A 115343-nucleotide genomic window follows, 5' to 3' on the forward strand; every position below is an offset into this window, starting at 1 on the left:
CCAAGGCATTGTCGGCGTTCGGTTCAACTGGTGAGATGCTCACGTGTTTCGCGCTGGCGGACGCCGGTGCGCGAGACGTTGGACCGCCCGCCCCCGACGGCTTCGTCGAGCGTCAGTCTACTGACACCACCACCATCCGGGACTGGGCCTGCCCTGAACGCATTCGCGACTTTTGCCGAATTTACGGTGTGCCTCTGTAACGCGCTGCCGGCGGCAAATACGCCTTCAGGTACACGGTACATCCCCGTTCTCCGGCAACGACGCTCGCCATGTCGCCGCAAGGCAGTCGAATCCAGCTTTCGGCCGCGCAGCATTCGTCATCCACGTGAAGTTCGCCGCGCAAGACCAGCATCTCGACCAGCCAGCCTCGAGGATCGGGTCTGAGCAGCGGGATGGCCGCGCACGCATCCACGCGCATGAGCCGTGCATGCTCGGTGCCGTCTTCAAACAGGTGACAAACGGCCAGCTCCGATGACGTCTGCCACCGTCGGCTGTCGTTCGTGTCGATGCGGACTTTCGGCCCGCTGCCGGATGTCATCTGCCGGAGCTTCACGAAGATCGTGGCCCCCGGCGCACTGGAGGGCTCGTGAGCCGACCCGGGCGGATTGCGCATGTACCAGCCCGCCGGGTAATGCTCGTCTCCTTCTGAGAAGGTACCGGCAAGCACGAGTATTTCTTCACCGGCGGGATGGCTGTGCGCGGGAAACACCGAATCCGGCGCATATCGCACGAGACTGGTGGCACGGGCCTTCTCGGCGCCCACGCGATCGAGCATCACGCGCTCGACACCTGGTTGCGGCGAACGAGTCCATTGGTGCTGCGCCGGCGTCACGATCACCCGGCGAGAAAAATCAGCGTTAACTAACATGTCGGATCAACAAGGACTGGCGAAATCGCCGACGGTGGCCATGACCAGACCGCCACCACGAAAACAAGTCAACCTCACGTCGGCACGCCGGCTCTGGCGCGTGCCCGTTGTAGCCACACTACGCCTATCATGCCCAAGGCAACGGCAGGAAGCATCAAAGCACTCACCGTGGTCCAGCCCAGCGACGTCAGGAGGCTCCCCGACGCGAAGGATCCGATGACCATCGCGCCGAAAACGACGAAGTCGTTGACCGCTTGCACGCGAGGCGCCTCAGCGACCGAGTGACACGACAATACCATCGCCGATGCGCCAAGGAAGCCGAAGTTCCAGCCGACACCGAGCAGGACCAGCGCCAGCCAGAAGTGCCCCACCGTCATGCCACTCATGCCGACCAGCGCCGCACAACCCGTAAGTCCCAGTCCGGTCAATACCACCCGGTGCGCGCCGAATCGGGATATCAGGCGGCCGGTGAAGAAGCTGGGGGCGTACATGGCAACGACGTGGAATTCAATGCCCGAGTTGGCGTGAACACGCGGGATCCTGCACAGGTCCATCGCCAGCGGCGCCGACGTCATCATGAAATTCATCAACATGTAGCTGACGACGCCGCACAGCATCGCGACCAAAAGTCGGGGATCGCGCAGAAACTGCGAAGCCGACCGCCCGTCCCGTTCGGACGCCGCCGTGCCGAGCGTCGGCGCACCGAACGTTCCGCCCCTCAGTACTGCGGCGGAGACGACGGCGACGACAGCCGCCGCGAGATAGGTGGCGGCGTAGGCGTATGGCGGCCAGACGTTCATCGTGCTCGTAACTAGCTGCGGCCCCAGAATGCCTGCCGCTACCCCTCCGGCCAGGACGGTCGATAGCGCATTGGGCCGTTCGTGCTGAGCGACGCATTCGGCAGCGGCAAACCGGAAGGTCAGCACGACCGCGTTGTAAGCACCGCCGAAGATCATGGCGAGATTGAAAAGCGCGAACGACTGGATGACCAGAGCGGTTGCGGCAAGTCCGCCCATGAGCACGCCGCACGCATTGCCGACCAGAAATGCCGTGGCTCGCCCATGGCGCCTCGTGAGCGAGCCCACCGGCAGCGTGGACAGCGCCATGCCAAGGACAAATATCGAGATGGGCAATGTCGCGTATGCGGGGTCGGGCGAGAGCATGTTCCCGATGATCGCCGCCGTGGCATAGGCCACTGTGGAGTTCGCTCCCGCGAGGGCCTGCGCCACCGAGAGCCGGAGCACATTGCGATTGTTGGTAAGGGCAAGCATCCTGACTGATTTGTTGCGTTGAAAACGCGACCATCGCGCATCGTCGTCGCATCGGCACCGACATCAGAGCCCGCGCGTCCGAAGCGCGTGACATGACGGGCATCGGCGGCAGCGCCACCCGGCACGGCTGCGACCACGGACTCGGATGTCCCTCGACAGCAGGGAAGTGTGGAGAAAAAACGCTGTCCCGACAAACAACATTATCTGCGTCGATCGCAAACAATTTCTTTCAAAGGCGGTGTGCTTGCCGTCCCGGTCACACGTCGCCTGTCGGCTCCCGACGCACGTCAATTGACACCATGGCGCCCGCCTCCTCGAGAAGCCACTCGCGGAACGCTGCCAGCCGCGGCAGCGCTTCGCATTCGGGGCGATACACGACGTAATACGCCAGATTCGAAGGATATGAAATATCGGGAAACAGATGAATCAGACGCCCCGATGCCACGTCATCCCTCGCGAGCACACTGCGTGCCAGCGCGACGCCGTGCCCGTCGATGGCCGCTTGCAGGACGGCCGCCGAATTGTTGATGGTCAGTCCGGTCCGTTGTGGGGGGGCATCGTCGCCCGTCACCGCTTCGAGCCACGTGCTCCACGTCACGAACCCTGCGCGACTGTCCACCGAAAGATCGTGGATAAGGGTGGCGTCACGCAAGGCGAAGGGAGAATCGAGTTCCGGATGTCGACGCAGATAGTCCGGCGAGCACACGGGGAAAACCTCTTCTTCCAGAAGCATTTCGGCCGACAGATCGGGCCAGTTGCCAGCGCCGTAGCGCACGCCGATGTCGATACCCTGCGCGGCGAAATCGACGAGTTTGAGGTTCGTGTCGAGTCGCACTTCCGTATCCGGCCACGCCGCCTGGAACCCATGGATTCGCGGCAGCAGCCACTTGGCCGCAAATGCAGGACTCACCGTGACGGTGAGCACGCCCGTCGCGGCGCCCTCCCTGAGTTTCGAAAGCCCGAGACCCAGCCGGTCGAAGCCGGCGCGAATATCGGGCAAGGCGCGCAGCGCCGCCTCGGTTGGCACCAGACGGGCCTTCCCGGTGCCACGAGTAAATACCGGGGCTCCCAACCATCCCTCGAGACCGCGTACCAGTTGTCCCACGGCCGCCGGCGTCACGCTGAGTTCTTCCGCGGCTGCCGAGAAGCTCTGGTGGCGCGCACTGGCTTCGAACGCCCGCAACGCGTTGAGAAAAATGGGGGTTTTCATGTTCGAACAACATTTTCTATCAGGTGCGGGCAGAGTACCTCATTCACTGCCTGCCTGACCTGCGCCTGCGCGTTTGCGTCGCCGGCATCAACGCGGTGAGTTACCGTTCAGTTCAGCCGTCTCCAGATGGAAATCGGTACATCGCCGTTCGGGCGTGGGACCACGCGATAGCTCAGTTCGCCGCCCTTGAGTTCGAAGCTGCGCGTCTGTTGCTCCCCCTCCCAATTGGGAAAGGAGGCGTTCTGAATGTGGAACGTCAGCGCGCCCTTTGCCTGATCGACGCTGATCGTACCGGTATGCGTGCTCGACCCCATTACCGCCGCCTTGTATTCCTCCGGCGTTCCCCTGGCCTTGTCTCCAGAGACGAACTTCGGTCGCTCCGCCTTGTAGATCTGCACCGAATAATGCCCTTGCGCGTCGATCATCATGAGTCCCCTGGGCGCCGCCCCGTAATCTCGGCCGCGCGACCCGTCCGGGTGTTGAACATCGGCGGCGACCAGCGTCCACGTGCCCACGAAAGCCGGATCGATGGCCGCTGCATCGGCACGCGCGGCGGCCGAGAGCGTGCATGCCGAAATGGCTGTCACGAGCACGCTGCGTTTGAATATCGTCTGCAAGTCCATACCGTAAACCTCTCCTCGGAAGCATTCATCTGGGTGTTGGGAACGGCCCTATCGCGGGACGCACCTGCATGCGACGCGTCCCGCCGAATCGTTCTCCCGAGAAAATGGTAGCCAAACAAACCATGCAATGAATGCGATAATTCGTCATCGTGAATTCATAAAAACCGAACGATGCCGTTTCCCAACCTGGATATGGACGCGCTCCGGACGTTCGTCGCGACCCAACAGCTGGGCAGCCTGAACCGGGCAGCCGAGCGTATCGGCCGGTCGCAATCGGCGGTGAGCCAGCAGATGCGCAAGCTCGAAGAGCAGGTCGGTCACCCGCTGTTCCGCAGACAAGGGCGCGGGCTGGTATTGACGGATGCCGGCGACATGATCCTCTCCTATGCGCATCGCATTCTCGATCTCAACGATGAAGCGGTGCTGGCGGTGCGCGGCGCCTCCATCGACGGCGTGGTCCGTTTCGGCCTCCCGGGCGATTTCGCCGAAGCCTGGCTCCCGGCAGCACTCGGACGGTTCAAGAAAGCGCACCCGGGGGTCCGCGTCGAAGTTGCCGTCGAACGAAATGGCGTATTGCTCGAAAGATTGGATCGCGACGAACTCGATCTCGCGCTGGTGATGGCCAACGAACACCGTCCGGATGCCGAACTTCTGGCGACACTGCCCATGACGTGGATCGGATCGGCAGACGCCGACGAAGTCTTGCATTCCGGTCGCGCCCTGGATCTCGCCCTTTTCCACCCGCCCTGCTTCTTCCGGCGTGCAGGAATCGAAGCGCTGGACAGCGCCAATATTTCATGGCGGCTGGCCTACACGACAGCCAGCCTCCAAAGTCTTTGGTCGGGAGTCGCGGCGGGACTGGGCATTACGTTGCGAACGGGGGCAGGCATGCCATCGTCGCTCAGACGGCTGGGTGCGCAGCAGGGACTTCCGCCTCTGCCGTCCGTGAAGCTGTGCCTGCATGGACGTCATCAGGACACGTCACCCGCGCTGGTACAACTCAAGCGCGTCGTGACGGCGTGCGTGAACGAGCACTTATCGTTGTAATTTCGCGGGAAACGACCTGGCGCGCCTTGCCATCGAATCGTCTCTTCACGGATTCATCGGTTTTCGTAAAGTGTGACTTGAGTATTTTCGATGTTGCAGGGCATGGGATTGGCCTATAGTCGACTTCGCGGTTTCCGCCCCATCAATCACACCACCACCGGACGATCAGGAGAATATCTTGCGGATTGTCGATGTCCGGGAGCTCACGATCCCGATTTCCCGTTATGCCGACAGCGCCATCGCGTCGGGGGGATTGACCACCAGTCTGGTCGCCGTCGTCACCGACGTCATCCGCTCCGGGAAGCCGGTCGTCGGATTTGGCTTCGCGTCCATCGGACGCTTCGGGCAAGGCGGTCTGATCCGGGAACGTTTCGCCCCCAGGCTCATCGCCGCCGACACACTCGCCGGCGATACGGGTGACACGCTCGATCCGCAGCGTGCCTGGACGGCGATGATGCACGGCGAGAAACCCGGCGGGCACGGCGAGCGTTGCGTAGCCGTCGGCGCGCTCGACATGGCGGTCTGGGACGCGGCGGCGAAAATCGCGGATCGGCCTTTGTACCGGCATCTTTCCGAACACCGGGGCACACGCACGCCGCTGTCACGCGTGCGCGTCTATGCGGGGGGCGGGTATCGCTATCCGCAGGACGATATCCGGCGCCTGTCCGACGAGATCCGCCACTTCGTCGATCTCGGATTCACACTTGCGAAGATCAAGATCGGCGACGATCTCGACCAGGATCTGGTGCGCATCGACACCGCTTTGGCACGACTCTCAGGCCCGTCATGCCTCGCCGTCGATGCGATGAACCGCTACGGCCCGGACGCCGCACGCGAAGCCGCGCACGCGCTCGCCCCGCTGGGATTGTTATGGTTCGAGGACATCTGCGATCCGCTGGACTTCGAAACGCTCTCGTGCGTCGCGACAAGTTATGCCCCCCCTATCGCTGCTGGCGAAGCGCTCTTCTCCCGCGCAGAGGCGCGGTTGCTCGACGCGCATGGCGGTTTGCGCAGGCACCGCGACATCCTGCTGTTCGACCCGACCCATTGCTACGGGCTCACGCATTACTGCGAGATCGTGGCGGAGATGACCGAACGTGGCTGGCCGCGCGAGGCGTTCTGGCCACACGGTGGTCACTTGTTCGGGCTGCATGTGGTGGCAGGACTGCATCTCGGCGGCGCGGAAATCAATCCGCTTGCCTTTGCGCCGTTCCAGGCGATGCCTTCCGCCCTGACGATCACGGACGGCCGCATCGATCTGCCTCAGGCCCCAGGCATCGGGTTCGAACTGCACGACGCGACGCGCCAGGCCTTTCGTCGCCTGCTGGACTGACGGCCTGCCCGGCACGAGCCGGTCGGCGTCAGAGCTTACCCACTCAGCCCCCCACGGACAACGCAACAGTTTCAATCGCTCGCCTTGCGCATGATCGCCCCTGATGCGTAGCGGCGCTGTCGCGCGATCAGATGGCGGAACAGACCTCGACGACCAGTTCGCGCATCCATTTGTGCGAGGTGCTGTTGTCGTTACGTCGATGCCAGTAGATGTCCCACGAAAAGGGTTCCGACGGAAACGGCAGCGGCCGCACGGCAATCGACTCCGACGAAAAGCGCGCCGCCAGCTTACCGGAGATGACCGCGATCAGATGGCTTTCCTGGAGGATCGGCGGAATGAGAAGCCAGTGCGGGACTTTCGCGACGACCTTGCGTGCGAACCCCTGATCGGCGAGTACGTTGTCAACGAAGCGAATGTCGGTGGGACTCATCGCCACGCGCAGATGCTCGGCATCGAGAAAGCGCTTCATCGTGAGCTTGCCGCCGGCCAGCGGATGATCCGCGCGCATCACGCACACCATCCGGTCCATGAACAGCGGCTGCCGGCGAATCGTGGAGGCGTGCTGAAGCTGCATGCTCAGGCCGAAGTCCAGTTCGTCGCTTTCCAAGGCCTTGATCGTGCGCTCCGGCGACATGTGCAGGATGTCGAGCGTGATGCCCGGCGCCGATTCGGCGATGGCCGAGAGTATCTGCGGCAACACCAGACAGCCCACCAGATCCGACATGCGCGCCGTGAACTCGCGCTGCGCCGTCGCCGGTTCGAAGTTCACGTCGCTCGACATCAGCCGTTCCGTCTGACGAAGAATCTGTCGGACCGAATCTCCCAGCTCGATGGCGCGCGGCGTAGGTTCCATCGTGCCGCCGGAGCGGATGAACAGCTCGTCCCGGAATACATGGCGCAGCCGCGCCAGCGCATTGCTCATGGCAGGCTGACTCATCGGAATGCGCAACGCCGCACGCGTGACGTGCCGCTCACGCATGAGCGCATCGAAGATGACGAGCAGGTTCAAATCGACAGAGCGCAAATTCATTTCGAATCCTTTTCCCTAGAGGGCCGCGCTCGATATCCTACATGAATGTTTTCATACCAAAAATCCATTTATCAAATAATTTGGGCCTCGCTAGACTGCCGTGAGATTCGCGAAAAATGGAGACGAACCATGGATCAACGCCTTGCCGACCCGATCGCCGCTCATGCCGCTCGTGCCTCTCAAGCCTCTCGTGCGGATGACGACGCCGCAGGACATGCGCCGGCGCGTCCGCTCGATGGCATTCGCGTCCTCGATCTGACGCGCGTGGTGTCGGGCCCGTTCGCCACCATGCACCTGGGCGACCTTGGCGCCGAAGTCATCAAGATCGAGGAGCCGACGCGTGGCGACGACAGCCGCGCATTCGGGCCGCCGTTCGTCGAAGGCGAGAGTGCGTACTTCCTCTGCGTCAACCGCAATAAACGCAGTTGCGCCATCGACCTGAAGCACGAGGCCGGTCGCGAGCTGTTGCTCAGTCTGGTGAAAAGCGCCGATGTCGTGATCGAGAACTTCCGGCCCGGCACGATGCAACGGCTTGGCCTCGACCCGCAGACGCTGCGCCAACACAACCCGCAGCTCATCTACTGCTCGATTTCCGGCTTCGGATCCCAGGGGCCGGACGCCCAGCGCCCCGGCTATGACCTGATCGTTCAGGGCGAGGCAGGGGTGATGGACATCACCGGCGAGCCGGACGGCCAACCCACCAAGGTCGGCACCTCCATTGCTGACATGATCGCCGGACTGTTCGCCGCTCAGGGTATTCTTTCCGCGCTTTACGAGCGCACGCAGACCGGCGTGGCGCGCCACGTGGAAGTCTCCATGCTCGATGCCCTCGCCTCGCTGCTGACGTTCAACGCCGGCATCTACTTCGCGACGGGGCAATCCCCGAGCCGCCGGGGGAACGAACATCCGACCATCAGTCCCTACGAGACCTTCGAAGCCTCGGACGGCTGGCTCAATCTCGGGGTCGCCAACGACAAGTTCTGGCGTCTGTTCTGCGATGTCACCGGAGCAAAGGCGCTGTTCGACGACGAACGCTTCGTCACGGCACCGTTGCGCGTGCAGCATCGTCAGGCCCTCAAGCCGTTGGTGACCGACATTCTGCGGCGCAACACGCGACGCCATTGGGTAGACACGCTGGGCGCGGCAGGCGTGCCATGCGGTCTGATCCGCACGGTGGGCGAAGTGTGCGAAGCGCCACAGCTGACGCAGCGCGGCATGATCGTCTCCATGCAGCATCCCGTGGCGGGCGAGGTGAAGAACATCACGACACCGGTACGGCTCGATGGCGAAGCGCTTCGCCCATCCCTGGCGCCGCCCCTGCTGGGTCAACACACGCGCGAGATTCTTCGCTCGGTGCTCGGACTGTCGGAGGACGCCATCGATTCGCTGAGCGCGAGCGGCACGGTGCGCGACCTCGCGACACACGCCGCACAGGACTAGGCATGGACAAGCGAATCGACGAAGCCCAGGCGCGAAGCGCCTTTGAGGCCGCGCTGAACAGCTATCGACAGGATTTCGACACGTTTTTCCTGTTGAAGCTGTACGGAATGAGCGTCACTTACGCTGATCAGGCATGCGCCGTCAGCATGATAGTGCGGGACTTCATGTTCAATCCGCAGGGCTCCCTGCACGGCGGCGTAAGCGCCACGTTGCTCGATATCTCCATGGGGCATCTGCTGAGACACGAGGTCGGCGCGGGCGCCACGCTTGCAATGAACATTCAGTTCACCCGGGCGATCCGCGAAGGTCAGGTGATCGCCACGAGCCGCTTCACCAGCAAGGGACGCCAGATATGCTTCCTTCAGTCAGAACTGCGCGGTGCCGACGGCAAGCTGCTGGCCAGCGCGACATCGACCTGGAAGGTGCTTTAAGGCGCTTTGCGGTACGTCGGGAGGCTTTGAGGTGCCTTGGGGTCCCGTGGGGTCCCTTGGCGCACCAGCCCGCTGCGGAGTTGGTACGCCTCGCCGGCATTCGACACAACTGCAAATCGCACGTGGCACGATGATCGACGGCCATATGGTCGATCGCCCGGTCGCGGACAGGGCTGACGCCATTTAGCGCCGCGCTGGCCGCGCATCAGTCCCCGCGCCAGACGATCTTCGAGCCCTCCCACGGGCAGTCGCAACGTGCGTCACATCCTGCAAAAAGGCATGGCGCATAGACGCCATGCCCCCGTGCAAGTTGCCGCACCGGGTGGATGCCAGACAACGAACGTCTGACAGCCACCGATCAACCACAAGCCGACGACTACCAGCACCTCATTACGCCGTCGGGCGTCAAACCATCACGTCGGCGAGCGACTTCATGTCGTCAACCCAGATGTCGGGTTGATGCGGCGTACCGCCGAACGGGCGCTTGCGGCGATCGATGAATGCGCTGCGCATGCCAGCCGACTTCGCACCCAGGCAGTCGAACGCATGGTTGGCGACGAAAAGCACCTCATCCATGCGAACGCCCATGATCTCCGCGGCTTTCGTGTACGTCGCCACATGCGGCTTGAACGAATTGGCCTCTGCCACCGAGATCACGTTGTCGAACGGGATCTGGTGGTACTGTTTCGCAGTCTCCAGCATGTCGCGGTCGCCGTTGGAAAGCACGACGATCTTGTACTTCGTTTGCAGGCGCGCCAGCGCTTCGGGCACGTCCGGGAACGGCCTTAGCCGCTCGATGCAGGAAACCAGGTACTCGACTTCTTCACGCGTGAACGAAATCCCCGCCCGCTCGAGCGTGTACGACACCGCACGATGACCGATCTCCCGATACGGCGTGTGCGACTTGTGCAGCAGCGCGTCGATCATCGAGTTCTCGAAGTGCGTGCGGCGCCACCAGGTCACGAACGAACTCGGGTTGCCGTTCCAGCCCTTGTCGCGCAGGAACGGCGTCGCAACCTGCGTCAGACCACCCTGCATATCCACGACCGTGCCGTACTGGTCGAACATCACGACCTTGATTTCCTTCTTCAGCTGCTCCACGTCTGCCATTTCATGGCCTCCTCTTGAATTGAGTGTTGCGAATTCACCGTGAACCCGCCACCCAGGCAATTTAAACGGCGCTTATTTATTTATGAAATGGATTGTTATCATTTCATTATTCATGAGATCAATAATTAATCATTTCCGTACATCTGGTCGCGAGTCGGTTCCTTGATGAACAGCATTCCAATGACGCCGGATACGCCGGCCACGACCACGGGGTACCACAGGCCGAAGTAGATATCGCCGCGTTGCGCGACCAGCGCAAAGCAAACCGTGGGCAAGAGGCCGCCAAAGTAGCCGTTGCCGATGTGATAGGGCAGCGACATCGCCGAGTAGCGAATGCGTGTCGGGAACATTTCCACGAGGATCGCGGCAATCGGCCCCAGCGTCATGGCGCCATAAGCCATCAGCACGATCAGCAGCATCAGGATCATGGGCTGGTTGACGTCTTCGGGGTCGGCGATCGCCGGATAGCCCGCGATCGACAGCGCCTTTCCGGTCGCCACGCGGAACGCCTGTTCGGTCGCTTTAGCCTGCGCCGGCGGCAGCCCATGCAACGACGGCGCCGGGATCTCGGTGGTCCCGACTCTGATGAGGGTCTTCGATCCGGCAGGTGCCGGGATCGTCGCGTAGCTCGCGGCGTGGGTCGCCAGCACCCGCCTTGCCACGTCGCACGCGTTGTCGAAGGTCGCGGTGCCCGTCGGGTTGAACTGGAACGAACAGTCGGCCGGGTCGCTTACGATCACGACGGGCGACGTCTGCTGCGCACGAGCCAGTGCGGGGTTAGCGAAGTGCGTAAGCCCGTGGAAAATCGGAAACAGCGTCGCGGCCGCGAGGAAAAGCCCACAGAGAATGACCGGCTTGCGGCCGATGCGGTCCGACAATCGGCCGAAGAAGATGTAAAGCGGCGAGCTGATCACCAGCGCGATGCCCACCAGCAGATGGGTCGTGCCGGTGTCGAGCTTGAGCGTCTGCGTGAGAAAGAACATCGAATAGAACAGCGCGGTGAACCAAACCACGGCTTGTCCGGCGAGAAGGCCAAACAGGGCCTGCAGTACCAGCTTGAGGTTCCTCCACTGCCCGAAGGCTTCGGTCAGCGGCGCGCGGGACGTGCGTCCCTCTGCCTTGATCTTCTGGAACGCAGGCGACTCGCGCATCGAAACGCGCACGTAAACGGATATGGCCAACAGCACGCCGGAGAACAGGAACGGAATACGCCAGCCCCATACGTCAAACGACTTGCCGCACAGCGCCCGCACGGCGATGATGACCACGAGCGACAACAGCAACCCGATTGTCGAGGTCGTCTGAATCCACGCGGTCCAACCGCCGCGCTTGTCGTTGGGCGCATGCTCCGCCACGTAAGTCGCCGCGGCGCCGTACTCGCCGCCGAGTGCCAGGCCCTGCAGCATGCGCAGCAGCACCAGAATGACAGGCGCCGCCACGCCCAACGTCTGATACCCGGGGAGCACGCCGACCAGCAGCGTGGAGACCCCCATGATCAGGATCGTGAGCAGGAATGTGTGCTTGCGTCCCACGAGATCGCCCAGCCGCCCAAAGATCAGCGCCCCGATCGGCCGCACGATGAAGCCCGCCGCGAAGGTGAGCAACGCAAACACGAATGCCGCCGTGTGATTCAGGCTACTGAAGTACTGCGCCGCAATGATGGCGGCAAGTGCGCCGTACAGAAAGAAGTCGTACCACTCGAACACCGCCCCCAGAGAGGCGGCGAATATGATTTTTCTCTCGTCGGCATCGATCGCGCCCAGTGGCGACGAAGCTATATTGTTTTGCGTCATGTCTCATCCATCTCCTCGTGACGCCGACGAGGGTGTCGGCGCTTTACCGGCGCTTTACCGGCGCCGACGCGTCGACGCGCACCCTGACGCCGGTATGCCAACGATATGTCTCGCGAATTTATTTTTAAAATCGATAATATGTATCGATGTATTTGCGATGTGAATGTGTGACGTCGCGCGGCGGGCGCAACGGGGTCAGCGCGTGGAGGTACGGTGACTGAAGACGGAACTTTGCACGCGGGCCAACGCCGCGGCTTGCGAGAACCTGCGCGCATTGAGGTAAGCGCACAGCCATACGCGGCCCCCGACCGGAATGTGTGCCGGTCGGAAGTCGTAACTTTCGCTTTCGCGCCCGCTAACGCGTCCGGGTCGGTGATAACGCGTCGGGCGTGCCGCGTCCCCCGCTTTACGGCCTGGGCGCCATCACGAATTCCTGATCGACCCGCCAGAATGGATTGGCGACGCCGAATGCCTTGGCGGCTGCTTCGTCGTCGATGCGTTCGAAGTTTGCGACGAGACTTTCCTTCACGCCGAAGACGGTGTCCTGATCCAGATACTGGCAATCGGGCGAGAAGAGGTGCGTGATGACGTCGTCGTAGCCCGGCGCCTGAACGATGAAGTGGATATGCGCGGCGCGGTTCGGGTGACGTCCCAGCGTGGCCAGCAACTTGCCGACGGGACCGTCGTCCGGAATCGGATAAAAACGCGGCTTGACCGTGCGGAACCAGAAGTGGCCGTCTGCGCCGCTGATGAACTTGCCGCGCAGATTCCCCTCGGGCTGTATGCCTTTTTGCTGGACATCGTAGAAGCCATCGTCATTGGTCTGCCAGACGTCGACCGTGGCCCCCCCGATCGGCGTGCCGTCGATGTCGACGACGCGGGCCATGACAACGAGCGGCTCCCCCTTGCCATCGAGACAGATATCCGCGCCGTTGGCCAATGCCGGCACGCCGTCGACGAAGAACGGGCCGAGAATCGTGTTCTCCGTGGCTCGGCCGGGGCGCCTGTGATTGATCGCATCGACCAGCATCGAGACGCCGAGAATGTCGGAGAGCAGGATGAATTCCTGCCGCCAGTCGGTGCACATTTGCCCCGTCTCGGTCAGAAACCGGATTGCGGCGAGCCATTCCTCATGCGTCGGCTCGATTTCCTTGACGGCCGCATGCAGATGCCGAACCACGGCCTCGGCAATCTCGCGCGTTCGGGCATCGACATCGGCCCCGATACGGGCGTTTACCGTCTCGGCGGATCGGGCTTCGCTGAACAGCGGGAAGCGTGTGTGATTCGGATTCGCCATCGTCATCTCCTTCAATCGGTGCCAGGGTAGCTTCGCGGAGCATCGCCTCGCCAGGCATCGGTAATAAGTTGCATGAGTTCATCGCGCGCCAGTGCGCGTGGATTCCAATAGGGATTGGCGAGCGCGAGTTCGACCGTCCTCGAGATGCCGTCGGAGGCCATGCCGAGCGCCGACAATCCCGCCGGCGCCCCGATTTTCCGGTTGATCGCGTGCAACGCAGCCGGTGCGTCATGCGTCACGTCCAAGGCCTCGCATAGCTGCCGCATGACCTCGGGTATCGCCGGCGCGTTGTACGCCAGCGCATGCGGCAGGATCACCGCGTGGGTTTCGGCGTGCGGCAGGCCGAACGTGCCTCCGAGCGTGTGACAGAGCTTGTGATGCAGCGCCATGCCGACAGTCCCCAGACAGATGCCTGCGAGCCATGCACCATAGAGGGCATCGCCGCGTGCTTCCCGATGCAACGGCTGCTCGCTGATGACGGGCAGCGCTCTGGCGAGCGCCCGCACGCTTTGCAGCGCCAGCGCCTGGATGATCGGGTTCGCATCGCGTGCGTAGAGCGCCTCGACCGCATGCGCCATGGCGTTCATGCCGCTCACACCGGAGAGCGCCGCCGGCAAGTCCATCGTCAGGTCGATGTCGTAGATCACGGTCTCGGGCAGCACTTTCAGGCTGCGCAGCGTCGTCTTCAGGCCGTCGCGGGTCTCACCAAGGATCGGCGTCATCTCGGAGCCCGCGTAGGTCGTGGGTAGCACGATCTGCGGCAAATCCGTGCGCAACGCGATTGCCTTGGCGAGCCCCGTCGTGGAGCCACCACCGATCGCAAGTATGCCGTCGATCCCCTGCTTCGCCACCTGTTCGAGCGCGATCTCCGTCACTTCGACTGGCGTGTGCATCCGGGCGCCGTCGAACGTGCCGGCATACCGCGCGCCAAGCTCGGACTCGCATTGCCGCGCGACGCCAGCATGCGGCGGCCCATGCAGAACCAGCACGCGCGACAGATCGAGGCGCGCGGCTTCGGCGGCAACCTGGGCGCGGGTCCCCGAGCCGAAGAGCACTCGCGTCGGCAACGCCTCGTAGGTGAATGGCGAGATCGTCGAGAAACCACCTGGTCCGGCTTGATACGTCATGGTCATCCTCCCGGAGTTACGCCGGTAGCTACCGTCGTGGGATCGTCTGTCCTGCCCGCATAGACCCCCGACTGTCCGGATGTCGTGCGACGGGCGAACAACACGCACACCGCCGCGCCGGTCGCTGCCAACGCGATGGCCACGAGCATGATCTCGTGCCCGCCGAATACCTGCTGGAGCGTGCCGCCAATGAACGGCCCGAGAATGGCGCCAAGACGGCCGACCGCCAGCTCCATGCCCACGGCCGTGGCGCGCATCTCGGTCTCGTACGATGCCGCCGTGAAATTATTGAGCACGAACTGGCCGCCGATGATGCAAAAGCCGGCCATCGCGCTGCAGACCAGATTGATCCAATGCTGGTGGAAGAATACCAGCGAGAGGACCGCGATGGCGCCACCGAGCGACCAGGCGCAAAGCCACCCGCGTGCGCGCCCCGTCAGATCGACCAGATGGCCGCAAACCAGCCCGCCGATAAACGACATGATCTGCATCAAGGCACCGAAACCAAAGCTTGCGCCGAAGCTCTCTCCGCGCGCCTGCATGAGCGTGGGAATCCAGCCCGAGAGTCCGAAGATGCAGAACAGGCTGAGGAAGCTCGTCGCCCAGATCGCAATGGACAGTTGCCGATAGGGTCTTGTCAGCAGCGCAAGCACGGAGGTCGTCGGCACGGGCGGGGGCGGCAGGATCTGCCGATCGCGGTAGACGTCGGCGCGCTCGGGGCGCAGTTTCGTCAGAATCGCCTTGACCTCGTCGTGACGGCCGCGCAACAGCGCGAATTTGGGCGATTCGGGCAGGTAGCGATGCAGGAATGGCAGCAGGAACAGCGAGCACGATCCGATCCAGTAAAGCCCCTGCCATCCGGTATGCGGCGTGACGAATACACCGACAAGCCCGGCAGCCGCGCCGCCCGCGGCCCAGCCCAGCGCCACGCCCCAGAGCGCAAACTTGTTGGCCACGCGTATCGGCGCCAGCTCGTTGATGTAGGTCGTCGACAGCGGCAGCAGCACGCCCAGCCCCAGGCCGGTCAGCACACGCAGCGTGCAGAACGATGCGAATGAATCGGCGGCCGCCGCGGTGAGTATGGAAAAGATCGTTGTGATCCACAATCCGGCGATCAGCGTGGTGCGCCTGCCGATCCGGTCGGCAATGGCACCGTGCACGGCTGCCCCGATCAGAAAGCCGACCAGTCCACTCGAAATCAGCATGCCCACCTGTTCGAGCGACAGGTTCCAGGGGCCTTGCACATAATGAATGACGTAGGCGGGATTGAATGTGTCATAGCCGTCGAAGAGCGTCAGAAGCGCAAGGAGTATTCCTAGCCTGACGTGAGTGCGCCCGACAGGTGCGTCGGACAGCTCGGCGTGTACATCGATGAATCGTGCGTGCATGTGTCTCACTCCATCGTGGATGTGCGCGGCGGCTTATGATTGGATTTGCCCCGTCGCGATGGCCCGCCGCACGACGCCGGCGGCGCCGTGGCAGCGTGCCGGCATTTCACGGATTCAGTTATCGAGCCTGAACAACTTCGCGGCATTGCCGCGGCCGATCTTTATCCGGTCGTTGTCGCTGATCGATGCGGCTTCGAGCCAGTTTGCCGCATGGTCGATGTTCTCGAACGGCCAGTCGGCAGAGAACAGAATGCGGTCGGAACCGATTTCCAGCATCGCGTCGACGAGCGTCTGCGTGCGGAAGTTGCCCGACGTGGTGAGCCAGAAGTTAGCGTGAAAATATTCCGCGATGCGCTTTTTCGCCGGATAGTTCGGCGGCGTGGTCACCCACGCGTTGCGATTGTCGACACGCCACATGCTGTACGGGAGTCCCTCGCCCAGATGCCCCAGGATGATCTTCAGGTCGGGGTACTCGTCGAATAGCCCCGACCCCATCAGACGCAGCGCGTGCACGGCCGTTTCCTGACCGAACGCCCAGGTCGGACCGAGCAACCAGGGGTGCCCGTCGTAGATCGGTGCCTGCGAAGGCAGCGGATTTCGTGGGTGCAGATAGAACGGCACGTCGAGCGCCTGCACGGTGCCCCAGAACGGGCGAAACTGAGGCAGGTCGTAATAGAGCACGCCGTTGCCCCCTTCGACCTGAGTGAACCCGTTCACCAGCGCGCCGACGAATCCGAGTTCATTGACGCAACGCTCCAACTCACGCGCTGCCAGGTCGGGGTCTTGCATCGGGAGCGCGGCAAAGCCGCGAAAGCGATCCGGTCGCCGCGCCACTTGCTCCGCCAGGAAATCGTTCGCCCGACGCGTCAGTTCGTATGCCGCCTTCGCGTTCGGGATGGCCTGAACCGTCGGTGCGTTCAGGGAGAGGATCATCAGGTCGATGGCATTTCGATCCATCTCGTCGATGCGTCGCTGCTGGATGTCGAGCAGACGATGCTTGAGTTCGGGCCAGTAGGATTGCGGCACGAAGCCCGCCGAATCCTGCACGGTCTCCTCTATCGCGAAATGTTCTTCGAGTGCGATCTTGCGCGTTGCCTTGAATGTCATGTCGTGCTCCTTCGGTAATCAGTACTGCCCCTTGGGATCGAGCCCAAGCGCCATTTGTCCGTACATCGTGCCCACGGTGTCCCAGTTCATGCTGATGTGCCGGCCGACCGCGTTGGCGTCGCGCCATGCACGTTGCACCGGGTGCGACAGGTCGAGTCCCTGACCGCCCGTCGACGCGTTGAGTGCCTCGGTGGCACGAATCGCCAGCGACACCGCGAAGGCTTGCCCGCGTCGACTGTGGATGCGCTCCTCCACCGATATGCTCTCGCCGCTGCGCACGGTGTTCTGGCGTTCTCGCAGGTCGGACAAGAGGATCATCCTTGCGGCATCGGCGCTGGCGGAGGCTTCAGCCACCCGCAGCTGAATCGTCGCGAACTCGGCCATGCGGTTATGCCCACCCGCCACCGCACCGCGCGTCACGCGTCGGCTGGTGCGCTCCAGATAGTCTTCCAGGGCGCCCAGGGCGGCCCCCACCGATACCGAGGCGAGACACGACGGGATCATCGAGAGCATCGGCAGCGCGTAATCGCGCTTGTGCGGGTACAGTTTCGCGCCCGGCGTCAGCCCCGAAGTGGTCTCGGAGAAGAACAGCACACGATGCGCCGGTACGAAAACGTTATCCAGTACCAATGTCTTGCTGCCTGTGCCCGCGAGGCCGACGACATGCCAGGTATCGTCGATGACATAGTCGGACTCGGGCACGAGCAGGAAGGCCGGCGCCGGCATTTCGCGCGTGCCCTGGGGCGGCAGGATCGCGGCGCACAGCGACCACTGGGCGCAATCGCAACCGCTCGCGAAACTCCATCGCCCACTGAGGCGATAGCCGCCATCGACGGCTTCGGCATGGCATGCCGGCGCGTAGGAGCCGCACACGAGCGCATCCGGGGTCTGCCCCCAGACGTCACGTTGCGCCTGCTCCGGGAAGGATCCGACCAGCCATTGGTGCGCGGCCAGCAAGCCGGCCACCCACGCCGTCGATGCACACCACTTCGCCAGATCGATATTGAGATCGACCAACGTGGCGAAATCCTGCTCGCTGCCGCCGAACGCCTTCGGTTTGACGATATCGAAATAGCCGATGCCCCGAAGCGCCTCGATCGACGACATCGGCACGCGGCGCTCGGTCTCGACTTGCGCGGCGCGCGCGCGAATTTCGCCCCCCAGGGCATAAAGGTTCGCCCGCATTGCCGCCGTTCCTGCATTCGAAGCGTCGACTGCCCCGGCGACGCATGCCACCTCGATGTCTTGTGCTTCCACCATGATGATTGACCTCCTCTTTACCTGTTGGATGAAGCGCGCCCGCCGGGAGTGCGTGTGCCGACGAACACGTTGCGTTCGTGAATGGCGCGACGGTCAGCAGTACGCCGCATTGCAATACAGCAGCGGTCGATCGTCGCCCTGTTCGCGATGGCTGCCATCGTCGCGAGCCGACGAGACGTCACCACGCTCGCCTGCGCGAACGTCCTCGACAGCGCCGATGAAAATCGTGTGAGTGCCGTAGGGCAATGCCGCGGATCTGCGGCAAAAGACGTTGGATTGCGCCGTGTCGAGGTAGTCGACGCCAAGCGGATGCGTTCCCCAACGTCCGACGAAGAATCGCGTTTCCGGCGACGCGGCGCCGCTGAAGGCGGTCGACACGTCGGCCTGATCGTGCCGCAGCACGTTGACGCAGAAGTGCCGCGCGCCCATCAGGATCTCGTGCAGCAGTGTCGAGCGATTCACGCAGATCAGCAGCGAGGGAGGATCGAGCGAAAGCGACGTGACGGCGGTCATGGTCATGCCATGCCTGCGCTCGCCATCGCTGGCGGTGACGATGGTCACGGTGGAGGCCATGCGGCGCAGCGTCGCCCGAAAGGCCGCGGCAACAGCGGGATCGGTGGGATCGGTGGGATCGGTGGGATCAGGTAATGCGGACATTGCCATCTCGTGTCTCCATTCTGGCCCGAGCGATTTCAGGCGGCAGGCGAGCGTCGTACGCGCTCTCTTGGCGTGACTATACTTTCATTTGCAAATGTTGCAATAACAAATAATGCAAACGAAATTGTTGCGCTGATAGAATTCGTCAATCAAAAAGATGAGCCGTCGAACATGCACAAGCTGACCAACTCGTTCCCTTACCTGCTGAACCGGGTCGGTGTACGGATGGGGGAACTGTTCTCACGTCGCATCGAGCCGTACGGCGTTACCCTTCCCATGTACCGAGTCATGGCAGCGCTGTCGGAGGTGCCGGGGCAACGTCTCGGAGATTTGTGCGTGATGACGACCGTGGAACTCTCCACGCTCTCGCGCCTGATCGGCACGATGGAGAAGATGAATCTCGTGTCGCGTAGCCGGTTGGAAGGCAATGCGCGCACGGTGGCGATCCACCTGACGAATGAAGGGGCGACGCTGCTGGAATCACTGATGCCGATTGCGAAGCACTATGAAGATGTAGCCACCAGTCAGCTCTCCCGATCGGCGATCGAAGCCCTGAAGAAAACGCTGACGGATATTTACAACGTGCTCGACATCATCGAGGACGAATTACCGGAGCCCACGGCGCGCGAGAAGCCTGGCAAGACATCTCGCAGGAAGTGATCGGAGGGGGGCACGATGCCCCGAGGTGTCAACTCTACGCTTCGGAGTTTTGAGTGAAATTCTCTGGCACGGCCGGCCCCCAAAGGTACAACGAGTTCTCAGGGGCGAAATCTCCGGCGGGCCAGTCTCGCCCGGCTGACACAAAATCGATGTCGGCCGAGTACTCGCAGAACGAACCCCACGGATCCTCTACATAGTGGAAATAGTTCGATCCCAGCACGTGTCTTCCTGTCCCCCACCCCTTCGCATATCCGGCGGCGGCCATCTGGGCCGCCCCCTCGCCGACGAGATCGACACTATCGACATCCCACGACGAGTGATGCCAGCCGCGCGCACTGCTTTTGGCGAAAGCCACCAAATGATGATCGCACCCGTGCGGCGCATGCGTGAACGCAATGAGATCCAAAGACTTGTCCGACAAGCGAAGTCCCAGCGCTCGCTCGTAGAAGGCGACTGCCTGTAGGACATCGGGCGTGAACAATAGCACGTGTGACAGTCGCCGCGGTCTCACGCGTGCCACCTCATTCCGGGTGAGTGCGCCGCGAATGTCCGCAGGAACACCACGCTCCGTTCGTACAATCTTACTGTCAGGACTGGTCTTCGGCCCGACTTGCACTTGAACAAGATTCCCGTCGGGATCGCGAAACCAAAAACCGGCGTCCGCATTTCCTTGCACCGACGCGACGTCGGTGGCGCCGGCCGAGATTGTCTGTTGGCGAAGCGACGCCAGATCGTCCGGATAACAGTTAAAGCTGAGATACGCCATCGATTTTCCGTCGCCGGCCAGTACCCTCGCCCATCGATGCCCGTCAGTTGCCCTGATCTCTAGCTCGCCGCCCTGAGATCCGGTACGGCTTACCGTCAGACCGAAGGCATCGAAGAAGCGATGCGCGTCGTCAAGCGACGGTACGTTGAGGGCAAAATGATCGATCGAATGCACCGCGGCTCGCGGAAACGTCGTTGAAGCTCTGGTCATGTCTCACTCTCCTCGTAAGCGATCGGCGGCAATCGATCCGCCGCCGATGCTCCCTCATACGACTTAAAGGGTCGCCTCGTCGATAACGGTGTTTCGAAGCGTGCCGATCCCTTCCACACTGACTTCACAAACATCGCCATGCTTCATGAAAAGCTTGGGCGTGCGTGCCCAACCGATACCCGACGGCGTTCCGGTCACGATGACATCGCCCGGCTCCAGGGTGATGCCTTCGCTCAAAATGCTGATGAGTTCCGCGACGTCGAAAATCATGTCGTCGGTACTGGCGGATTGGACCACTTCGCCATTCAGGCGTGTTTCAAGACGCAATCCCTTCGCGCCCGGCGGCAGTTCGTCAGCCGTCACAAGGTCCGGGCCGAACGGACCGGTGCCGTCGAAATTCTTACCGACGGTCCACTGCGGCGACTTGAACTGGTATTCCCGAACCGACGCATCGTTGAAAACTGTATAGCCCGCCACGCACGCCAGCGCGTCCTCCCTGGCGATATGCCGACCACCCTTGCCGAGCACGGCGGCGATTTCGCCTTCGAAGTCAAGGCCCCGACTGTCCGGTACCGCTGGCCTTACCAATGGCTGCTCATGCCCGACAAGACTCGTCGCTACGCGAAGAAAGATCGTCGGATAGTCCGGCTGCTCGTACTGACTTTCCTTCGTGTGATCCGCGTAGTTGAGCCCGATGCAAATAATCTTGGGCGGTCGAGCAAGCGGCGGCAGGAATACGACATTTTCAGCGTCGACCCTTTCCTGGTTCGCTTGCTCGCGGCCATAGGCGATGAGGTCGACGCCGCGTGCCAGCAACGACTCCAGCGATTCGCTGCCCAGCACGCGAATGGCCTCTCCATCGCGCACGCCCAGCGCAGCCTTTCCGTTTTTCACGAACGATACATAACGCATTGCTTATCTCCAGAGAATTTGCGTTTCGCGCTGCCGCTCACTGATCGCGGCGTAACGCATGCTGTTCAAGCCACAGCGAAAACGTGTGACAAATGATGTCGTTGGCACGGTTCGCCGCATGCGATGCCGCGAAGAAGCCGAAGAACGGATGGAACATGTCCTCGAAACGCAGCAGTTGCACCGGCACATTGGAGGCCTTGAGACGCTGCGCGTAGGCAATGCCTTCGTCTTGAAGCGGGTCATGCCCCGCAACGGCGATCAACGTCGCAGGCATGCCATGCAGATCGACCGCGCGCAACGGCGAAGGGGGGAACTGCGTCGCACGATCGGCCAAAGCGCCCATATAGAGCCGTGAGATGTCCTGCAAATCCGAGGGCGACAGCATCGGAAAGTCGACTCCCTTCGCCGCTATCGGTGCAACGTCACGGGCCATGTCGACCCCCGGCACGATCAGAAGTTGAGCGGCAAGACGAACGCCGCACGCGCGCAACGACAAGGCCGCCGACGTCGCCAGATTTGCACCGGCGCTCTCCCCCGCCACCGCGACCCGGGAGGCGTCGCCACCTAGCATCGCGGCATTGCGGACCGCCCAACGCGTTGCAATAAGGGCGTCTTCATGGGCCGCCGGAAAAGGATGTTCCGGCGCGAGTCGATAATCGACCGATACAACTACCGCATTGATGTCCCGGCAAAGCTTGCGTGCAATGTCGTCCATCAGCTCGACACTACCGAGGACAAATCCACCGCCATGAAAAAAAATTACTGTCGGCAAACCGCCCCTCTCGTTTCGAGGACGGTAGACGCGCACCGGAACACGGTTGCCCTCCGACTCGGCAGTGAGGTCTTCCACTTCGCCGATTACCGGCAACTGCGTGCGTTCGCGCGCGGCCATGATGCTTTTGCGCATGCGCTCACGAGCCTGCTCTGGTGACCCGGAAAACGGAGGCGGCACGTTTGCCGCGCGCATGGCCGATACGATGGCCGCCAGCTCGGGGTCCAGCGGTTCTCGCCGTGTGACGTCGTTCATTTCAATTCGAGAATGTATTGTTGGGAAGCCCGCGCCCGCGCTCTCAGGACATCAAGGTCGACGCCTATCATCTGACCTCGCCGTTTCATGGCACGCCCGCCGACGAATACCGAATCCACATTGCCCGGATGTGCGGCAAGGACGACAGCCCCGATGGCGTCGGAAACAGGCGTGAGATTGAGGTCATCGCCGCGAATCATGACTATGTCGGCCTGCTTGCCCGGTGTGAGCGATCCCACTTTGTGATCAAGTCCGTTGGCCCTTGCGCCCGCTATCGTGGCGAATTCCAAAACATCTCGCATCGAAAGCGTTGCGGGCGCGTTAGGAACTCGCGAATGGTTTCCGCCCATCCAGGAGCGGTAGTATGCAAACGCATGACGCATCTGCGTAAACATGTCGCCCGAACACTTGGTCTCGGTGTCGCCACTCAGGCTTGGCCGTATGCCCACCGCCAGCAAGCGGTCGAATGGGATATCGCCGATACCTTGCGCGTTCAGTTCGCAATGCACACCGAGCGACGCGCTTACACCAGCGTCAGCCATCATGGCAATCTCGTCTGCGCCCGAGAAGCAACAATGCACAAACGTCAGGTCGTCGCCCAACACCCCGGCATCGTGCATTTGCGCGATGGCTCTAACAGTGCCGTTGCGCGCGTAGGCTCCCATGTGAATGCTCGATCGAATGCCGAGCTCGCGGGCGAGGCGAAGATCGTCCAGCCAGACCTCGCGTCGGGCCATCTCCGGCCCGCGCGCCGCCATTGCCAATGTGAGCAGTTGATCGTCGGATGAGAAATATCGTTTTCGCAAGCGACGAATATCGTCCGGATGCCTCCGCTGGCTATCGAACATCCACGAGGCGCCATCCACCAGCGGCCAGCCGTGTGCGAACACGCCGCGAATGTTGGCGTCGCGCAATCCCGTGATCGCAGCGTCCGCGTGCTCCGGGCTGTTCTGAACATGAGACCAATCCAGCATCGTCGTAATGCCGCCTTCGAGCGCAGCGACGGCACCGAGCATCGTGGCGACGTGTACGTCCTCCGGGCGAAACGCAGCGCCCTTTGCGCCCAGCATTTCGGCAAAGTAGATTTGCGGGTCGATGTCCGCGTAGCGATGACGCACACAGCTTTGCCACGTATGGCGATGGGTGTCGACAAACCCGGGCAGCACGATCGTGCCTTGCGCATCGATGCATTCGGCGTCGACATTGCCGATTTTCGGGGAGACGGCAAGAATGCTATCCCCTTCGATCAGCACGTCACCCACGCGCAGATCACCGATCGCCGGGTCCATGCTCAGCACCCATCCGCCTTTGAGCAGAAGTCGTCGTTTGTTCATGCGCTCACCGCCTTAGCCACTTTTTCAGTTGACGTTCGATTTCGTCATTACCGGCCGGGGTTTCGCTTGCCCACGCCACATAGCCATCCGGGCGCACCAGCAGTCCCTTGATCCCGTCCAGCGACGCGGGAATGCGAGCGGCGCGTGCCTGGAGCACGCTCACTGGCCGGCCGCCCACGTCGAGCGACGCGAACTGGCGCCCGAAACCCTCCAGATCGATGAGCACAAACTCGCGTTTGCGCAGCGTTTCCGTGATCGCTACAGAGCGACCGTCCAGCAGCATCAGATCGACATCGGGGCAACGGTGACCGGTCAATGGGTGAGCGTCCGGGTCGCGTGGATAGGGGGTCTCGAGACCGCACAGTTCCAGCACCAACTTCCGTTGCACGTCGGGCAGCGGAATCACCTGCTCCTGCATCCGCCGTTTGAGGACGACCGCCTCGGCGCTGAAGTTGAACTGCAGCGCACATTGCGCCTGGACACTATCGAGCAGCCGACGCATGACCGGTAGACGCTCGGTGTCGTATGTGTCCAGCGTTTCGTCGTCCGCCGCACCGTTGATGACGTTGGCCAACTTCCAGCCGAGATTGAAGGCGTCTTGCAAGCAGAAGTTCATGCCGACGCCGCTGGCCGGGTAATGAATTCTGGCGGACTCGCCCACCAGGAAAACGCGCCCCTGTCTAAGCGTCGGCACCGCCCGCATCTGATCGTCGAAGCGCGAAGCCCAGCGAAATGACTTGATGCCGTAGTCGGTGCCATGCACGTCGCGCAGACACTGCAACACCTCGTCCAGGGTGACCGGCTCGCCCTTCTCGGCATGCCTTCGATCACGATGCACGATGTTGAATCGCGTGATGCCGTCACCAAATATGTAGCCGCGAATCCACCCCATCTCGTTGTCGACGTTAATACGTCCTCCGGGCCACGGAGCCTCAAGCTCGGCATCCACGACGATGCCGCGGAACGTTCCGGAATGGCCGTCGAACGGCAGACCCAGCTTCGAGCGTACGACGCTGCGCCCGCCGTCCGCCCCAACGACATATCGGGCGCGCAGCGTCGAGAAGCGCCCCGCCGGGTCCGCGACCTCAAGCTCGACGCCATCGCCCAGTTCAATCACGTCTCGAACTTCCGCACCCCGTTGCACGACCGCGCCGCACTCCGTGGCCCACTCCCACAGCACCTCTTCTGTCATGTTCTGAGGCAAGCCCAGCGTGAAACCGAAGCGCGTTTCGAGGTACTTCCACTCGATAGGATGAAACCCAGCCCAGATGTGCGTTGGCCGAAATGGATAGTCCACGATGTCGCGCGTTTTGCGGATCAGGCGATCGGCAATTCCCCGGGCATCGAACAGCTCGAGAACACGGGGCAAGATCGTGCCGGCACGCGACTGCACGCCTTCGGTGCGTCGCTCAAGGACAAGTGTCTTCACGCCGGAGCCGGCCAACTCCGCGGCCATCGTCAAGCCGGACGGGCCTCCGCCGACAACAATCACATCCCACTGCATTTTGTTTTCTCCATCAGATACGAAGACCAAACCCGAAAACGCTTTCGTTGAGCCGGTCAAAAGAAGTGCGTAATACCAGCCTCAAGCACCGCTTGATGCGAAGCAGATGCGGGTGGTTGATTTCGAAGCACGGCAAACTGCCCCGATCCCGCGAGCTGAAGCACGCCGAGGACGTAGAGACTGGTGCGTTTGGAAAGCGCGTAGTCGATGTGCGCGTGGAATTGATTCCACTTGTACGAGTCGAGCTTCGTGTACGAGTAGCCGCCACCGATTCGCGTGCGGGTCGTCACATATTTGTAGGCGCCTACGTCAATCGATTGGGCCGTGGCCGAAGCACCGGCCGCAGACAAGCGTGTGTAGCTGTAGTTACCCATGAGACGCCAGCCGTCGTCGACATACGCCACGCCGACCGTGCCGGTGTTCTGGTTCTGAAATACCGAAGCCGTGGGTGTCTTCGTAAAATCGATGCCGTACAGCGTCGACACACCAAGCTTCAGTCCCGGGGTGTACGGCACACCGTTGACCGATTCCCAAACAGCAATCGATTGCCACGGACCGGCCGCGTAAGCGACCTCAGCACCAACGACGCGTCCCGTGTTGGTCGTCGAGCCCGCCTGGCCGAATCCGTACATCACGCCGAACTGGAACCCGCCGAAGACCGGAGACTTGTACTTGAACGAGTTGTTCAAGGAATTGCCGACGGTCCGGTCGAGATTGCCCGGGTGTGTCGCCAGAAGCGATGTGTAACGCTCCGACGTAAAGGGCACCAGATCGGCCAACAGGTCGTACATCGAGCCCATCGTCAGCGTCCCCTTGCTCGCGGAGCTCAGTCCCACGAAGCTCTCGAACGGGGCGTCGGTTCCATTGTTCACGAATGCGTATCGGCTCAAGCGAAATACCGCGGACGTATCACCGTCGATGGCCTCCTTTCCCGACATCGCGAAGAACGGTACCGCGTGCGTGTTGCTGGCCTGGAACAGGGCACCGCTACCCACAGCGCTGGCATTGCTGGTGTACGAAACGCCCATCCCGAGTAAGCCGGAAAGCGTGACGCTCGATTGCGCATGCACGGAAAAACTCGCAATGAAAAATATCGTAGTACTAATAAATTTTATTTTGATCGACTTCATTAAAACGTCTCCTCGCCTGGTTATGCCTGCTTCCCGCGCCTCGCCGCCTCATCAACACGCGATCGCAAGCGGACGCAATGTCTATCTACGCTTGAATCCGTATCAAGGCGACGTCGCTACCACCGGCAACGTGCTATCGCTGCGCGAAAGGCTGCGACTCAGCGCCACGGAGGCAACGAACGCGATCACGCCCGAAACCGCGAACACGACGGCGAGCGCATTGGGCAAAGCGTTCGAATTGCCGTCGAACCCAAAATGTCCGACGAGGGCGATCAGCGTTGGCGACAGTCCCTGGCCAAGCAGCCCATTCAGTACGAGCACGATCGCCATGACGATGCCGACGGATTGCGTGGGTACGACGCGCGCTACGATGGTCGAGGCAACAGACATGAACGTCCAGGAAAAGAGCACGACCAGCGCGTCGATTACCCAGAACGTGGACAACGTATCCGTCAATGCGAGGGTCACCGTGAGAATCGCAACGGCAATGCTCGTCACCATCCCCACCCGAGCGACACCCGCGAGTGCAGCCCCCTTACGCTCCATCGCAAGGCCCGCGACCCACAGTCCGAGCGGCCCCATGATCAGCAACACCGCGCCCTGAATCAGACCGATTTCCTTCATACCGAGGTGAAAGCGACGAACAATCACCGTCGGTAGCCAGGCCGCCAGACCGAACGTAATGATGGCGTTGGCCACGACGAAGACGAACAGCGGTCCGAAGATGGCCCGATGGGCCCAGAGGTACGCATAGATTCGCTGCGCGTCCTGACGTTGGTTCGCGGCACTGTCGCGCTGGCGGCCGGGCTCCTTGTTCAAAAAGATCATCAGGCTCATGGGCACGCCAGCCAGACCGATCAGAAACAACGTCATCTGCCATGCGGACACATCGCCCAGTACGGGAATGGACGTCATGCCGGATGACTGGATGGCGCTCATCATCGGCCCGCCAAGCACCAGTGATAGTCCGGTCCCTACCATCAACGCCATTGTGTAGACGGAAAGTGCACGTGCCCGGCGGCGGTCGTCCACACCGTCACGAATCAGAGAATAGGAAGAAGGCGGAATCAGTGCCTCGGCCCCGCCGACGATTACACGGGCGGCGACCAGAACCGCGAAGGTTGACGCCGTGGCATTGGCGGCGACCGCCAGCGACCACACCATCACGCCCGCGGCAACGATCAGGCGACGGTCAAATCGATCTGCCAGCCAACCTGCCGGCAGCCCCACCACGATATTTGCGACGGCAAATGCCGCACCGATCAGAAAGCTGATCTGTACATCGCTCACACCGAAGTCTCGCTGGATCGGCGCGACCATCAGCACCAGGATGTTCTTGTCGATCTGGGCCAGCATGGTCATCAACGTCAAAGTGACGACCAGCCCCCACTGGGCGAGCGGCCTGCTCGCCTTGCGATTCGCCTGCATAGGTTCATGTCTCCGTGCTGCTTGTCGGTTTGCAGGCTATGTCTGCCCGTTGCAGTCGATTATAGATTTCGGATGACATTTACCAAATTTATTGTTTAAATCTTCATCATCCGTCTTGTAAATATAAAATTGCCATGCGTTTCAACAAGCTCGACCTCAACCAACTCGTGGTGCTGGACGCCCTTCTGTCCACGCGCAGCGTCGGCAAAGCCGCGGAACGTTTGTTCCTGAGTCAGCCGGCGACCAGTTGCTCGCTTGCGCGTCTTCGCGAGTATTTCGAGGACGAGTTGCTTGTTCCGGTAGGTAAGGCGCAGGTGCTCACACCGCTTGCCGAGGAGTTGGTGAAGCCCGTTCGGGATGTTCTGCTGCAAATCCAGACAATCACGCGCGCACGCCCCACATTCGATCACGCCACGTCAACACGTCGCTTCACTATCGAAGCGTCCGATTACGTCATCAGCGTGTTCCTGTCAGAAGTGGTCAAGCATGCGGCGAAGCTTGCGCCTCTCATGCAGTTCGACTTGCGTGCAATTAGTCCTCAGACGCCGGAACACCTGGAGAATGGGGAGGCCGAGTTGCTGATAGCGCCAGAGTTCGCGCGCGTTGCCGGCCATCCGGCGGAGCCATTGTTCGAAGACACGTTTTCCTGTCTGGTATGCGCGCAATACCAGACGGTCGGCGACAACCTGACGGAAGACGAATACTTCGACGCGGCTCATGTGGGCGTGGAATGGGGAGGTGGCCGCCGTACCACCTTCGACGCCCGCCTACTTTCCACGAGCAACCGCACACGACGCCAGACTGTAATAGCGCCAACCTTCACGCTCATCCCCATGTTGCTGGTGGGTACTTCGCGCATCGCAACACTCCCTTCCCGACTGGCGTATCAAATGGCGCAGCGTTTCCCACTGAGGGTGCTGGAATGCCCTGTGGGAATTCCTGCTTTCACCGAGAACCTACAGTGGCACAAGTATCAAGAGCGTGACCCGGCCATTGCCTGGCTACGGTCGCTATTTCGTGAGACAGCGCAACGCTTGCCCCCGATTTCTGGACACATCGTGAAGAACGGTGTTGGATCGAGCGCCGCCGGACGTGCGAAAGATAAACGCGCCAAAGCGGCGGGTTCACGGAAGACATCGAAGAATTGATTGCCTCGCAGCAGGGAAGGAGAACTCGACACCAAATGATCAATTGAATAACGCGCCGTTGGAAGCGCCCCGCCCGATTCGGCGTGATCAATTGGAATGATGAAATGATTTTCCGGCGCGTCGACGTCAGCCCGTGTTCAGCACACGATCCAGAATGCGCGTCAGTCCATGCCCGCTGATCGCCCGTTCCGGCACGATGGTGACCGCTTCATGCGTCGCACCATCGACAGGTTCTTGATTACACCGCCTTGATAGTCATTTTGTAAGTCGCTGACGCACAAAACAAAAAGGCCCTTGAGATTCAAGGGCCTGATTGTGTGCTTGGCGGAGAGGGTGGGATTCGAACCCACGATACGGTATAACCGTATACCGGATTTCGAGTCCGGCGCATTCGACCACTCTGCCACCTCTCCAAGCATTCTTCCTGCTTTGGTTCGCTGCCTGAGTGGCCTCAAGCAGCGAGAAAGAGATTATAGCCGAATTTCTTTTTCTGCCAACCCCTTTTTGCGGATTTTTTTTACTTCGCCGGCACGAGGCGTTCGATGCCGCCCATGTATGGGCGCAGCACGTCCGGCACCGTGATCGAACCATCGGCATTCTGGTAGTTCTCCAGCACCGCGACGAGCGCGCGCCCCACCGCCAGGCCCGAACCGTTCAGCGTGTGCACCAACTCCGGCTTGCCCTGCGCATTGCGGAACCGCGCCTGCATCCGGCGCGCCTGGAAGCTCTCCATGTTCGAACACGACGAGATCTCGCGGTACGTGTTCTGTGCCGGAATCCATACTTCCATGTCGTACGTCTTCGCCGAACCGAAGCCCATGTCGCCCGTGCACAGCACGATCGTACGGAACGGCAGCTCCAACTTCTTCAGAATCGCCTCGGCATGCCCAACCAGCATCTCCAAGGTGTCGTACGACTCCTCCGGACGCACCACATGCACCAGCTCGACCTTGTCGAACTGATGCTGGCGAATCATGCCGCGCGTGTCCTTCCCGTAGCTGCCCGCTTCCGAACGGAAGCACGGCGTGTGCGCCACCATGCGCATCGGCAGCGCATCGTTGGCCAGCAGTTCGTCGCGCACCAGATTCGTCAGCGACACTTCCGCCGTCGGAATCAAATAGAAGTTCTCGATGCGCTCGCCCTCGTCGCCACCTACCTTGCGCGGCACCTTGAACAGGTCATCCTCGAACTTCGGCAATTGCCCCGTGCCACGCATCGACGCCGCATTCACGATGTACGGCACATACGTTTCCGTATACCCGTGCTCCGAGGTGTGCGTGTCGATCATGAACTGTGCGAGCGCCCGGTGCAGACGGGCAATGCCCCCCTTCATCACCGAGAATCGCGCACCGGCGAGCTTCGCCGCCGCATCGAAATCCAACCCGAGCGCAGCACCGAGGTCAACGTGATCGCGCGGCGTGAAGTCGAATTGACGCGGCGTGCCCCAGCGACGCACTTCCACGTTCTGCGACTCGTCCGAACCGACAGGCACGCTCTCGTGCGGCAAGTTCGGCACGCCCAGCAACAGTTCCGACAGACGCGCCTGGATCTCTTCCAGCCGCTCCGACGACGCCTTGAGCTTGTCGGCAATGCCACCAACTTCGGCGATCTCGGCCGACGCGTCCTCGCCCTTGCCCTTCTTCATGCCGACCTGCTTCGAGAGCGCATTGCGGCGAGCCTGCAGTTCCTCGGTTTGCGTCTGAATCTGCTTGCGCTCTGCCTCGAGCGCAGCGAACGCCGCCACGTCCAGCGTATAGCCGCGCGCCTTGAGTCGCGCGGCTACGCCGTCGAGATCCTTGCGAAGAAGTTGAATGTCGAGCATGGTGGGTCGTCTGTCGTTAGCGGCCCACACACTTGTGGGCCATGAAATTCGTGGTGGCCACCCCGGCACCTTCCCGGCACCGGCGGTGGCAGCAAAGCCGAGATTTTACCAAACGCACACCGCGATGACGCCATTTGGCGGATTCGCTGTGATGTGCTTCGATCTGAAGGATGTCGCCGCGCCGCACAGGCTACCGGTCGCCGTTCGACCTCAGGCGGACTCGTCGTCGGACGCCTCGGCAGGCGGCGTCTTGCCGGAAGTCGCATTGTCCGGCGCGGACGCCTTCGCCGGCACGCCGGACGTCTTCCCCCTGGCATGCGTGCGCCGCCATTCGGCATCGAGCGACTTCAGCCAATTGAGCTTCTCGCCGATCTTGCCCTCGAGTCCGCGCGGCACCGGACGATACCACTGTTGCGCGCGCATATCGTCGGGAAAATAAGTCTCTCCGGCAGCGTAACCATCGGGCTCGTCGTGCGCGTAACGGTACTCGTGGCCATAGCCGAGTTCCTTCATCAGCCTGGTCGGCGCGTTGCGCAGATGGATCGGCACCGCGCGCGACTTGTCCTTGCCGACGAACGCCCGCGCCTGATTGTAGGCGTTGTAACCGGCGTTGGACTTCGGCGCGGCCGCGAGATAGAGAATGGCCTGCGCGAGCGCAAGCTCCCCTTCGGGCGTCCCAAGGCGCTCGTATGTCTCTGCCGCGTCGAGCGCGATGCGCGCCGCGCGCGGATCGGCCAGGCCAATGTCCTCCCACGCCATGCGCACGATACGCCGCGCCAGATAGCGCGGGTCGGCGCCGCCGTCGAGCATGCGGCAGAACCAGTACAGCGCGCCGTCCGGCGAGCTGCCGCGCACCGACTTGTGCAAGGCGCTGATCTGGTCGTAGAACGCATCGCCCCCCTTGTCGAAACGACGCAGATTCTCGGCAAGCACGCTGGCCAGCAACGTCTCGTCGATCGTCTCCAGACCCTGCGACATTGCCGCCTGCGCGACGATCTCCACATTGTTGAGCAACTTGCGGCCGTCGCCATCGGCCGAGTCGATCAGGCCCTGACGCGCCTCGTCGGTAAAGCCGATGTCGCCCAGCTCGCGCGCCGCGCGCGTGACCATCTCGCCGAGCTCTTCGTCGTTCAGACTCTTGAGCACATACACGGCCGCCCGCGAGAGCAATGCACCGTTCACTTCGAACGACGGATTCTCCGTGGTGGCGCCTACAAAGATGAACAACCCCGATTCCACGTGTGGCAGGAATGCGTCCTGCTGTGCCTTGTTGAAGCGGTGCACCTCGTCGACGAACACGACCGTCTGCTTGCCCTGCGCCCGCTGGATCTGCGCCGCCTCGACGGCGTCGCGAATATCCTTCACCCCCGAGAGCACCGCCGATAGCGAAATGAAGTAGGCCTTGAAGGCGTCGGCCATCAGGCGCGCGAGCGTGGTCTTGCCGACGCCCGGCGGCCCCCACAGGATCATCGAGTGAGGACGCCCCGCCTCGAATGCCACGCGCAACGGCTTGCCCTTGCCCAGCAGGTGGCGCTGGCCAATCACGTCGTCGATGGTATGGGGGCGCAGGCGCTCGGCCAGAGGTACCGAGGCCGACAGCGGGGCGTCGTGTGGCATGTTCTCAAGCGGCGCGGCCGGGGATGTCCCCGGCCGCATTCGGATAATCGGATGTGCCCATTATGCCAGCCCGGCCAGCGCGCCGCCGGCAAGCCCCGCGATATGCCGGCCGACGAAGGGTCACCGGCCGGCGCCGATCCGCCCGCCTCGCCCAGACATCCGCGGCAACTCATGGACAGGCTTAGGCGTGCCCGGACACGCGCCGTGTGGACGCAGCCGCGCCCGGCACCGGCTCAACCCTTGATCAGGTCGGCACCCTTGGGCATGGTGAACTTGAAGTGGTCCGCAGGCATCGGCGGATTTTTCTGAATCTTGTCGAAGGTCAGCAGGGTCACGTTGCCGAACGCATCGTACAGTTCCATCGCGGCCAGATTGCCATCGCGAAACCCGATGCCAACGCGCTGGAACTGCGTGTCCTGGGCCTTGGGCTTGAGCTCGACCCAGTCGATGCCATTCTTCACGCCGGCATCCTTGAGCGAAAAGCTTTTCTCGATGTCGTTGCTGCCGAACAGAATGGCGGCCGGACTAGCCCCCAGCGACGCGCCCAGCTTGCGCTCGGTCACCTGGTTCAGGTCCTTGTCGTAGATGTAAAGCGTCTCGCCGTCTGCCTGAAGCAGCTGCTCATACGGCTTCACGTAACGCCAGACGAAGCGCCCCGGGCGAGAGAATTCGAAGGTGCCCGATGCCGCATTCGTCACTTTCATCGTGCCGTCCTGCTGCCCCTTGACCTGCTTCTGCTCGAACTCGCCTCGCGCCGACTTCACCTGCGCGGCAAACGCCTTGAGTTGCGCCGTGCCGCTCGCAAAAGCGGGAGCAACCCACGCCGCCAATGTCATGCCCACGGCACCGACCACGATCGGCAGGCCTCGTTTGAATCCCAGCATGTTTGTCATTCTCCTTCGCGATTCGGCACCAGGATCTCCCGGTTGCCGTTGCTCGCCATCGCCGACACGACGCCGGACTGTTCCATCTGTTCGAGCAGGCGCGCCGCGCGGTTGTAGCCGATACGCAGATGCCGCTGCACCAGCGAGATCGATGCCCGGCGCTGCTTGAGCACCACGGCCACGGCCTGGTCGTACAGGGGATCGGACTCGCCGCCCCCCTCGCCGGTTCCGCCGCCCGCCCCGTCCACGCCACCATCCTCACCTTCCGCGGCGCCGTCCAGAATGCCTTCGACGTAGTTCGCCTCGCCCTGCTCCCTGAGCCGTTCGACCACGCGATGCACCTCGTCGTCGGCCACGAACGCGCCATGCACGCGCAGCGGCAAGCCGGTACCGGGCGGCATGTAGAGCATGTCGCCCATGCCCAGCAGCGTTTCGGCCCCCTGCTGGTCGAGAATGGTGCGCGAGTCGATCTTGGAGGACACCTGGAACGCCACGCGCGTCGGCACGTTCGCCTTGATCAACCCGGTGATCACGTCGACCGAGGGTCGCTGCGTGGCCAGAATCAGGTGAATGCCCGCCGCCCGCGCCTTTTGCGCGATACGCGCGATCAACTCTTCGACCTTCTTGCCGACAACCATCATCAGGTCCGCCAGCTCGTCGATCACCACGACGATATACGGCAGACGCTGCAACGGCTCCGGCGCCTCCGGCGTGAGCGAGAAGGGATTGGGAATATGTTCTTCGCGCTTGGTGGCGTCGTCGATCTTGTTGTTGTACCCGGCCAGGTTGCGCACGCCGAGCTTACTCATGAGCTTGTAGCGACGCTCCATTTCCGCGACGACCCAGTTCAGCGCATGGCCAGCCTGGCGCATGTCGGTGACCACCGGACACAACAGATGCTGGATGCCTTCGTACATGCTCATTTCGAGCATCTTCGGATCGATCAGGATCAGGCGCACCTGCTCGGCCGTCGCCTTGTAGAGCAGCGACAGGATCATGGCGTTGATCCCCACCGACTTGCCGGAACCGGTGGTGCCGGCCACGAGCAGGTGAGGCATCTTGGCCAGATCGGCCACGACCGGCTTGCCGCCGATGTCCTTGCCGAGCGCCAGCGTCAGCAGCGACGAGGAGTCGTTGTAGATCTCGGAACCCAGAATCTCCGTCAGACGCACCGTCTGGCGGCGCGGATTCGGCAGCTCCAGCCCCATGAAATTCTTGCCCGGAATGGTCTCCACCACGCGGATCGACACCAACGAGAGCGAGCGCGCCAGATCCTTCGCGAGGTTCACGATCTGACTGCCCTTCACCCCCGTGGCCGGCTCGATTTCGTAGCGCGTGATGACCGGCCCCGGATAGGCCGCCACGACGCTCACCTCCACGCCGAAGTCCTTGAGCTTCTTCTCGATCAGGCGCGAGGTGAACTCCAGGGTCTCGGCGGACACCGTCTCCTGCGCGGCCGGTGCGGCATCGAGCAGCGCGAGCGGCGGCAGGATCGAATCGGGCAGATCGGCAAACAACGGCGCCTGCTTCTCCTTCTCCACGCGCTCGCTCTTGGGCACGACCTTGACCGGCGGCACGATCTGCACCGGCTCGTGCACTTCGGCGCGCACGCGGTTCTGCACGACGGCGCCTTCGCGCGCCATTGCCGCCTCCTCGCCCAGACGGCGATCCTGGCGCGCTTCGCGACGACGACGAATCACCGTACCAGTATCGAGAATCAGCGCGCCGAGCTTCTCGGCGGCGGACAGCCACGAGAAATGGAACAGCAACGACAGCCCGAAGGCGAAGATGAGCAGGAGTGCCAGCGTGCCGCCCGTGAAGCCGAGCGCGTGCTGGAAGAAGCCGCCGACAGTCTCGCCGATCACACCGCCGGATGCGCGCGGCAATTGGGCCTTGAGGCGGTACAGGCGCAGCGATTCGATGCCGGCGCTGGAGAGCAGCACCATCAGGGAAGAGACGATTTCCACCCAACCGCCGCTTGCCAGCCGCTCTCGCAGCGGCGGCGCCTCGCGCCGGGCGGAAATTCGCCGGTAGCCGGCGACGACGCGCCGGGCAATGAACACGACCAGCCAGTAGGCGGACAGGCCGAGGGTGAGCAGCAGCATGTCGGCCACCCACGCGCCCACGCGCCCCGCCCAGTTGGCGATGCGCTCCACGTGCGCCGCATGTGTCCAGCTGGGGTCCAGACGGCTGTACGAGAACAACGCCATCAACAGGAACACCATCAGCGCGACCTGCGCCATCCAGCGGATTTCATGGAAAAGGTGCGTCACCCGATTGGGCAACGACGATCCGGCACCAGCAGAGTAAGAAGATTTCGTCGTCATCAAGCCATGGGGTTGGGCGGGCAGACGGGCGGCCTGCCGCGCGGCAAGGCTCCATTGTAAACAACTATTACATTCGTTAATGCAGGAAAAGGTGACAAGCAGTAACGCCGGGACTTCCCGCAACGCGCCGCCCGGCTTCCGGCGCTCGCGTAGGCCCCGATCCGGTCCTTCGCTATCGCGTCGATTGCAAGGCTCCATCAACGAAACGACGTCGGCCCTTTATAATGTGGGTTTGCGCCGGATCCGTTCCGGCGCCAGCCCCTACCCCCTTTCCGGTGAGTCCGTCCATGTCCGTCGCCAAGCACGCAAAAGTCCTGATTCTCGGTTCCGGCCCCGCCGGCTACAGCGCCGCCGTCTATGCCGCGCGCGCCAACCTCAACCCCGTGCTGATCACCGGGATCGCCCAGGGCGGCCAGTTGATGACCACCACGGACGTCGAGAACTGGCCCGGCGACCCGACCGGCGTGCAAGGCCCCGAACTCATGGCCCGCATGCAGGCCCACGCCGAGCACTTCAACACCGAGATAATCTTCGATCACATCCACACGGTGCACCTGAACGAGCGCCCGCTGCGCCTGATCGGCGACGCCGGCGAATACACCGCCGACGCCCTGATCATCGCCACCGGCGCCTCGGCCCAGTACCTGGGCCTGCCGTCCGAAGAGGCATTCTCGGGTCGCGGCGTGTCCGCCTGCGCCACGTGCGACGGTTTCTTCTACAAAGGCAAGGAAGTTTGCGTCGTCGGTGGCGGCAACACGGCCGTGGAAGAGGCGCTGTATCTGGCGAACATCGCCAGCAAGGTGACCGTGATCCACCGTCGCGACAAATTCCGCGCCGAACCGATTCTGATCGACCGTCTGCTGGAGAAAGCCAAGCAGGGCGTGGTCGAACTGAAATACGACCACGTGCTCGACGAAGTGACCGGCGATGACTCCGGCGTCACCGGCGTGCGCATCAAGAACGTGAAGACCGGCGCGCACGAGGACATCGCGCTGCACGGCGTGTTCATCGCCATCGGCCACAAGCCGAATACCGATATCTTCGAGGGTCAGCTCGAGATGAAGAACGGGTACATCGTCACGCACAGCGGCCTGAACGGCAACGCGACGGCGACCAGCGTGCCGGGCGTGTTCGCCGCCGGCGACGTGCAGGACCACGTCTACCGTCAAGCCATCACCAGCGCCGGCACGGGTTGCATGGCCGCGCTCGACGCCCAACGCTACCTCGAAAATCTCGACCAGTAAGGCATTCGCGCCATGTTTCGGCGCCCTCGCCGTCCGGCGCTCGCGGCTTGGTCCGTGGCGCCATTCGGTCTTGGCGCCGCTGCCTGTGGTGCCGTTGACATATTTGGCACCCTCGGCACCCTCGGCACCCTCGGCACCTTTGGCGCGACCGGATCCAACCGATCCGTTCGCCCAGCTTGATCCTCCCTCGTCCTTGTTCGCACGCCCATGAGCAAGAAGCCACCGAAACTCAGCCTCGGCGACCTCGCCGCCCTGCGCGATACGCTCGCGAAGGAGACGGCCGCGCGTGAGGCCGAACGTCTGGCCGCCGCCCAGCGCGCCGCCCAGGCCCGGCGCGACGCCAATGTGTTCCGCGACAGCATCGGCGACATCGCGCCGCTCGCCGCCAGGGGTGCCGTCGATCGCGTCGAGCACCCGCGTCGCCCGCCCGAGCCCGTCGCCCGCCAGACGCAGGAAGACGAAGCGGCGGTGCTTTTCGAATCGCTTTCCGACGAGTTCGATCCCGAAGCGCTGCTCGACACCGACGACCGGCTGTCTTACCGCCGCCCCGGCATCAGCCAGGACGCCGTACTCAAGCTCCAGCGCGGCGAATGGGTCGTGCAAGCGCAGATCGACCTGCATGGCATGCGCCGCGACGAGGCGCGCGAAGCGCTGTCCGCGTTTCTGCACGACGCCGTCAAGCGCGGCCTGCGCTGCGTGCGCGTGATCCACGGCAAGGGGCTGGGGTCGGTCAATCGCGAACCGGTGCTCAAGGACAAGGTGCGAGGCTGGCTCGCACAGAAGAACGAAGTGCTCGCGTGGGCGCAGGCGCAAGGACGCGACGGCGGCGGCGGTGCGCTGGTAGTATTGCTCCAGGCTGCGCAGACGAGGGCGCCCCGCGGGTAAGCGAACGCGCCCCCGCCGATCACGACGTATCACTCTCGGGATTCGCCGATGATTCAAGAGATGAGCGCCCAGCTGCATACGATTCTGGCCGTGATGGAGGCCATAGCCGTATTCTCGTGCGCCATCTCGGGGTTCGCCGAAGCCCGCAAGCAGCACCTCGATCCGGTCGGCGCCTTCGTGCTGGCCTTCGCCACGGCATTCGGCGGCGGCACGCTGCGCGACGTGCTGCTCGACCATCGTCCGTTCTACTGGGTGCAGCACCAGTGGTACACGGTCATCATTCTGGTGCTCTCGCTCTCGACATCCGGCGTCATGAAGCTCGTCTCGCGCGTGGCGACCGAGCGCGTGCTGCTCATTACCGACGCCATCGGCCTTGGCTTCTTCAGCGCATCCGGCACGTCGCTCGCGCTGCAGACCGACATGTCGGCACTGATGTCCGTGATGATGGGGGTCATTACCGGCGTGGGCGGCGGCGTGATTCGCGACATCCTCTGCAACGAGGTGCCGCTGGTTTTGCGCGACACACGCCCTTACGCGATATGCGCCTTCGTCGGCGGCTGGATCTACATCGCGCTCACGTACGTCGATCTCGACCCGCTCTACACCTTGTCGATCAGCGCGCTGTCGGTGATCTTCGTGCGCCTGATCACCGTCGCGTTCGATGTCCGGCTCAAATCCTGAACACACCGGTTTCGATCCCGCCTCCATCACACATCCAACGCGCCGCTAGCGCGCTTCCAACGCGATACAAACCGAATCGACGGTATCAAACGTTGAAGGGCGACGCCGCCAACGCGGTCGTCGCCCTTCCGATTTCCGATGCCCGCCGGCGCACCGTGACCGATCCGAGCGTAGCGGCGCGTGTCGCGCCGCGCGCCTCAGACGGCTTGCTCGCCCTCTTCGCCCGTGCGGATGCGGATCACGCGCTCCACGTCGGTCACGAAAATCTTGCCGTCGCCGATCTTGCCGGTGCGCGCAGCGCCAAGCACGGCGTCGATGACCTGCTCCGCCTGCGCGGCGCTCACCACGACCTCGATCTTGATCTTCGGCAGGAAGTCGACGACATACTCCGCGCCGCGATACAGCTCGGTGTGGCCCTTCTGACGGCCGAAGCCCTTCACTTCCGTGACGGTCAGGCCGGTCACGCCGACTTCGGCCAGCGCCTCGCGAACTTCGTCGAGCTTGAAGGGTTTGATGATGGCAGTTACGCGTTTCATTGTCGCCTCGATATCCTGGTTGTCTTGGTTGTCTTGGTTGGAGGGTTCTGAGCCTTCACCGGGCTATTGTACCGGGCCGGGAGGGCGTGCCGATGACGGCGCACCCACGGTCGCGGTGTCAGGCATGCGGATCGTCCGGCACCGTGTCGAGATCCGCGAGCCACACCATCGACTCCGAGTCGCTCGGCGCTCGCCAGTCGCCGCGCGGCGAGAGCGAGCCGCCGGTGCCGACCTTCGGAGCGTTGGGGATGCACGACCGCTTGAACTGGCTGGTGCGGAAGAACCGATCGAGGAAGATGCGCAGGTTGCGCTTGATCGCGACCAGGTCGTAGGCGTGTCGCGCGACGTGTCCCTCGTCCGGCCAGCATCCGAGCGCGGCGTCGTGCCATGCGCTCCACGACAGGAACGCCACCTTGCGCGGGGCATAGCCGAAGCGCAGCGTGTAGTACAGATTGAAGTCCTGCAGCTCGTACGGCCCGATGAAGTGCTCGGTGCGCTGCTCGGGCGCCCCGTTGGCCTTGCCGGGCACCAGTTCCGGGCTGATTTCCGTCTCCAGAATGTCGATGAGCACGTTGCGCTGCGGTGCGCCCTTCGGCGACTTCGCCTGCGAAGCCGACGCGGCGCCGCCCAATTGCCCCGTTTCCGCGACCCATCGCACGAGATGCATGATGAGGGTCTTCGGCACGCTGGCATTCACGTTGTAGTGCGACATGTGGTCGCCTACGCCATAGGTGCACCAGCCCAACGCCAGCTCACTCAGGTCACCGGTGCCGATCACGATGGCGCCCTGATGGTTTGCCAACCGGAACAGGTGATTGGTGCGCTCGCCCGCCTGCACGTTCTCGAAGGTCACATCGTAGACCGCTTCGCCGCGGGCGAACGGATGGTCGAGGTCCTTGAGCATCTGCATGCAGCTCGGGCGAATATCGATCTCGCGCGCCGTGCACCCGACCGCCTCCATCAGCTCGCGCGCCTGACGCAGCGTGCGCTCGCTCGTGGCGAAGCCTGGCATGGTGTACGCCAGGATGTTCGTGCGCGGCAGGCCAAGACGGTCCATGACCTTCGCGCACACAAGCAAGGCGTGTGTCGAGTCGAGCCCGCCGGACACTCCGATGACGACCTTCTGAATTTTCGACGACGCCAGACGCTGCATCAGCGCCTGGACCTGAATGTTGTAGACCTCGTGGCAGCGCTCGTCACGACGCTGCGCATCGGACGGCACGTACGGGAAGCGCGCGACCGCCCGCGCGAGCGGCAGTTCGGCGTCGCGCGGGATCCCGAGATCCACCTCGACAGTGCGAAACCGCGCCACTTCGTCCGCATGGCGACGCACCGACACACCGAACGTCGTCTGGTGCATCCGTTCGCGCGCGAGCCGCTCCAGATCGACGTCCGCGAAAATCAGATGCGACTCGCTCGCGAAGCGGTCCGATTCCGCGAGCATGTCGCCATTCTCGTAAATCAACGCCTGGCCATCCCAGGCCAGATCGGTGCTCGACTCCCCCTGTCCGGCCGAGGTGTAGAGATACGCCGCGAGACACCGCGCCGATTGCTGCCCCACCAGTTGATGGCGATAGGCCGACTTGCCCACGACGACATTCGATGCCGACAGGTTGACGAGCACCGTGGCGCCCGCGAGCGCGGCGAACGACGACGGCGGCACCGGCACCCACACGTCCTCGCAGATCTCGCAGTGAAAGCGCAGCAACGGCTGGTCCGCGGCTTCGAAGATGAGCGATCCGAACGGCACGGCTGTCCCGAGCAGCATGACCGTGTCGACGCCGGCGTCGTCCGCCGCGTTGAACTGGCGCGCCTCGTAGAACTCGCTGTAGTTCGGCAGATACGTCTTCGGAACGACCCCGTGAATCCGGCCGCGCGCCACGACCACGGCGCAATTGAACAGGCGCTGCTGCACGCGCACCGGCATGCCGACAATGAGCGCCGCCCCAAGCTCGCGACTCGCCGAAACGATCTCCGCGAGCGCGGCGTCGCAGGCATCGAGCAACGCGCGCTGCTGGAACAGGTCTTCGCAGCTGTATGCGGGAATCCCCAGTTCGGGGAATGCCACGAGCACCGCGCCGGCGGCGTCGGCCTGCCTGGCGAGCGCAATGGTCTGCGCGGCGTTGTAGGCGGGGTCGGCAACGCGGCATTGCGGCACGCCAACGGCCACGCGTGCGAAATCGTGATTGTAAAGATTGAGGAATCGGTTGGTCATGTCGGCGGCTACCAGGCATCGCCCGTGTGCCAGCCCGTCGGCAAGCGGAGCGGCCATGCGTGGCGCGCCCGCCCGACGCGAGTGGCGGACGTGAGAATCGCCAGTATATTACGCGAGGCCCCGATTTGCCGGGCCCCACGCCGCTTCAGCGCCCTCGTTCGCCCTGCGCCCGCGGTCCGGCCATGCATCGTCGCCACGCTATCCCGCTATCCGGCTATCCCGCTGTCCCGCTTGCACGCGGACGCAACACCGCCACACACATGTCGTCGCCCACGGTGGCGTCGTCATGGGCGGCATGCGTCACGGCGTATGCCGCTTGAACGGCGTATGCGCCTCGAGCTCGCCGATGTGCTCATCCATCGCCGTCGTCTCCGCGTCGAGAAATTCGGCGATGGCATCGGCAAAACGTGTGTCCGCAATCCAGTGCGCCGACCAGGTGGGCGTGGGAAGCAACCCGCGCGCCATCTTGTGCACCCCCTGCGCGCCGCCCTCGAAACTGCGCAGTCCATGCGCAATGCAATATTCGATGCCCTGCGCGTAGCACGTCTCGAAATGCATGCCGGAGACGAAGTCCGTGGCGCCCCAGTAGCGGCCGTACATCGTGTCCCCGCCGATCACGTTCAGCGCGCAGGCGAGCGGTCGGCCGTCGCGCTCGGCCATCACGAGCATCAGCGCGTCGGGCATCGCGGCATGCACGTCACCGAAGAACCCACGGCTCAGGTACGGTGCGTTCCAGTGCTCGCGATAGGTGTTCTCATAGCACCGGTAGAAGAAATCGAGCGCCGCGTCGTCGATGTCGGCGCCGCGCAGCCATCGATACGTCACGCCCGCGTCGCGCACGCGGCGTCGATCCTGCCGGAGCTTCTTGCGCTTTTCCTGGTTCATCTGCGCGAGGAAATCGTCGAACGTGGCGAACCCCGGGTTCTCCCAATGGAACTGCACGCCTTCGCGAAGCATGTAGCCCGCTTCGGTCAGCGCCGCCAGATCGTCGTCGTGCGCGAACAGCACGTGGATCGATGACAACTCGACCTGCTTGGCGAAAGCGATCGCACCGCGTGCGAGCGCCACGCGTTCGGCATGCGTGCGCGCGAGCAGGCGCGGTCCGGTGACTGGCGAGAACGGCACCGCGCACAGCAGTTTCGGGTAGTAGTCCAGGCCGTGGCGGGCAAACGCGTCGGCCCAGGCGTGATCGAAAACGTACTCGCCGCGCGAGTGCGATTTGACATACAGCGGCATCGCCCCGACAAGGCGCTCGCCCGCATGCATGAGCAGATAGGCGGGCTGCCAGCCGGTGCGCTTGGCCGCGCAGCCGCTCGTGTGCATGGCGTTCAGGAAAGCGTGCTGCACGAATGGATTGCCGCCGGCGAGCGCGTTCCACGCGTCGGCCGATACGTCTTCGATCGAATGCACCACACGAATGACCACGTCGCTGCTCACCGCTTCCCCCTCGTCTGCCTGCCTGTGTGTCGACCGCGACACCCCCTGTGCCGGCCCGGCCCGCGCCAATCGCGCGCCGACACCGAATCGCCAGCCATTGTCGCCGAACTCGGCGCCGCTTTCAGACAGGCAACAAAAAACCCGGCATGATGCCGGGTTTTTCGGATGCCGGAAGGCGGCGTCGAGCGCCGCCCGCGAGCCATGACGCTCACTTCTTGGCGTTGGCCACGCCGTCGACGATTTCCTTGTGAGCGGCCTCGATGCCTTCCCAGCCTTCGACCTTGACCCACTTGCCCTTCTCGAGCGCCTTGTAGTTCTCGAAGAAGTGCTTGATCTGGTCCTTGAGGTAGCCCGGCACGTCGTCGATCGACTTCATGTGCGCCGTCATCGGGCAGATCTTGTCGACCGGCACGACGACCAGCTTGGCGTCCACGCCCGATTCGTCGGTCATGTTGAGCATGCCCAGCGCGCGGCAACGCACGATGGAGCCGGCCAGCAGCGGGAACGGCGTGACGACCAGCGCGTCGACGGGGTCGCCGTCGCCCGCGAGCGTTTGCGGAATGAAGCCGTAATTGGCCGGGTAGCGCATGCCCGTGCCGATGAAGCGGTCAACGACCAGCAGGCCCAGATCCTTGTCGGCTTCGTACTTTACCGGGTCGCTTTGCGCCGGGATTTCGATGATGACGTTGAAATCGTTGGGGATGTCCTTGCCGGCAGGCACGTGGTTGAAGCTCATGATGGCATTCCTGTGTATGAAAATGGGCGTGCCGCCGCGCGGCGCATCCCCCCCGCCGACCGGCCGGGTGTCGCGCCGCCCGACGGCAATCGGGCGCGGAACATTATAGCGGGTTTGCCCGCCCTCCCTGTAGCGCCGGCAGCCTGGCCAGCCGTGCCGGCGTCAGGTCGTCCACCCCGGCACAGCCCAGCAATTGCATCGTCGTGCGCAATTCGTCGAGCAGCAGCGCCAGCACCCCGGCGGCCCCCGCCGCACCGCACGCGGCGACACCATACAACGGCGCACGGCCGAGCAGCACGCCCTTGGCGCCGAGCGCCACGGCCTTGACCACGTCGGCCCCGCGCCGCACGCCGCCGTCGACGAATACCGCCATGCCCGGGCCTCGCTCGCTCACCGCCGCCACGATCGGCTCCAGCGCCTCGAGCGGCGCCAGCGTGCTGCCCAGTTGCCGGCCGCCATGGTTCGAGACCACGATGCCGTCGGCACCATGCGCTTGCGCCTGACGGGCGTCGTCCACCGTCTGAATGCCCTTGACGAGCACTTCGCCCGGCCAATGGCGCCGCACCCAGGCCAGGTCGTCCCAACCGAGCGACAGGTCCATCTGACGGCTCAGCATGGCCGCATGGCGCGCCAGGTCGGCCCGCTCGCCCACACTCTTCGCGATATTGCGCAGTTGCGGCGCCCCGTGGGCCAGCATCTGCCAGCTCCAGTGCGGATGCCGCAGGCAATCTGCCACCAGCCGCGGCGTAACGCGTAGCGGTAGCTTGAAACCGTTGCGCACGTCGTGATCGCGCTTGCCGTGCACCGGCGTATCCACGGTGAGCAGCAGCGTGCGAAAACCCGCCTCGCGTGCGCGGCGCATCATGCTCTCGGCGATGCGCCGATCCTGCTGGACATACAACTGAAGCCACAGTTGCGCGTCGGGAGCCGCCGCGCGCACGTCTTCGAGCAACGAGGTCGACGCGGTCGACAACACGAACGGCAATCCGGCATCGGCCGCCGCCCGGGCAAGCAACTCGTCCGCGCGCGGCCAGAACAGACCGTTCAGGCCGGTAGGCCCCACCGCCATCGGCGCACTGGCCGCGCGGCCCCAGAACGTGGTCGCCGCCGAACATTGCGACGTATCCGTCATGACGCGCGGCAAAAACCCCCACTGCCCGAACGCATCCCGATTGCGTCGCAAGGCGTCGCCGTCTTCGGCACCGCCCTCCAGATAATCGAACGCCAGCTTCGTCAACCGCCGCCGCGCCGCCCGCCGGTAATCCTCCACGCAGGAAAATGCCCGCATCGCTTCCCCCAAATTCCTTGTCGCCCTGGTGTCTCGCAGCGGTGCATCGTGCATGGCAGTGCACTGCCGGTACGGGACAAATCGTTAGTCGCTCACAAACAATTGCATTACAATCACTATCGTTACTATCCGAACATACCGGTACCTGCCATGCCGCGCACGACCGCCCGGTCCACCCGGTCACCCCGCCGCACCGAAGACACCTCCGCTGCCTCCTCGACCCCGCCCACCGGGACGGCGGGTAGCGGCAAATCGACGTCGCGTTCGTCCCTTTTCGTGGGATCGACGGAAAAAACCTTTCAGGTGCTGCACGCCTTCGACGGCCCGGCGCGCTACATGACGCTGGGCGACATCGCCAAAGCCGCCGGGCTTGATCGCAGCGCCACGCAGCGGCTCGTGCATACGCTCGAAGTGCTCGGCTATCTCTTTCGCGTGCCGGAGACCCGCACTTACGGGCTGACCACGAAAGTGCTCCAGTTCTCGTTCAACTACATCCGCGCGAACGATCTGGTGGAGAAGGCCGCGCCGTATCTGCTCGACATCTTCCGGCGCGTCGGCGAGACCACCAACCTCCAGGAGCTCGACGGCCACGAGATCGTGTACATCGCACGTTTTCCGGGCCAGCACCTCGTGAACATCGGTATCGTGGTCGGCGCACGGCTGCCGGCCATGTTCACGGCGTCGGGCATTGCGATGCTCTCGCGACTGCCCGAGGCGCGCGTGCGGGAAATCCTGGCGAACACGCCGCTCGAACCGATGACGCCGTACACGGTCATCGACGAGAAGAAACTTCTCGAGCGAATCCAGACTGCCGCTCGCCGGGGCTATGCCATCGTCGAGAGCGAAACCGTGATGGGCGACATTTCGGTCGCCGCGCCGATTACCGATCACGACGGACAGGCCGTTGCGGCCATCAACATCTCGGTGCCCACCTCGCGCTGGACCCGCGAACGCGTGGAAGCCGAACTCGCGCCTCACGTTCAGGTGGCGGCGACGTCCATCTCCAAATCGCGCCTGTCGACATTCCGCCGGTAAGCCGCCGTCCGGCGTCCGGGCTCACCCGGACACCGGCCAAGCCTCACCGGCCTTCGAAAATCGCCAATTGACGCGTGAGTTCGGCACGCAGCTCGCTCGAGAGCGCCGCGGCGGGCGGCACGAGCGGCGCAAGCATCGCCGGCGCATTCACCCCGATCAGATCCATCACCGACTTCATCGGCCCCGGGTTCGTTTCGGCGAACGCCAGGTTCATGAGCGGAATGAGCGAGCGATGCACCGCCAGGGCCTCGGCCGTCTTGCCCTCGGCCGCGAGTGCGAAGATCCGCTGCCATGCCGTGGGCAGCAGCGACGCGGTGACCACAATACCGCCACGCGCCCCCGCCGCCACGTGCAGCGGGAACAGCGTGTCTTCGCCGCTGAGCACCGCAAACGACTCGTCCACGCCCGCCACCGTGCGCAGGAAATGCCACATGTCGGTGTTGCAGGCCTTCATGCCCACGATGTTTTCGTGGCGCGAGAGCTCGTGCAGCACTTCCGGCGCAATCGCGATGCGCGTGCGATAAGGAATCTCATAGATGAGGATCGGCAGCGGCGATTCGTCGGCGTATCGCAGGAAGTAGTCGCGAATGCCGGCTTGCGTGGGATTCGTGTAGTACGGCGTGAGCACGAGCAATCCGTCGGCGCCCGCGGCCGCGAAATCGCGTCCGGCGCCGATGGCGTCGTGATAGCCCGGGTCGAGCACGCCGGCGATCACCGGCACGTCGCGGCCGTGGGCCTTGACTTCCTGCACGGTGATTTCCGCCATGCGCACGCGCTCTGCGCGCGAGAGCGCCCCGTATTCGCCGGTGCCGCCGAGCGGCACCACGCCGTCGATGCCTTGCTTGAGCAGATAGCGCAGCAATGCGCGCGCGGCGTCGGAATGAATCGTGTCGTCGGCGTTCACCGGCGTGGGAATGGCCGGCAGAATGCCCTTGAGTTGTTCGGAGCGAAGCATGAGTTAAACGTCCGTGGTTCGTGAGTACGGGAAAAGTCCGGGCGGCGCGCGCGGCGCCCCGCGATCAGGTCGCGAGACTGCGCCGGCGCAGACGCTCGGCCACCCAGATGAGTGCGGCAATGAAAAGGAACAGACACGTGGAGACGGCCGCGATGACCGGCGAGATCTGCATCGTGATCTCGTCCCAGAACTGCTTGGGTAGCGTGGTCGACAGCCCGCCGGACGTGAACAGCGCGATCGTGAGCTCGTCGAACGACGTGGCGAACGCGAACAGGAACGACGACAGCAGCCCCGCGCCGAGAATCGGGAACGTCACGCGACGCAGCGTGGCCCATGGGCGCGCGCCCAGGCTGTAGGCCGCCAGATCGAGACGCGTGTCGTAGTTGCGCAGCACGGCCATCATCGTGATGACGACGTAAGGCACCGCCACGACCGTATGCGCTAGCGTCAACCCCACGCTGGAGCCGACCAGGCCGACCTTGGCGAAGAAATAGAACACGCCCACGGCAAGAATCATGCGGGGCACCACGATCGGCGCGAGCACGAAGGCGAGCATGGCCGACTTGCCGCGCATGCCGCCACGCACCAGCAGGAAGGCGGCGGGCGTGCCGATCAGCATCGACAGCAGTCCGGCGCCGATGCCCACCAGCATCGAACGGGTCACCGCCTGCATCCACAGCGGGGAATCCCATATCTGCTGGTACCACTGGAGCGAGAAACCCTTCGGCGGCCAGGCGAGCCCGGAGGCCGAGTCGAACGACATCGGAATCATCAGCAGCGCGGGAGCGGCGAGAAACACCACCAGCAGGAACACGACGACGCGCAACACGAATCCATCGCCCTGCTCCCGCTGGCTGCGGGGCAGCGCGCGCAGCAGCAGATCGGTCGTGTGACCCAGCGCCGTGAGCACCGTTTCGCCGAGCACGCGGGTCCAGCCGCCGCGTCGCTTGCCAGCCTTCACGTCGCCCGCGCCGCCGGCCATCGTCGAGAGGCCCACCATGCGGTCGTAGATGAAGAACACCGCGAGCACCACGGCGAGCAGCAGCACCGAGATCGCCCCGGCGAAGCCCCAGTTCAACGCCTGCATCACCTGGTCGATGATGAGCTGGGTGATCATCGTTTCATGACGACCGCCAAGCAGCGTCGGCGTGATGAAGAAGCCGATGGAGGTCACGAACACCATCAACGCGCCGGCGGCCACGCCCGGCAGCGACAACGGGAAGTAAACCCGCCAGAACACCGTCCCCGGGCGTGCGCCCAGCGTCGACGCCGCACTCGGCAGACGACGGTCGATGTTCTCCATGACCGAGAGCATCGTGAGCACGGCCAGCGGCATCAGCGCGTGCACCATGCCGAGCACCACGGCCGGAAAGCTGTAGAGCAGCGAGAGCGGCGCGTCGATCACGCCCAGGTCGAGCAACGTGCGGTTGATCACGCCATTGCGCCCGAGCAGCACCACCCATGCGAAGGTGCGCACGAGGAAGCTGGTCCAGAACGACAGCAGCAGCCAGAACAGCAGGCGCTGCTTGCGCGCACCGTTGAGCGTGGAAAGACGGTAGGCGATCGGGTAGCCCGTGAGCACCGAGAAGAAGGTCGTGTAGAGCGAGACCTTCAGCGTGATGAGCAATACTTCCACGTACACCGACGAGGCGAACAGGCGCTGGTACTCGACCAGGGTGAAGCCGCCTTCGCCACGAATGCTGAGCAGCAACAGCTGACCGACCGGGTAAATCAGCATGACCGCCAGCAGAATGACGATCGGCGCGGCCATGAGCAGCGGGCGCATGCGTGCTCGCCACGGCGAGCGGCGCGGCGCGGGGTGGACGGGCTGGGAGGACGAGGGACGAACCACGGCGGAGGCACTCATGGCTTACCCCGCGATCGCCACGGCGTCGTCGGCACGCCACGCGAGACCGAGCGTCTGGCCGATCTCGAAGCGGTTGCCCTGACGATGCGTGGGAAACGCCGCCACCAGCGACTTGCCGGCGTCGCCGTCGGTGAGCGCCGATTGCAGGTAGAGCTTGGTCATGCCGCCAGTGACCATGATGTCGGTGAGCCTGGCCGAGATCGTGGCCATGCCGTCGGCCGCAGGCTGCCCGTCGTGGATGTGCAGGTTCTGCGGACGCAGCATCAGCTTGACCGGACGGCCGCGCTCGACCTGCGGGTCGTAGACCATGGCGCCGGCGCCGAGCGAGCCCTGCACGCCGGGCATGGCCACGCGCACCTGATCGCCCGCGCGCTCGAGCACGGTGGCGTCGAGCAGGTTGGACTCGCCGAGGAAGTCGGCCACGAACACGCTCTTCGGACGGAAGTACAGATCGTCCGGCGTGCCGAGTTGGGCAATTTCGCCCGCGTTCATCAGGCAAATGCGGTCCGACATCGTCATCGCCTCTTCCTGATCGTGCGTGACATACACGATGGTGGTGCCGAGCTCGCGGTGAATGCGCTTGATCTCGAGCTGCATGTGATCGCGCAGCTTCTTGTCGAGCGCACCGAGCGGCTCGTCCATCAGGATGATGGACGGCCGGTACACCATGCATCGCGCGAGCGCGATACGTTGTTGCTGCCCACCCGAGAGCTCGCGCGGATAGCGCTCCGCCACGTGCGGCAGATGCACCATTTCCAGCGCGTCCATGACCCTCTTGCGCGCGGCCTGTGCGTCGGTGCGACGCATCTGCAACGGGAAGGCGATGTTCTCCGCCACGGTCATGTGCGGAAACAGCGCGTAGTTCTGGAACACCATGCCGATGTCGCGTTCGTACGGCGCGCCATACGTGACATCGGTCCCGTTGATGCGGATGGCCCCGGCGTCGGGCTGCGACAGACCCGCGATGAGCGAGAGCAAGGTGGTCTTGCCCGAGCCGCTGGGCCCGAGCAAGGTCAGGAATTCGCCCTGGGCGACATCGAGGTCGGTCGGTGCGAGCGCGACGAAATCGCCGTAGCGCTTGGACAGGCCCGACACCTGGAGATTGGCAATGGTCATGAGATCAGCACCCCATAAAACATGAAACGAAACGGCAGGTGAGGATCAGGTCAGGATCCAGCGGTTGAAGCGTTCGAGCGCGGCACTCTGGTTCTGCTGCCAGAACTGCGCGTTGATGTGCACGCCGCTCTTCATGTTCTCGGGGAACGTGGGGCAGTTTTTCGCGATTTCCGGCTTCACGTAGTTGAACGCTTCCGGTTGCGTGAGGCCGGCCGGGAAGAATTTCACCAGTTCGGCCTGACGTTTCGGGTCGCTCGCGAATTTGATGAACTCGCGGCAGGCGGGCGCGTTCGGCGTGCCCTTGAGGATCGACCAGTTGTCGCAGCCCCAGATGTTCTGGTTCCACACGATCTCGACCGGCGCGCCGTTGGCCTGCGCCGATTGCGCACGCGAGGCCCACGTGGCCACCATGTCCACTTCGCCGGAGCCGAGCATCTGCTCGACCTGCGCGCCCGTGGTCCACCACACCGCCACCTGCTTGGCGACCTTGTCCAGGCTCTTGAACGCCCGGTCGAAGTCGCACGGGTACACCGAGCCCGGGGCCACGCCGTCGGCGAGCAGCGCCTCCTCGATCGTGTCGAACGGATACTTGCGCAGCGAGCGGCGGCCCGGGAAGTCCTTCACGTTCCACAGATCCGCCCACGACGACGGCGCCTTGCGGCCCTTGAACGCGTCGGTGCGATACGCAAGCACGGTCGAATAGATGTTGGTGCCCACACCGAAGGGCGACATGTACTGCTTGGGAATCTTGGCGATGGTCGGATCCGCCTCGAGGCCGTGGCGCTCCAGATATTCCTTGCCGCCCCCGGTCAGCAACAGGATCGCGGGCTGGCTGATCTTGGCCATGTCCCACGTGTAGCTGCCGGCCTCGACCATGCTCTTGATCTGCGCGGTGGGCTCGGCGTTGGCCTGCACACCCACGACCTCGATGCCGGTCGCCTTGGCGAACGGCTTGTAGAACACGGCGTCGTACGCCTTGGTGTAAATCCCACCGTCATCGCGCACCACGATGCGCTTGGAGGCGGCGCGCGAAGGCGTCCACACGAACGGGAACGCCACGGCCGTGGCGCCGAGCAGCGCGGTCTTCATGGCCGTGCGGCGGCCCGGTTGTGCGAGCGTCGCTGCGTTGTCGACGGTGGTATCGAGCGGGCTTGCGGAGGTCTTGCGTTTCATCATGGTCTCCGGTCTTGGCTGGGAGGGTGGGCGCGGCAGCGGAGCGCAGAGGCACAGCCGCCGCGCGCGCAGTTATGGCAAAACAAACAGCAAAACGTTGACGTGGTCCCGAGGCCCTCGCGGGCCCGGGGGTTCAGGGAACGAGGCGCCCCGGGTTGAGCAACTGGTTCGGATCGAGCGCCGCCTTCACGCGACGCATGAGCGCGAGTTCGGCGGGCGCCTTGTAGCGCGCCATGAGCGGCAGGCCCGTCTGGCCCACACCGTGCTCCGCGCTGAACGTGCCCGACAGGCGCGCCGCCACGTCGTTCACGCAGGCGCGCATCGCGTCGCCCATCGCGGCACTGTCGGCCAGCGCATCCCATTCGGCGAACGAGAACATCGGAATGAAGTGCACGTTGCCGTCGCCCATGTGGCCGACCACGGCAATGTCGAGCCCCGGCACAATGGCGTGCACGGCGCGCGTTGCCGCGTCGATGAACGCCGGGACACTCGATACCGGCACGGCGCAATCGGTCGTCAGGCCGACCGCGGCCTTCTTGTTGGCTTCGCTCACGCTGTGGCGCACTTCCCACAGGTCGGCGCGCTGCGTCTCGCTCGCGGCAATGACCGCGTCTTCCACCAGTCCCCGCTCGATGGCCTCGCCCAGCGTTTCGGTCAGCACGGCCTCGAGCCCTTCGGCGTCGCGCGTGTCGCCCAGTTCCACGAGCACATGCCAGTCGTGCGCCCCGCCGAGCGGATTGCGGCGGTTCGGCACGTTGGCCAGCACCAGGTCGAGCTGATGCCGATTCATGATCTCGAACGCCGACAGGCGCGAGCCACAGGCGTTCTGGAACATGCCCAGAATCTGTCCGGCGGCGGCAGGATCGCGCGGCGCGAACCAGGCGAGCGCGTGATGCGTGGGCAACGGGTGCAGTTTGAGGGCAGCCGCCGTGATGATGCCCAGCGTGCCTTCCGCACCGATGAACAGTTGCTTGAGATCGATGCCGGTATTGTCCTTGCGCAACGCACGCAGGCCATTCCAGACCGTGCCGTCGGCCAACACGACTTCAAGGCCGAGCACGTTCTCGCGGGTGTTGCCGTAACGCAGCACGCTCGTGCCGCCCGCGTTCGTCGAGAGCGTGCCGCCGATCTGACACGAGCCCTCGGCGCCGAGACTGACCGGGTACAGACGTCCCGCCTCGGCAGCAGTGTCCTGCACCGTTTTCAGGATGCACCCGGCTTCGACGACCATCGAGCCGTTGGCGGCATCGACGTCGCGAATCCGGCGCATGCGTGCGAGATTGAGAATGACCGGCGCCGCACCGACCGCTGGCGGCACCGCGCCGCCGCACAGACTCGTATTGCCGCCCTGCGGCAGGATCGGCACCCCCGCCGCCGCGCACAGCTTCACGACTTCGCTCACCTGCGCGGTCGACGACGGCAGCACCACGCACAATGCCTCGCCGCGATAACGCCCACGCCAGTCTTCGGTGTATCCGGCCGTGTCGGAAGCGTCGCCGAGCACGGCGGTGGCGCCGAGCGCGTCCTGCAAACGTGAGACCAACGTGCCGCGCGTTACTGCATTGTTCATTGCTGCCTACTCCGGAGGAACACGATTGCCCTGAAGCGCCTTGCCCGACGGGGGTCGCCACGGTATGCACAAGCCTCGCCCGCGACGTACCGCACTCAACCGAGCGCCCGTCTGGCGATTCAACGTGATCAAGGATAGGCGAGAAAAAATTGCAATAAAATAGCTTTAATTGCAATGCAATCGTTTTAGGTGTTTATGCGGATGCGCCCGATACGACCGTCAACGCCGTCGCGAGTTAAGTGATAATGGCTCCACCCTTTACACGAGGTGCCGTCGACATGCCCGAAGCTACACACTTCATCGGCAATCAATGGGTCGCGCCTGCAAGACGGGCCGCCGGTTCTGCCACGTCCGCCAGTGCAGTCAATGCCGTCATCCCCGTCATCGATCCTTCCGACGGCCAGCCCTTCACCGACATCGCCCGGGGCGACGCCGAAGACATCGACCGCGCCGTGCAAGCCGCGCGTGCCGCGTTCGAGGGCGATTGGGGGCGAACGTCCGCCGCCGAGCGGGGGCGCGTGCTCCATGGCTTCGCCAGCCTGCTTGCCAGGCATCAGGAAGACCTTGCACAGCGCGAAGCGCGCGACACCGGCAAGCCGCTGAAGCAGGCGCGTGCCGATGCGGCGGCGATCGTTCGCTACTTCGAGTTCTACGCCGGCGCCGCCGACAAACTGCACGGCGAGACAATTCCGTACCAGCAGGGCTTCACCGTCTTCACCCTGCGCGAGCCGCATGGTGTGACGGGCCACATCATTCCGTGGAACTACCCGCTGCAGATCTTCGGGCGCAGCGTGGCCGCCGCGCTCGCGACCGGCAACGCGTGCGTGGTCAAGCCGGCCGAGGACGCCTGCCTGTCGCTGCTGCGCGTGGCGGAGCTCTCGCTCGAGGCCGGCCTGCCGCCGGGGGCGCTCAACATCGTCACGGGGTACGGCGCGGAAGCGGGTGCCGCCCTTGCCCGGCATCCCGGCATCGACCACATCTCGTTTACCGGCTCGCCCGCGACCGGCACGCTCATTTCGCAGATGGCGGCCGAGCACCACACGCCGGTCACGCTGGAGCTCGGCGGCAAGTCGCCGCAGATCGTCTTCGCCGACGCCGACATGGACGCCGTACTGCCGGTGGTCGTGAACGCCATCGTGCAGAACGCGGGCCAGACCTGCTCGGCCGGCAGCCGCCTGCTGGTCGAGCGCGATGCCTACGAAACCGTGCTCGCGCATCTGGCCGAGGCGTTCGCCCATCTGCGCGTCGGGCCATCGCGGGACGATCTCGATCTGGGGCCGCTCATCAACGCACGACAACAGCAGCGCGTGTGGGACTTCCTGTCCGAAGCGCAGCACGATGGCATTGCCATCATGTCGCAGGGAGAAGTGATCGCGAGTGCGCCGCAGGCCGGGTTCTATCAGGCGCCGATGTTGTTGCGCGACGTGCCGCCCACGCATCGCCTGGCGCATGAGGAAGTGTTCGGTCCGGTGCTCGCGGCCATGCCGTTTACCGACGAAGCCGACGCCGTGCGACTCGCCAACGGCACCCCCTACGGGCTGGCGGCAGGTGTCTGGACGCGCGACGGCGGCCGCCAGTTGCGACTCGCCCGGGCGATCCGCGCGGGGCAGGTCTTCATCAACAACTACGGCGCGGGCGGCGGTGTGGAGCTGCCGTTCGGCGGCATGAAACACTCCGGGCACGGGCGCGAAAAGGGCTTTGAAGCGCTGTACGGCTTCACCACGCTCAAGACGGTCGCCATCCGGCACGGGTGATTCGCGGCTCGCGCCCCTCGAAACCCCTAAAAAGCGCGCGGCTCGACATCCGGCGCCCCGTGCCTCCCCTGTCTGGGCCGATCCGGCGGGGGTAATACAAGGCATGCGCGCCGGCGCCGCGTTCGTCACAGGCAACTCAGGAGACAAGGCATGCGTTTGCAAGACAAAGTCGCCATCGTCACCGGCGCGGGCTCCGGCTTCGGCGAAGGCATCGCCAGAACCTTCGCGCGCGAAGGCGCGGCCGTCATCGTCAACGACCTGAACCGCGAGGCCGGAGAACGTGTCGCGGCCGAGATCGCCGGCGCCGGGGGGCGCGCCGCCTTCGTGTACGGCGACGTGTCGCGCGAGGAGGATCACGTCACCCTGCTCGACGAGGCCGTCACCCGCTTCGGCCAGCTCAACGTCGTGGTCAACAACGCGGGCACCACGCATCGCAACAAACCGATGCTCGAAGTGACCGAGGCCGAATTCGACCGCGTCTATGCGGTCAACGTCAAAAGCATTTTCTGGAGCGCGCGCGCCGTCATGCCCTACTTCCAGCAGCGCGGGGGCGGGGTGATGATCAACATCGCGTCGACGGCTGGCGTGCGTCCGCGCCCCGGACTCGTCTGGTACAACGGCAGCAAGGGCGCCGTCATCACCGCCAGCAAGGCCATGGCGGCCGAGTTCGGCCCGCGCAATATCCGGGTGAACTGCGTCAATCCCGTCATCGGCGATACCGGCCTGACCGCCGAGTTCATGGGCGTGCCCAACACCCCCGAGAATCGCGCCAAATTCCTCGCCGGCATTCCGCTCGGGCGCTTCTCCACCCCGCAGGACATTGCCAACGCTTGCCTCTACCTCGCGAGCGATGACGCCGCCTTCATCACCGGCGTGTGCCTGGAAGTCGACGGCGGACGCTGCATCTGAGCCGCCGCCCGTTTTCGCATCCCCTAGCCTGACTGTCACCCCGCAGTCGTCGTACCCGCAGTCGTAGTACTCGTTACCGGATTCAAACCATAAAGAGAGACACACAACGTCAAACCGGAGGAGATTCGTATGAACAGCGTTCCGACGCCCCCGTCACCGATGACCGATGCGCCATCGGCGGATTTCGAGGCGGCCACCTACCGCAAGGTCGGCTGGCGGCTGATTCCGTTTCTGCTGCTTTGCTATGTGGTTGCTTACCTGGACCGTGTGAACGTGGGCTTCGCCAAGTTGCAAATGGTCGGCGACCTGCAGTTCTCCGAGACCGTGTTCGGTCTCGGCGCGGGCATCTTCTTCATCGGTTACTTCATCTTCGAGGTACCGAGCAACGTCATCCTGCACCGCGTGGGCGCGCGCGTGTGGATTGCACGCATCATGATTTCGTGGGGGATCATCTCGGGCGCGACGATGTTCGTCACCACCCCGTCGATGTTCTACGTCATGCGATTCCTGCTCGGCGTGGCCGAAGCGGGCTTCTTCCCCGGCATCATTCTGTACATCACGTACTGGTACCCCGCGTCGCGCCGCGGGCGCATGACCGCGTGGTTCATGACGGCCGTGGCGATCTCGGGACTGGTGGGCGGCCCGCTCTCGGGCTGGATTCTCAAGGACATGAGCGGCGTGAACGGGCTGGCCGGCTGGCAATGGATGTTCCTGCTAGAGGCCATTCCGTCGGTGGTGATCGGCATTGCCGTGCTGTTCGTGCTCGACGACCGCATCCGCGATGCGAAGTGGCTCAACGACGCCGAGAAGACCATGCTCGAGCGTAACATTGCCAGCGACGTGCTGACCAAGGAGGACCTGCCGCTCAGCCAGGTGTTCTCCAGCGCCCGCGTGTGGATGATGAGCCTGATCTATTTCTCGTTCGTGATCGGCCTGTACGGTGTGGGCTTCTGGCTGCCGACGATCATCAAGGGCACGGGCGTGACGGACCCGCTCAAGATCGGCCTGCTCACCGCGATTCCCTACTTCTTCGCGGTTATCGCCATGGTGGTGGTCGGGCGTCGCTCGGACCTTCGCGGCGAACGCCGCTGGCACATCGCGATTCCCGCGTTCCTCGGCGCCGTCGGCCTGTTCCTGTCGACCACCTGGAGCCACAACACACAGCTCGCCATGGTGGCGCTCACGCTCGCCACGATGGGCATCATGGTCGTGCTGCCCCTGTTCTGGAGCCTGCCCACCGCGTTTCTCGGCGGCACTGCCGCGGCAGCCGGCATCGCGATGATCAACTCGCTGGGGAACCTCGCGGGCTTCGTCGGCCCATATCTGATCGGCTTTCTCAAGGACGCCACGCAAAGTACCAACAGCGGCATGTTCCTGCTCACCGCCTTCATGATTCTCGGCGGACTGCTCACGCTCTCGGTCCCGGCGCGCCTCGTCAACAGGTGAGGCCGCACCGGATCGCCTGACGAAACCTCGTCTCGAGCGCCGAGACCGAGGCGCCACGGGGCGGCTGGCTGGGTTGCCGCCATCGGAGTAACATGCCTGAGGCCGTCCTCCCCGGGACGGCCTGTTTTTTTGCCCCCGAATCCGCATGCCCGCCAACGATTCCCAGACGACGCCGGCCGGCGTCTCGCTCACGCCCGCCGAGGTCAAGCAGATCCTCTCGGGACTGCTGCTCATCATGTTCCTCGGCTCGCTCGACCAGACCATCGTCGCGCCCGCGCTGCCCACCATTGCGCGGGATCTGGGGAGCTTCGACGCGGTATCGTGGGTGGTGACCGCCTATCTGCTCTCGTCGACCGCGATCACGCCCATCGTTGGCAAACTCTCGGATCTGTTCGGACGACGCGTCGTCATCGCCGTGAGCGTGGCGGTCTTTCTCGTGGGATCGGTGCTGTGCGCGCTGGCGCCGAGCATGCTCGCACTGATCGTCGCGCGCGGCGTGCAGGGGCTCGGTGGCGGCGGACTCATCGCGTTGTCGAACACGGTGATCGCGGATATCGTCTCGCCTCGCGAGCGGGGACGCTATCAGGGTTATATCTCGGGCATGTTCGCCGTCTCCGGCGTTGCCGGTCCGGTCACGGGCGGGGTGTTCGCGCAGTACCTGAACTGGACCCTTATCTTCTGGATCAATCTCCCGCTCGGATTGCTCGCCATCTACCTGAGCGATCGCGCACTGCGCCGCCTGCCGCGACGCGAAGGCCGTCCGAGCATCGACTATCTCGGCTCAGTGTTGCTGATCGTCGCCACCGTGTGCCTGTTGCTGGCGCTCACATGGGGCGGGCATCGCTACGCCTGGCTGTCGCTGGAGATCGGCGGCCTGGTCGCCGCGTCGGTGGTCGTGGCCGGCGTGTTCCTGCGCCATCAACGCGCCGTGCGCGAGCCGTTGCTGCCCGTGGCACTGCTCGCCAACCCGGTGTTCCGCATGACCTCGACCATGGCGGTGCTCGTGATGATGGTCAACATCAGCATCGGCATTTACGTGCCGCTCTACCTCCAACTGCAACGTGGCGAGTCGGCCAGCCGCTCCGGGCTGATGCTGATGCTGCCGCTGCTGGGCATCGTGGTCGGCGCGCTCAGTGCCGGGCAATACATGCGGGCCACGGGGCACTACAAGCGTCCGCCCCAGATCGGACTGCCGGTGGCGTTCCTGGGTCTGGCCGTCATCGCGCTGGGCGTGCAGTCGCTGCCGCTGGTGGTCATTGCGCTCTGTCTCGCGCTCGTGGGCATCGGCTTCGGTTCGGCCATGCCGGTCATGACGGTGGCGACCCAGAACGCCGTCGCCCCGCGCGATATCGGCATCGCCACGGCCGCGCATGCGTTCTTCCGCGCGCTGGGCGGCATGATCGGCGTCGCCATGTTCGGCGCCCTCATCGTCGGCTTGCTGGTTTCGGGGGACGGCGGCGCGCCACGCGAGCTGACCGACTTCCTGCGCCCCGGCGGCGCGCCGGCGGGCATGGAAAGTCACCTGCGCCTCGCATTCGGCGCGTTCTTCGCCGGCAGCGCGTTCATCGCGGCACTGGCCATCGTCGCGTTGAGCCGCCTGCCCGAATTGCCGCTGCGACAGAGCTCGGGCAACGAAGCCACTGCGATCGAGTAGCGCCACCGGCACAAATCGTTTCTCGCACCCGGCACACGGCACCCGCCTCCGGGATCTGGCGACGGGCACGAGCGCGACTTGGCGGCGGCGAACGGCCGCGCGGCGGTCATGGCGAGCCCGCCCGCGCGAATGTGATTTGTCCGCGGATCGGTCGGACGCAATGTGAAAGTCGCTCGACTCGGTTGCGTTGCACAGTAAGCGCTCCCTCAGCCCACAGGAAGAGACGCTCACGATGTTCTTGTCGCCCGCCTCCATGTCCCCTTCCAGCACGTCCGGCCCCGCTGCGGCCAGCCCCGCTTCGGCCCCGTCCGAAGCCGGCAGCCGCGCGTGCACCACGCCCTGGTCGCCGTTCGTGAAGGACTTCCATGCGCTCGCGCACGGCGCGTGCGCGAACGACGGGCCCATGACGGCACCCGAGAGCGCAGCGCCGGGACTGATGCTCCCGCCGAAGGCGGTGCGCGTCATCAAACGTCGCAACGCCATCGACCTGGGCGACGGCGCGCCCGGGTTCGCGCCGGCATTGAAGCGAGGACTGTCGTCACCCCACGCGCCCCACGCCCGCCATGTGCCACACGGGACACACATGACGCCCGGTACCGCCTCGCTCCACGGCAACCCGTCGCTCGAACTCACACTCGCCAAGCTGTCCGACACCGAGGCGGCCCCCGAGGCGCGCGCCGCCGTCTCCCACTTCCTGCGCACCGCGGACTACCCGGCCGCGCGCGACGTGCTCGAAGGCCTGATCCGCAGGCATGCCGAGCAACAGGCGACGCACGGCTGGCTGCAAGGCTTCGAATCCCTGTATGCGCTGGCGCTGGACTTCGAACCGCGCATGATTACCGCGGCCAGCCATGGCCTGCTCAGGCAAAGCGGCGACAGCGTCGCGCTGGCGACCGACCTGGCAATGGCGAGCGTGAGCGAGCGGTTTCTCGGACTGCTGGCCACACGGCTTGCCCACCTGCGGCAACTGCCACACACGGCAAGGTCGCGCGAGTGGCGACACATCCACGATGGCGTGGGGCGGTGTGGCGAACTCGTCGGCTCCGGCTCAGTGACCGCGCTCGCCCATGCGATCGAGAGTCTGCCCGAGCAGGACCGCGCCGATGCCTGCCTGAGGATCGCCAACGATATCTCGCATCTCGCCGGGCTCTGCGACAGTCGCGAACTGGTGAGCGCGCTCCTGCGCCACGCGCCCGCGAGCGCCCGCCACGAGGTGACGAGCGCTGTCATCGACGGAGCGCTCGAGTCGGACAACGCCGGCACCCTCACCTCGGCGCTTACGACGATCTACGAGAACCTGCAAATGCTGCATGCCGTCGATGCGTCGGCGCTCATGCAGCGCATGGCGGACATCGCGGCATTGCAGGACAGCTACGACGACCTGGACCTCGCCTATGCCGATTGCATCGCATTGCTGAGCGGATTGCGCCGGGCCAGTGAGGGCGACCCTCGCGTCTATGCGCGACCGCCGCTCGACGACCTCCTCGCCGCCACCTTCGCCATGTACTACCAGTTCACCTTCGGCCGCGGCACGTCGGGCGCACTGCCGGTGTTGCCCGCGTCGTCAGCGTCGTCCGCGTCATCAGCCGTCGGCTGATCCAACGGAAGACCGCCTCGCGCATAAAAAAACACCCGCATTGCGCGGGTGTTTCAATCGCGATGGCGCGTTTGCCGCCACACGTTCCGCTCAGGCTGTCGCGCACGCGCGATAGTGGCGGTTGGCTTGCTCCATTTGGCCCAGGCCTTCGAAGAGCTGTGCCAGCGCCAGATGCACACGTTGCTGCAAATGACGATCGTCGGTGTAACGCAGCGCCCCCTCCAGGAAAGTCTGCGCCTTGCCCCACAGACGCTGGTGCTGACACAGCTTGCCCAGCGCATAGAGCAGGTCGGGATCGTTCGGATGACGTTGCTGCCAGGCTTCCGCCTTCTGGATCAACGGCAACGCGTCGCCGCCCGCGCACTCGGCGTAGCGTCGCAGCAGTCGCGCATCCCAGTGCTCGGCGAGCGCGGCCTCGACGATGTCGCGCGCCTCGCGTGGGCGATCGAGCGCGACGAGCAATTCCGCCGCCACGTCCGCGATGCGCGACGACGTCCGTGCATCGGCCGGCAGCTCCTGCCAGCACTTGAGCAGCGCGTCCGCGTCGTGACGGTGATCGCGCAGAATGCCTTCGCTGGCCGTTTGCTTGAGCTTGGCGGCGAGCGCCGGATGCAGCGCCTCGCGCTTTTCCAGCATCTTGAGCAGGCCCAGCACTTCGGGCCAGTGCTTCAGATGCTGATGCGCACGCAGCGCAACCAGTTGCGCCTGCATGCGGCGAGCGCCCTGCGCACGCATTTCCGTGAGCGCATCGAGGGCTCCTTGCGCATCGCGAGCGTCCACGCGCAGTTCCGCCGTCTGCAACAGACGCGCTTCTTCCAGATTGGCGCCCTGCGCCTCGTCCAGCCAGGCATCGCGACGCGCGAACTCGCGCATGCGGTGCGCCGCGCGGGCGCCGATGATCGCGGCCACGCCGCGATTGTCGTCCTGCTCGGCAGCCTCGCGCGCGGCTTTCTCGGCACGTGTGTAGCGTCCGGCGAAGAGGTTTGCGACGGCGTCGCGCAACGCGATGTTGGCGCGGCGGCTGCGCTGGCGATTGCGGTACGCCGCCACCCGCTCCGGCATCTTGTAAATGTTGCGCAGCACGCGAATGATGACGTACAGCGCCACGAACAACGCCAGCATCGCCAGCACGAACAGGTTTAGCGATACGTCCACCCGGTACGGCGGCACCAGCATCACCACCTGGCCATGATTGAACGTGGCCAGCACGGCAAAACCGGCCGCCACCGCGAACAGGAGCGTCAACCAGATCAGTCCTCGCATGCCCGGCTCCTTACGGCTTGTCCTTGACGTCCTTGACCTGACCGATGGCGGTCAGGCTGGCGTCAAGGGTCGGCAGTTCGATCGTGCGGGCGCCCGCGTCGATCTGGTCGAGCAGCGTCTTGACCGCGGCAATGCGCCGCGACTTGCCGTCGAAGTACTTGTCGAGCGCGGCCTGCGCCACGACCACGTCGCCATGCACGGCCGACGCATTGCGCGCGAGCAGCGCCAGGCGCGCATTGAGCAGCCGCAGCTTGAGGTTCGCCCGCAGGAAGGCGCCTTGCTCCGGCGCCACGAGCATCACATCCGGGTCGTCCAGGCGGCGCACCTGCACCAGTTGCTTCAGGCTGCCGAGCATTTCGGACGACAGGCGGTGCCACGTGGCCACCCAGCCCGTCTCCCCCGCCCCGGCGGGGCCGCTGGCGTCCGCCTTCGGTGCGACGCGCTGCTCTTCGGCCTGCAACGGCAGCGTGTCGATCATGGCGATGGCCTGATCGAGTTTGCCGGTCAGTTGCGGCAGATCGGCGGCCGGCACGGCCTTGAGGCGGTCGATGTCCTTCTTCAGCGCGTCGCGCACGCCGGCGAGCTGCGGCGCGCCGGTGCGGGCCAGACGTGCATCCGCCCCTTCCAGCGCGATGAGCGCACCACGCACGTTGCCGGTGAGCTGCAACTGTTGGTTGGCGCTCGTGACGATTTGCTCGGTCTCGGCGAGCACCCATTCGTCGCGGTTGTGCGCGAGCTCCTGGTAGAGCTGCTCGAGCGCGGCCTGCTGGCTGCGCGAATCGGCCACACGCCCTTCGAGGGCCGTGAGCCGGTTCTGCAAGTCACGCTGGTTGTCGAGCGCCTGCGCCGTGCGCACCTGCGCCTGCATCACCTGCGCGTCGCCCGCCTGCTGCCGGCGTGCCATTTCCTGCTGCACGCGGTCGAGCTTCTGGTTGAGCGACCAGCCGCCAATGCCGGCCCCGGCCGACACGAGCACGAAAAGCAGCCACGGTAGCGCCGCCCCCGTGCCACGACGCTTGTGCGGCGGTTCGGGCGGTTGCCACGCCGGCGCGGCGCCCGCCGTACCGTAGGTCGCACCGCCCGACGCGGGGCTCGCGGTGCTGTTCGACGCCGCCGCGCCGCTCGGCGCCGACGGGTTTTGGGAAGACTCGGGAACGCGATTATCTGTCGTCATGCTTGACTTGAATGGGATCCGCCCATGTTTTGAGTGCCGCCAGCAAGTTCTCGTCGCCGGGCGCGCACTGCGTAATCCTATCAAACCCCGCTGCCCGCGCGGCATCTGCGATGCGCGCATGCGACGTCAAACACGGTGTCGCAAGGATTTGGGCAAGCACTTGCGGGGTGCCCGGCGTGTGCACGCCGTCACGCGTACCGTACCGCGCCGCGAGCAGCGTGGCCAGATGCCGCACCGCTTCGGAGCTCGTGAGCACCCATACGCACGGCCCCGGCAACGCCATCCGGGCTTCGAGCGCCGCCCAGGCGAGCGCGTCGGGTTGTGGCGCGCGCCGCGTGTAGGCGCTCACGATATCGACCTGCGCGCCGTGCGCGCGCAACGTCTCGGCAAGCAATTCCCGTCCGCCGTCGCCACGCACCAGCAGCACCCGACGCCCGGCCAGTGCCGCGAGGTCGATCTGTTCGAGCAACGCCTCTGAATCGAAACGCGCCGCGGGCCCGCCTGGCGGCACGATCACACGGTGCCGGGGCGGCGCGATGCCCGCCTCGGCAAGCGCCTGCGCACTGCCCGGCCCCACCACCGCCACCGGCAACGCCCGCGGCCACAGGTCGCCGGCACGGGCGTCGGCCGTGTCTCGATTATCGCGAGAATGCAGATGGACGAATCGCGCCAATGCGTGCGCCACGGCATTGGGTGATACAAACACGGTGAGCGCGTAGGAGGGCAGCGACCGCAGTGCGCGATCGAGCGCCGAGAGCGCGGCCGCGTCCGTCTGGGCAGCGATGTGCAGCAGCGGAAACGCCAGCGTGTCGATCCCTTCGATGTTCAACGCCCTGGCGAAGCCGTCCGCCTGACCGTCGGGACGCGTGAGAATCGCGCACAGCGCGCCTGTCGCGCCGGACACGCGGGTCCCGGCCGCGACGGGAGGCATTGCCGGTGCGCGCGAGCTCAAACGGGGGAGTCCTTCGGGTCGGACGGCGGCACCAACGCCAGTCCACCCGCATCGATCAGTTCCTGCGCCACTTGCCGGCCGAGCGCCTCGGCAGCGGCCACGTCGCCTTCGGCAACGTTCGCGGCGCCTTGCGCGCGCAGCACCGTGGCGCCGTCGGTCGACGCGATGAACGCGCGCAGCGCCAGGTCGCCCTGCGCGGTGAATTCGGCGAACGCGCCAAGCGGCACCTGGCACGAGCCGCCCAAGGCCCGCGACACGGCGCGCTCCGCGCTCACGGCCAGCGTGGTGCGGGCGTGGTGCAGCGGCGCAAGCCATTGCAGGATGTCCGGGCGTCCGGCCCGCACTTCGATGCCGAGCGCACCCTGACCGGCCGCGGGCAGGCTCGCCGTGGTGGGAATGACCGCGCGGATGCGCGCCCCGAGGCCGAGCCGCTTGAGGCCCGCCGCCGCAAGGATGATCGCGGCGAAATCGCCGCGGTCGAGCTTGCCCAGGCGCGTGTCGAGGTTGCCGCGCAACGGTGCGACCTTGAGGTGCGGATAGCGGGCGCGCAGACTCACTTCGCGGCGCAGGCTCGAGGTGCCGACCACGGCCCCGGCGGGCAATGCGTCGAGGCTGTCGTAGTCGTTGCTCACGAAGGCATCGCACGGATCTTCGCGATCGAGCACCGCGGCAAGGGCGAAGCCTTCGGGCAACTGCATCGGCACGTCCTTGAGCGAATGCACCGCGAGATCGGCGCGGCCGTCGGCCAGGGCGAGTTCGAGTTCCTTCACGAACAGCCCCTTGCCGCCGACCTTCGCGAGCGAACGGTCGAGAATTTGATCGCCTCGGGTCGTCATTCCGAGAATACTGACGCGGCACTGCGGATATAATTTGTGCAGCGCGTCACGCACGTGTTCGGCTTGCCACATGGCGAGGCGACTCTCGCGCGATGCGATCACCAGGGTTTCAGGAGCAGCGAAGTTCATTCAGCAACCGCGTGAATACCAAAAGAAAAAATGGTAACACGCTTGACCGGCCCCAACGGCCGGTCTCGAGAGGAGCGACATGAAGAGCAGCGCAAAGGCAAAAGCCCCGCGAGAGGGCCTCGCCAAGTCGGTCGGCAACACTCCCCCCGCGAAGGCAGCAGCCGCGGCACCATCCACTCCCCGCCCGGCGAAACGCGTGCCGGACGCCGCCGCGGCACCGAAGACCCGCCGTTCGCGCGAAGACAAGGACGCCCCGCTGCGCGAGGACATTCGCTTCCTCGGCCGCCTGCTCGGCGACGTCCTGCGCGAGCAGCAGGGCAGCGATGCGTTCGATCTCGTCGAAACCATCCGCCAGAATGCCGTGCGCTTTCACCGCGAGGGCGATCGCAGCGCCGCGAAGGCGCTCGACACGCTGCTCAACGGCCTGACCAATGAACAGGCGATCCAGGTGGTGCGTGCGTTCAGCTACTTTTCGCATCTGGCGAACATCGCCGAGGACCGGCATCACAACCGCCGCCGCCGCGTGCACGCGCTCGCGGGCAGCCGCGCCCAGCCGGGCACGATTCGCGCCGCGCTGCAAAGCCTGAAGGACGCCGGTCGCGCCGATCCCGCCACGCTCCAGGCCTTCTTCGCCAGCGCGCTCATCGTGCCGGTGCTGACCGCCCACCCGACGGAAGTCCAGCGCAAGAGCATTCTCGACGCGGAGCGCGAGGTCGCCCGCCTGCTCGAACATCGCGACGACGCGCTCACCGAGCGCGAATCCTCGCGCAACACCGAGTCGATGCGTGCCTACGTGACCACGCTCTGGCAGACGCGCATGCTGCGCAGCTCGCGCCTGACGGTGGCCGACGAGATCGAGAACGCGCTGTCGTATTACCGCAGCACGTTCCTGTCCGAAATTCCCGCGCTGTACGACGATGTGGCCGCCGAGCTGCACGACGCCGTGCCCAGCGTGCGCGCCGAAGGTCTCGGACGTTTCCTGCAAATGGGGAGCTGGATCGGCGGCGATCGCGACGGCAACCCGAACGTGACCGCCCAGACCCTGCAACTGGCCATCACGCGCCAGGCCACGGAAATCTTCGCGCACTACCTCGAAGAAGTGCACTTGCTGGGCGCGGAACTCTCCGTCTCGCAGCTGCTCGCCGGCGCCAGCGACGCGCTGCTCACCCTGGCGCGCCGCTCGCCCGACGACTCGCCGCACCGCACCGACGAGCCCTATCGCCGTGCGCTGATCGGCGTGTATGCGCGCCTGGCCGCGACCGCGCGCGAGTGGGTCGGCCACGTGCCGCATCGCGGCGCGGTCGGCGACGCAAGCCCATATCTCGACGCCAGCGAATTCATCTCCGATCTGAACACGGTCGTCGCGTCGCTCGTGGCGCATCACGGCAGCGCATTGATTTCGCAACGCCTCGGCCCACTGGTGCGCGCCGCCGAGGTGTTCGGCTTCCATCTCGCGAGCATCGACCTGCGCCAAAGCTCCGACGTGCACGAAGCCGTGATTGCCGAGCTATTCTCCAAGGCGGGCGTCGAAGCGAACTACGCGAAACTCGACGAAGCGGCCAAGCTTGCGCTGCTGTTGCGCGAACTGCGCGAGCCGCGTGCGCTCTTCTCGCCGTATCTCGACTACTCGCAACGCACGCGCGACGAGCTGGCCGTATTCGCCGCCGCACGTGAGATTCGCGCCCGCTTCGGCGCGCGCGCGGTGCGCAACTACATCATTTCGCACACGGAAACCGTGAGCGATCTGGTCGAAGTCATGCTGCTGCAAAAGGAGACGGGCCTGTTTCAGGGCGCGCTGGGCGGCAAGGGCGCGAAGGGCGTCGAGCCGAAGGTCGGCGCCATGGTCATTCCGCTGTTCGAGACGATCGCCGACCTGCGCAATGCGCCGGTCATCATGCGCGAGTTCTTCGACATTCCCGGCATGTCCGAGGTCGTGGTGCAGCAAGGCGGCGAGCAGGAAGTCATGCTCGGCTATTCCGACAGCAACAAGGACGGCGGCTTCCTCACCTCGAACTGGGAGTTGTACAAGGCCGAACTCGCGCTGGTGCGACTGTTCGAGGAGAAAGGCATCCGCCTGCGCCTGTTCCACGGCCGGGGCGGCACCGTCGGACGCGGCGGCGGCCCGACCTATCAGGCCATCCTCTCGCAACCGCCGGGCACCGTGAACGGACAGATTCGCCTGACCGAACAGGGCGAGATCATCGCGAGCAAGTTCGCCAATCCGGAAATCGGACGGCGCAATCTCGAGACGATCGTGGCCGCCACGCTTGAAGCCACGCTGCTGCCGAGCCGCAACCAGCCGCCGCGACTGGCCGCATACGAGCAGGTCATGCAGGCACTGTCGGACACGGCATTTGCCGCGTATCGCGACCTCGTCTATGAAACGCCGGGCTTCACCGACTATTTCTTCTCGGCCACGCCGATCGCGGAAATCGCCGAGCTCAACATCGGGTCGCGCCCCGCTTCGCGCAAGTTCTCCGACCCCAAGAACCGCCGCATCGAGGACCTTCGCGCCATTCCATGGGGCTTCTCGTGGGGGCAATGCCGCTTGCTGCTCACCGGTTGGTACGGTTTCGGCAGCGCGGTGAGCGCGTATCTGGACGACGGCGACGCCGCCGGCCGGGACAAGCGCCTCGACACGCTGCGTCAGATGGTCAAGCGCTGGCCGTTCTTCGCGAATCTGCTCTCGAACATGGACATGGTGCTCGCCAAGACCGACCTGGCCGTGGCCTCGCGTTACGCCGAGCTGGTACCGGACGAAAAACTGCGCAAGCGCGTGTTCAGCCGCATCGTGGCCGAATGGCAGGGCACGACGCAGGCGCTCGCGCTGATCACCGGCCATGATGAGCGCCTGGCCGACAACCCGCTGCTCGCACGCTCGATCAAGAATCGCTTCCCGTACCTCGATCCGCTCAATCACTTGCAGGTCGAGTTGCTGCGGCGCCACCGCGCGGGTGAGTCGGACGAACGCGCGCGGCGCGGCATCCACCTGTCCATCAACGGGATCGCGGCCGGTCTGCGCAACACCGGCTGACGCAGCGCAGACGCCGGGAGACGACGATCGAAAAACGTCGCCTCCCGGCCGATTCCCGGACATCTCCGAGCCCTCTTGGGAATCCACCCAACGACAAATCGACCGTTGGGAAGGTATATTTCGACGAATTCGACCAGATGGCTGCCCCGGGGGACCTCTCCATCATGCACTCCGATTCGACTGCGCCAGCGGCGCGCCACATCCCGACCCAGCGATCGCGGCGCACGGCTGCGGCCGTTGCCCTGTCACTTTGCCTGTTCGGCGCGACAGCCTCCGCCATGACCGGAACCCGTGCCGTCAGCGCGACGGCCGACACGGCTGCGACGACGATGCGCCGCGACGCAGGCAACCCGCGCGTCGCTTCGGCACTGTCGGCAACGGCGGCGTCCTCCCCGATGAATCCGACGCCCGCGTCCCCCTTCACCCATGCCGCGCCGCATGGCGTGCGCGGTTTCGCCGTGCGGCTGGTTTCGCAAGCGCTCGCCACGTCGTCGTCGGACGGCCCCGCCAGCCGGCGTCAGATCATCGATCCGGTACTCGATCCACTCATGAACGGCATTCTCGAGCGCCTGGCGATCGGCGAGGCGGTCGCGCGCACCAAGTTCGCCTCCGGCAAACCGGTGCAGGACCCGCCGCGCGAGCAGGCGCTGCTCGACAACGTGGGCGAACGGGCCGCGCAGTTCGGGCTGACGCCCGCACAGGCGCGCACCTTTTTCCGCCTGCAGATCGAAGCCGGCAAGCTGTTGCAGACGGCCCTGCTCGCGCGCTGGAAGCGTGACGGACAGGCGCCGGGCGAGCCGGTCGACCTCAACACACGACTGCGCCCCGCGCTTGACCGGCTGGGCACTTCGCTGATGCACGATCTCGGCCGACTGTGCTCGCTCCCTGACGATGCGACGCGCATGGCGCGCATTCATCAGGCGCGCGAGCGAATCGCAAAGGCGGCAAGGCTCGAAGCGCTGCAACGCGCGGCATTCGACGAAGCGACCTCCGGACTGTGCCTGTCGGCGCCGCCGCGTGTCTGGACACTGTCGTCCGTGCAGTAACACCCGACACGGGGCCCGGCGCCGGGCGTGTCGTGGCGCGCCCGCCGGGGCTGTATAATTGCGGTTTTCCGTGCATCGCCACGGTTCGCGTCAGTTCGCTTCAATCCGCCCTGGTGGGCCTCGATCAGCCACGCTACGACAATGACCTCCCAACTCCACAAGAAAGGCGAAGCCTGGTCGGCTCGCTTTTCCGAACCCGTTTCCGAACTCGTCAAGCGCTATACCGCGTCGGTGTTCTTCGACAAGCGCATGGCGCTGTTCGACATCGACGGGTCGCTCGCCCATGCCGACATGCTGGCCGCGCAAGGCATCATCAGTGCGCAGGATCTGGCGGACATTCAACGCGGCATGGCGCAGATTCGCGGCGAGATCGAGCGCGGCGAGTTCGAGTGGCAACTGGACCTCGAAGACGTTCATCTGAACATCGAGGCGCGCCTGACCGCCCTCATCGGCGATGCCGGCAAGCGTCTGCACACCGGACGTTCGCGCAACGACCAGGTCGCGACCGACATCCGCCTGTGGCTGCGCAGCGAAATCGACCGTATCGGCGAGCATCTCGGCGACCTGCGCCGCGCCCTGCTCGATCTCGCTGAACAGCACAGCGCCACCATCCTTCCGGGATTCACCCACCTGCAGGTGGCCCAGCCCGTGACGTTCGGCCACCATCTCATGGCCTACTTCGAGATGTTCAGCCGCGACGCCGAACGCATGCTCGACGTGCGCCGCCGCGTGAACCGCCTGCCGCTGGGCGCCGCGGCGCTGGCCGGCACGAGCTACCCCATCGATCGCGAACGGGTCGCTGCCACGCTGGGCTTCGAAGAGGTTTGCACGAACTCGCTCGACGCGGTGTCGGATCGCGACTTCGCCATTGAATTCACCGCCGCGGCCGCGCTCGTGATGACCCACGTCTCGCGCTTCTCGGAAGAACTGGTGCTGTGGATGAGCCCGCGCGTGGGCTTCATCGATCTGGCGGACCGCTTCTGCACGGGCAGCTCGATCATGCCCCAGAAGAAAAACCCGGACGTGCCGGAACTCGCACGCGGCAAGACCGGACGTGTCAATGGCCACCTGATCGGCCTGCTCACCCTGATGAAGGGTCAGCCGCTCGCCTACAACAAGGACAATCAGGAAGACAAGGAGCCGCTGTTCGATACGGTCGACACCGTGATCGACACGCTGCGCATCTTTGCGGACATGGTGCCGGGCATCAAGGTGCGCGAAGCCAACATGCGCAACGCCGCGTTGCAGGGCTTCTCGACGGCCACCGATCTCGCCGACTACCTCGTGAAGAAGGGGCTGCCTTTCCGCGACGCGCACGAAATCGTGGCGCATGCCGTGAAGATCTGCTCGGACCGCGACATCGATCTGGCCGACCTGTCGCTCGCGGAGCTCCAGAAATTTTCGCCGCTGGTCGGCGACGATGTTTTCGACTACCTCACGCTCGAAGGCTCGGTCGCCAGCCGCAATCACATCGGCGGCACGGCGCCCGCGCAAGTGGAGCGCGCCATTGCGGCAGCCCGCGCGAAGCTCGCGAAGTAAGCTCGCGACGTCAGCTCGGCGTCATCAGCAAAAATGCCACCCCGTGAACTGACGGGTGGCATTTTTTTGGGCTGACGCTTGAAATCGATGTGGGCACCCCCCCCCCGCGATACGTCGGAGATGGGCTTCCGGGCGGTGCGCGTACGCAGACGCACGGTCGCGTCGCTCAGAAGATTGGCAGTGACAGGAAGCCCTTGATGATGAGCGCATTCAGAATGTCGATAAAGAACGCACCGACCATCGGCACGATCAGAAATGCCAGATGCGACGGCCCGAAGCGCTCCGTGACGGCCTGCATGTTGGCGATCGCGGTGGGCGTCGCCCCGAGCCCGAAGCCGCAATGGCCCGCGGCGAGCACCGCAGCGTCGTAATTGCGCCCCATTACGCGGAACGTAACGAAAATCGCATAACTCGCCATCGCGATCGCCTGCACCACCAGAATCACGACCATCGGCAGCGCCAGCGTCGAGAGATCCCAGAGCCGCAGGGCCATGAGGGCCATCGCCAGAAACAGCGACAGGCTCACGTTGCCCAACACCGACAGCGAGCGCTCGAACACCTCGTAGCCGACCAGCGCCAGCAGATTGCGCACGACCACCCCGGTAAACAGAACGCATACGAACGTGGGCAACTCGAGCGCCGTGCCCGATAGCCAGCGGGCGATCACGTCGCCCCCCAGCAAGCAGATGGCAATCATGGCGACGGTCTCGATGAGCGCCTGCGCGGTGATCAGCCGCACGGTATGAGGCTGCTCGAATCCCTCCGGCACGTCCCCCTGTCCCCCCTGCCCCCCCTGCGCGCCGGGCACCCGGCTGCCCAGGCGCCCAACCAGATAGCGCGCCACGGGTCCGCCAAGCAGCCCGCCCAGCACGAGGCCGAACGTGGCACAGGCCATCGCGATCTCCAACGCGGACTGCACACCGTATCGCGACGTGAGCGTCTCGCCCCAGGCCGCCCCGGTGCCATGCCCGCCCGCCAGGGTGATCGATCCGCCCAACAGGCCAACCCCCGGCGGCAGCCCCATCGCCATCGCAAGCCCCACGCCGATGGCGTTCTGCATCACGAGCATGCCCGCCACGATCCCGAGGAACAGCACCAGCCGCCTGCCCCCCGCCTTCAGGCTCGACAGATTGGCCGAGAGGCCGATGGTCGCGAAGAACGCCAGCATCAGCGGCCCTTGCAGCGTCGTGTCGAACTTCAACTCGAAACGCCCGAACTCACGCAAGCCAAGCGTGCCGAGCGCCACCAGCAACCCTGCAGCCACCGGCTCCGGAATGCTATACGTGCGCAACGGCCCGATCCACTCCACCAGCTTGCGGCCAAGCAGCAGCACCAGCGTGGCACACACCAACGTGCCGTACGTGCTGAACACCCATTCCCCGGTGACGTCCATGACCTCTCCTGCGCGAAAAATGCGACGAGTTTAGCAATCCGAGTGTTTCGGAATGATGGGAAATATCTTAAATGGGAGCAAGTCGAGCGAATCCACCAATCGATGACAATCCCCCGCTCCGCAACAACTTACGACGATTTCGCGCATATTCACAGCGAGTTGACGAAGATTGCATCGTTACCATAGAACCGTGGCGTGGCCCATGGGCGATACATGTAATCCATTGCGAGCAAACCGGCGTATATGGCACGCGCAACGTGGCGCGCGCAAAGCAAAACGGCCCCGTGCTTTTCGCACGGGGCCGTTTCCGCCTCGACGGCGGCGTCGCCTTCAATCGATTCGCCGCGGTCTTGCGGCTTCTTGGCGCTTCTTACCGCTTACTGGCGCACGCAATCCACGAAGTACTCGGGGCGTCCGTCCACCTCCTCCACGACGAGCCCGTGGATGTCGGTATGGAACCCCGGGAAACGCTCGTTGAAGTCGCGCGCGAATCGCAGATATTCGATGATGGCGGCGTTGAAGCGCTCGCCCGGAATCAGCAGCGGAATCCCCGGCGGATAGGGCGTGAGCAGCACGCTCGTCACACGCCCTTCGAGTTCGTCGATCGGCACCCGGTCGATCTGGCGATGTGCCAGCTTCGAGAACGCGTCGGTCGGCTTCATTGCCGGCTGCATGTCCGAGAGGTACATCTCGGTGGTCACGCGGGCCACGTCGTTGGCCTTGTACACGCTATGGATCTGATCGCACAGATCGCGCAGGCCGATACGCTCGTAACGCGGGAACTGCGCCACGAACTCCGGCAGCACCCGCCACAGCGGACGGTTGTGATCATAGTCGTCCTTGAACTGCTGGAGTTCGGTCACCATCGAGTTCCAGCGGCCCTTCGTAATGCCGATGGTGAACATGATGAAGAACGAATACAAGCCGGTCTTCTCGACGATGATCCCGTGCTCGGCCAGGTACTTGGTGACGATGGCCGCCGGAATGCCGCTCTCGCCGAACTCGCCGTCCACGTCCAGCCCCGGCGTGATGATCGTCGCCTTGATCGGGTCGAGCATGTTGAAACCGTCGGCCAGATCGCCGAAGCCGTGCCAGCGGTCGTTCGCGCGCAGCACCCAGTCCTCGCGCTGGATCGTCCCCTCGTCGCCCAGGTTCTCCGGCCCCCAGACCGAGAACCACCACGAGTCGCCATACTCCGAGGCGACCTTGCGCATGGCGCGGCGGAAGTCGAGCGCCTCGACGATCGATTCCTCGACCAGCGCCGTGCCGCCCGGCGGCTCCATCATGGCCGCGGCCACGTCGCACGACGCGATGATCGCGTATTGCGGCGAGGTCGACGTATGCATCAGGTATGCCTCGTTGAAGCGATACGTGTCGAACGTGCGGGCCTCCGAGTCCTGCACCACGATCTGCGAAGCCTGCGAAATGCCGGCGAGCAGCTTGTGCGTCGAGTGCGTGGCATAGACGGTCGCTTCCGACGAGCGTGGGCGGCCTTCGCCGATCGCATGCATGTCGCGATAGAACTCGTGAAACGCCGCGTGCGGCAACCAGGCCTCGTCGAAATGCAGCGTGTCGATGTTGTTGCCGAGCAGTTCCTTGATCATTTCGACGTTGTAGATCACGCCGTCATACGTGCTCTGCGTGATCGTCAAAATACGCGGCTTGGCGTTCGGATCGCGCTCCAGCACTTCGCGCGCGAACGGGTTCGCCTCGATCTTTGCGCGAATGACTTCCGGCTCGAACTCCGACTTCGGAATCGGTCCGATGATGCCGAGGTGGTTGCGCGTGGGCGTGAGGAACACCGGCACGGCCCCCGTCATGGTGATCGCGTGCAGGATCGACTTGTGGCAGTTGCGGTCGACGACGACGATGTCGCCGGGCGCCACCGTGGCATGCCACACGATCTTGTTGGAGGTCGACGTACCGTTCGTGACGAAGAACAGATGGTCGGCATTGAAAATCCGCGCCGCATTGCGCTCCGACGCGCCCACCGGGCCGTTGTGATCGAGCAGTTGGCCGAGTTCTTCCACGGCGTTGCAGACGTCCGCGCGGAGCATGTTCTCGCCAAAGAACTGGTGGAACATCTGGCCCACCGGGCTCTTCAGGAACGCCACGCCGCCCGAGTGCCCCGGGCAGTGCCACGAGTAAGAACCGTCGGCGGCGTAATGCGTGAGCGAGCGGAAGAACGGCGGCGGCAGCGAGTCGAGGTAAGACCTGGCTTCACGGATGATGTGACGCGCCACGAACTCCGGCGTGTCTTCGAACATATGAATGAAGCCGTGCAGCTCACGCAGGATGTCGTTCGGAATGTGGCGCGAGGTGCGCGTCTCGCCGTAAAGGAAAATCGGAATATCCGGGTTGCGGCGGCGCACTTCCTGCACGAAGGCACGCAGGTTGATGATGGCCAGCGCCAGTTCGCCCTCGCCTTCGCCGCCCGCTTCACTGGAGAAAGTGCCGAACTCGTCGTCGTCGATGGACAGGATGAAGCTCGAGGCGCGGCTTGCCTGCTGCGCGAACGAGGTCAGGTCACCGTAGCTCGTGAGGCCGTTGACTTCCATGCCCTCGGCTTCGATGGCTTCCGCCAAGGAGCGAATCCCGGATCCGGAAATGTTCTCGGAGCGGAAGTCCTCGTCGATGATGACGATCGGAAAACGGAATTTCATTGGCGTTCCTTCGACAAAAGAACGAGCCACGGTCCGACACGGCCGTGGCTCTGGGGCATTGCGATTCGGGAGAGGCTCACCGGTGGCGAGATCTTGTCAGGCTAGGTCTTCGGCAGCGTGACGCCACGCTGTCCCTGGTACTTGCCGCCCCGATCCTTGTACGACGTCTCGCAGACCTCGTCGGACTCGAAGAACAGCACCTGCGCCACGCCTTCGTTGGCGTAAATCTTCGCCGGCAGCGGCGTGGTGTTCGAGAATTCCAGCGTCACGTAGCCCTCCCATTCGGGTTCGAACGGCGTCACGTTCACGATTATGCCGCAGCGGGCGTACGTCGACTTGCCCAGGCACACCGTGAGCACATTGCGCGGAATGCGGAAGTATTCGACGGTGCGTGCGAGCGCGAACGAGTTCGGCGGGATGATGCAGACATCGCTCGAGACGTCGACGAACGACTTCTCGTCGAAATTCTTCGGGTCGACGATGGTCGAGTTGATGTTCGTGAAGATCTTGAATTCAGGCGCGCAACGAATGTCGTAGCCGTAGCTCGACGTGCCGTAGCTGACGATCTTTTGCCCGTCCTGGGAATACCGGATCTGCGACGGTTCGAAGGGCTCGATCATGCCGTGCTCTTCGGCCATGCGCCGGATCCACTTGTCGGACTTGATGCTCATGTGTGGGCCTGAATTCGGGGAGTACGTGAAAAAGTGGGCGTATTTTACGCGATTGTTGCGGTGCGGTGAGATTTTCCCCCGCGCCGCGCCGCCCGGGGCGCCCGAGCCCCGGCGGGCGGCCTTTTCGGGCGCCTCAGGTGTTCTGCACCACGATCGACGGGAACTTGCTCGTCATGTCCTTCTGCTTCGACGCGATCTTGACGGCCACCTTGCGCGCGATAGCCTTGTAGAGCTCGGCCACGCGCCCGTCCGGGTCGCCCACCACGCTCGGCATGCCGGCATCGGCGTGCACGCGGATGCTCATCTCCAGCGGCAGCTTGCCCAGCAGGTCGACGTCGAAATCGTGACTCATGCGCTCACCGCCGCCCACGCCAAAAATCGGCTCCTCATGACCGCAGTTCGAGCAGATGTGCAGGCTCATGTTCTCGATCAGACCGAGGATCGGCACGCCGACCTTCTCGAACATCTTGAGCCCCTTGCGGGCGTCGAGCAGCGCCAGGTCCTGCGGCGTCGTCACGATGACCGCGCCGGTGACGGGGACCTTTTGCGCGAGCGTGAGCTGGATGTCGCCCGTGCCAGGCGGCATGTCGACGATCAGATAGTCGAGATCGTGCCAGTTCGTCTGGTTGAGCAGTTGCTCGAGCGCCTGCGTAACCATCGGACCACGCCAGACCATCGGGTTGTCCGGCTCGATCAGAAAACCGATGGAGCTCGCCTGCAGGCCATGGCCGACCATCGGCTCGAGCGTCTTGCCATCCTTGGATTCCGGCTTACCGTGAATACCGAGCAACGTGGGCAGCGACGGGCCATAGATGTCGGCGTCGAGAATGCCGACATTGGCGCCCTCGGCGGCCAGCGCGAGTGCCAGGTTCACGGCCGTGGTGCTTTTGCCCACGCCGCCCTTGCCCGAAGCGACGGCCACGATGTTCTTGACATTGGGAAGGAGCTTCACCCCGCGCTGCACCGCATGGGCTACGATTTTCTGGCTGATTTCGACGGCCACGCGCTCGACTCCGGGCAACTTGCCGACGGCCTCGGTAATTCGCGCGCGCATGGCGTCGAACTGGCTCTTCGCGGGATAGCCGAACTCGATCTGAATGCCGACGTGGCCATGCTCGGCCGCCACCTGCTTGACATACTTCCCGGCGATCAGGTCGAGCCCCGTGTCGGGGTCGACGATGCCACGCAGCACTTCATTGATTTGGGTGACTTCCATGTGGGTCTCTCGTTCTGTCGAGTCACGCCGGGAGACGCCCGGCATGGCGCTAACAACTTGTAACATCCGTGGCGCACGCTCTCGATTAGGATGCGAGGCGCGCGTGTCATGGGGAACCTGCCGCCGCGGCATTCAGTCCTTGCCCGCGGTCGACACTCAGCGCTATTGTAAAAGACCGCGCGCCCTCAGGTTCAAAACCCCTGCGGTGCGCACGTGCTTCGGCGAAGTGCTCACGCGTGTCTCATCACTGCTAGCTAATCGAGAAGGAGCCTCAAATGAATAAGAACACTCTGCGCGCTTCCGCGCTCGTCCTGGTCTCTGCCGCACTGCTGGCCGGTTGCCAGACGCCGCAGGGCACCAACACGGCGGTCGGCACCGGCGTCGGTGCGGCCGTCGGGGCGGGGCTCGGCAACCTGATCGGCGGCAACACCACCGGCACGCTGATCGGCGCCGCGGTGGGCGCGGCCGCGGGCGGTGCCGCCGGTTACAACTGGCAATCCATCAAGAACACCCTCGGCGGCCACACCGCCGGCACGGGCACCACGATTTCCGAACAGCCGGACGGCTCGCTCAAGGTCGCGGTTCCCAGCGACGTGACGTTCGCCACGGGCAGCGCGGTCATCAACCAGAACTTCCGCAGCGTGCTCGACGACGTCGCCACGTCCCTCAACCAGAATCCGGGCATCACCGCCAACATCGTGGGCCACACCGACAGCACCGGTGGCGACCGCATCAACGTGCCGCTGTCGCAACAGCGTGCCGCCAACGTGGCCCAGTACCTCACGAGCCGCGGCGTTGCCCCCAATCGCCTGAGCGCCACCGGCGTCGCTTCGAGCCAGCCGATCGCTTCGGACGCCACGGCGCAGGGCCGCGCCCAGAACCGTCGCGTGGAAATCCTGCTGCACGCGCCGAACCAGCAAGCGCCGCGCGGCTGATCGGCCGCCCGATCGGGCCCGTCCCGATGCGAGACATGCCCGGTTCGCCGGGCATGTTTCGTTTCGGGGGCACGAATGGCCGGTTCAACCAGGCGCCCAATGCGCACGGAATGAGGTATGGTGCATCGCAGCATCGAAAGTCCGGGCTTCCGTTGAACTATTCCCCATACCTTGGCTCAGACCCTTCGGAAGTGCCTACCGTGGGCGCTTCCATCTCCTCTTTGTTATTGACGTTACGTGTGCCTAGTTATGCCGGAACCTCGTTCCGGCTTTTTTTTGGCCGCTCGCCGCCTGCTGGCGACAGGCCGGCGCCCGCGTCGGTCGCCACCGCCCGGGCCCGCACCACGGCGTCGCGTTGGGCGGCAACCCGCCCCGCCTGCTAGAATCGTCCTTTCCCGGTTCCCTCAACGCACAGTCAATCCTCATGTCCCGTCGCATTCTCGTCACATCCGCCCTGCCGTACGCCAATGGCCAGATTCATATCGGCCACCTGGTGGAGTACATCCAGACCGACATCTGGGTGCGGTTCATGCGGATGCAGGGTCACGAGGTGTACTACGTGGGCGCCGACGACACGCACGGCACGCCGGTCATGCTGCGCGCCGAGAAGGAGGGGCTCACGCCCAGGCAGCTCATCGAGCGCGTCTGGAAGGAGCACAAGCGCGACTTCGACAGCTTCGGCATCTCGTTCGACAACTACTATTCGACGGATTCCGAAGAAAATCGCGAATTGTCCGAAAGCGTCTATCTGGCGCTCAAGGAACAGGGTCTGATTGAAGCGCGCGATATCGAACAGGCGTACGACCCGGTCAAGGAAATGTTCCTGCCGGATCGCTTCATCAAGGGCGAATGTCCGAAGTGCGGCGCCAAGGACCAGTACGGCGACTCGTGCGAGGTCTGCGGCTCGACCTACGCGCCGACCGACCTGCTCAACCCGTATTCGGTGGTCTCGGGCGCCACGCCCGTGCGCAAGACGTCCACGCACTACTTCTTCAAGCTCTCCGACAAGCGCTGCGAGCAGTTCCTGCGCCGGTGGGTCGCCGGCCTGGCACAGCCCGAGGCCGCCAACAAGATGAAGGAATGGCTCGGCGAGGACGGCGAGTCCACGCTCGCCGACTGGGACATCTCGCGCGACGCGCCCTATTTCGGGTTCGAAATTCCCGGCGCCCCGGGCAAGTACTTCTACGTGTGGCTCGACGCGCCGGTGGGCTACTACGCCAGCTTCAAGAACCTGTGCAAGCAGCGCGGGCTGAATTTCGACGAGTGGGTCAAGCCCGGCACCACGACCGAGCAGTACCACTTCATCGGCAAGGACATCCTGTACTTCCACACGCTGTTCTGGCCGGCGATGCTCGAATTCTCGGGACATCGCACGCCGACGAACGTGTTCGCGCACGGTTTCCTGACGGTCGACGGCCAGAAGATGTCGAAGTCGCGCGGCACGTTCATCACGGCGCAGAGCTTCATCGACACGGGCCTCAACCCGGAATGGCTGCGTTACTACATCGGCGCCAAGCTGGGCAGCACGATGGAAGACCTCGATCTCAACCTCGATGACTTCATCGCGCGCGTGAACAGCGATCTGGTCGGCAAGTACGTGAACATTGCGAGCCGCGCCGCGGGTTTCCTCATCAAGCGTTTCGAGGGGCGCGTGTCGCCCGGGGCCATGCAGACGGCCCTGCTCGACCAGATTCGCGCCGCCGCGCCGCAGATCGCCGCGCATTACGAGGCGCGCGAATTCGGCAAGGCACTGCGCCTGGTGATGGAGCAGGCCGACGCCGTGAACGGCTACGTCGACACGGTCAAGCCGTGGGATCTCGCCAAGGACCCGGCACAGGCCGGTGCGCTGCACGAAGCCTGCTCGGTCTGCCTCGAAGCCTTCCGCCTGCTCACGCTTTACCTCAAGCCGGTGCTGCCCACGACCGCCGAGGCCGTGGAGCGCTTTCTGAACATCGCGCCGCAAACGTGGCAGGACGTGAGCCGCCCGCTCACCGCCGAGTCCGCCATCAATGCCTACAAGCACCTGATGACGCGCGTCGAAGGCAAGCAGGTCGAAGCCCTGCTCGCCGCCAATCGCGATTCGCTGCAAGCCGCCACGCCCACCGCGGACACGGCGAATGCCGCGGCTGCGAAGGGCAAGGCGACCAAGGCGGTGGACAAAGTGGAAAAATCCGCTGACGACGGCGTCATCACGATCGACGACTTCGCGAAGATCGACCTGCGCATCGCTCGCATCGTCGACTGCAAGGCGGTCGAGGGCTCCGACAAACTGCTGCAGCTCACGCTCGACGTGGGCGAAGCGCAGACGCGCAACGTTTTCTCCGGCATCAAGTCGGCCTATCCGCAGCCGGAGGCGCTCGTGGGCAAGCTCACCGTCATGGTGGCGAACCTTGCCCCGCGCAAGATGAAGTTCGGCCTGTCCGAAGGCATGGTGCTGGCCGCCTCGGCGGCCGACGAGAAGGCCGAACCGGGCATCTACATCCTGGAGCCGCACGCAGGCGCGAAGCCGGGCATGCGCGTCAAGTAAGCCACGCGATCATCCACCGGGAGCGCCCCGCTTTCCCGGACAAAACACCCCGAGCGCCGGATTCCCGGCCTCGGGGTGTTTCGTTTCACGCCCGGCGCATGCGGAAATTGAAGTGATCCGTGCGCGTGTCGCCTATCGCAGATGCTCGACCGGCAATGCCGTCGTGAATTTCACGGTTTCCATCGAGAAGCTCGCGCTGATGTCCTGCAGATCGGCGACGCGGATGAGTTTTTTGTAGAACCGGTCGTAGGCCGCGATATCCGGCAAATAAACCTTGAGCAGATAGTCGATGTCGCCGGCCATGCGATGGATCTCCACGATTTCCGGCAACTCGCGCGCGCCGGCGACGAAGCGCACCATCCAGTCCTCGCTGTGCGTGGCGGCCTTGATGAACACGAACGCCGTGACGCGCAGATCCAGTTGCTGCGGGTCGCACAGCGTGACCTGCCCGGTGATCACCCCGCTCTCGCGCAAACGCTGCACCCGGCGCCAGCACGGCGTGGGCGACAGATGCACGGCTTCGGCCAGCTCGCCCAGCGAGCGTGAGGCATCGGCTTGCAGATTTTCGAGTATTGCGAGATCGGTTTTGTCCACGATGCCCCTTTGACAGGAAAACTTTTCCAAATCCTACCCGAATACGGGAGAAATTTGAAAGCCTTTACCCCTCGATGGCACGTAGACTTCGGAAACATTCCGAAATCAGGGGACAACATGAAAATCTTCACTCAGCACCCAGCCTCTGTCGGCGAAAACTACCTCCAGCACATGGGTTCCGCGCTGTCGTTCGCGCTACCGCTGCTCGGCGCCTTCCTGGCCTGTCTCGTGCACGCGCTGCTGCCGTTCCTGTTCGAGAAGACAGGCAGCCGGCTGATCGTGCGGCTGCACGAGCGCATGGTGACGAATCGTCATCGGCATGGGTCGCAATCCACATCGCAATCCGGGGCGCAACCGGCGCAGCGCGGGCGGACCACACCGCCCACCCGGTAACGCCGGTAACGCCGGTTACCGCGAGGGCGTCGGGTCACGGACGCTCCGAGCCCGGATCGGGTGAGCGCGACGTGACCGTCACCCGGCCGTCGGGACCGAAGTGGGCGTTAAACATGCCCGGCGTGTTCACCCCATCCTCCAGCCAGCGCCAGCTCCATACCGTTTCCTTCTTCAGCGGGTATTGCGCCACGCTGGTCGGCTTGCCGAGCAACCGCCGCACGTCGTCCTGCGTCATGCCGGGCTGCACCTGCTGGAGGTTCTCGGCGGTCAGTGCCTGGATCACGCCGCGCAGCTTGCCGTCGGGCGCGATGTCGACCATGTAGGTCCGCAACCCGCCCGGCGAGCGCGGGTATTCAAGCCGACGCGAGCCGTCATCGTTCTCCCACACGATTTCAGGCTTGCCCATCTGCTCGCGCACCTGCGCCTCGGTCGTTACCCCCGGCGTGAGGTTGCGCAGCAGCATGTCGTCGGGCTTGACGGCATTGAACGTATCGCGCGCCTTTTCCCGCACCTTGTCGATCTGCTGCTGATCGCACCCGAACAGCCCCAGCAGACTTGCGAACAATCCCATGGCGACTCCCCAACGAAGGCCGCGGCGCAGACCCTGCGCCGGGTGGTCCAAACTACGCGACGTTGTCATCGGCATTCCTCCTCCCACATCCGTCAGTCGAAACGACGGTTGAACAACACATCGAAACCCGACAGCGAGCCGGTGCGCAGCACCAGTTGCCAGCGGCGCGAAAGCTGCCACGTGATCTTCACGATACTCGCGGCGCTCGTCAGGCTTTGCTCATAGCCCAGCGCGAAGCTGTCGGAGATCGCCTTGCCGACCTTCACGACCTGCTGGTCGTCGGGCAATCCCGAATCGCTGGTGCCGATGCTGAATTCGTCGATCCCGAGATCCTTGATGATGCGCTTGCCGCCGGTCGTGCCGAGCAGCGCCGAAGCGGCGCCCGCCATCGCCTGCCGCTGGCCGAGTCCCGCACCGTCGGGGCCGTGGCCGAACATCAGCCACGACAGCTTTTCTTCGTCGGACACGTTCGGCTCCGAGACCAGTGACACGCGAAGCTGCCGCACCGTGCCCGTCACCAGCACACCCGCCGCAACTTCCTGATTGCGGCGCATCGCCTGAATGTAGACGTTGGGATTGTCGAGCGGGCCGACGAAGTTGATCTGGCCGCGCTCGATCGCGAGCTTTCGGTCGAACGCCTCGTAAGTCCCCTCGGCCACGGTGATCGTGCCGGTCGCGCGCATCGGTGTGAGCGGGTCGCTTTGCAGGCGCACGCTGCCGCGCAGCAGCAGATCGGCACCGGCGCCGACAAAGCGGAAATCCCTGCCCAGGTTCAGCGCCAGATCGACGTGCGGCGAGAAGCGACTCGCCGGCTTGTCGCCGATGCGTGCGGCTTCGTCGCGGGCATCGAGCGGCCTGGTACGCGCCTGCGCGCCGCCGCGCACGACAATGACATCGTCGCCCAGCTTCGGCGCACTCGACGGCGGCAATGCGAAACGCGCGCGATCGACGGTGAAATTCCCGGTCACGGACGCCGCATCGCCACTGCCGGTCGCCCGGGCCTCTCCGCTCAGCGACAGTTGTCGGTCGGGCGCGGCGAACAGTTGCAGCTTGTCGGCCACGAGCGCGATGCCCAGCGTCGGCTCGGGCGTGTCGAGCCGAATGTTGCCGCTTGCCCGCGCCGTGCCGCCGCCACCGCCCGTGACCACCACGTCGCGCAGGACGATCTCGTTCGGCGTGAGCGAGACACGCACACGCCCGTCCTTGACGCTCACGCCCGTATCGAACATCTGCACCGCCAGGTCGTCAGCCGTCAGCTCGCCGGTCGGACGGGGCTTGGCGACCGTACCCGCCAGCGCGACTTGCAGGTTGGCCCGTCCCTTGAACGCGAACTGCGCCCCCGCCAAATCTTCGAATCGGGACAGATCGGGAATGGCGAGTGCGATACGGCCGGACAGCGGAGCGTCGTCCGGTAGCGAGGGAATACCGTTTTGCACGTGCAGGCCGGACTTCACGTCGGCGTCGAGCGTGCCCACGAGTGAGGACACTGCCCTGACCCTGGCGTTGGCCGATTGCCCGGACAGGTCGATGCGCGTGCGCAGTTCGGAGATACCGAGCGGCACGCGCGCCCCGACACCGCCCTTCTCCGCCGTCAGGCCGGGGATGCCGGTGACCGTCACGTTGACATGCTCGTTGATGCCGCCCCGGCGCAGGGTCACGTCGCCGCTGCGGCGCACGATCTCGACGAAACCGTCGGCGCGCTGACCGGCTCGCACATCCCACTTGCCATCGAGCACGAGATTGCTCTCCACCGGCATCGGCGCCCCGGTAAAGGACTGCACCACGTTCAGCACCTGGGCAATGTCGAGCGTATCGAGCGCACCCGCGGTCTTCAGTTGACCGTCGCCGTAGTCCAGATGGGTGAGCGCCAGCGTGCCCGCCCCCGTCACCAGACGGGCCGCGCCCAGACGCACTCGGTCGGCGCTCGCTTCGACCTGCCATGGGGCCGAAAGCCTGAGCTTCGGCACGCCGGCGTTCTCCAGCGTCTGAATGGTGCCGCGCCACCCCGGCTTGCCGCGCGTGTTCGTCACGGCGCCTGCCGCATCGACATTCATGTCGAGCGGCGCCTGACGCAGCTTGCCCGCCGCCTTGAGATGCAGCGTGTGGGCCCCCCGCGTGCCGGCCAGCGCGAGCGACAGGCGGTCCAGTCGCGCGATCTCGCTCGAGAATCCGCGTCCGTCGAGTGTGACGTTGAGCCGGTCGCTCGCCGCGCCGGGCAAGCCGCCGCTCACATCCACCTTACCCGACAGATGTTCGAGCTTTTGCGCGCCGAAAACCAGCTTGTCGGCCGACAATGTCGCCACCACCGCCGGACGCTCGATCGTGCCCGAGACCTGCCCGTCGAGTTGCAGGCGCCCCGCGAGGCCGAAACCGAGCTTGTCGAGCGACGGGGCGTCGACGTTGACCGACATCCGGTCGCCAGCCGCGCCGAAACTGCCGCGCAACGCCACCTTGTTGCCGGCCACGAGCAGGTTGGCATCGCTGGGCATGAGCCGCGTTCCCTCGATTCGCACCGTGCCGGCGCCGCTCATCGGCAAATCGGCGTACACACTGTCCTGCAACGCGAACTTCAGCGCCAGACCGAACGCCGGGCGCAGCGCGCCCTGCGCATCGAGCTGGCCGGTGACGCTGGCCGTCGGCGTTTTCTGCCCGCGCCTGGGCGGGCCGTAAAGGTCGTACCAGGCCGCCGGATCGAAACGGGAGAGCTTGATCTGTGCGCGATAGGCACCGGTGTCTCCGTTCTCGAGCACACCGGTCGCGGTGACCTTGCCAGCGCCCGCGTCCAGCGACAGCGCGTGGATCGTGGTGCCCTTCGCATCGAGGCCGACATCGGCCAGCACCCGGCGCGCGGCGTCGCGCCAGTCGAGCACGATGCGTTGGCCCGTGGCATCGAGTTTGACATCGAGCGGACCGCCAAGCTTCGTCGCAGGCAACTTGCCGTACAAGGCGCGCAGGTCGAGATCGCGCAGGGTGAAGGCGAAGCCGCCGACCGTGGCTTCGGTCGCCGCTCCCGCTGTCGCACCGGTACCCGATGTAGCCGATGCACCCGATGCACCCGACGCGCTCGCTGCCTGCGGCGGTGCCGGCGTCGCGGCGCTATCCGAGACGACGGCGGCCACCTTCTCGCGGCGCAGTTCGCCGCTACCTGTCAGCACGGCACGCCCTGCAAGCTTCAGTTCGATGCCGGTGAGCGCCTGACGCGTAGCGTCGAGCAGCACCTGCGTGCGCAGGCTTTCGACCGGCAATGCGCCAGCGTCGATGGCGCCCGGCTTCGCATTGATCACCGACACCGGTCCGAGCACGCGAAAGACCTTCGCGCCAGGTTCGGGACGCAGATCGGCGCGTACCGCGAGGTCCGCCTGCGGTGCCCCCGGCGCGAAATCGTGCGGATTGAGGTGATCGAGTGCGATCTGCGCACGCGACAGCGGCACGGCGCCGAAGGGCGACGCCGCGATGTGCGCCGTGCCATTGAGCTTCTCGCCGCTCGCGCTCAGGTCGACGACAAGCGCGTCGAGCGATCCCGTCAGGTTCGCCTGCAACGCGACGGGAATGTCGCCCGCCTTCGCCTGCAGCCCCACGTTGCCGCCAAGCGCGAACGGACGCCGCCCGTTGAGTTGCAGGCTGGCCTGTGCTTCGCCATAGGGCGTGCCCAGGTGCTCGATCTGGATCGTGTGCTGCGTGCCGTCGCTGCGCGCCGCCACGCGAATGTCTTCCAGCACGAGCTCCGGCGCATGCAACGTAAGCTTCGCCACGCGCACATCGTTCAACGTCAGCCCCAGTGGCAGACGCAGGCTTTGCGGCAAGGTCGCCGGAGTGGTCGAGGGTGGCGACGGCGCGAATGCCAGGTCGACATCGCCCACGTGCAGTTTGTCGACGGTGAAATGCAGCGGTCGCACGCGCAGTGCCCAGCGGCTGTCCAGACGGCTGACGGTGATGCGCGTCGCGCCATCGAGATAGCGCACGTCGTTCACGGTGAAGCCGTTCGCGAAGCTGCCGCCGCGCCACTCGCCCGAGAGCTTGCCGCCGAGCGTCGACACGGCCGCCTGCCATAACCAGCGACTGCCGCGCTCGCTCGACATCGCCCACAGCAGGGCGCCGATGGCAAGCACCACGATGAGCAGCACGGCAAGCAGGGTCGCCAGAAGCGCGCGGCCCCAGCGTCGCCGGTGCGCCGGCGGCGGTGTGTCACCCGGCGGCGGTGCGGGCGGCGGTGGCGTCGATGGGTCGCCGCCCGGCAGCCCTTGCGCACCGGGTCGCGTGAGCGTGGGTTCGTGTCCGATGTCGCGAATCTCGCTCGCCATGGCGGCGGGCGTCCGCGGGTTCAGGGGCATCGTCGTCATCAGAACGCCACCCCCAGCGAGATCGACGGGCGCAAGCGCCGGTCGCGCACGCCGTAACCGAGGTCGACGTTGACCGGGCCCACCGGACTGCGCCAGCGCACGCCGAGACCCACGCCGTGGTAGAGCGGCGTGGGATGGCGGTAGTCGTCGGTGGCCGTGCCGACGTCCCAGAAGACCGCGCCGCCCCAGTCGCGCGTGACCCAGCGTTGGTATTCGAGGCTGGCCGTGCCGAGGTATTTGGTCGGGAACGTCGTGCCGTTCTGCTGGCGACCGATGCTCTGGAAGTTATAGCCCCGGATCGACGAGGTGCCGCCCGCGAAGAACAGCAGCGACGACGGAATGCGATCGCTGTTGCCGTTCGTGATCACGGCCCCCAGTTCCAGGCGCGCGAGCACGAGGTCGCGCTGTCCTACCGGGAAGTACTGGCGGATACGGCCATACAGTCGCGCGAAGCTCTGGTCGGTGAGCACCGGCTTGGCGGCAAAACCGATCTGCGTGTTGATGATGTTGCCCTTGCGCGGGAAGATCAGGTCGTCCACGTCGCGGCGGTTCCATGCGAACGCGGGCACCAGCGCCTTGTTCACGAAGCGCGTGCCGCCGTCGGGACGCTCGTCGGTGTGATACCAGTCGAGCGTGTAGGCCCAGTCGTAGCGCTCGCGCGAGCGCGCGCGCTTGATGCCGATCTGCGCCGAGCGCTGATCGAGACCATTCAGGTACGTGCGCTCGTACGACGCGCGGGTACTGTTGGTATATGCCGTGCTGTCCGGCGGCATCGCGATCTCGGCGTAGCCGCCCTGGCGATACTGCTCGAGGCGGGCCTGCGTGTCGAACGTCCACGCCCGGCCGAAGAGGTTGTAGTACGAATACCGGCCGTTCACGCTCGCGCCGGTGTCGGTCGTGTAACCCACGCCGCTTTGCACACGTTGCGTGGGGAATTCGCGCACCTTCACCTCGACCGGCGCCCGTTCGGCCTTCGACGGATCTTCCGTCACCTCGATGATGACGTTGGAGAAATACGGTGTGGCCTGGATCTGACGTTGCAGCTCCTGCAGACGATCGGCATCGAACGGCTCGCCCTCCTCGAGCGGATTGACGTTGCGGATGATCTGCTCGGGATAGCGCCGCGTGCCGCTGATGACGAGCGGCCCCAGCGTGAACGCCGGGCCGCTGTCGAAGGTCGCGGCCAGCGACGCCGTGTCGCTGTCGGCGTCGATCACCGCGCGCGAGAAGCTCATCTTCGCCGCGTGGTAGCGCTTCTGCCCCAGTTGGAACAGCGTGTCGTTCTTGGCCTGATCCCAGTCCGCCTGACGAAACGGTGCGTCCACAGGCAGTTCCCACGCATTGCGCAACTGCGTGACGCGTTGCGGCTCCTGCTCGAGGATCGGCCCCGTGAACTCCACGTCGAGGCTCCTGATGTGCGTGCGCGGCCCCGACGCCACCGTGACCCGTACATCGCGCTTGCCATTGACGGTCGTGACGTCCACATGGGTGACAGGAGAAAAATAACCCTCGGTCGAAGTCAGTTCCTGCACCTGCGCGCCCACGGTCGCCACGAGGTGTTCGAACTGGGCGTCGCCGATGTCGTCGCGCGAGGCGAAACGCACCAGGTCGAGGTTGTCCTTGAGGAGCTTGGCCAGGCCGTTGGGCGCATCGATGCGCACACGATAGTCGGCCTGTGCGGTGCCCGACACGACCAGGCCGCATGCGAGTGCGGCCATCGCCATCCAGGTGGCGGGGCGGGTGCGCAAAGGACGCACACCGAAGCGACGACGAGCGCCGTAACCGGGTTTGATCTGCGAGACGGTCAAAACCTTCCTTGGAGTGTGAAATACCGCCGCCGGTGGTCCGGCGTGCGGTCGATGATGCCAGTCAATGCCCTGATGCCGTGGCGCCCTGCGCCAGGATGCCGCCCCCGTATGGCACGGCATCGCAACAGGCAATGCGTATGTGAGTCGTATTTGAACATATCCCCAGCGCCGGTTCACCTTGTGTCCCAAAACAGCCCAAACGGTGAATCGGGGTGCGTTTGCGGTAGAATCTGCGTCGATTGGCGCCGTTGCGACGGCGTCGTTTTTGCCTATTCTTTAAGCAATTCGACCATGTACGAGTCCGACATCACCCAATTCATCAAGCAACTGAAGGCTGAGAAGCCGACGCTGGAGGCGGAGCAGCGCCAAGGCCGCGCCCTGCTGTGGGACAAGCAACCGATCGATCTGGACGAGCGCAGCCGCGCCCAGCAGTCGCGCGTGGCACAGCAGCCGTACGTCTACCAGAGCGAGTAAATCGCCCCTGCCCCGACATCCTGTCAATTCCGGCCGAGTCCCGCATTGAATCCGAGTACGCCCGACGATCCGTCGCATCCGCCCGAGCCGGTCCCCGAGATCGCGCCGGTGCCCGAGCACGCCGACGCCGCGCCCGGAGATTCGACGGCGGATGCGCCGGCGCGGCAGGGGGTCGAAGGCAGCGCCGAGGCCGCGCCCGCGCGGGTGCGCCCGCCCGACCCGGCGGCCACCGAGCTGCCCGCGCCTCAGGAAGGCCACGACTCCACGCCCGATACCGTGGACGGTGTCGCACGGGCGCGCCTGTATGGCGAGCCGCTGTTCGCGCTGCCGAATGATCTCTACATTCCGCCGGATGCCCTTGAAGTCTTTCTCGAAGCCTTCGAAGGTCCGCTCGACCTGTTGCTGTATCTGATCCGCAAGCAGAACTTCAACGTGCTCGACATTCCGATGGCGCAGGTCACCAAGCAGTATCTGCTCTACGTCGATCAGATTCGCCGCACCAACCTCGAGTTGGCCTCGGAATATCTGCTCATGGCGGCGATGCTCATCGAGATCAAGTCGCGCATGTTGCTGCCGGTCAAGAAGGCCGACACGGGCGAGGAAGCCGAGGACCCGCGCGCCGAACTCGTGCGCCGTCTGCTCGAATACGAACAGATGAAGCTTGCCGCGCAGAAACTCGATACGCTGCCGGTGCTCGGGCGCGACTTTCTGCGCTCGCAGGTTTATATCGAACAAAGCCTTCAGCCGCGCTTCCCCGACGTCGATGCCGAGGATCTGCGCGCGGCCTGGGCCGAGGTGCTGCGCCGGGCCAAGCTCGTGCAGCATCACAAGATCTCGCGCGAGGAGCTCTCGGTGCGCGAGCACATGAGTCAGATCCTGCGGCGGTTGCAGGGGGCGCGCTTCATGGAGTTCACCGAACTCTTCGACGTCACGCGCGGCGTGCCCGTCGTCGTGGTCAACTTCATCGCCATGCTCGAACTCTCGCGCGAATCGCTGCTCGAGATCACGCAGGCCGAGCCGTTCGCGCCGATCTATGTGCGCCTGACCTATTCTCCCAACGCGTAAGTTCGCTTGCGCCACGCACGGAACCCCAATGAAAGTCATTCCCTCGATTCAGGAACTGCGCGACCAGATGCGCGGGCAGAATCGCGTCGCCTTCGTGCCCACCATGGGCAATCTGCATGAAGGGCACCTGTCGCTGATGCGCCTCGCGCGCCAGCATGGCGATCCGGTCGTGGCCAGCATTTTCGTGAACCGCCTGCAGTTCGGGCCGAACGAGGATTTCGACAAGTATCCGCGCACGATGGCCGACGATGTCGAGAAGCTCACGCGCGAGAACGTCTACGTGCTGTTCGCGCCGGACGAGAAGGAGATGTACCCGGAGCCGCAGGAATACCGTGTCGAGCCGCCGCACGATCTTGGCGACATTCTCGAAGGCGAATTCCGCCCCGGCTTCTTCAAGGGCGTATGCACGGTCGTGACCAAGCTCTTTTCCTGCGTGCAGCCGCGCGTGGCCGTGTTCGGCAAGAAGGATTACCAGCAACTGATGATCGTGCGCAGCATGTGCCGTCAGTTCGCGCTGCCCATCGAGATCATCGCCGCCGAGACCGTGCGCGCCGACGACGGCCTGGCGCTGTCCTCGCGCAACCGTTATCTCTCCGACGCCGAGCGCGCCGAAGCCCCGGAACTCTACCGACTGCTCAACCAGATTCGCGACGACGTGAACGGCGGCAACACGCACTATGCGGCCCTCGAGGCCGCCGCCATGCAAACGCTCGTCGCACGCGGCTGGAAGCCGGACTACGTGTCGATCCGTCAGCGCGCGAACCTGCGGGCGCCGGCCCCGGGCGCGGCACCGGCCGAAAGCCTGGTCGTGCTCGCGGCCGCCAAGCTCGGCTCGACGCGCCTGATCGACAATCTCGAGATCTGAGCGCCGGGGCACGCGGCACACGGCCTTGGGGCCGGTGTCGCGCGCCCCGGCGCAAGTCGCGCGCGTGACGCCGGAGGCGATCGCGTGCGCATCACATTCGTCGCGCCAGGTGCGCGACACCGCAACACAAGAGGCAAGCCATGTACCGCACCATGCTCAAGTCGAAGATCCACCGCGCCACCGTGACGCATTGCGAATTGCATTACGAGGGCTCGTGCGCGATCGACGAAAACCTGCTCGAAGCCTCGGGCCTCGTCGAAAATGAGCAGATCGACATCTTCAACGTCAATAACGGCGAGCGTTTCACCACCTACGCCATTCGCGGCGAGCGTGGGAGCGGCATGATCTCGCTGAATGGCGCGGCCGCGCGTCGCGCGCAGCTGGGCGACATCGTGATCATCGTGTCGTACGCACAGGTCGAAGAGAAGGAAGTGCTAGCCGGCTTCAAGCCGAAACTGGTGTTCGTCGACGAGAAGAACGTGCAGAAGGGCGAGCGCGATCACGTGCCGCTGCAAGCGTGGGAAGACACCCGCGCATTCGAGGCCGCCGCGCAGACCGCCGCCAAGTAAGCCTGGCGACGCGCGCCAAATGCCAAAGGGGCCCTCGGGCCCCTTTTTCGTTGATGCCGGCATGCGGGTTATCGGTCGACGAACGCCGTGATGCCGTCCCACTGCGGCAGATCGCGTTCCACGCGCCCCGGCGCCACGTCCCACAGCGTGAGCCCGTGTGCGGCGAGTTGCACGTAGTTCTGCGTGTTGCGCAACATGCCGAGCACCGGCAACCCGGCCTCCTCGCAATAGCGCGCCAGTTGGTCGGCCGCGCGCGTGCGGGCGTCGACGCGCATGCCCACCACGCCGATGCGCACGCCACCCTCGCGTACGCGCTTCTCCTGCGCGAGCTTCTGCAGAAAGTCACGCGTGGCCAGAATGTCGAAGATCGACGGCTGCAACGGCACCAGCACGTGATCGGCCAGCTTGAGGATTGCGTCGAGGCGCTTGCCGTGCAGACCCGCCGGCGTATCGAGCACCGCGTGCGTCGTGCCCTTGGGCGGACGGGCAACTTCGTTGTGATCGACCTCCCACGTGGCGATGGGGCGCACCACGCTCGGACGCAACCCCAGCCAGGCCCGGGAAGATTGCTGCCGGTCGGTGTCGCCGAGCATCACGGCATGGCCCTGCGCCGCCAGATACCCGGCCAGATTCGTTGCGAGCGTGCTCTTGCCCACGCCCCCCTTTGGATTCGCCACCACGATCACCGGCATCACACGCTCCCCGAGGTCGATTTTCCGCACATCTTACATCGGCTCGAAGGCGACTCGATGGCGGCTCGGTGGCAGTTCGGCGGCGCCCCGTGACAGCTCGAACCAGCGGCCGGGGACGCGCTCAGCGCAGGCAGCGCCACACGCGGGCCAGATCCAGATGCGTCGCCAGCGAATCGGCCAGCCGCTCGAGCGACGCCTCTCGCAGCGCGTTGTAATCCAGCATCGCCGCGTCCCGGGCCCCCGCCCACGTCAGCAGTGCGGCGAGCGCCTGCGGTGTGTCGAACAGGCCGTGCACGTACGTGCCCATGACCTGGTCGTCGGCCGAGCGCGCGCCGTCGGCAACCACCGAGGCGTCCGTGCCGTCGCCCCCTTCCCTCGTGAGCCAGAGGGCGGGCCGCTCGAGCGCCGCCCCATGGGTGACGCCCATGTGGATCTCATAGCCGCTCACCGGGGCATGACCTGCGCTCAGCCGCCCGCTCACCACGCGCAATTGCTTGCTCGCCGCCATCGTCGTCTCGATCTCCAGCCAGCCGAGACCGGCCGTGGAGCCCGCTTCGCCCTCGACACCGAGCGGGTCGTGAATCCACGTACCCAGCATTTGCAGTCCGCCGCAAATGCCGAGCACCTTGCCGCCGTAGCGCAGATGACGCGCGATCGCCGGCGCCCAGCCCTGGGCACGCAACCAGGCGAGATCCGCGCGCACGTGCTTGCTGCCCGGCAGGACCACGAGATCGCTCGCCGGCCACGGCTCTCCGGCGCCGACATAGCGAAAGTCGACCTGCGGGTGCGCCCGCAAGGCGTCGAAATCCGTGTGATTGCTGATTCGGGGCAACGCCGGCACCGCCACGCGCAGACGCGTCTCGCCGCTCGCGGCCGCGTGACGCTCGCCCGGCAGCATGTCCTCCCCGTCCAGATGCAGCCCCTGAAGATACGGCAGCACGCCGAGCACCGGGATGCCCGTGCGGGCCGCCACCCATTCCAGACCGCTGGCGAGCAATGACGGATCGCCGCGAAACCGATTGATGACGAATCCCTGGATACGTGCGCGCTCGCTGTCCGACAGACAGGCCAGCGTGCCGACCAGTTGGGCGAACACGCCGCCGCGGTCAATGTCGGCCACGAGCAGCACTGGCGCGTCGACGGCTTCGGCGAACCCCATGTTGGCGATGTCCCGGGCGCGCAGATTCACTTCGGCCGGACTTCCCGCGCCTTCGACGAGCACGGCGTCGTAGCCGTGGCGCAGGCGCTCGTAGGCGGCGAGCACGGCCGCCATCGCCCGTGGCTTGTACTCGTGATAGGCGCGGGCATCGAGATCGGCCACGACCTTGCCGCCGATGATCACCTGCGCACCGCGATCGCTGCTCGGCTTGAGCAGCACGGGATTGAAGTCGGTGTGCGGCGCCACGCCGGCAGCCTGCGCCTGAAGCGCCTGGGCGCGTCCGATCTCGCCGCCGTCGGCCGTCACCGCGCTGTTGAGCGCCATGTTCTGCGGCTTGAACGGCGCGACCCGCACGCCCTCGCGATGCAGCAGGCGGCACAGCCCGGCCACCAGGGTGCTCTTGCCCGCGTCCGACGACGTGCCCTGAATCATCAGGGTGCCGCGGCGACCGACGGCAGGCGCGCGGAAATTGACAGGGATTTCACTCATGGCGCGAATTATCGCATCGGGCGCTCGTACAATATCGCCCATGAGTGCCCTCGACCTGACTTTCGTGCTGGGCGGTGCGCGCTCCGGCAAGAGCGCGTACGCCGAGCGCCTGGCCGGACAAAGCGGCCTGCCGGTCACCTATCTCGCGACCGCCGCCGACAGCGACGAGCCCGAGATGCGCGCGCGTATCGCCCATCACCGCGCCAGCCGCCCCTCGCATTGGCCCACACGCGAAGTCGGCCGCGATCTGGCGGGCGCCCTGCGCGACGTGGCCCGAGACGGACAATGCGTACTCGTCGATTGCCTGCCGTTGTGGCTTGCCGGCTGGCTCTGCCCGCCCGACGATCATCCCGACGGTCCGGCCAGCGATGCGCAATGGCGCGAGACACTCGATTCGCTCGCGCACACGCTCGCGTCACTGCCGGGCAAGATCGTCGTCGTGAGCAACGAAATCGGACTCGGCGTGATCCCGATGGGATCGCTCACGCGGCGCTATGTCGACGAACTCGGACGTCTGAACCAACGCGTGGCCGCGCTGGCCCCGCAAGTGCGTTTTATCGTCGCCGGCCTGCCCATGGCCGTCAAAGGATGATCGACGATGCTCACCGGCCTCGCTCCCGAATCGCTTTGGCTCGCCGCACTGATCGGCGTGTTGCTCGATGCCTGGCTTGGCGAGCCGCGCCGGTGGCATCCGCTCGTGGGCTTTGGCCGTGTTGCTAACGGCGTGCAGGCATGGCTCAACGACCCCGCCACCCGTGACAAACCCCTGAGCGCCATGACGCGCGGCCTGTGGGCCTGGTCGCTCATGCTCGTGCTGCCCGTGCTGATCGCCTGGGCGCTCACGTTCCTGCCCGGCTGGGGCGGCGTGCTGTGGCAAGCGCTGGCGCTGTACGCCGCGCTGGGTGCGCGCAGCCTGCGCGAGCACGTGATGCCCATCGCCCGCGCGCTGCGCGACGGCGACCTCGCGCAGGCGCGCGCCCTCACGGCGCGCATCGTCTCGCGCGACACCGAAGACGCCAGCGCGTCCGACCTCGCTCGCGCCGCTGTTGAATCGACGCTCGAGAACGGCAACGACGCCATCTTCGGTGCGCTTTTCTGGTTCGCGATCGCAGGCGCCCCCGGCGTAGTGCTGTTCCGGCTGGCGAACACGCTGGACGCCATGTGGGGCTATCGCACCGACCAGTTCGTCTACTTCGGACGCCCGGCCGCGCGCATCGACGATGTGCTGAACTGGATTCCCGCCCGTCTGACGGCTGCAAGCTACGCAATCTTCGGCGACATGTCGCGCGCCATCGCCTGTTGGCGCACGCAGGCCGGCGCCTGGTCGAGCCCGAACGCCGGACCGGTAATGGCCGCCGGCGCCGGGAGCCTGGGCGTGCAACTCGGCGGCCCGGCCCGCTATCACGGCGAATGGGAAACGCGCCCGGCGCTGGGCTGCGGCATGGCGCCTTCCGCGCAACATATCAAGGCCGCCTGGCGCCTCATCTCGCGCTCGATGTGGATGTGGCTGCTCGTGAGCGGCGCACTCGCCCTCTTCGCCGCATCGCAGGCCGACACCATGCCCGTGAGCCTGGTGTGAGCGCGCGGCGACTCCATTTGCATTCATGGCAGCCAACGAATTCGACACACGCCTTGCCTCACACGCCCCCCGCCATGGCGGGAATCTTGGCGAAGCCGTAGCCCGGTATCGACGCCCTCGTGAAGACTGGCTCGATCTGTCGACCGGCATCAACCCGGTCGGCTATCCCGTCCCGATGCCACCGGCCAGCGTCTGGCGCGACCTGCCGGATGCCTTCGACGATCTGCTCGACGTCGCGGCGCGCTATTACGCGGTGCCCGCCGGCAACGTCGTGCCCTGTGCCGGATCGCAAGCGGCGATCCGGGCGCTGCCCGCCCTGCTGCGTCCGGGCCGGGTGGCGGTCGCCACGCTGACCTACAGCGAGTACGCGCCTGCCTTTGCAATGGCCGGCCATACCTGCGTGCCGTGGCTCGGCCCGGAAGCCGGATTGCCCGACGTCGACTATCTGGTTTGGGTAAATCCCGATAATCCGACCACTCGCCGCGTGGCACCCGAGACCCTCTCACGATGGCAAGGTGCGTTGGCGCGTCGCGGCGGCCTGCTCATCGTGGACGAGGCCTTCGCCGATGTGTCACCGGCCATGTCGATGGCGCCGCATGTGGGGCGCGACGGCCTGGTGGTGCTGCGTTCGGTGGGAAAGTTCTTCGGGCTGGCGGGTGTTCGCGCCGGGTTTGCGCTATGTCCCGAATCTCTGGCGAAGCCGCTTGGCGAGCGGCTGGGCGCGTGGACGGTCAGCGGACCGGCAAGGTTCGCTGTCCGAACCGCCCTGCGCGATACGGCGTGGCAGACAGCGGCGCGAGAGCGGTTGCTGCGCGACGGCGAGCGGTTGCTGAGCCTGTTGCGGGCGCAGGGATGGCCGGCGCTCGGCACGCCGTTGTTCGCCTGGAGCGCACATGCGCTGGCGCCCCGGTGGCATGCGGAACTGGCCGGCCAAGGCGTCTGGACTCGCCTGTTCGACCCCCGCACCGTCACGCTGGGCGACGGCGGCACGCGGACCTTGCCGAGCCTGCGCCTTGGCCTTCCCGACAGCGAGCCCGCGTGGCAGCGATTGGGCACGGCGCTTGCCTCGATCCCGCGCCCCTGATCCGTTCCCGCGAACGTTTGGGGAACTGCCTTGGGACACAGCCATCCAATTTTCTCGTTATGCTTTGCGTCGGGCGCCACGCCGCGCAACCGTCGATCAAGCGGCGTGCCGGAGGGAATTGCGGCCCGTTTCGTTACAAATTGAAGCATTTCTGCAACAAATGCACACAGTCATCGCCCATGGGCGCCGTTAGACTGAAGGTTCTTTCGCAAGGGCTTTCCCAAGATAAAAGGACGACCAAATGAAAAAACTGCCTCTGTTGCTTGCTACGCTCCTGACCGCGGCCGTCGTGACGGCAGGTTGCTCGAAGAAGGAAGACCAATCGGCCGCACCGGCCGCCGACACGTCGGCAACGGCACCGGCCACCGCCGCACCGGCCAGCGATGCAGGCGGCGCCATGAGCGCACCTGCGTCCGACGCAGGCGCGGCCGCACCGGCACCGGCGTCGAACTAACGCCAGGCAAGGCTCGGTGCGTCACTGTTACGGCCGCCGTGCCGTAATGCAGTGCGCCGAGCCGCCCGGTTTCGACGCTTGGCTCCAGTAACGCGCTGACATCCTTCGAAACCGGTTTGACGACCGCGCCCCCTGTTCTCTTCGGAGACAGGGGGCGCGGTCGTTTGCGTTTGCACTCACGCCTGTGCCTGCATCAGCGGCGCCTCATTTGACCACCGTCACGCCGCCGTCGATCACACCGTAGGCCTTCACCTTGCTCGATCCGGCGGATGCATTGGCGCCATCCGGGCCGTCAGGCGCGGCGCACGCGCCGAGCATCGTCGCCAATACGAGCGTCAACGCGCTCTTCCAGCCCATCCTTCCGAAATTTCGTTTCACGAATTGCACTCCTTATTGCATTGTCCATCGTCGTCGACGAGGCCGATTTCCTGTTCCTGTCGGGGCCATCGCGCTCAAATCCGGTAACGCGTCATTCGCGCACGCGGCCCCGCCCAATACGTCACGCGGAGTTCGACAGCATTGGCGCGGCATCGGTTCGCCGGGAGATCGCCGCGCGTGTGCACGCCGCCCTTGCCGGAACGCCCGAACGCATTGAAAATGGCGGACCGGTCGGCGCGGCGACCTTGCGCCGGCGGACTCCCTGCCCTCTGCGGCGGCCACCCCGTTGTCCGCCCCTGCTCCGATGTCACTCGATCATTCTGCCCCGCTCGCCTCTCACGCGCCTCGGCGCGCAACGTTGGCACCCCTGAAGCGGGCCGCCGTGGCGGCCACCGGTCTTGCCCTCCTTGTCGCGTCTTCCATCGCGCACGCCGCCGTAACGGTCAAGGACGACTCGGGCGCCACGGTCACACTGCCCGCGCCGGCCCGGCGCGTGGTGAGTCTCTCGCCGCACGCAACCGAATTGCTCTTTGCGGCCGGGGCCGGTGACAAGGTCGTGGGCGTCGTGAAGTATTCCGATTTTCCGGAGGCCGCCCGCCGCCTGCCGCGCGTAGGCGACAACAGCGCGCTCGATCTCGAGCGCATCCTCGCGCTCAAGCCCGATCTGATCGTGGTGTGGATGCACGGCAACTCGCAACGCCAGGTCGAAGCCCTGCGCCAACTCAAGCTGCCGGTGTTCTATTCCGAACCCAAGCATCTGACCGATCTGCCCGCGGCCATCGAAACGCTGGGCACGTTGATGGGAACGCCCGCGAAAGCGCAGGCGTCGGCGGAGGCGTTCCGCACGCGCTACGAAGCACTGCGCAAGCAGTACGCGTCCCGCGCGCCGGTGTCGGTGTTCTATCAGGTGTGGACGCAACCGCTCATGACGCTCAATGGCACGCACATGGTGAGCGACGTCATCCGCCTGTGCGGCGGCGTGAACATCTTCGCCGACGAGGCGCCGCTCGTACCTCGCGTGTCGGTCGAGGCCGTGCTCGCGAAGCAGCCCGAGGCCATGTTCACCGCCACGCCGGGCGCCACCGCGTCGGACAAGCCCCTCGCCACGCTCGACAGCTGGCGCAAATGGCCTCAGTTGCCCGCCGTCGCCCACGACAATCTGTTCGGCATCGACGGCGACCTCATCAATCGCCCGGGCCCACGCATTCTCGATGGCGCGCGCGCGATGTGCGAAGACCTCGACATTGCCCGCGAACGCCGCACCCCGTCGGCGAAGTAGCCCACGGCGAGGGGCGTGGGCGACACGGATACGCCGGGTTACCCGTTCCAGCGCACCAGTCGCACCTGGCCGTCGTCGGCCAGTCGAAGATGGCACAGGCCGCCGAAGTCGAGCGTCCATGACAGACATGCGGTCATCGGCAAACCCAGCGCCGTGGCCGTATGCAGCCGGATCGGTCCGGCATGCGCCACGACCACGTGGACATCGCCGGGCGCGCACGCCGCGTCGCCAAGCGTGCGCATCCAGGCATCCATGCGCAAGACGACGTCGCGTGCCGACTCGCCGCCGGGCGGTCTGAATCCGGCGACGTCGCGCGCCCATGCGTCGAGATCGTGTCGCGCGATGTCATCCCAGGGCTGCATCTCCCAGGCGCCGAAATCCATTTCGGCCAGACGCGCGTCTTCGCGCACCGGCAGTCCGAACGTCAGCGCAAGCGCATCGGCGGCGTGTCGCGCACGTTGCAGCGGACTGCTGTGCAAGACCACGGGTGCGCGAACGCCGAGCAGCGACGCGAGCCGCGAGCGCATCGAAGCGAGCGTGGCGTCGAAGCGCGTGCGATCGAGTGCAAGATCGGTGCGGCCGTAGCACAACGCCGGCGAGACATCCGGCGGCGGATGCCGCATCAGGATCAGATCCATGCGCACACCGTCAGGTACAACGCCAGCTCGCCGAGCTGTTGCGCCAAACCGAGCGTGTCGCCGGTGTAGCCACCGAGGCGGCGACGCAAATAGCGGACAAGGCCGGCACGCACCACCACCAGTACCGCAGCGCCGCTCACACCGGCACGCCAATCCGGCCAGATCCACCACGGTGCACTGCACAGCACGCCGAACGTCAATGCGCCGAGACTCAGGCGCTGCGCGATCGGCTTGGCCTTGCCCTGCGCACGCACATAGTCGAGCGAACGCAGCAAGCTGATCGCCATGCTGCGACTTGCGGCATGCGCACCGATCGATACGACGGCGAAGCCGCCCCATCCGGCGGCGGCCTGAATGTCGACGAGCGCCTGCCATTTGATCGCCAGCGCGAGCCAGAGCGCCACCGCACCATAGGTGCCGATGCGCGAGTCGTGCATGATTTCCAGCGCTCGCTCGCGCGTGAAAGCGCCGCCGAAGGCGTCGACGGCATCCGCGAGGCCGTCTTCATGAAACGCGCCGGTGAGCAGAACGCTCACGGCAAGTCCCAGCGCGATCGCCAGATGCGGCGACCACAGTGCGCCCATCGCCACCGTAAGCCCCGCGACGAGCGCGCCGACAAACACCCCCACGAGCGGGAAATAGCGCGTCGCGGCGTTCAGTTGCTCGGGCGAATAGCCGACCCACCGTGGAATCGGCACCCGGGTGAAGAATCCCAATGCGGTGAGAAACAGCCGGCACTGTCCCTTGAGTCCGCCGAACGACACTTCGCCGCTACCAGGCACGTCCACGTGCGGCGAAGCCGCCGCAGCCGTCAGGGCCGGCGGCGGGGCGCCGTCGTCGCTGCACCGACCGTGCTCGTGGTCGTGCTCGTGGTCGTGCCGCGGATCGGACGGCAAAGGCGTCATGACGCGCCGGCCTCCCGGTCGCTGACGCCCGCGCCCTCGAACGTGGCCATCTCGCGCAGGAATGCGGCGGCGGCCTGGATGACCGGCATGGCCAGCGCCGCGCCCGTCCCCTCGCCCAGGCGCAGGCCCAGTTGCAACAGGGGCTGCGCGCCGAGCGCGTCGAGCATGGCACGGTGGCCGGTCTCGTCCGAGGCGTGTGCGAAGACGCAATAATCGAGTACGGCCGGCGACACGCGTGCGGCGACCAGCAACGCCGACGTGCTGATGAAGCCGTCGACCACGATCACCAGCCCGAGCTTGGCCGCGGCGAGATAGGCGCCGGTCATCATGGCGATCTCGAAACCGCCGAACGTGGCGAGCGTGTCGAGCGGGTCCGGGGTCGGGTCGGACGAAGGATGCGCCGCGAGCGCGCGCTCGAGCACGGAAGTCTTACGCACGAGCCCCGCGTCGTCCACGCCCGTGCCGCGCCCAACGCACGCCGCGAGTGGAAGACCGGTCAGCCGCTGCATCAGGCATGCCGCCGACGACGTATTGCCGATCCCCATCTCGCCGAAGCCGATCATCCGCGTGCCGCGCGACGCGTGCGCGACAACACGGGCCGCCCCCGCGGCAAGCGCAGTCTCCAGTTGCTCGCGCGTCATGGCCGGCGCGTCGAGGAAGTTCCGCGTGCCACGCGCCACCGGAATGTCGACGAGCGACGCGTGTGCCGGAAAATCGGCGGCCACGCCGGCGTTCACCACTTCCAGTTCGATGCCCTGCGCCCGACAGAACACGTTGATGGCGGCCCCGCCGCGCAGGAAGTTGAGCACCATCTGCGCGGTCACCGCCTGCGGATACGGACTGACGCCCGCCGCGACGATGCCGTGGTCGCCCGCGAACACGAGCATGGCCGGGCGGGCGAGCGCGGGAGTGTCGCTCTGCTGAATGCGACCGACCTGCAGCGCCACCCGCTCCAGGGCACCGAGACTGCCGGGCGGTTTGGTCTTGATGTCGATGGCGTGCCGCAGGCGAGCGTCCATGGCCGCGGAAGGCGCGGCAATGTCGAACAGTTCGGAGAGCAACGGGCTGAAAGCAGTCATACGGAGAAACTTCCTGAAACGTTAGGACTACGATTACATTTCGACGCCGGGCTGCGCGCGAATCCCTTCGGAAAACGCATGCTTGACCGGCGTCATGTCGGTCACCGTGTGCGCGGCGTCGATGAGCGCCTGCGGTGCGCCGCGTCCGGTGATCACGACGTGCTGCATTTCGGGACGCGCGTTCAGATCGGCGATCACGGCGTCCACGTCGAGATAGCCGAGCTTGAGCGCGATGTTCAGCTCGTCGAACAGCACCAGCCCGAACGCGGGGTCGCGCAACATGCGTCGTGCCTGCGCCCAGGCGGTCTGCGCCTTGGCGATGTCGCGTTCGCGATCCTGCGTGTCCCACGTGTAGCCCTCGCCCATCACGTGGAACTCGCAGGCCTCGGGAAAGCGGCGAAGGAATTTTTCTTCGCCCGTGGGGATCGCGCCCTTGATGAACTGCACGACGCCCGTCTTCATGCCGTGCCCCATGGCGCGCACCACCATGCCGAAGCCCGAGCTCGACTTGCCCTTGCCGTTACCGGTGGTGACGACAATCACGCCGCAGTCGCGCTGCGCCTTGGCGATTTTGTCGTCGATCACCGCCTTTTTTCGCACCATGCGATCTCGGTGGCGGGTATTGCGTCCGTCTTCGTCGGCCGGGCCGGTCGAATCCGGTTCGGAAGACATCGGTTCTTGCGTCATGGACGGCACCTTTCAAAAAGTGGGCACGCGGCGCGGATCGCGCGCGTGCGGGGATGGAGGTATGCCTCGGGCGAGAGCGGTCGCCACGCGCATCGAGGGACGGATCAAAATGCGGACCTGGACGTTCATGATCGGCGAACGGGAATCAGCGCCTCGTCGTCGCCGTCGCGAATGAGGCGCAGCGGGTACCCGAACGCATCGCTGCAATGCTCGGCGCTGAGCACTTCGCGCACGGCGCCGGCCCGCCATCCGCCACGGCCGTCGAGCAGCAGTGCATGCGTGGCGAAGCGGCGCGCGAGGTTCAGATCGTGACACGAGAAGACGACCGCGGCGTCGTCTCGCGCGGCGTGATGGGCCAGACACGTCAGCGCATCGATCTGGTGATGCAGATCGAGATGCGAGACGGGTTCGTCGAGCAGCAGCAGCGGCGTGGCCTGGGCCAACACCGCCGCGAGCGACACGCGCTGCCGTTCTCCGCCGGAGAGCGTGGTCACGTCACGCGCGGCGAAACCCGCCATGCCGACCTGGGCGAGCGCCGCCATGGCCGCTTCGACGTCGGCATCCGACTCCCATGCCCCCCAGCGACCCTGTACGAGGTGCGGATGACGCCCCGCGAGCACCACCTCCAATGCGCTCGCACCGAAGGCGTCCCGGGTGAGCTGCGGCATGAGCGCCCGGACCTTTGCCAGCGCCGCCGGACGCCATTGCGCCAGCGGCCTGCCGCCGATCTCCACGCGGCCGCCCGCGTGGATCGACGCGTTGCGCTGCGCCCTGTCGTCGAGTTCGCGCAGCCCAGCGAGCGTGCCGAGCAACGTCGTCTTGCCCGCGCCGTTGGGGCCGGCCAGACACCAGCACTCGCCGGGAGCGACCACGAGATCGAGCCAGTCGACGAGCACGCGTTGACCGGCGCGCAACGTCACGGCGTGGGTTTGCAGCAGCGGGGCACTCATCGGATCACCCGGCGCGAGAGCAACCAGAGGAATACCGGAACGCCGATCATCGCGGTGATGACACCCACGGGCAACTGCGTCGGCGCGAGTACCGTGCGGGCGATGAGGTCCGCCAGCATGAGGAGCGCGCCGCCCGCGAGCGCCGCGGCCGGGAGCAGCATGCGCTGGTCGTTGCCGAAGCGCTGACGCAGGATATGCGGCACGACCAGGCCAACGAAGCCGATACTGCCGCCCGTGGTCACGGAAACCGCCGTGGCCAGCGACGCCGCCAGGTACACGCGCGCGCGCAGCGGGCCGACCGCCACACCGACGGCCTGCGCAACGTCCTCGCCGCGCAGCAGCACGTTCAGGCGATGAGCGACCGGGCACACGATGAGCAGCGTCGCGCCGAGCGTGACGAGCGGCAAAGCAGCACGATCGACACCGTTCAGATCGCCCGTGAGCCAGAACAGCATGCCGCGCAGGCTGGCATCCGGCGCGAGCGTGAGGATAAGCGTGGCGAGTGCCCCGAACCCGGCGGCCATCATCACGCCGGTGAGCAGCAGCCGGGTGCTGGTGTCCTGATCGCCGGGACGAAGAAAACTGCGATGGGAAAGCGCCATCACGAGGACGATGGCGGCGAGCGCACCGAGGAAGGCGCTCGTCTGCACCCAGAAGAACGGCAGCATGAGCGCGAGTGCGCCCAGCGCGGCAACGCCCGCGCCGCCGGAGATGCCCAGCACGTAAGGATCGGCCAGCGGATTGCGCAACAGGGTTTGCATCAGCGTGCCCGCCACCGCGAGCAGGCCGCCGCACGCGAAGGCCGCCAGCGCGCGCGGCAGGCGCAGGCGCCACACCACGTCGCCCGCGAGGCCGGCGTCGTGGCCGAGCGCGAGCGTGCCGAGCGCGCGCAGCGAGACCGGCACGCTCCCCAGCATGAGCGACGCCACCAGGATGGTCAGCGCAAGCGCTGCCAGTCCCGTCCAGATGGCGAGTGCGCGGCGCGGCGTCATACCGTACCGCGCCGCGCCACGCCCGTCAGGGCGTCGTCAGAACTGCTTCCAGCCGAGCGAGACGTAGATTGCTCGCCCGAGGGTGTTGTAGCCATAAACCGTCTGGTAGTTCTTGTTGAAGACGTTGTCCAGATGCGCCGAGACGTACCAGGATTTGTCGATATCGTAGCGTGCCTGCAAGTTCACGAGCGTGTAGGCGCCGAGATGCTGACCGCCCGTATCGTAACGCTCGCCGCTGTAGAACACATCGCCACCGACCGAATACTTGTCGAGGAACTTCTGCGTCACACCGACCGAGGCGAATTGCTTCGCGCGGCGCGCGAGCACCTTGTTGGCATCGAGATCCGTCGGGTTCTGCCGGGTGAACGAGGCCCGTACGTCCGTGCCCGTCCACTGGATCTTGCCCTGATAGGTCAGCTCCAGGCCCTCGACACGGGCGTTCGCCACGTTCGCCGCCGTGTAGGGCGATACGGTGAGCGACTGGATCAGGTTCGTGTAGTTGGTGCGAAACAGGGCCAGCTTGGCCAGACCGAAACGCTCGTCGTAGAACTGCACGGCGAGTTCCTTCGAGATGGAGCGCTCGGGTTGCAGGTTCGGATTGCCGAAGCCGGGGTAGAACAGTTCGTTGAAAGTCGGTGCGCGGAAACCGTCCGATGCGTTGGCCATCAGCTTCCACTGCGGCGTGAGGCGATAGCCGTAGCCGACCCAGTAACTGTTCGCGCCGCCGAAATCGGAGTAGATGTCGCGACGCACGGTGGCCTGCACCTCGTGCTTGCGCGCGAAGACGCCTTCGTAGCCCACGTAGAAGGAGTCGAGGTGGCGGTTGTTGCGGTTGTAGACCGTGCTGCCGTCGACCGTCTGCTCCTGGCGCGTGTAGCCGCCGATCAGCTTCTGGTCCGGCATGAAGACATATTCGTTGGCCCAGTCGATCTGGTTGGTCGACGTGTGGAAGTTGCCGTTGCCTTTGCCGTTCAGGTAGTTGTAGCTGTAGTCGTCGCCCTGCGTGACGCTCAGGCGCGTGTTCCACTTGTCGGTGACGTTGCCCTTCGCGTAGGCGGAGAGCTGGCGCACGCGTGCATCGGTGTCGTTCAGGTCGGTGGGCTTGCCGAAGGCGTTGTCGTAGCTGCTGCTGCCGTCGCTCTGGAACAGGCGCGCGCCGACCTCCCACGTGTCGCCGAGCTTGCGCGAGAGCGACGCACTCACGCTCGTGTTGTCGTCGCCGTTGCGGTTCGGGTTGGCTTTCGGGAGGAAACGCGGGTCCTGCGCGGAGATGCCGTTGGTGTGAAAGCGCGAGACGTCCAGCGAGAAGCGCGTCTTGCCATCTTCGAACGACCCCGCGATGCCGGCGTTGGCCTGCGTGGTGTTGTTCGTGCCGTAGCCGACTTCGGCGTGCGCCTTGGGCGGGCCGCCGTCACCCTGGCGCGTGAAGATCTGGATCACGCCGCCCACCGCTTGCGACCCGTACAGCGCCGAGACATTGCCGCGCACGATCTCGATATGATCGATTTGCGACACGGGAATCTGGGCGATGTTGGTCGTGCCGGTCGTGGCCGAATTCACCGGCACGCCGTCGATGAGCACCAGCGAGGCGTTCGAGGCCGCGCCACGCATGAAGAGGCTTGCCGACGTGCCGAAGCCACCGTTCTGGACGATTTCCACGCCCGCCTGACCGCGCAGCAACGAAGGCAGGTCCTGCGCCTGGCTGGCCTCGATCTGGGCGCGCGTGATGACCGAGGTGGAGGCCAGTGTATCCGCGAGCTTCTGCTCGCTGCGCGACGCGGTCACGACGGTGGTGTTGAGTGTGGCGTCGGACGAGGCGGACGAGGCGGACGATTGCGCCTGCGCCGCCGCGCCGGTCGCCAGCAGGGCGGCGGCAAGGGCGAAACGACTCGGGGCGTGAAACCGCGAGGGCTTGCGCAGGGTTGATCGCGGGGTCAGTCGGGAAAGCATGGAGAGGACGGCGGGTGCCGGCGCGAGACGCGCCAGTGCAGGCGCGTGCGGCGCCATCGCGCGAACGTGGGTGCGCATGATCGGGTGTGACTTCCGTAGTTTTCTTATTGCCTAGACCCGTTCCCCCGCGGGCCGCCGGCGCAAGGGGAGCGCCGGTGACACGTCACGGATGCCGGGCATCGATACATGAAAACGACGAAGGCCGCCACGGCAAGGCCGGACGGCGCGCTTTTCCCCACTCACTGCGGCCGGTATCCGGGCTGGTCATCATGGCGCCTGACCGGCCTTCCCGCGAGCGGGTAGCTCACAGTGGCGATATAGGCGAGGCGCGTTTTCGGAAACCTTTCGGGCCGAAAGAATGACTTACCGTTGCGGGGGCAGCACAGGTTGGCCAGCCCGTGTGGGGACGCGGCTCCCTGTTTCCCGTTTAACTGCGCATGCCGGGGGGGCGTGCGCGAGCACCGAAGTGCCGCAAGTGTAGGGGCCATTCGAACGAGCGTCAATGCTCGATCGTCGGGCATTGGCCGCCGATTCCGTTAGAATGTAGGGCAATCAAGAGGACGCAGCCCGATGCTCACCGATCTCGACAATCTCACCGACAAAATTGAACAGTTGGTTGTGATCAGCCAACGTTTCCATCAACACAACCAGGCACTGCTCGCCGAACTCGATCGCGCGCGCGTCGAATGCGAGGACACGCGCACGGCCCTCGAGCAATTGCGCGCCGAGCGTGACGCCCTGCGGTTGCAGCGCGATCAGCTCGCCGCGAAGATCGACGAGGCACAGGTTCGCCTGAATGCCATCCTGGAAAAGCTCCCGACGCAAAACCCCGCTGAGGGTCAGATGGATCTGCTCGGCACCCCCGGTGGAGAAAACGCATGACGATCAAGCAGCTCGAAGTCAATATCCTGGAACAGTCCTACCGGCTCGCCTGCCCGCCGGAACACGAAGCCGATCTGCTGGCCTCGGTGTCGCGCGTGGATGCCGAAATGAGCAAGGTTCGTGCGCAAAGCAGCGTGCGCGGCACGGACCGCATTGCCGTCATGGCAGCGTTGAGCCTGGCATCCGAATTGCTTGCGCTGGAGAAAAGTATTGCTGCCGGACAAGCATTCCCCGCCGAAGAAATTCAGAGTAGAATGCAACGCATGAACGAACGACTGAGTGCAGTGATCGATCAGTATCAAAGCTGAAAGGCACCCACCACCGTTCGATTCGAAAGGTTAGTTTTCCCTGCCTGGTTCGCGAAAGTCATAGATTCCTTGAACCAATGATCTGTTGCAGGTTGCGGAAGTTTGTAGTGCTGGCGTGAGCGTCACTCTGTCTGATGAACCCAAAGCGCTACTAACCGCGACCACCTTGAACCTCACGGTTCAGGATGCCGGCTTAGCGGCTGAGGCGGGGACCCAATACACGGCACTGCGTACGCAGTGCCGTTTTTTTTCGACATCGCAACGGCCATCCTCGTGGCGTCGGGGGCATACGGGCCGGCAAGGCGCCGGCCCTGCCGTCCATCAGAACTGCGCTTCGTCGAGCGACAGTGCCGAATCCGCCCCTTGCGTGATCGACTGCGCCAGACCCGGTGCCTGCGTAAGCACGTGGTCCGCGAAGAACCGCGCGGTCCCGATCTTCGCGTCGTAGAACGACGGGTCCTGATCGCGCAGCTTCTGCGCGGCGAGCAGCGCACGGCCCATCTGCCAGCCGCCCAACACGATCCCTGCGAGCTTCAGATACGGCACGCTGCCGGCGAATACCGCATTGGGGTTGTCCTGCGTGTTGGCAAGTACGTAGTCCACGACCATCGACAGCGCTTCGCGCCCCTTGGCCAGACGTTCGGCCACCGCCTCTCCCACACCGCCCGCCGCACGCAACGCGTTCTCGGTCGCCATGATCTGCTCACACAGCGCATTCGCCACCGCGCCACGATCGCGCAAGGTCTTGCGACCAATGAGATCGTTTGCCTGAATCGCCGTCGTGCCTTCGTAGATCGGCAGAATGCGCGCGTCGCGATAATACTGCGCCGCACCGGTCTCTTCGATGAACCCCATGCCGCCATGCACCTGCACACCGAGGCTCGTGACCTCCAGCGACATCTCGGTGCTCCAGCCCTTCACGATCGGCACGAGGAATTCGTAGACCGCCCGCGCGCGTTGGCGCACTTGCGCGTCGGCCGCGTGATGCCCGATATCGGCCTGCGCCGCCGCCACGTAGGCCAGCGCGCGTGCGCCTTCGGTGAGCGCGCGCATCGTCATCAGCATGCGCTTGACATCGGGGTGCTGAATGATCGCTACCGCCTCGCGCGACGAGCCGTCCACCGGGCGGCTTTGCAGACGATCACGGGCGTAGGCCACGGCATGTTGATATGCACGCTCGGCAACCGCCACGCCCTGCATGCCGACGGCGAAGCGCGCCGCGTTCATCATGATGAACATGTATTCGAGGCCGCGATTCTCTTCGCCAACGAGGTAGCCGGTCGCGCCACCATTGTCGCCGAACTGCAGGACGGCGGTCGGACTCGCCTTGATACCGAGCTTGTGTTCGATGGACACGCAGTGCACGTCGTTACGCGCACCGAGCTTGCCCTCCGCGTCGACATGGAACTTCGGCACGATGAACAGCGAAATGCCCTTCACGCCCGGCGGCGCATCCGGCGTGCGCGCCAGCACGAGGTGGACGATGTTCTCGGCCATGTCATGCTCGCCGAACGTGATGAAGATCTTCGTGCCGAAGAGGCGATAGCTGCCGTCGGCTTCGCGTTCGGCGCGCGTGCGCACCAGCGCGAGATCGGACCCGGCTTGCGGCTCCGTGAGGTTCATCGTACCGGTCCACTCGCCCGAGAGCAGCTTCGGGACGTAGCGCGCGCGCTGCGCATCGCTGCCGGCGGTGAGCAGCGCCTCGACGGCGCCGTCGGTCAGGAGCGGGCACAGCGCGAACGACAGGTTCGCGGCGTTGAGCATCTCGGTGCACGGCGTGGCCACGAGCTTGGGCAAGCCCTGGCCGCCAAACGCCTGCGGGTGCGCCACGCCTTGCCATCCCGCTTCGGAGAACTGACGGAAGGCGTCCTTGAAGCCGGGGGTGGTCGTGACCACGCCGTCCTTCCACGTGCTCGGCTGCTGGTCGCCGATGACGTTCAGTGGCGCGAGCACTTCCTGATTGAAGCGCGCCGCCTCTTCGAGCACGGCTTGCGCGAGTTCGGGCGAAGCGTCTTCATAACCGGGCAGCTGCGAGATGCTCGTCAGGTCCGCCAGTTCGTTCATGACGAACTGCATGTCCTTGATCGGGGCCTGATAACTCATGTCGTTCCTCCAAGGGATTCCGATTGCCTGCGGATGGTGGCGAATGCCGGGATTCTTGTTGTTCTGTTTGACCGATTCGCATGAAGACGCTCCGACGTGACCGCCACGCCTCTTCATGCGGATCGGTTGCGGGGCCGGCGCCGGCTCGAATGCTCATGCCGAGGCCAGCCCCGCAACGTCACGACTTCACTACCCTCACCGGCTTACAGCGCGCCCGTGAGCTCCGGCACCACCGTGAACAGGTCGCCCACCAGGCCGTAGTCCGCCACCGAGAAAATCGGCGCCTCCGGATCCTTGTTGATCGCCACGATCACCTTCGAATCCTTCATCCCGGCCAAATGCTGGATCGCACCCGAGATACCCACCGCGACATACAGTTGCGGCGCCACGATCTTGCCCGTCTGGCCCACCTGGTAGTCGTTCGGCACGTAACCGGCATCCACCGCCGCGCGCGACGCGCCCAGCGCCGCACCCAGCTTGTCCGCCAGCGGCTCGAGCACCTTCGTGTAGTTCTCGCCACTGCCCAGCCCACGCCCGCCCGAGACGATGATCTTCGCGCTCGTGAGCTCCGGACGGTCCAGCTTCGTCACTTCCCGCCCAACGAACTGCGACACGCCCGCGTCCGGCGTCGCCGCCACCGACTCCACCGCCGCGCTGCCTCCCGTGGCCGACACCGCGTCGAAGCCCGTCGAGCGCACCGTGATCACCTTCACCTTGTCCGCGCTTTGCACCGTCGCAATCGCGTTGCCCGCGTAGATCGGGCGCTCGAACGTGTCCGCACTGTCGACCTTCGTGATGTCCGAGATCTGCGCCACATCCAGCAGGGCCGCCACGCGCGGCGCAATGTTCTTCCCGTACGCCGTCGCCGGCGCCAGGATGTGCGTATACCCGCCCGCGATCGACACCACCTCGTCGGCAATGTTCTCCGCCAGGCCGTCGCCGAAATACGCCGCCTCGGCCAGCAACACCTTCTTCACGCCCGCGATCTGCGCCGCGGCGTCTGCCGCCGCCTTCGCGTTGTTGCCCGCCACCAGCACGTGCACGTCCTCGCCGCATTGCAGCGCCGCCGCCACCGTGTTGAGCGTGGCCGCCTTGATCGACTGGTTGTCGTGTTCCGCAATTACCAGAATGCTCATCTCGTCGTCTCCCCTCAGATGACCTTCGCTTCGCTCTTGAGCTTCTCGACGAGCGCTGCCACGTCCGCCACCTTCACACCCGCGCTGCGCTTGGGCGGCTCGGCCACCTTCAGCGTCTTCAGCCGCGGCGTCACATCCACGCCCAGATCCGCCGGCTTGACCGTCTCCAGCGGCTTCTTCTTCGCCTTCATGATGTTGGGCAACGTCACGTAACGCGGCTCGTTCAGGCGCAGGTCCGTCGTGATCACCGCCGGCAGCGACAGCGACACCGTCTCCAGACCCCCATCCACTTCACGCGTGACTTGCGCGCGGTTGTCCGCCACCGTCACCTTCGAGGCGAACGTCGCCTGCGGCAACCTGGCCAGCGCCGCGAGCATCTGCCCGGTCTGGTTCGAATCGTCGTCGATCGCCTGCTTGCCCAGGATCACCAGCTGCGGCTGCTCCTTGTCCACCACCGCCTTGAGCAACTTCGCCACCGCCAGCGGCTGAAGTTCGTCGTCCGACTCGATCAGGATTGCGCGGTCCGCGCCGATCGCCAGCGCCGTGCGCAGCGTCTCCTGCGATTGCGACACCCCCGCCGACACCGCGATCACTTCCGTCGCCACGCCCGCTTCCTTCAGACGCACCGCCTCTTCCACCGCGATTTCGTCGAACGGATTCATCGACATCTTCACGTTCGCAATGTCGACGCCACTGCCGTCGCTCTTCACGCGAACCTTTACGTTGTAATCCACTACCCGTTTGACCGGTACCAGGATCTTCATGTGAACTCGCTCCAAGTTTACGTTTACGTCAATCCGCTGCCATTATAACCACACGATGCACGACGCATTTATTGCGAATTTGAGGCATTTTGTGGCACGAGTCATGACGGCGCATTCCGATGTCTTCCCGACTTGCCGAGCCTGACGGGTCTTCGCGATAGTGGCGTCCGCCCTCGGCGGACGAGCGCTCCCCGACGTCGCCCCGGCCCCGAACGATCGTGCTATTTTTATGCAAATCGTGACGCACAGCCAGTGCCGGCGTGGTGCATTTCCTCTAGAGAAAACACCCCGCCGCGCGCACGTCTATGATCGAATGGCGCACCCGATCATCGCCACGCCGGCGTCGGGCCGCTGCGGTCGTAGTCGACGTCACGACGTCACGGCGTCCGGGCGACGGCGGCCACGCCAGCGCGTCAGGAGGAGACATGACCATGCCGAATTCGACGGTTTCGTATCAGGAATCGCGGCTGCAGGCCAGTGACGGCCTTATGTTGCACATGCACACGTGGCGGCCCGCCGACACCCACGCGCCGCTGCGCGCCGTCGTCGCCATCGTGCACGGCATGGGCGAACATGGCGCCCGCTATGCGTCGCTGGCCGAACACTTCGCGTCGTTGGGCATCGCCACGGTCGCGTACGATCTGCGCGGACACGGCCGCTCCGGCGGCAGCCGCCTCTTCGTCAAGCAATTCGACGAATATCTCGACGACACCGAGATATTTCTCACCCAGGTGCGCACGACCTTCGGCCCGACCCCGCTCTTTCTGCTCGGCCACAGCATGGGGGGCGCGATCGCGGCGTTGTACGCGATTACGCGCGCGCCGGCGAACGTACGCGGTCTGATGCTGAGCAGCCCGGCGCTCGGCCCCGGCGAGCCGGTGGCGCCATGGATGATGGCCGCAGGCCGATGGGTGTCGCGCTGGCTGCCGAAAGTGCCCGTCTTCAAGGTCGATCCGGCGCTCATCTCGCGCGACAAGCGCGTCGTCGAGGCCGCCAGGCAGGACCCGCTCAACGCCTATCGCGGCACCCCGGCGCGCACCGCCGCCGAACTGCTCGACGCAATGGCGCGCATCCATGCCAACGCCGACGCCCTGCAATTGCCGCTCTACGTGTTTCACGGCACCGCCGACCGGCTCACCGCCCCCTGGGCGAGCGAGCAGTTTCACGGCAATGCCGGCTCGAAAGACAAGACGCTGCGCCTCTATCCCGGGGGCTTTCACGAAACGCTCAACGACCTCGACAGACAAACGGTCATCGACGAGTTGACGCAGTGGCTGCTACGTCATCTGCCCGATGCACCATCGACGGCAGCCGCGCCGTCAGTGCCCCGGCAGGCCGCGTTGGGCGCCCACGGCAACGGCTGAACGCGACGGGGCGGGGCGGGGCGGGACGCGACGCCGGCCGCCCTCGGAACCCAGCATGCGAGGAGGGTCTCGCCGCGTCGTATCGCGCAGCGCGTTACACTGAAGCGGTGTGGAATCGCGAGGAGCCCCCGGCATGCAATCGCAGACGAAGTACTCGCCGCAAACGGTCACCGGCATGCATTTCTGGACGCCGACGATCTTCAGCATCAAGACGACGCGCCCCGCCGGCCTGACCTTCACGCCGGGCCAGTTCGTGCGACTGGGACTGCCGGGCGACGACGGACAGCTGATCTGGCGAGCGTTCTCCTTCGTGAATTCGCCCGCGGAAGATACATTGGAGTTCTATGCAATTACGGTACCAGGCGGGCAACTCTCGCCGCGCCTGTCGCAACTCGAGGTCGGCGATGAGCTCTTCGTCGATCACACCGCCTATGGCTTTCTGACACTGGATCGTTTCACGGGGGGCGACGATCTCTGGCTGCTCGCCACGGGCACCGGCCTCGCACCGTTCGTATCGATCCTGCGAGACCCCACCGTGTGGCAGCGTTTCGAGCGCATCTTCCTCGTGCACAGCGTGCGATGGGAGCGAGACCTCGCCTACTACGAGGAACTGAAGCATTTCTCGCATCCCGACGTCGATCCGTCGCTCGTGAGCAAGCTGCATTTCGCCGTCAGCGTCACGCGCGAGCAAACGCCCGGTGCGCTGTCGGGGCGCATCACGTCATTGCTGGACTCGGGGGAACTGGAAAAGGCGATGGGGGCGACGCTCGACCCGGCCACGTCGCGCATCATGGTGTGCGGCAACCCGGACATGATCAAGGAATTGCGCGCCTGGTTCACACAACGCGGCTACGCCGTGAGCCGTACCGCCACGCCCGGGCCGCTTGTGCTCGAAAAGCAGTGGTGACGCGCGGGCGCCAATGTCTCAGGCCGTCGGCGGCTTTGCCCAATCGGGCGGGCGTTTCTCGATGAATGCCTGCACGCCTTCGAGCGCGCACGCGTCCATCATGTTGCATGCCATCGTTTGCCCGGCCATCTGATACGCGGCTTCGATACCGGTTTCGACTTGCCGGTAGAACAGCCCCTTGCCCGCCGCCACCGCAGCCGCGGGCTTGGCGAGAATCGAGCGGCACAGCGCCGCGACTTCCGCATCGAGCCGCTCCACGGCCACCACGCGATTGACCAGCCCCCGCTCGCGTGCCGTTTGCGCGTCGATGAAGTCGCCGGTGAGCAGCATCTCCATGGCCTGCTTGCGAGAGAGGTTGCGCGAAAGCGCCACGCCCGGCGTCGCGCAGAACAGACCGACATTGATGCCGGAAACGGCGAACCGCGCCACCGAGGTGGCAACCGCCAGATCGCACATCGCCACCAATTGACAGCCCGCGGCGGTCGCGATGCCGTGCACACGTGCGATGACCGGTTGCGGCATGCGCTGCATCGTCAGCATCACGCGGGTGCACTGATTGAACAGTTTGCGGTAGTAGTCGAGCGACGGCTCGGCGCGCATTTCCTTGAGATCGTGTCCCGCGCAGAACGCGGCGCCCGCGGCGCCTAGCACCACCACGCGCGCGCTCGCGTCGCTCGCCACCACGTCGAGGGCGCGCCCGAGCGCATCAAGCATCGCTTCGGACAACGCATTGAACTGACGCGGTCGATTGAGCGTGAGCGTCACCACGCCGGCCAGGTCACCCTCGCCGCGCGTCACAAGTACGAGAGGCTCGGGCGTCGCCGAGAGGTCCGCCGAGAGTTCGGTTGCCGTCATGGTTGTCTCCTGTGCCGTGTGCGCGCGGCCGCGAAGGGTTGCCGCCGCGAGCTCTCAGACGTCGGCGAGCACCTTCAGATGCGCAACGACGCTGCGCCCGAGCGCCGAGAGGTTGTAGCCGCCTTCGAGGCAGCTCACGATGCGCCCCTTCGCATGACGGTCGGCAACGGCCTTCACCCGCTCCGTGATCCAGGTGAAGTCGGCTTCGGTCAAACCCAGCCCGCCGAGATCGTCTTCGCGGTGCGCGTCGAATCCCGCCGAAATGAAGACCATTTCCGGGCGGAACGCGTCAAGTTGCCCCAGCCAGCCAAAGTCGATCGCTTCGCGCGCCTGCATGCCGGAAGAGCGCGCGGCAAGCGGGATGTTAAGCATGTTCGGCGCCGGATCAAGCGCGCCGGAGAACGGATAGAACGGATGCTGGAAGATGCCGCACATCAGCACGCGCTCGTCGTTGGCGAACGCCGCTTCCGTGCCGTTGCCGTGGTGCACGTCGAAATCGATGATCGCCACGCGCGAAAGCCCATGCACTTCGAGCGCGTGCGCGGCGGCGATCGCCACGTTGTTGAACAGGCAGAACCCCATGGCCCGCGTCGGCGTGGCATGGTGCCCCGGCGGACGCACGCTGCAGAACGCATTGTCGAGTTCGCCGCGAATGACGGCATCGGTCGCCGCGACGGCCGCGCCCGCCGCGCGTGTGGCAGCACGCCACGAATACGGATTGAGCAGCGTGTCGGGGTCGATCGGGAAATAGCCCGACTCGGGAATGTTGTCGCGAATGAAGTCGATGTGATCCTGCGTGTGCACGAGCCGCAGGCTGGCCTCGTCGGCCGCCGGCGCTTCTCGGCGTTCGAGCAGGCCGTCGATGCGCCCGGCGATCAACTGGTCCTCGATGGCGCGCAGTCGTTCGGGGCATTCGGGATGCCACTCGCCCATTTCGTGACGGACGCAATCGGGATGCGTATAAAACCCGGTAGCCATGCCTTGTGTCGCCTATCGCTTCGAATCGTTATCGTGAGACGGGCGGGGAATGCCCGCCGCGCCGTGGTGTCGCAAGTCCGGTAGCGGCCGGACGCAGCCCCCTGGCAAGCGCGGCGCGCAAGCATGAAACATCACTCGCACACGCTTGCCGATGGCCGGCATTCCCCATGAGCACTGTCACCGACAGCGCACAGGCCTTAAGGTATCACAGGTGCACTCGGTTATACTGCCAAGCAGTCTCCCAGCAGACCCGTGTCAGCCGGCAACGGCCGTTCTCCCGAAATTCGGGACGGCAGTAACTGGCATGAATGGTCGATGCCCTTGTCAAAACCGCGCGTCACGCGACATCGATGCGCACCGATCCCGGCATCGACGCGACTAACGCGGCGACCATCGTTCCCCGGCGGCGCCGCATTCGGACTTCATACAGGCCTGACAGACAGCATGACATCACCGGTACGGATGTACGATTCACTCTCGCCGGCGCGCTCGCGCCTCGCACCTCGACCGGAAATGGCCGGCAACCCCTGCCGCGCGACCGACGCCCCTGGCTCGCCCCGGCACTCAACACGCGCTGCGTTCTCGCGTACTGCACGCACCTTCGGCGTCGTCCTGTCGCTGTGCCTCGGCACGTTCGCGCTCACGACGACCGCCGCGCATGCGCAGACACGCGGCAAGCAGGTTGCGCAGACCGAGTTCGAGGAGGAAGTCGTGCCGCAGCGCTACGCGGCCAATCCCGAAGTCGACGCGTTCATCAACGACATCGTGGCGCGTGACGGCTTCGATCGCGCCGAGTTGCAGCGCGTGTTCTCACGCGTGGTCTTCTCGCAAACGGCCGCTCGCCTGGCCGCGCCGCCCGCCACGCCCGGCCAGAAAAACTGGACCCGCTACGAGAAGAATTTCCTCGACAACACGCGCATCAATGGCGGCGTGCGCTTCTGGAATCAGAATGCGGCCGCGCTGTCGCGAGCGGCCCAGCAATTCGGCGTGCCCGAGGAAATCATCGTCGCCATCATCGGCGTCGAGACGATCTACGGGCGCCACATGGGCAACTTCCGCACCATCGACGCGCTCACTACGCTCGCGTTCGACTACCCGCCCGCGCGCAACCGATCCGAGCGCATGGCGCTGTTCCGCACCGAGCTGGAGAACCTGCTGCTGTACGCCCGCGAGCGCGGCGTCGACCCCTTCAGCATCTACGGCTCATATGCGGGCGCCATCGGCATTCCGCAGTTCATGCCCTCGTCGATTCGCAACTACGCCGTCGACTTCTCGGGCGACGGCAAGATCAATCTGACGACCGACGTGGCGGACGCCATCGGCAGCGTTGCGAACTTCCTCAAGCAACATGGCTGGCAGGCCGGTCAACCTGTCGTCTGGAATATCGCCAATGATCGGGGCAGCCAGGGGTTGGCCGAGGCCGGCGCGGACGGACAACCGGAGCCGCACTGGAAACTCGGCGACTTCATCAAGGCAGGCATGCTGATGAATGAGCCACGGCTCGACGTGGGGGCGAAGCTCGACACGCCGGTGCTCATCGTCGACCTGCCGACGCCGGGCCAGCCGACGCAATATCGCATGGGCCTGAACAACTTCTACGTGCTCACGCGTTACAACCGGAGCTTCTTCTACGCGATGTCGGTGTACGACCTCGCCGACGCGATCAAGGCGGCACGCGCCCCCTGAGAACGGCGTTGGCCGGAAAACAAAACGGGACCCTCGGGTCCCGTTTTTCGTGACGCGGCGCAGGCACCGCACCGGCATCGTCCCCCACATCACGCGGGGAACACCCCCGTCGACAGATAGCGGTCGCCG

At 65.1% G+C, this 115343-nt stretch carries 98 protein-coding genes, 1 tRNA gene, 1 other RNA gene and 1 riboswitch (2 of these 101 cut by a window edge); of the genes, 37 read left to right on the forward strand and 63 right to left on the reverse strand.

The genetic code is table 11. From position 1 onward, the window contains the following. Positions 1-34: the 3' end of an autotransporter outer membrane beta-barrel domain-containing protein gene (locus tag LV28_RS41415; protein WP_038620380.1), read on the forward strand. 3623 nt of this gene lie to the left of the window's left edge; the window shows 34 of its 3657 coding nt (coding positions 3624-3657); its start codon lies off the left edge, out of view; it ends in the stop codon at positions 32-34. Between the two features lie 147 nt (positions 35-181). On the opposite strand, the gene LV28_RS41420 is transcribed toward LV28_RS41415, so the two are convergent. From LV28_RS41420 to LV28_RS41435, 4 genes are all read right to left on the reverse strand, one after another. Further along, positions 182-868, reverse strand: coding sequence for a cupin domain-containing protein (locus LV28_RS41420; RefSeq protein ID WP_038620378.1), 687 nt, complete (start codon positions 866-868; stop codon positions 182-184). Between the two features lie 74 nt (positions 869-942). Then, positions 943-2139 (reverse strand): MFS transporter, encoded by a 1197-nt coding sequence (locus LV28_RS41425; protein WP_023873505.1) that lies wholly within the window; start codon positions 2137-2139, stop codon positions 943-945. A gap of 256 nt (positions 2140-2395) precedes the next feature. After that, complete coding sequence (gcvA, locus tag LV28_RS41430) at positions 2396-3349, reverse strand: transcriptional regulator GcvA (RefSeq protein ID WP_023597062.1); 954 nt, start codon at positions 3347-3349, stop codon at positions 2396-2398. A 107-nt stretch (positions 3350-3456) separates the two neighbouring features. Beyond that, entirely contained in the window at positions 3457-3972 is a 516-nt protein-coding gene (locus LV28_RS41435; protein ID WP_025249550.1) for a lipocalin-like domain-containing protein, read from the reverse strand. 171 nt (positions 3973-4143) lie between these two features. Between LV28_RS41435 and LV28_RS41440 the strand changes: the two genes are divergently transcribed. Together LV28_RS41440 and LV28_RS41445 are read left to right on the forward strand one after the other, a co-directional pair. Continuing rightward, positions 4144-5019: a LysR substrate-binding domain-containing protein gene (locus LV28_RS41440; protein WP_023597064.1), complete on the forward strand. Its 876-nt coding sequence runs from the start codon at positions 4144-4146 to the stop codon at positions 5017-5019. Positions 5020-5197: 178 nt separating this feature from the next. Beyond that, positions 5198-6352, forward strand: a complete 1155-nt coding sequence (locus LV28_RS41445) for an enolase C-terminal domain-like protein (protein ID WP_038620375.1) — start codon at positions 5198-5200, stop codon at positions 6350-6352. A gap of 127 nt (positions 6353-6479) precedes the next feature. Here LV28_RS41445 and LV28_RS41450 read toward each other — a convergent pair whose 3' ends face one another. Further along, positions 6480-7382: a LysR family transcriptional regulator gene (locus tag LV28_RS41450; protein ID WP_023597066.1), complete on the reverse strand. Its 903-nt coding sequence runs from the start codon at positions 7380-7382 to the stop codon at positions 6480-6482. Between the two features lie 129 nt (positions 7383-7511). Between LV28_RS41450 and LV28_RS41455 the strand changes: the two genes are divergently transcribed. After that, positions 7512-8822 carry a CaiB/BaiF CoA transferase family protein gene (locus LV28_RS41455; protein WP_081326923.1) on the forward strand — a complete coding sequence of 437 codons (1311 nt, stop codon included), beginning with the start codon at positions 7512-7514 and terminating at the stop codon, positions 8820-8822. A 2-nt stretch (positions 8823-8824) separates the two neighbouring features. Then, complete coding sequence (locus tag LV28_RS41460; protein WP_255315210.1) at positions 8825-9253, forward strand: PaaI family thioesterase; 429 nt, start codon at positions 8825-8827, stop codon at positions 9251-9253. Between the two features lie 405 nt (positions 9254-9658). Here LV28_RS41460 and LV28_RS41465 read toward each other — a convergent pair whose 3' ends face one another. The 8 genes from LV28_RS41465 to LV28_RS41500 all read right to left on the reverse strand — a co-directional run bounded on the left by LV28_RS41465 (position 9659) and on the right by LV28_RS41500 (position 18992). Then, positions 9659-10363, reverse strand: a complete 705-nt coding sequence (locus LV28_RS41465; protein WP_023873500.1) for a haloacid dehalogenase type II — start codon at positions 10361-10363, stop codon at positions 9659-9661. Positions 10364-10488: 125 nt separating this feature from the next. Then, positions 10489-12156, reverse strand: a complete 1668-nt coding sequence (locus LV28_RS41470) for an MFS transporter (protein WP_038620372.1) — start codon at positions 12154-12156, stop codon at positions 10489-10491. Between the two features lie 406 nt (positions 12157-12562). Beyond that, positions 12563-13453 carry an intradiol ring-cleavage dioxygenase gene (locus LV28_RS41475; RefSeq protein WP_038620369.1) on the reverse strand — a complete coding sequence of 297 codons (891 nt, stop codon included), beginning with the start codon at positions 13451-13453 and terminating at the stop codon, positions 12563-12565. 11 nt (positions 13454-13464) lie between these two features. After that, positions 13465-14580, reverse strand: a complete 1116-nt coding sequence (locus LV28_RS41480) for a maleylacetate reductase (RefSeq protein WP_048806559.1) — start codon at positions 14578-14580, stop codon at positions 13465-13467. A gap of 2 nt (positions 14581-14582) precedes the next feature. After that, complete coding sequence (locus LV28_RS41485; RefSeq protein ID WP_023597073.1) at positions 14583-15968, reverse strand: MFS transporter; 1386 nt, start codon at positions 15966-15968, stop codon at positions 14583-14585. A gap of 114 nt (positions 15969-16082) precedes the next feature. Further along, on the reverse strand, positions 16083-17075 hold the full coding sequence (locus LV28_RS41490) for an amidohydrolase family protein (RefSeq protein WP_025249557.1): 993 nt from the start codon (positions 17073-17075) through the stop codon (positions 16083-16085). Between the two features lie 18 nt (positions 17076-17093). Further along, positions 17094-18335 carry an acyl-CoA dehydrogenase family protein gene (locus LV28_RS41495; RefSeq protein WP_038620365.1) on the reverse strand — a complete coding sequence of 414 codons (1242 nt, stop codon included), beginning with the start codon at positions 18333-18335 and terminating at the stop codon, positions 17094-17096. Positions 18336-18428: 93 nt separating this feature from the next. Then, complete coding sequence (locus tag LV28_RS41500) at positions 18429-18992, reverse strand: flavin reductase family protein (RefSeq protein ID WP_048806558.1); 564 nt, start codon at positions 18990-18992, stop codon at positions 18429-18431. Between the two features lie 9 nt (positions 18993-19001). Here LV28_RS41500 and LV28_RS41505 point away from each other — a divergent pair, with 9 nt between their 5' ends. Continuing rightward, complete coding sequence (locus tag LV28_RS41505; protein WP_255315209.1) at positions 19002-19652, forward strand: MarR family winged helix-turn-helix transcriptional regulator; 651 nt, start codon at positions 19002-19004, stop codon at positions 19650-19652. A gap of 34 nt (positions 19653-19686) precedes the next feature. Here LV28_RS41505 and LV28_RS41510 read toward each other — a convergent pair whose 3' ends face one another. The 7 genes from LV28_RS41510 to LV28_RS41540 form a co-directional block, all read right to left on the reverse strand. Continuing rightward, positions 19687-20628 carry a VOC family protein gene (locus LV28_RS41510; protein WP_038620362.1) on the reverse strand — a complete coding sequence of 314 codons (942 nt, stop codon included), beginning with the start codon at positions 20626-20628 and terminating at the stop codon, positions 19687-19689. Between the two features lie 63 nt (positions 20629-20691). Next, entirely contained in the window at positions 20692-21540 is an 849-nt protein-coding gene (locus LV28_RS41515) for a fumarylacetoacetate hydrolase family protein (RefSeq protein WP_038620360.1), read from the reverse strand. A 37-nt stretch (positions 21541-21577) separates the two neighbouring features. After that, positions 21578-22567 (reverse strand): alpha/beta hydrolase, encoded by a 990-nt coding sequence (locus tag LV28_RS41520; protein WP_038620357.1) that lies wholly within the window; start codon positions 22565-22567, stop codon positions 21578-21580. After that, on the reverse strand, positions 22564-23901 hold the full coding sequence (locus tag LV28_RS41525) for an amidohydrolase family protein (protein ID WP_038620355.1): 1338 nt from the start codon (positions 23899-23901) through the stop codon (positions 22564-22566). The genes LV28_RS41520 and LV28_RS41525 overlap by 4 nt, the downstream gene beginning before the upstream one ends. Positions 23902-23905: 4 nt before the next feature. Next, positions 23906-25405 (reverse strand): FAD-dependent monooxygenase, encoded by a 1500-nt coding sequence (locus tag LV28_RS41530; protein WP_038620352.1) that lies wholly within the window; start codon positions 25403-25405, stop codon positions 23906-23908. Positions 25406-25461: 56 nt separating this feature from the next. Further along, positions 25462-26535: a porin gene (locus LV28_RS41535; RefSeq protein ID WP_081326925.1), complete on the reverse strand. Its 1074-nt coding sequence runs from the start codon at positions 26533-26535 to the stop codon at positions 25462-25464. A gap of 102 nt (positions 26536-26637) precedes the next feature. Continuing rightward, positions 26638-27963 (reverse strand): MFS transporter, encoded by a 1326-nt coding sequence (locus LV28_RS41540; protein WP_038620346.1) that lies wholly within the window; start codon positions 27961-27963, stop codon positions 26638-26640. A gap of 134 nt (positions 27964-28097) precedes the next feature. Between LV28_RS41540 and LV28_RS41545 the strand changes: the two genes are divergently transcribed. Next, the gene (locus tag LV28_RS41545) at positions 28098-29111 is read left to right on the forward strand and encodes a LysR family transcriptional regulator (RefSeq protein WP_038620343.1); all 1014 of its coding nucleotides are present in this window, start codon (positions 28098-28100) and stop codon (positions 29109-29111) included. 322 nt (positions 29112-29433) lie between these two features. Here LV28_RS41545 and LV28_RS41550 read toward each other — a convergent pair. The 5 genes from LV28_RS41550 to LV28_RS41570 form a co-directional block, all read right to left on the reverse strand. After that, a tRNA-Ser gene (locus tag LV28_RS41550) sits at positions 29434-29524 on the reverse strand. A gap of 104 nt (positions 29525-29628) precedes the next feature. Further along, positions 29629-30933, reverse strand: coding sequence for a serine--tRNA ligase (gene serS / locus LV28_RS41555; RefSeq protein WP_023597078.1), 1305 nt, complete (start codon positions 30931-30933; stop codon positions 29629-29631). A 210-nt stretch (positions 30934-31143) separates the two neighbouring features. Next, the gene (locus tag LV28_RS41560) at positions 31144-32550 is read right to left on the reverse strand and encodes a replication-associated recombination protein A (RefSeq protein WP_023597079.1); all 1407 of its coding nucleotides are present in this window, start codon (positions 32548-32550) and stop codon (positions 31144-31146) included. Positions 32551-32783: 233 nt separating this feature from the next. Further along, entirely contained in the window at positions 32784-33443 is a 660-nt protein-coding gene (lolA, locus tag LV28_RS41565; protein WP_038620341.1) for an outer membrane lipoprotein chaperone LolA, read from the reverse strand. Continuing rightward, positions 33440-35761: a DNA translocase FtsK gene (locus LV28_RS41570; RefSeq protein WP_023873491.1), complete on the reverse strand. Its 2322-nt coding sequence runs from the start codon at positions 35759-35761 to the stop codon at positions 33440-33442. Before LV28_RS41570 ends, lolA begins: the two co-directional genes overlap by 4 nt. Positions 35762-36048: 287 nt before the next feature. Between LV28_RS41570 and trxB the strand changes: the two genes are divergently transcribed. From trxB to LV28_RS41585, 3 genes are all read left to right on the forward strand, one after another. Further along, positions 36049-37005, forward strand: coding sequence for a thioredoxin-disulfide reductase (gene trxB / locus LV28_RS41575; RefSeq protein WP_023873490.1), 957 nt, complete (start codon positions 36049-36051; stop codon positions 37003-37005). Positions 37006-37212: 207 nt separating this feature from the next. Next, positions 37213-37890 (forward strand): Smr/MutS family protein, encoded by a 678-nt coding sequence (locus tag LV28_RS41580; protein ID WP_023597083.1) that lies wholly within the window; start codon positions 37213-37215, stop codon positions 37888-37890. A gap of 60 nt (positions 37891-37950) precedes the next feature. Then, positions 37951-38571, forward strand: coding sequence for a trimeric intracellular cation channel family protein (locus tag LV28_RS41585; protein WP_023873488.1), 621 nt, complete (start codon positions 37951-37953; stop codon positions 38569-38571). Positions 38572-38768: 197 nt separating this feature from the next. Here the strand turns inward: LV28_RS41585 and LV28_RS41590 are convergent, their stop codons facing one another. From LV28_RS41590 to LV28_RS41610, 5 genes are all read right to left on the reverse strand, one after another. After that, complete coding sequence (locus tag LV28_RS41590; RefSeq protein ID WP_010805431.1) at positions 38769-39107, reverse strand: P-II family nitrogen regulator; 339 nt, start codon at positions 39105-39107, stop codon at positions 38769-38771. A gap of 118 nt (positions 39108-39225) precedes the next feature. Then, positions 39226-41322, reverse strand: a complete 2097-nt coding sequence (locus tag LV28_RS41595) for an NAD(+) synthase (protein ID WP_038620338.1) — start codon at positions 41320-41322, stop codon at positions 39226-39228. A 300-nt stretch (positions 41323-41622) separates the two neighbouring features. Further along, a complete protein-coding gene (locus LV28_RS41600) occupies positions 41623-42759 on the reverse strand; it encodes a GNAT family N-acetyltransferase (protein ID WP_023597086.1) in 1137 nt (378 codons plus the stop codon). 208 nt (positions 42760-42967) lie between these two features. Then, positions 42968-43495 carry an inorganic diphosphatase gene (gene ppa, locus LV28_RS41605; RefSeq protein ID WP_023597087.1) on the reverse strand — a complete coding sequence of 176 codons (528 nt, stop codon included), beginning with the start codon at positions 43493-43495 and terminating at the stop codon, positions 42968-42970. A gap of 103 nt (positions 43496-43598) precedes the next feature. Continuing rightward, positions 43599-44783: an alpha-hydroxy acid oxidase gene (locus LV28_RS41610; RefSeq protein WP_038620336.1), complete on the reverse strand. Its 1185-nt coding sequence runs from the start codon at positions 44781-44783 to the stop codon at positions 43599-43601. A 150-nt stretch (positions 44784-44933) separates the two neighbouring features. Between LV28_RS41610 and LV28_RS41615 the strand changes: the two genes are divergently transcribed. Beyond that, positions 44934-45818, forward strand: a complete 885-nt coding sequence (locus LV28_RS41615; protein ID WP_024788567.1) for an IclR family transcriptional regulator — start codon at positions 44934-44936, stop codon at positions 45816-45818. A gap of 43 nt (positions 45819-45861) precedes the next feature. Here LV28_RS41615 and dapA read toward each other — a convergent pair whose 3' ends face one another. From dapA to LV28_RS41640, 5 genes are all read right to left on the reverse strand, one after another. After that, positions 45862-46773 (reverse strand): 4-hydroxy-tetrahydrodipicolinate synthase, encoded by a 912-nt coding sequence (gene dapA / locus LV28_RS41620; RefSeq protein ID WP_023597090.1) that lies wholly within the window; start codon positions 46771-46773, stop codon positions 45862-45864. Positions 46774-46837: 64 nt separating this feature from the next. Further along, positions 46838-48559, reverse strand: coding sequence for an ABC transporter permease subunit (locus tag LV28_RS41625; RefSeq protein WP_048806557.1), 1722 nt, complete (start codon positions 48557-48559; stop codon positions 46838-46840). Positions 48560-48643: 84 nt separating this feature from the next. Further along, entirely contained in the window at positions 48644-49756 is a 1113-nt protein-coding gene (locus LV28_RS41630; RefSeq protein ID WP_023597092.1) for an ABC transporter ATP-binding protein, read from the reverse strand. 45 nt (positions 49757-49801) lie between these two features. Continuing rightward, positions 49802-50845: an ABC transporter substrate-binding protein gene (locus LV28_RS41635; protein ID WP_048806858.1), complete on the reverse strand. Its 1044-nt coding sequence runs from the start codon at positions 50843-50845 to the stop codon at positions 49802-49804. Positions 50846-51062: 217 nt separating this feature from the next. After that, on the reverse strand, positions 51063-52499 hold the full coding sequence (locus LV28_RS41640) for an FAD-binding oxidoreductase (protein ID WP_025249622.1): 1437 nt from the start codon (positions 52497-52499) through the stop codon (positions 51063-51065). A gap of 278 nt (positions 52500-52777) precedes the next feature. Here LV28_RS41640 and LV28_RS41645 point away from each other — a divergent pair, with 278 nt between their 5' ends. The 5 genes from LV28_RS41645 to LV28_RS41665 all read left to right on the forward strand — a co-directional run bounded on the left by LV28_RS41645 (position 52778) and on the right by LV28_RS41665 (position 59859). Beyond that, positions 52778-54253, forward strand: coding sequence for an aldehyde dehydrogenase family protein (locus LV28_RS41645; RefSeq protein WP_038620330.1), 1476 nt, complete (start codon positions 52778-52780; stop codon positions 54251-54253). 150 nt (positions 54254-54403) lie between these two features. Beyond that, the gene (locus tag LV28_RS41650; protein WP_038620327.1) at positions 54404-55162 is read left to right on the forward strand and encodes an SDR family oxidoreductase; all 759 of its coding nucleotides are present in this window, start codon (positions 54404-54406) and stop codon (positions 55160-55162) included. A 129-nt stretch (positions 55163-55291) separates the two neighbouring features. Then, positions 55292-56608: an MFS transporter gene (locus LV28_RS41655; RefSeq protein WP_023597097.1), complete on the forward strand. Its 1317-nt coding sequence runs from the start codon at positions 55292-55294 to the stop codon at positions 56606-56608. 145 nt (positions 56609-56753) lie between these two features. Continuing rightward, the gene (locus tag LV28_RS41660; protein ID WP_025249624.1) at positions 56754-58262 is read left to right on the forward strand and encodes an MDR family MFS transporter; all 1509 of its coding nucleotides are present in this window, start codon (positions 56754-56756) and stop codon (positions 58260-58262) included. Between the two features lie 253 nt (positions 58263-58515). Beyond that, positions 58516-59859, forward strand: a complete 1344-nt coding sequence (locus LV28_RS41665; RefSeq protein WP_147291616.1) for a hypothetical protein — start codon at positions 58516-58518, stop codon at positions 59857-59859. Between the two features lie 90 nt (positions 59860-59949). Here LV28_RS41665 and LV28_RS41670 read toward each other — a convergent pair whose 3' ends face one another. Genes LV28_RS41670 through hemC form a run of 4 tightly spaced genes read right to left on the reverse strand, consistent with a single transcriptional unit; the run spans position 59950 to position 64213 of the window. Further along, positions 59950-61122, reverse strand: coding sequence for a heme biosynthesis protein HemY (locus LV28_RS41670; protein ID WP_023597100.1), 1173 nt, complete (start codon positions 61120-61122; stop codon positions 59950-59952). Positions 61123-61132: 10 nt separating this feature from the next. Further along, positions 61133-62296, reverse strand: coding sequence for a uroporphyrinogen-III C-methyltransferase (locus LV28_RS48445; protein WP_048806555.1), 1164 nt, complete (start codon positions 62294-62296; stop codon positions 61133-61135). Continuing rightward, positions 62283-63200: a uroporphyrinogen-III synthase gene (locus LV28_RS48450; RefSeq protein ID WP_048806554.1), complete on the reverse strand. Its 918-nt coding sequence runs from the start codon at positions 63198-63200 to the stop codon at positions 62283-62285. Before LV28_RS48450 ends, LV28_RS48445 begins: the two co-directional genes overlap by 14 nt. Positions 63201-63244: 44 nt before the next feature. Beyond that, the gene (gene hemC / locus LV28_RS41680) at positions 63245-64213 is read right to left on the reverse strand and encodes a hydroxymethylbilane synthase (protein WP_023597101.1); all 969 of its coding nucleotides are present in this window, start codon (positions 64211-64213) and stop codon (positions 63245-63247) included. Positions 64214-64292: 79 nt separating this feature from the next. Between hemC and ppc the strand changes: the two genes are divergently transcribed. From ppc to argH, 3 genes are all read left to right on the forward strand, one after another. Continuing rightward, positions 64293-67247, forward strand: a complete 2955-nt coding sequence (ppc, locus tag LV28_RS41685; RefSeq protein WP_038620318.1) for a phosphoenolpyruvate carboxylase — start codon at positions 64293-64295, stop codon at positions 67245-67247. Between the two features lie 278 nt (positions 67248-67525). Next, positions 67526-68293: a chorismate mutase gene (locus LV28_RS48455; protein ID WP_048806553.1), complete on the forward strand. Its 768-nt coding sequence runs from the start codon at positions 67526-67528 to the stop codon at positions 68291-68293. 141 nt (positions 68294-68434) lie between these two features. Further along, positions 68435-69832 carry an argininosuccinate lyase gene (argH, locus tag LV28_RS41695; protein ID WP_023597104.1) on the forward strand — a complete coding sequence of 466 codons (1398 nt, stop codon included), beginning with the start codon at positions 68435-68437 and terminating at the stop codon, positions 69830-69832. A gap of 166 nt (positions 69833-69998) precedes the next feature. Here the strand turns inward: argH and gltS are convergent, their stop codons facing one another. The 4 genes from gltS to apbC all read right to left on the reverse strand — a co-directional run bounded on the left by gltS (position 69999) and on the right by apbC (position 75820). Next, positions 69999-71225, reverse strand: a complete 1227-nt coding sequence (gltS, locus tag LV28_RS41700; RefSeq protein ID WP_038620315.1) for a sodium/glutamate symporter — start codon at positions 71223-71225, stop codon at positions 69999-70001. A 377-nt stretch (positions 71226-71602) separates the two neighbouring features. Next, positions 71603-73888 (reverse strand): arginine/lysine/ornithine decarboxylase, encoded by a 2286-nt coding sequence (locus LV28_RS41705; protein ID WP_038620312.1) that lies wholly within the window; start codon positions 73886-73888, stop codon positions 71603-71605. A gap of 101 nt (positions 73889-73989) precedes the next feature. After that, complete coding sequence (gene dcd / locus LV28_RS41710) at positions 73990-74559, reverse strand: dCTP deaminase (protein ID WP_023597106.1); 570 nt, start codon at positions 74557-74559, stop codon at positions 73990-73992. A 133-nt stretch (positions 74560-74692) separates the two neighbouring features. Further along, positions 74693-75820, reverse strand: a complete 1128-nt coding sequence (apbC, locus tag LV28_RS41715) for an iron-sulfur cluster carrier protein ApbC (protein ID WP_072619085.1) — start codon at positions 75818-75820, stop codon at positions 74693-74695. A gap of 230 nt (positions 75821-76050) precedes the next feature. Between apbC and LV28_RS41720 the strand changes: the two genes are divergently transcribed. Next, the gene (locus LV28_RS41720; RefSeq protein WP_023597108.1) at positions 76051-76710 is read left to right on the forward strand and encodes a YiaD family glycine zipper/OmpA-like lipoprotein; all 660 of its coding nucleotides are present in this window, start codon (positions 76051-76053) and stop codon (positions 76708-76710) included. 424 nt (positions 76711-77134) lie between these two features. Beyond that, positions 77135-79237 (forward strand): methionine--tRNA ligase, encoded by a 2103-nt coding sequence (gene metG, locus LV28_RS41725; protein WP_023597109.1) that lies wholly within the window; start codon positions 77135-77137, stop codon positions 79235-79237. A 132-nt stretch (positions 79238-79369) separates the two neighbouring features. Here the strand turns inward: metG and LV28_RS41730 are convergent, their stop codons facing one another. Continuing rightward, positions 79370-79831, reverse strand: a complete 462-nt coding sequence (locus tag LV28_RS41730) for an Lrp/AsnC family transcriptional regulator (protein ID WP_023597110.1) — start codon at positions 79829-79831, stop codon at positions 79370-79372. A 117-nt stretch (positions 79832-79948) separates the two neighbouring features. On the opposite strand from LV28_RS41730, the gene LV28_RS41735 reads away from it, so the two are divergent. Then, positions 79949-80224, forward strand: coding sequence for a DUF6356 family protein (locus LV28_RS41735; RefSeq protein ID WP_038620308.1), 276 nt, complete (start codon positions 79949-79951; stop codon positions 80222-80224). A gap of 34 nt (positions 80225-80258) precedes the next feature. Here the strand turns inward: LV28_RS41735 and bamE are convergent, their stop codons facing one another. The 3 genes from bamE to LV28_RS41750 all read right to left on the reverse strand — a co-directional run bounded on the left by bamE (position 80259) and on the right by LV28_RS41750 (position 86859). Continuing rightward, positions 80259-80795, reverse strand: a complete 537-nt coding sequence (bamE, locus tag LV28_RS41740) for an outer membrane protein assembly factor BamE domain-containing protein (protein WP_023597112.1) — start codon at positions 80793-80795, stop codon at positions 80259-80261. Positions 80796-80887: 92 nt separating this feature from the next. After that, positions 80888-85135: a translocation/assembly module TamB domain-containing protein gene (locus tag LV28_RS41745; protein ID WP_048806552.1), complete on the reverse strand. Its 4248-nt coding sequence runs from the start codon at positions 85133-85135 to the stop codon at positions 80888-80890. Continuing rightward, the gene (locus LV28_RS41750; RefSeq protein ID WP_048806857.1) at positions 85135-86859 is read right to left on the reverse strand and encodes an autotransporter assembly complex protein TamA; all 1725 of its coding nucleotides are present in this window, start codon (positions 86857-86859) and stop codon (positions 85135-85137) included. Before LV28_RS41750 ends, LV28_RS41745 begins: the two co-directional genes overlap by 1 nt. 375 nt (positions 86860-87234) lie before the next feature. Here LV28_RS41750 and LV28_RS41755 point away from each other — a divergent pair, with 375 nt between their 5' ends. From LV28_RS41755 to panD, 4 genes are all read left to right on the forward strand, one after another. After that, positions 87235-87417 carry a DUF3460 family protein gene (locus LV28_RS41755; RefSeq protein ID WP_023597115.1) on the forward strand — a complete coding sequence of 61 codons (183 nt, stop codon included), beginning with the start codon at positions 87235-87237 and terminating at the stop codon, positions 87415-87417. Between the two features lie 204 nt (positions 87418-87621). Further along, on the forward strand, positions 87622-88482 hold the full coding sequence (locus tag LV28_RS41760) for a segregation and condensation protein A (RefSeq protein WP_028730802.1): 861 nt from the start codon (positions 87622-87624) through the stop codon (positions 88480-88482). Positions 88483-88510: 28 nt separating this feature from the next. Beyond that, on the forward strand, positions 88511-89347 hold the full coding sequence (gene panC / locus LV28_RS41765; protein ID WP_023597117.1) for a pantoate--beta-alanine ligase: 837 nt from the start codon (positions 88511-88513) through the stop codon (positions 89345-89347). Between the two features lie 140 nt (positions 89348-89487). After that, a complete protein-coding gene (gene panD / locus LV28_RS41770; RefSeq protein ID WP_023597118.1) occupies positions 89488-89916 on the forward strand; it encodes an aspartate 1-decarboxylase in 429 nt (142 codons plus the stop codon). Positions 89917-89984: 68 nt separating this feature from the next. Here panD and LV28_RS41775 read toward each other — a convergent pair whose 3' ends face one another. Together LV28_RS41775 and LV28_RS41780 are read right to left on the reverse strand one after the other, a co-directional pair. Further along, complete coding sequence (locus LV28_RS41775) at positions 89985-90608, reverse strand: nucleotide-binding protein (protein WP_024788573.1); 624 nt, start codon at positions 90606-90608, stop codon at positions 89985-89987. Positions 90609-90729: 121 nt separating this feature from the next. Further along, positions 90730-92256, reverse strand: a complete 1527-nt coding sequence (locus tag LV28_RS41780; RefSeq protein ID WP_031627360.1) for a cobyric acid synthase — start codon at positions 92254-92256, stop codon at positions 90730-90732. A 40-nt stretch (positions 92257-92296) separates the two neighbouring features. On the opposite strand from LV28_RS41780, the gene cobU reads away from it, so the two are divergent. The 4 genes from cobU to LV28_RS41800 all read left to right on the forward strand — a co-directional run bounded on the left by cobU (position 92297) and on the right by LV28_RS41800 (position 95373). Continuing rightward, on the forward strand, positions 92297-92848 hold the full coding sequence (gene cobU / locus LV28_RS41785) for a bifunctional adenosylcobinamide kinase/adenosylcobinamide-phosphate guanylyltransferase (RefSeq protein ID WP_023597120.1): 552 nt from the start codon (positions 92297-92299) through the stop codon (positions 92846-92848). Between the two features lie 6 nt (positions 92849-92854). Next, positions 92855-93835, forward strand: coding sequence for an adenosylcobinamide-phosphate synthase CbiB (gene cbiB / locus LV28_RS41790; protein ID WP_023873473.1), 981 nt, complete (start codon positions 92855-92857; stop codon positions 93833-93835). A gap of 25 nt (positions 93836-93860) precedes the next feature. After that, positions 93861-94919, forward strand: coding sequence for a threonine-phosphate decarboxylase CobD (cobD, locus tag LV28_RS41795; protein WP_023873471.1), 1059 nt, complete (start codon positions 93861-93863; stop codon positions 94917-94919). A gap of 241 nt (positions 94920-95160) precedes the next feature. After that, the gene (locus LV28_RS41800; RefSeq protein WP_023597123.1) at positions 95161-95373 is read left to right on the forward strand and encodes a hypothetical protein; all 213 of its coding nucleotides are present in this window, start codon (positions 95161-95163) and stop codon (positions 95371-95373) included. Positions 95374-95577: 204 nt separating this feature from the next. Here LV28_RS41800 and LV28_RS48855 read toward each other — a convergent pair whose 3' ends face one another. Continuing rightward, positions 95578-95751 (reverse strand): hypothetical protein, encoded by a 174-nt coding sequence (locus tag LV28_RS48855; protein WP_155765760.1) that lies wholly within the window; start codon positions 95749-95751, stop codon positions 95578-95580. A gap of 367 nt (positions 95752-96118) precedes the next feature. Here LV28_RS48855 and LV28_RS41805 point away from each other — a divergent pair, with 367 nt between their 5' ends. Next, entirely contained in the window at positions 96119-97030 is a 912-nt protein-coding gene (locus LV28_RS41805) for a cobalamin-binding protein (protein ID WP_048806856.1), read from the forward strand. A 38-nt stretch (positions 97031-97068) separates the two neighbouring features. On the opposite strand, the gene cobC is transcribed toward LV28_RS41805, so the two are convergent. The 7 genes from cobC to LV28_RS41840 all read right to left on the reverse strand — a co-directional run bounded on the left by cobC (position 97069) and on the right by LV28_RS41840 (position 104231). After that, entirely contained in the window at positions 97069-97668 is a 600-nt protein-coding gene (cobC, locus tag LV28_RS41810; RefSeq protein ID WP_038620303.1) for an alpha-ribazole phosphatase family protein, read from the reverse strand. After that, positions 97659-98573 carry an adenosylcobinamide-GDP ribazoletransferase gene (locus LV28_RS41815; protein WP_081326926.1) on the reverse strand — a complete coding sequence of 305 codons (915 nt, stop codon included), beginning with the start codon at positions 98571-98573 and terminating at the stop codon, positions 97659-97661. The genes cobC and LV28_RS41815 overlap by 10 nt, the downstream gene beginning before the upstream one ends. After that, positions 98570-99652 carry a nicotinate-nucleotide--dimethylbenzimidazole phosphoribosyltransferase gene (gene cobT / locus LV28_RS41820; RefSeq protein WP_023597128.1) on the reverse strand — a complete coding sequence of 361 codons (1083 nt, stop codon included), beginning with the start codon at positions 99650-99652 and terminating at the stop codon, positions 98570-98572. The genes LV28_RS41815 and cobT overlap by 4 nt, the downstream gene beginning before the upstream one ends. A gap of 33 nt (positions 99653-99685) precedes the next feature. Further along, positions 99686-100339 (reverse strand): cob(I)yrinic acid a,c-diamide adenosyltransferase, encoded by a 654-nt coding sequence (gene cobO / locus LV28_RS41825; RefSeq protein ID WP_371328130.1) that lies wholly within the window; start codon positions 100337-100339, stop codon positions 99686-99688. 125 nt (positions 100340-100464) lie between these two features. Next, the gene (locus LV28_RS41830; RefSeq protein ID WP_023597130.1) at positions 100465-101289 is read right to left on the reverse strand and encodes an ABC transporter ATP-binding protein; all 825 of its coding nucleotides are present in this window, start codon (positions 101287-101289) and stop codon (positions 100465-100467) included. After that, entirely contained in the window at positions 101286-102281 is a 996-nt protein-coding gene (locus LV28_RS41835; RefSeq protein WP_038620301.1) for a FecCD family ABC transporter permease, read from the reverse strand. Before LV28_RS41835 ends, LV28_RS41830 begins: the two co-directional genes overlap by 4 nt. Before the next feature lie 36 nt (positions 102282-102317). Beyond that, the gene (locus LV28_RS41840) at positions 102318-104231 is read right to left on the reverse strand and encodes a TonB-dependent receptor plug domain-containing protein (protein ID WP_438361532.1); all 1914 of its coding nucleotides are present in this window, start codon (positions 104229-104231) and stop codon (positions 102318-102320) included. 229 nt (positions 104232-104460) lie between these two features. Continuing rightward, positions 104461-104712, reverse strand: a riboswitch (cobalamin riboswitch). An 89-nt stretch (positions 104713-104801) separates the two neighbouring features. On the opposite strand from LV28_RS41840, the gene LV28_RS41845 reads away from it, so the two are divergent. The 3 genes from LV28_RS41845 to ssrS all read left to right on the forward strand — a co-directional run bounded on the left by LV28_RS41845 (position 104802) and on the right by ssrS (position 105637). Next, positions 104802-105113 carry a hypothetical protein gene (locus LV28_RS41845; RefSeq protein WP_023597132.1) on the forward strand — a complete coding sequence of 104 codons (312 nt, stop codon included), beginning with the start codon at positions 104802-104804 and terminating at the stop codon, positions 105111-105113. Beyond that, positions 105110-105421 (forward strand): cell division protein ZapA, encoded by a 312-nt coding sequence (locus LV28_RS41850; protein ID WP_023597133.1) that lies wholly within the window; start codon positions 105110-105112, stop codon positions 105419-105421. Before LV28_RS41845 ends, LV28_RS41850 begins: the two co-directional genes overlap by 4 nt. A gap of 34 nt (positions 105422-105455) precedes the next feature. Further along, positions 105456-105637, forward strand: a non-coding RNA gene (ssrS, locus tag LV28_RS41855) — 6S RNA. A 105-nt stretch (positions 105638-105742) separates the two neighbouring features. Here ssrS and LV28_RS41860 read toward each other — a convergent pair. The 3 genes from LV28_RS41860 to LV28_RS41870 form a co-directional block, all read right to left on the reverse strand. Beyond that, complete coding sequence (locus tag LV28_RS41860) at positions 105743-107524, reverse strand: acyl-CoA dehydrogenase (RefSeq protein WP_038620299.1); 1782 nt, start codon at positions 107522-107524, stop codon at positions 105743-105745. 203 nt (positions 107525-107727) lie between these two features. Further along, positions 107728-108660, reverse strand: a complete 933-nt coding sequence (locus LV28_RS41865) for an electron transfer flavoprotein subunit alpha/FixB family protein (RefSeq protein ID WP_023873462.1) — start codon at positions 108658-108660, stop codon at positions 107728-107730. A 14-nt stretch (positions 108661-108674) separates the two neighbouring features. Continuing rightward, positions 108675-109424 (reverse strand): electron transfer flavoprotein subunit beta/FixA family protein, encoded by a 750-nt coding sequence (locus LV28_RS41870; RefSeq protein WP_025249637.1) that lies wholly within the window; start codon positions 109422-109424, stop codon positions 108675-108677. A 431-nt stretch (positions 109425-109855) separates the two neighbouring features. Here LV28_RS41870 and LV28_RS41875 point away from each other — a divergent pair, with 431 nt between their 5' ends. Further along, positions 109856-110788, forward strand: a complete 933-nt coding sequence (locus tag LV28_RS41875; RefSeq protein WP_169834582.1) for an alpha/beta hydrolase — start codon at positions 109856-109858, stop codon at positions 110786-110788. A 133-nt stretch (positions 110789-110921) separates the two neighbouring features. Beyond that, on the forward strand, positions 110922-111695 hold the full coding sequence (locus tag LV28_RS41880) for a ferredoxin--NADP reductase (protein WP_023597138.1): 774 nt from the start codon (positions 110922-110924) through the stop codon (positions 111693-111695). A gap of 18 nt (positions 111696-111713) precedes the next feature. Here the strand turns inward: LV28_RS41880 and LV28_RS41885 are convergent, their stop codons facing one another. Both LV28_RS41885 and LV28_RS41890 read right to left on the reverse strand, forming a co-directional pair. Continuing rightward, a complete protein-coding gene (locus tag LV28_RS41885) occupies positions 111714-112550 on the reverse strand; it encodes an enoyl-CoA hydratase (RefSeq protein ID WP_023597139.1) in 837 nt (278 codons plus the stop codon). 54 nt (positions 112551-112604) lie between these two features. Beyond that, positions 112605-113528, reverse strand: a complete 924-nt coding sequence (locus LV28_RS41890) for a histone deacetylase family protein (protein WP_025249639.1) — start codon at positions 113526-113528, stop codon at positions 112605-112607. A 444-nt stretch (positions 113529-113972) separates the two neighbouring features. On the opposite strand from LV28_RS41890, the gene mltB reads away from it, so the two are divergent. After that, positions 113973-115214 carry a lytic murein transglycosylase B gene (gene mltB / locus LV28_RS41895; RefSeq protein ID WP_224785305.1) on the forward strand — a complete coding sequence of 414 codons (1242 nt, stop codon included), beginning with the start codon at positions 113973-113975 and terminating at the stop codon, positions 115212-115214. 89 nt (positions 115215-115303) lie between these two features. Here the strand turns inward: mltB and cysM are convergent, their stop codons facing one another. Beyond that, positions 115304-115343, reverse strand: the end of a protein-coding gene (gene cysM / locus LV28_RS41900) for a cysteine synthase CysM (protein ID WP_023597142.1). Its footprint extends 863 nt past the window's final position; the window shows 40 of its 903 coding nt (coding positions 864-903); its start codon lies beyond the right edge, outside the window; its stop codon occupies positions 115304-115306.

The sequence above is a fragment of the Pandoraea pnomenusa genome (assembly GCF_000767615.3).
Taxonomy (GTDB): Bacteria; Pseudomonadota; Gammaproteobacteria; order Burkholderiales; family Burkholderiaceae; genus Pandoraea; species Pandoraea pnomenusa.

Bases quoted from the DNA above. Each gene is read 5' to 3' on its own strand.
- LV28_RS41660 (WP_025249624.1), top strand. From the start codon at position 56,754: ATGCCCGCCAACGATTCCCAGACGACGCCGGCCGGCGTCTCGCTCACG.
- cobC (WP_038620303.1), bottom strand. From the start codon at position 97,668: ATGGATCTGATCCTGATGCGGCATCCGCCGCCGGATGTCTCGCCGGCG.
- LV28_RS41750 (WP_048806857.1), bottom strand. From the start codon at position 86,859: ATGGCGATGGCCGCACTCGCATGCGGCCTGGTCGTGTCGGGCACCGCA.
- LV28_RS41435 (WP_025249550.1), bottom strand. From the start codon at position 3,972: ATGGACTTGCAGACGATATTCAAACGCAGCGTGCTCGTGACAGCCATT.
- trxB (WP_023873490.1), top strand. From the start codon at position 36,049: ATGTCCGTCGCCAAGCACGCAAAAGTCCTGATTCTCGGTTCCGGCCCC.
- LV28_RS41815 (WP_081326926.1), bottom strand. From the start codon at position 98,573: ATGACGCCTTTGCCGTCCGATCCGCGGCACGACCACGAGCACGACCAC.
- LV28_RS41525 (WP_038620355.1), bottom strand. From the start codon at position 23,901: ATGAACAAACGACGACTTCTGCTCAAAGGCGGATGGGTGCTGAGCATG.
- LV28_RS41835 (WP_038620301.1), bottom strand. From the start codon at position 102,281: ATGACGCCGCGCCGCGCACTCGCCATCTGGACGGGACTGGCAGCGCTT.
- LV28_RS41510 (WP_038620362.1), bottom strand. From the start codon at position 20,628: ATGACCAGAGCTTCAACGACGTTTCCGCGAGCCGCGGTGCATTCGATC.
- LV28_RS41590 (WP_010805431.1), bottom strand. From the start codon at position 39,107: ATGAAACGCGTAACTGCCATCATCAAACCCTTCAAGCTCGACGAAGTT.
- LV28_RS41640 (WP_025249622.1), bottom strand. From the start codon at position 52,499: ATGAACAATGCAGTAACGCGCGGCACGTTGGTCTCACGTTTGCAGGAC.
- LV28_RS41615 (WP_024788567.1), top strand. From the start codon at position 44,934: ATGCCGCGCACGACCGCCCGGTCCACCCGGTCACCCCGCCGCACCGAA.
- LV28_RS41775 (WP_024788573.1), bottom strand. From the start codon at position 90,608: ATGCCGGTGATCGTGGTGGCGAATCCAAAGGGGGGCGTGGGCAAGAGC.
- LV28_RS41705 (WP_038620312.1), bottom strand. From the start codon at position 73,888: ATGAAATTCCGTTTTCCGATCGTCATCATCGACGAGGACTTCCGCTCC.
- LV28_RS41470 (WP_038620372.1), bottom strand. From the start codon at position 12,156: ATGACGCAAAACAATATAGCTTCGTCGCCACTGGGCGCGATCGATGCC.
- LV28_RS41495 (WP_038620365.1), bottom strand. From the start codon at position 18,335: ATGGTGGAAGCACAAGACATCGAGGTGGCATGCGTCGCCGGGGCAGTC.
- LV28_RS41425 (WP_023873505.1), bottom strand. From the start codon at position 2,139: ATGCTTGCCCTTACCAACAATCGCAATGTGCTCCGGCTCTCGGTGGCG.
- LV28_RS41865 (WP_023873462.1), bottom strand. From the start codon at position 108,660: ATGAGCATTCTGGTAATTGCGGAACACGACAACCAGTCGATCAAGGCG.
- LV28_RS41480 (WP_048806559.1), bottom strand. From the start codon at position 14,580: ATGACGTATCAAGCCGGACCAGGTGGTTTCTCGACGATCTCGCCATTC.
- LV28_RS41540 (WP_038620346.1), bottom strand. From the start codon at position 27,963: ATGCAGGCGAATCGCAAGGCGAGCAGGCCGCTCGCCCAGTGGGGGCTG.
- LV28_RS41465 (WP_023873500.1), bottom strand. From the start codon at position 10,363: ATGGCAGACGTGGAGCAGCTGAAGAAGGAAATCAAGGTCGTGATGTTC.
- LV28_RS41500 (WP_048806558.1), bottom strand. From the start codon at position 18,992: ATGTCCGCATTACCTGATCCCACCGATCCCACCGATCCCACCGATCCC.
- hemC (WP_023597101.1), bottom strand. From the start codon at position 64,213: ATGAACTTCGCTGCTCCTGAAACCCTGGTGATCGCATCGCGCGAGAGT.
- LV28_RS48455 (WP_048806553.1), top strand. From the start codon at position 67,526: ATGACCGGAACCCGTGCCGTCAGCGCGACGGCCGACACGGCTGCGACG.
- LV28_RS41860 (WP_038620299.1), bottom strand. From the start codon at position 107,524: ATGAGTTATCAGGCCCCGATCAAGGACATGCAGTTCGTCATGAACGAA.
- LV28_RS41490 (WP_025249557.1), bottom strand. From the start codon at position 17,075: ATGACATTCAAGGCAACGCGCAAGATCGCACTCGAAGAACATTTCGCG.
- LV28_RS41595 (WP_038620338.1), bottom strand. From the start codon at position 41,322: ATGACCAACCGATTCCTCAATCTTTACAATCACGATTTCGCACGCGTG.
- LV28_RS41780 (WP_031627360.1), bottom strand. From the start codon at position 92,256: ATGAGTGAAATCCCTGTCAATTTCCGCGCGCCTGCCGTCGGTCGCCGC.
- LV28_RS41650 (WP_038620327.1), top strand. From the start codon at position 54,404: ATGCGTTTGCAAGACAAAGTCGCCATCGTCACCGGCGCGGGCTCCGGC.
- LV28_RS41535 (WP_081326925.1), bottom strand. From the start codon at position 26,535: ATGAAGTCGATCAAAATAAAATTTATTAGTACTACGATATTTTTCATT.
- LV28_RS41755 (WP_023597115.1), top strand. From the start codon at position 87,235: ATGTACGAGTCCGACATCACCCAATTCATCAAGCAACTGAAGGCTGAG.
- LV28_RS41440 (WP_023597064.1), top strand. From the start codon at position 4,144: ATGCCGTTTCCCAACCTGGATATGGACGCGCTCCGGACGTTCGTCGCG.
- LV28_RS41610 (WP_038620336.1), bottom strand. From the start codon at position 44,783: ATGCGGGCATTTTCCTGCGTGGAGGATTACCGGCGGGCGGCGCGGCGG.
- gcvA (WP_023597062.1), bottom strand. From the start codon at position 3,349: ATGAAAACCCCCATTTTTCTCAACGCGTTGCGGGCGTTCGAAGCCAGT.
- apbC (WP_072619085.1), bottom strand. From the start codon at position 75,820: ATGCCGGGCGTCTCCCGGCGTGACTCGACAGAACGAGAGACCCACATG.
- LV28_RS41870 (WP_025249637.1), bottom strand. From the start codon at position 109,424: ATGAAGATCCTGGTACCGGTCAAACGGGTAGTGGATTACAACGTAAAG.
- dcd (WP_023597106.1), bottom strand. From the start codon at position 74,559: ATGAGCATCAAGTCCGACAAGTGGATCCGGCGCATGGCCGAAGAGCAC.
- lolA (WP_038620341.1), bottom strand. From the start codon at position 33,443: ATGACAAACATGCTGGGATTCAAACGAGGCCTGCCGATCGTGGTCGGT.
- LV28_RS41845 (WP_023597132.1), top strand. From the start codon at position 104,802: ATGCTCACCGATCTCGACAATCTCACCGACAAAATTGAACAGTTGGTT.
- mltB (WP_224785305.1), top strand. From the start codon at position 113,973: ATGACATCACCGGTACGGATGTACGATTCACTCTCGCCGGCGCGCTCG.
- LV28_RS41645 (WP_038620330.1), top strand. From the start codon at position 52,778: ATGCCCGAAGCTACACACTTCATCGGCAATCAATGGGTCGCGCCTGCA.
- LV28_RS41475 (WP_038620369.1), bottom strand. From the start codon at position 13,453: ATGGCGAATCCGAATCACACACGCTTCCCGCTGTTCAGCGAAGCCCGA.
- bamE (WP_023597112.1), bottom strand. From the start codon at position 80,795: ATGGGATTGTTCGCAAGTCTGCTGGGGCTGTTCGGGTGCGATCAGCAG.
- LV28_RS41450 (WP_023597066.1), bottom strand. From the start codon at position 7,382: ATGAATTTGCGCTCTGTCGATTTGAACCTGCTCGTCATCTTCGATGCG.
- cobO (WP_371328130.1), bottom strand. From the start codon at position 100,339: ATGACGCAAGAACCGATGTCTTCCGAACCGGATTCGACCGGCCCGGCC.
- LV28_RS48445 (WP_048806555.1), bottom strand. From the start codon at position 62,296: ATGACGACAGATAATCGCGTTCCCGAGTCTTCCCAAAACCCGTCGGCG.
- LV28_RS41800 (WP_023597123.1), top strand. From the start codon at position 95,161: ATGAAAAAACTGCCTCTGTTGCTTGCTACGCTCCTGACCGCGGCCGTC.
- LV28_RS41460 (WP_255315210.1), top strand. From the start codon at position 8,825: ATGGACAAGCGAATCGACGAAGCCCAGGCGCGAAGCGCCTTTGAGGCC.
- LV28_RS41840 (WP_438361532.1), bottom strand. From the start codon at position 104,231: ATGCTTTCCCGACTGACCCCGCGATCAACCCTGCGCAAGCCCTCGCGG.
- LV28_RS41485 (WP_023597073.1), bottom strand. From the start codon at position 15,968: ATGCACGCACGATTCATCGATGTACACGCCGAGCTGTCCGACGCACCT.
- LV28_RS41890 (WP_025249639.1), bottom strand. From the start codon at position 113,528: ATGGCTACCGGGTTTTATACGCATCCCGATTGCGTCCGTCACGAAATG.
- LV28_RS41570 (WP_023873491.1), bottom strand. From the start codon at position 35,761: ATGACGACGAAATCTTCTTACTCTGCTGGTGCCGGATCGTCGTTGCCC.
- LV28_RS41585 (WP_023873488.1), top strand. From the start codon at position 37,951: ATGAGCGCCCAGCTGCATACGATTCTGGCCGTGATGGAGGCCATAGCC.
- LV28_RS41455 (WP_081326923.1), top strand. From the start codon at position 7,512: ATGGATCAACGCCTTGCCGACCCGATCGCCGCTCATGCCGCTCGTGCC.
- LV28_RS41420 (WP_038620378.1), bottom strand. From the start codon at position 868: ATGTTAGTTAACGCTGATTTTTCTCGCCGGGTGATCGTGACGCCGGCG.
- LV28_RS41530 (WP_038620352.1), bottom strand. From the start codon at position 25,405: ATGCAGTGGGATGTGATTGTTGTCGGCGGAGGCCCGTCCGGCTTGACG.
- LV28_RS41665 (WP_147291616.1), top strand. From the start codon at position 58,516: ATGTCCCCTTCCAGCACGTCCGGCCCCGCTGCGGCCAGCCCCGCTTCG.
- panC (WP_023597117.1), top strand. From the start codon at position 88,511: ATGAAAGTCATTCCCTCGATTCAGGAACTGCGCGACCAGATGCGCGGG.
- LV28_RS41560 (WP_023597079.1), bottom strand. From the start codon at position 32,550: ATGCCACACGACGCCCCGCTGTCGGCCTCGGTACCTCTGGCCGAGCGC.
- LV28_RS41625 (WP_048806557.1), bottom strand. From the start codon at position 48,559: ATGCGCCCGCTGCTCATGGCCGCGCCGATCGTCATTCTGCTGGCGGTC.
- LV28_RS41880 (WP_023597138.1), top strand. From the start codon at position 110,922: ATGCAATCGCAGACGAAGTACTCGCCGCAAACGGTCACCGGCATGCAT.
- panD (WP_023597118.1), top strand. From the start codon at position 89,488: ATGTACCGCACCATGCTCAAGTCGAAGATCCACCGCGCCACCGTGACG.
- LV28_RS41580 (WP_023597083.1), top strand. From the start codon at position 37,213: ATGAGCAAGAAGCCACCGAAACTCAGCCTCGGCGACCTCGCCGCCCTG.
- cobT (WP_023597128.1), bottom strand. From the start codon at position 99,652: ATGACTGCTTTCAGCCCGTTGCTCTCCGAACTGTTCGACATTGCCGCG.
- LV28_RS41720 (WP_023597108.1), top strand. From the start codon at position 76,051: ATGAATAAGAACACTCTGCGCGCTTCCGCGCTCGTCCTGGTCTCTGCC.
- dapA (WP_023597090.1), bottom strand. From the start codon at position 46,773: ATGCTTCGCTCCGAACAACTCAAGGGCATTCTGCCGGCCATTCCCACG.
- LV28_RS41745 (WP_048806552.1), bottom strand. From the start codon at position 85,135: ATGACGACGATGCCCCTGAACCCGCGGACGCCCGCCGCCATGGCGAGC.
- ppc (WP_038620318.1), top strand. From the start codon at position 64,293: ATGAAGAGCAGCGCAAAGGCAAAAGCCCCGCGAGAGGGCCTCGCCAAG.
- LV28_RS41670 (WP_023597100.1), bottom strand. From the start codon at position 61,122: ATGCGAGGACTGATCTGGTTGACGCTCCTGTTCGCGGTGGCGGCCGGT.
- cobD (WP_023873471.1), top strand. From the start codon at position 93,861: ATGGCAGCCAACGAATTCGACACACGCCTTGCCTCACACGCCCCCCGC.
- LV28_RS41875 (WP_169834582.1), top strand. From the start codon at position 109,856: ATGCCGAATTCGACGGTTTCGTATCAGGAATCGCGGCTGCAGGCCAGT.
- metG (WP_023597109.1), top strand. From the start codon at position 77,135: ATGTCCCGTCGCATTCTCGTCACATCCGCCCTGCCGTACGCCAATGGC.
- LV28_RS41515 (WP_038620360.1), bottom strand. From the start codon at position 21,540: ATGCGTTATGTATCGTTCGTGAAAAACGGAAAGGCTGCGCTGGGCGTG.
- gltS (WP_038620315.1), bottom strand. From the start codon at position 71,225: ATGGACGTCACCGGGGAATGGGTGTTCAGCACGTACGGCACGTTGGTG.
- cobU (WP_023597120.1), top strand. From the start codon at position 92,297: ATGAGTGCCCTCGACCTGACTTTCGTGCTGGGCGGTGCGCGCTCCGGC.
- LV28_RS41850 (WP_023597133.1), top strand. From the start codon at position 105,110: ATGACGATCAAGCAGCTCGAAGTCAATATCCTGGAACAGTCCTACCGG.
- cbiB (WP_023873473.1), top strand. From the start codon at position 92,855: ATGCTCACCGGCCTCGCTCCCGAATCGCTTTGGCTCGCCGCACTGATC.
- LV28_RS41735 (WP_038620308.1), top strand. From the start codon at position 79,949: ATGAAAATCTTCACTCAGCACCCAGCCTCTGTCGGCGAAAACTACCTC.
- LV28_RS41655 (WP_023597097.1), top strand. From the start codon at position 55,292: ATGAACAGCGTTCCGACGCCCCCGTCACCGATGACCGATGCGCCATCG.
- serS (WP_023597078.1), bottom strand. From the start codon at position 30,933: ATGCTCGACATTCAACTTCTTCGCAAGGATCTCGACGGCGTAGCCGCG.
- argH (WP_023597104.1), top strand. From the start codon at position 68,435: ATGACCTCCCAACTCCACAAGAAAGGCGAAGCCTGGTCGGCTCGCTTT.
- LV28_RS41545 (WP_038620343.1), top strand. From the start codon at position 28,098: ATGCGTTTCAACAAGCTCGACCTCAACCAACTCGTGGTGCTGGACGCC.
- LV28_RS41520 (WP_038620357.1), bottom strand. From the start codon at position 22,567: ATGAACGACGTCACACGGCGAGAACCGCTGGACCCCGAGCTGGCGGCC.
- ppa (WP_023597087.1), bottom strand. From the start codon at position 43,495: ATGAGCTTCAACCACGTGCCTGCCGGCAAGGACATCCCCAACGATTTC.
- LV28_RS41635 (WP_048806858.1), bottom strand. From the start codon at position 50,845: ATGAAGACCGCGCTGCTCGGCGCCACGGCCGTGGCGTTCCCGTTCGTG.
- LV28_RS41830 (WP_023597130.1), bottom strand. From the start codon at position 101,289: ATGAGTGCCCCGCTGCTGCAAACCCACGCCGTGACGTTGCGCGCCGGT.
- LV28_RS41885 (WP_023597139.1), bottom strand. From the start codon at position 112,550: ATGACGGCAACCGAACTCTCGGCGGACCTCTCGGCGACGCCCGAGCCT.
- LV28_RS41630 (WP_023597092.1), bottom strand. From the start codon at position 49,756: ATGACCATTGCCAATCTCCAGGTGTCGGGCCTGTCCAAGCGCTACGGC.